Source organism: Nonomuraea sp. MTCD27 (assembly GCF_041950495.1).
GTDB lineage: Bacteria > Actinomycetota > Actinomycetes > Streptosporangiales > Streptosporangiaceae > Nonomuraea.
Genome location: NZ_JBGNUW010000033.1, coordinates 1 through 111,283, shown reverse-complemented (window position 1 = coordinate 111,283; position 111,283 = coordinate 1). Strand labels below are relative to the sequence as shown.

Sequence of the window (111,283 nt, the reverse complement as noted above, 5' to 3'; positions counted from 1 at the left end):
TCTACCACTACATCGGCAACAACAACCAGGAATGGAACGCCATCATGGCCACCGCCGTGATCGCCTCCATCCCCGCCACCATCCTGCTCGTCATCGCCCAGCGCTACGTCGCCGCCGGCGTCACCGCGGGCGCCGTCAAAGACTAAGAAGGGACCTCGTTTCATGACCGTCGCCGCCTCAGGCCCGGTGTTCTCCCTGCGAGACATCCCGTTCAGCTATCGCGGCTCCTGGTTCGGCTTCTCGCCCGTGATCGCCAAGCACACCCACGCCGAGGACGTACATCTGGTCTCCCACCAGAGCGGCATGCACGCGATCCTGCGCCTGGTCCCTGACGCCGAGAGCACCATCAGTGCCACGCCGCACCAGCTCACCTGGAGCCGCGACGGCGGACGCGTCGATCTCGCCTACGACAACGCCGACACCGTACGGCTGCGCGGCCGGGGTCTCGGCCTGCGGCTGCTGGCCGCCGACCCCGTGCTGACGCCGTTCAGCGGCCCGTACTTCTACCACGATCCCGTCGACGGATCGTACGTCTTCACCCTCTACCAGACCGGACGCCGTTACCGGATCACCGTGCTCGGCGGACAGGCCGAAGCGCTCGGCGTGGAGGCGCTCGGCACCGCCGACCGCGGCCTCAAGCTGACGGGCGACTGGGAGATCGCCGTCGAGGAGTACGAGACCGCGCGCACGCCCTATGCGGGCACCGACACCTTCGAGCAGGTGGTCAAGGCGGCGCGCGCCGAGTTCGACACCTTCGCCGCGGCGGTCGCCCCCTGGCGCAGCGACGCCACCCCCGCCGCCGACCTGGCCGCCTACGTCCTGTGGTCGGCCACCGTACGGCCCGCCGGGTTCGTCACCCGGCCCGCCGTGCTGATGTCCAAGCACTGGATGGACAAGGTGTGGAGCTGGGACCACTGCTTCAACGCCATCGCCCTGGGCGGCGGGCTGCCCGAGATGGCGTGGGACCAGTTCCACCTGCCCTTCGACCACCAGGACGGCGCCGGAGCGCTGCCCGACTCCGTCACCCACTCCGAGATCCTCTACAACTTCGTCAAACCCCCCATCCACGGCTGGACCCTGCGCCACCTCCCTCCGGCGGCCGAGCCGGAGGAGGCCTACCGGCTCCTGGAACGCTGGACCGCCTTCTGGCTGGATGCCCGCCGGGTCCCCGGCCATGAGCTGCCGCACTACCAGCACGGCAACGACAGCGGCTGGGACAACGCCACGACCTTCGACCCGGAGCGCGTCGTCGAGACCGCCGACCTGGCCGCCTTCCTCGTGCTCCAGATGCGCGAGCTGGCCCGCCGCGCCCCGGATCCGGCCACGGCGGCCCACTGGTCCGCCGCCGCCGACCGGATGCGCGACGCGCTGCTCGCCGAGTTGTGGACGGGGGAGCGGTTCGTCGCCCGCAGCGCGTGTTCCGGACAGAGCTGGGCCAGTGCCAGCCTGCTCGACCTCATGCCGATCGTGCTCGGGGACGAACTCCCCGAAGCCGTGCACACGGCGCTCGCCGCACGAATCCAGGAGCACCTGACCGCCTTCGGGCCCGCCACCGAACACCCGTCGTCGGAGCACTACCAGGACGACGGCTACTGGCGCGGGCCGATCTGGGCGCCTTCGACCGTTCTCATCGAGGACGGCCTGCGGCGCGCGGGCCACACTGCGCTGGCCGACGAGATCAGCGCTCGCTTCCGCAAGCTCTGCGAGCGGTCCGGGTTCGCCGAGAACTTCGACGCCCGCACCGGCGAAGGGCTCCGCGACCGCGCCTACACCTGGACGGCCAGCGCGTACCTGATCCTCGCCGCCGCCCACGAGCAGCGCAGACAGCGGCTTTGACGCAGGCGCGCACGGCCGCCCAGGCTGGTGTCGAATCGGTTCGACGCAGGTCGCGCTGCTCCGAACGCCGACCCGCCTCCAGGACACCCCGGCGGACCGGCTGCGGTCGGAGTCAGCCGTAGAGGTTGACGGTGTCACCGGACGGATGGACACATTGGCCGCGGGGTTTGACGTCCCGCGCGGTCTGCACGACCATGCACTCCCACGGAGCTCCATCCACCTGCACGGTGAAGTCCACGGGGTCGATCGACAGGGCCCCGGATGACGGGAAGTTGTTCTGGTAGGCGACCGCCACGTCCATGGCGGTCTCGCAGGCCTCGGCTCGTTCGCCGTCCATGTCCGCCTCGACGATCGCCCCGTCCGGGGATCGGCCGCAGTTCTGTTCCGCCTGGGCCGCCGGGCCGGCGGTGAGCGTTCCCGCCGCGACCAGAGCCGCGACGCCGTGTCTGATGAGCGCAACCATGTGTCCTCCCATGCCGCGTGGTCTGGACACCTCCAGGGTCGCCCGGCCCGCCCCCGCGGCGGGTCATGGCGGGCCGAGGACTGCGCCCGGCCCTGGAAAAGCCCGACCGCGCAACGGTGATCCAAACCTGACGGGGCATCTGGAGTCCGTATGAGCGGTGCGTCCGGCCGGAACGGCAGAGTCGTTCTTCATCGGGGCGTTGCCCTGCGATGACCGTTGTCCGGCCCATGCTGGTGGCAGAAGAGACCACCACGTTCGGGGGTGATGGTGATGATCCGTATCGGTCTGACCCTGGCGGCCGCGGCCATCGCCGGACTGTTCCCGGCCACCCCGGCCGGTGCCGAGCCCGTGCCGCAGCAGTTCGTCTCCTGCGAGCGCGGCTCCGGCAACCAGAGCCTGACCATCGCGACCACCCGGGACAAGGACGAGGCCTGCACCACGGCGGCGAAGGTCTCCGACGCCTTCAGCACGGAAGTCGACATGCTCGACAGCAAGGTGCCGTTCACCGTCGAAGCCGACGGCGGCACCTGGAGCTGCGACACGGATTCCACCGGCGACACGCGCTGTGTCTCCGCCGATGAGCAGGTCTGGCTTTCCTCCACCTGACAGCGAGCAGGTGGACGAAGGGGGCGTGCTGGATCCCGCGGCTTCCACCTGAGAGAGAACCGCATGGGCGCCGCCGCGCCGTAAATCCGTGGCGGGGTGGAGCGTGCCGCACTATGGTGAGGCACGCCTTCACCTCGCGGCTGCTGACCCACGAGGCCTGTGGCGACGGTCTGTTCCGTCGTCTTCTGTGGCGCGCTCCCAACCGTGCCACCTTCTTGCGATTCTCTTCAGCAGCCCAAGGACTTCCCCATCATGCGTATTCGTCAGGATCGCCGTCTCGTCCGCCATGACGAGCAGTGGCTCACTCTCCCCAACCCCTGGAACGTCCCCGTCGACATCTGCGCTGACGAGCGCGTCCCCCTCGAACCGGCGGCCGTCGACGAGGTGCTGTCCGTCCTTGAGACCGCCGGCACCCTCGCCCGCCTGGCCGAGGCCGTGCCCGGCCACGACGGCCCGCCGCCCCGCCTGATCCGTCTCGTCCTCACACCCGACTTCCACAAGGGAGCGGGCATCCCGATCGGCACGGTCATCGAGACCGAGGGCGCGCTGCTCCCGCAGGCGGTCGGCAACGACGTCAACTGCGGCATGCGACTGGAGGTCACCTCGCTCACCGTGGAGCAGGTACGGCCCCGCCTGGACGCCCTGGAACGGCGGCTGCGGCACCTGTTCTTCGAGGGAGGCCGCCGCATCGCCCTCACCCCCGCCCAGCGGGAGGCCCTCCTGCGCGACGGGCTCCCGGGGCTCCTGCTCACCGGCGACGCCCCCTGGCAGGGTCACCAGCCGACCGATGCCGAGGACTGCCTGGACCGCATGCACGCTCCGGTGCACCCGACCGGCACCGCCGCGGCGTTCGCCGACTGGATCACCAGCGCGGGCGGCACCGCCGCCGCCAGCCACGACAGCCTCATCGGCAGCATCGGCGGCGGCAACCACTTCGCCGAGCTGCAGTACGTGGCACGGGTCCACGACCCCGCCGCCGCGTACGCGTGGGGCCTGGCAGAGGGCGCGGTCGTCCTGATGGTGCACAGCGGTTCGCTGTCACTGGGGCACCAGGCCAACGCCACAGCGCTGGATCGGCTGCGCCGGACCTGGCCGCCGGGATTGTCGCGGCCCCGCAACCAGATCCTGCCGTTCCTGCTGGACGAGCGTACGGCCGCCGCCCGACGCCGGTACCTGGACGCGTTCGGCAACGCCGCCAACTTCGCCTCAGGCAACCGGTTCTTCCTCGCCCTCACCATGCGGGCCGGGCTCGCCGCCGAATGCGGTCAGATGGCGGCGCGGCTGGTGTACGACGCGCCGCACAACCTGCTGTGGCAGGACGGGGACCGTGTCGTCCACCGCAAAGGCGCGACGCCAGCGGGCGGTCACGAGCAGATGACCGGCGGCCTGTACGCGATGTGGGGCGAGCCCGTGATCGTGCCCGGGTCGATGGGATCGTCCAGCTACCTGCTGCGCGGGCACGGCAACACCCGCACGCTGGCCAGCGCCTGCCACGGCGCCGGACGGCGCGTCCCCCGCGGCGCCACCGCACGGGCCGGCGACCGTGACCTTGACGCGTTCCTGCGGGATTTCCGCGTGGTCACGCCGCTGGACCACCGCGATCCGACCGTGGCGCGCCGCGCGGACGTGATGGCCGCCTGGCGGCGCGACCTCAAGCAGGAAGCTCCGTGGGCGTACAAGGACATCGGGCCCGTGGTGTCGAGCCTGCACGCGGGCGGGGTGGCGGACCCGGTGGCCGAGTTGCGCCCGCTCCTCACCGTCAAGGGCTGACCGCCTCCGGGTGGTGTTCCGCGTCGAGGACGGCGGGCCCGGCCGCTCCCGGGTGTGAAGCTTTTCGGGCCCGGGCGGTAATGACACATGACAGGGCACGCCGAGAAAGGCTCCCATACATGATCATCCATAGCGAGATCGTCGAGGCCGACGACGCCAGCGTGATCGGGCGGTCGTTACACGAACCGGACGTGTTCGCCGTCCTCTTCGACCGGCACGCGCCGCTCCTGCACCGCTACGTGGCCAGGCGCCTGGGCCCGGCCGAGGCCGAGGACGTGGTGGCCGACGCCTTCCTGGCCGCCTTCCAGCACCGGGCCGAGTACGACAGGACCCGTACGGACGCGCGGCCCTGGCTGTACGGCATCGCCTCCAACCTCATCGGCAAGCGGCGCCGCGCGGAGACAGCCCTGTACCGCGCCTACATCCGCAGCGGCGTGCATCCGGCCGTGGCCACGGCGGTCGAGGACGGCGTCAACACGCTGGCCGTCAACCGGCCGCTGGCTCGGGCCCTGCTGGCACTCAAGCCGGCCGATCGGGACGTGCTGCTGCTCGTGGCGTGGGCCGAGCTGAACTACCGGGAGGTCGCCGAGGCGCTCGCCATCCCCGCGGGCACGGTCGCCTCGCGACTCAATCGGGCCCGCCTGCAGATCCGTGAAGCACTTGGAGAAAGGGAATGACGATGGACGAGTTGACGACGATGTGGCGGTCGATCCCGCCCGCGACCCCCGAGCAACTCGCCGGGGCGCGGCAGCGGCTGCTCGACGGGATGCGTGCGCCGCGCAGGCGGGCGATCACCGGTCCGCAGCTGGTCGCGGCCGCGGTCGTGGCGGCGGCCGCCGCCACGACGGTGGTCCTTCAGGCCGGATCACCCGTGTACGCGGTGGCCAGGAGCGCCGACGGCACGATCACGGTGACCGTCCGCGAGCTGCGCGACCCGGAGGGGCTGCAGGCCGAGCTGGGCGCGGCGGGTGTCAAGGCGGACGTGACCTTCCTGGACCCGGGCGAGCGCTGTCGGACGCCGCGGTTCACCGGAGCGGACCCGTCGTACGGCGGCCCGCCGGTGTCGCAGGAGGAGCTGAGGTGGGGGGCCGAGCATTGGCGCTCTTCCCGGGCCGTCAGGACGGAACCGGGGCGCGGCTTCGTCATCCGTCCGGAGCTTGTCCGAGAGGGCGAGACGCTCGTCATGGAGTTCAGCGAGCACCCACGGGCCGGCGTGAAGTGGGAGATGGGGGCGTGGCTGGCCGCGGCGGGCTCCCCGGTGACGCCGTGCGTGCCGGTGCGGAGCACGGGCTGATCGCGTACGACGTCGCCTCGACACAGGTCGTACCGGCGCCACTACGGGGGTGCAGCATCGCTCTCTCCCGTGGACCTCGGGGTCGTGGCCGTGCCCCAGTGCACCAGGCACGGCTCGCGCGCTCCGGATCATCTCCGGAGCACCGATTCCGCAGCAGCAACGCAAAAGCGGTCAGGCGGCGAGGTGCCGCGACTCGGAAAATAGCGGTATGAGCAAAGCCGACAAAGTTCCCCCTGATCGGTTGCGGGAGCTGGTGGACACCATCCTGGCCGCGTTCGACGAACGGGTCGACGGATGGCAGATCGCCGGCCGGGCCTACACCAGCCGGTTCCACTTCGACCGGCTCGTGTCCGCCGGGCTCGGTGAGGCGCCCGCCGCCTTTCGCCGCCGCCTGCTGCTGGAGCGCGCCGCGTGGCGGCTGACCCAGGGATGTTCGGTGACCGACGCCGGGTGGGAGGCCGCCTACAACTCGACGGAGGCGTTCTCCCGCGCCTTCCGGCGGGCGTACGGCCGGCCGCCGAGCGCCTTCGGCCGCGCGCGTACTGACTTCCGGCTGCCCGCGCGCAACGGCGTCCACTTCCATCCTCCCGCCGGGATGTTCCTGTCCGACCGAACGACGACGGAGACCGACATGGACCTGACAGAACGCCTCCTGGACCACGACTTCTGGCTCACCGGACGCCTGCTGGACAGCGCCCGCGAGCTCACCGCCGAGCAGCTCGACCGCGAGATCCGGCCCGGTCACACGGTGCTCGACTTCGACGGGCCGGAACCGAGTGTCCGGCGCATGCTCGAACGGCTGGTCTGGACCAAGGAGGTCTGGACCGCGGCCATCGCCGGGAGGGCCCTGCCCGACGGCGGCGACGACTCGGTCGAGGCGCTGCGGGCGCGCTGGGCGCGGGCGGGCGCGGAGTTCCGAGCGCTCGCGGCCGACGTCGACCGGCGGCGGGCCTGGGACGACACCTTCATCGACGCGTTGTGCGATCCGCCGCAGAGTTTCACGCTGGGCGGCGTCATCACGCATGTGCTGACATTCTCGGCCTACCGACGGCAGGTCCTGACCGAAGCCCTTGCCGCGGTCGGCTGTCACGACGTACCGCCCGCGTGCCCCATGGAGTGGGAGCGCGGGCAGCTCGCCGAACGGCCGCTCACCTCCGACCAGCTGCGAGGGCTCGGGGAGGCCGGATGACCGCCACACCCCAGGCCGCCGTCCGCGCGTGGTGGCAGGCCATGCAGGACGGGGATCCGCACACGCTCGGCGAGCTCACGCTGCCCGACTACCTGTCCTCGGGCGGTCCCGCGGGCCGGTCCGTCGGCCGGGCCGCCCTCCTCGCCGAGGCGAGCGCCTTCTTCGCCCAGGCCCGGATCGACGCGTGGTCGCTGGACGACGTCGAGGTGCGCCAGTACGGCGACACGGCGGTCTGCGCCTACCGGTGGAGCGAGACGGGCACCCACCTCGACGCCCGGTTCGAACTGCACGGTCTGGCCACGGACGTCCTGGTCCGCCGGGACGGCCGGTGGCTGCATCTGGCCCACCACGTCAGCGCGCTGCCGGCGACGGCGGGCGCCAGCGGCGGCCAGAGCAGCACTGTTGACGGGTCGGCCATGGCGTCCTAGACCAGGACAGACACGAAGGGCGGACTCGGCCAGGATGGCGGGCGGTCCACACCAGGGCCATGACTCAACGCGTCGGCGAGGTCCTCGATCGGGGAGGTGCCGGGTGGGCGGAGCGGGCGGCCCCCGGCGATCATGACAGCGACGGGCGATCAGTGGACGCCGCGGATGGTGCCGCCGTCCACCCGCAGGGTGGTGCCCGTGACGTAGTCAGCCAGCGGGCCGCTCAGGTAGAGGACGGCGGCGGCGATCTCCTCGGGACGGCCCATCCGGCCGACGTCGTTGGGCACCAGTTCCTCGATCGCGTTGCGTTCGATGTCCTCCCACGCCTCGCCCCAGCCGCGGGCCGGAGCAAGGTCGGTGAGGAATCGCTGGACGCTGTCGACCAGGATGGCGCCGGGGGCGACGGTGTTGGCCGTGATCCCGGTCCCCTTCAGCCGGCGGGCCAGCGAGACCGTGAGGTTGTGGCGGGCGGCCAGCGTGGCGGTGTAGTGGGGCAGGTCGGCGCTTGGCTGCAGGGCGAGCCCGCCGCCGATCTGGATGACGCGACCCCAGCCGCGCTCGTGCATGCGGGGAACCAGGCGCAGGATCATCCGGACCCCGGAGATGACGTTGACCTCGTAGGTGTGGCTCCAGTCGGCGGGGGTGGCCTCCTTCCATGAGCGGTGGGGGTAGGCGCCGGCGTTGTTGACCAGGATGTCGATCGGGCCGCCGGTCAGCGCGGCCGCCGCCACGGCGTCGGCGCCGTCGTCGGTGGCCAGGTCTCCGATCGCGACATGAGCGCCGCCGCCGGCTGTCCGGATGGCGGCGGCGACGGTTTCGGTACGCCGGCGGTCGCGGCCGTGCACGACGACGTCGGCGCCCTCGGCGGCCAGGGCCTTGGCGATGGCTTCGCCGAGGCCGGAGCTGGAGCCGGTGACCAGGGCGCGCTTGCCCGTAAGTTGAAGATCCATTTCATCCTCGCATCGTGGTCCGGGGGCAAGACGCATCGCGCTCCCGATGTCTACAATCGTAGACTTTCACTTAAGTATACACTCGTAGACATGAGTGATGTCGCCCAGCCCAGCTCCCCCCACAACCGATCGCAACCTCAGGACTCCACCCCTGCCAGACGCCGGCGCGACGCCGCCGCCACCCGGCAGGCCATCCTGGACGCTGCGGTCGTCGCCTTCACCCGGTACGGCTACGACGGGGTGGGAGTCCGCGACATCGCGCAGAGCGCGGGCGTGACCGCGATGCTCATCAACCGCTACTTCGGATCGAAGGAACGGCTGTTCGCCGAGGCCGTCGACGTGGCCTTCGAGCCCCGTACGGTGATCGCGGGCACCGGCGCGGAACTGCCCGGCGAGACCGCGCGAGCGCTGGTGGCGCGGACGGCGCCGGAGGCGGAGGAGCTCGGGCCGTTCCTGCTCATGCTGAGGTCGGCGGCCAACCCCGGAGCCGCGCAGATCATGCGCGAGGCGATCGGGCGGCACGCCGGGCGGCACCTCACCGAGGAGCTGTCCGGTTCCGCAGCCGGCGTCCGCGCGGAACTGATGCTCTCCCTGCAAGCGGGGGTATGGCTCATGCGCAGCGTTCTCGGCACGACGGCGCTGACCCAGGGACGGCCGCAGGAGCTCGCCCAGTGGATCGAATCGCTCTTTCACGTGCTGGCCACACCCGCCACCGCCGCATCGCCACCGCCGGAACCAGAGGGGTCATGAAGGCTCGGCAGCCCCGCAGCGGCGATCCCGGCCCCGCCACTCACACCGTCCGGATGCGGGCCGGCGACGATCCGGCCGAGATGCGGTGCGCCGGCCCAGCGGCGCAGCGCAGGACTACCGGGGTGGCCTGACCTCGCGATGCCGCACGGCCGGGGCGCCGCCCAGCTCGTCCAGCAACTCCGCGAGCAGCGCCCGGCACTCCTCCAGCCGCCGCTTCCCGCCGCGCCCGGACAGCCGGGCCTCCAGCGCCTCCCGTGCCCGCCGCGCCGCCGCCACGGCCTCCTGGCCCCGCCGCGTCAGGTGCACCCGCCGGATCCGGGCATCACCCGGGTCGGCGAGGCGCTCCACGTAGCCGAGGCGTTCGAGCTCGGCGACGGTCTTCGACGCGGCCTGCTGGGTGACGCCCAGCTTGGGGGCCAGCTCGCCCACCGTGGGCCCGCCGCCGCCGACGAGGTGCTGGAAGACGTACCCGTGCGAGAACCGCAGCCCCGCGAAGCCCTGGTCGGCCAGGCTTTGCTGGACGACCTCGGCGGCCGCGAAGCCCACGAACAGGGCGAGCGTCCCGGTGTCCAGATCACCGGTCAGGACAGGCTGCATGCGCCCATTCTGCACTCGACAACCATAGTTGTGCAACTGAAGTTGTACAACTATGGTTGTCGGCATGGCGAACCTTCAACAGCATCCCAACGTGGACCTGGCCGTCCGCTACCACGAGGCGGTGGCCAAGGGCGAGAGCGCCGACCGGTTCCTCCATCCCGACGTCGTGCACCACGAGTTGCCCAACGCGCTGTTCCCCGACGGGGTGGTGCGCGACCTCGACGGCCTTCGCGCCGCGGCGGAACGCGGCCGCACCACGATCCGCGACCAGCACTTCGAGGTGCTCAACACGATCGCCGCCGGCGACCAGGTCGCCCTCGAGGTGCTCTGGACCGGCACCCTGGCCGTCCCGGTGGGCGACCTTCCCGCGGGCCACACCCTGCGCGCCCACATCGGCACGTTTCTCCGCTACCGCGACGGCAAGATCATCGCTCAGCGCAACTATGACTGCTACGAACCCGCGAGCCGGCCCGGGCCCGCGCCGAACGGGCCGCGTTCGGCGTGTGCAGCCTGACCGACCCTTGAGCGCAGCGAGTACAACGTCCCCCTGGCCGGGCTGCCGACTGTCGGCGCCCGGCTCATTCTCCGCACGTATCGATGGCGTCGATCGGACGGGGATCGCGGACGGATGTGGCTGGTTCAGAAGCGCCAGCGGGTTGCGCTGAAGCCTTCCTCCTTGCCGAACGCGAACACCACCGTCGGCGCGACCGCGAACACGTGCTGAGGATCGCTCAGGGAGGTGTCGGCCGGATCGTGGAACTCTCCTTCCCGAGGCCGCTGACACGATCGGCGCGCCCTCGAGTGAAGTCCGGTCACAGTGAGCACGGGTGTCAGCCGAGGCCGGATCGGGCGATGACGTTGGTGATACTGATGCGAACTGCGGTGAATCCTTCCCGTACGAATGATTCGGCGATGTCCTCGGCGGGTTGGGAAGGGTAATAGCGGTCGGCGATGCCTGCGGCGATGTGTTTGATCTGGTCCGGCTCGGCGGAGACGTGTGCTTCTCCTTCGATGGTGACGAAGCTGTAGGGTTGCCGGTCATCGCTGACGCAGAGTGCGATTCGCCGGTCGTGGGCCAGGCTTCTGCCCTTGACGCTGCCAGGGGACAGGGCGAAGGCGAGTTCGTCGCCGTCGAGAATGAAGCAGACCGGGGTGACGTGGGGTCGCCCGTCGCGGCGGGTGAGAGCTACGTGGGCAAGCCTTGTTCCCGCTGTGAGGAAGGTTCGCCATTCGTTGTCGGTCATTGTTTTCATCGGTGTGTTTCCTTTCATTCGACGTTGCGATCTCTGATCGTGTGTTTTGTCGCCGCCGCCACCGGTCGCCGGCCGGCAACCAGCTGCGTCGCTCTTTCCTGAGCTCCTGGCGCCCGCGAGCGCGGCCGTCATGACCGACCTGCCTGCCGCTCGCGCAGGGATCCGGCGACGGCTTGCTGCGCCGAGAAGAGCAGGAGCCCCGTAGCGAGGGCGGTGGCGCCCAGCCAGGTTCTGCCGGTGTGCTCCAGCAGTGCCGTGCCGGCCACCGGGCCGAGGGTGGCGCCGAGGCTCCAGGTGCTCGACGCGACGCCCATGTATCTGCCGCGCAGATCGGGCGGCGCCAGGTCAGCGAACGTGGCGCCGAACTGGACGGCCATCCCGATCTGCCCGAGGGTGAGGGTGAGGACCGCGGCGGCATGGCCGGCGCTGCTCTGGGTCACGGCGGCCAGGCCGCCGCCCAGGCCGACCAACAGCATCGAGGTGGCGAGTACTGTCCCGCGGTCGCGATGCGCCAGCACGACGACGGCCGGCGGCTGAAGGATGACGATGGCGAGCCCGTTGAGGGCGAGCACGGTGCCGTACGTGGCCGCGCCGTGCCCCTGCGCTGTCATCAGCAGCGGCAACGTGGTGAACGCCTGCATGAGCAGCGTGAAGCAGGCCACGTGGATCAGCGCCATGGTGACCATCAGGCGATCGCCGAGCAACGCCGGCAGCAGCGCACGTCGAGGGTGGCTCGGGGCCGAGCGGGTCTCCGGCACCGCCGCTACCACGATCAGCGCCGCGACCAGCATGGCGACCGCGTTCAACCAGAACAGCAGGCCGTAGCCGCGACTTACCAGGACCCCGGCGCCCGTTGCGGCGATGGAGTACCCGAGGTTCGCGGCCCAATAGAGCAGGCTGTACGCCCGCACCCGCTGTTCGGGCGGGAGGTCCGCCACGGCCGCCGAGCCGGCCGGGCGGAAGAGCCCCGCGGTCAGGCCGTAACCGACCGCCGCGGCCCAGATGGCCGGCGTCGTGCCGGCCGACCCCAGGGCGACCAGCGCGATCGACGTCCCAAGGAACCCCAGGAGCATCGTCCGCCGACGCCCGAACCGGTCCCCGAGCCATCCCCCCAGCAATTGCGACCCGAAGTCGCCGACGCCCACAGCCGCCACCACGGCACCGGCCACCGTCGGAGTCATCCGCTGTTCCTGGGTCAGGTACAGCACCAGCATCGGCTGGACGAACGCGCCGGCTCGAGCAACGAGGTGGCACGCCCCGAGGGTCCACGCCAGGGCTGGTAGCCCGGACGGTGGCCTGCGGGCGCGGTTCCCCGCACCGGTGTCGACTCTTGTGGTCGGGACTGTCATGTCGTCGACGCTAGGAGCGATGAGCGATCGAGAAAAGCGAATGTTTACGATCAAATCCATCGGAATGTGTTATATATGCAGCTATGGCGGACGTCGACCTGCGGCAGCTGATGACGATGATCGCGATCGCGGAGGAGGGGACGTTCTCCCGAGCGGCGAACAGGCTGGGCTACACCCAGTCGAGCGTGAGCCAGCACATCGCAGTGCTGGAGAAGACCCTTGGCGGCTCGGTGTTCGATCGGCCCGGCGGTCCAAGGCCGGTGCGGATAACTCCTCTCGGAGCCGTGGTGCTCGAGCAAGGCAGGGAGCTGCTGGCCAAAGCCGAAGCGCTGGCACGTGCGGTCGATCGATTCAAGGCCGGCGACGGCCGCATCGACGTCGGCACCCTCCAGAGCGTCTCCAACGTGATCCTTCCCACCGTGCTGCGCCGCCTTCGGGACGAGCATCCCGACTGCGAGATCCGGCTCTCGGAAGCGGAGCCGGACGAGGCGCAGCTCGGCGAGCTCGACCTCCTGTTCTACGACGGACCGATCAGCGATGAAGCGGAACACGTCCTGCTGATGGAGGACCCCTACTTGGTGGTGGCGCATCCAGGAGACCTGCCGGCCGGCCCGGTGCCCGCGGAGAGGCTGGACGGGAAGGCGATGGTGGCCTGGCCGGCGACCTGTGACCAGCCCAGACTGGAGAAGTTCCTCACGGACGCGGGTGCGCAGCCGCGCATCGTGTTCCGCTCGGCGGGCAACGAGACGATCCTGTCGATGGTGCGCGCCGGGATGGGGCTCGCCGTTCTGCCCTGGCTCGCGATTCACCACGTCGTGTGCCGCTCCTGCGGCGCGATTCATGGACCCGAAGGTTGGCCAGATCTGCAGGTGCACGAACTCGACCCCACACCCACGCGCGAGATCTACCTTCACCGGCGGCCTGGACGCGGCGGTCAGTCGCCGCTCGCGGTCCGCACCATCGAGATCGCCGTCGAAGTCGCGCGTGAGCTGGCTCAGCAGGCCCCGGCACCCAGGCCAGGAGAAGGTTGAAGAAGTCAGGTGCACCCGCGCTCTGCGGGTGGGTCGGCCGGCCTAGGAGCCCGTCGGCGGGGCGACGACGAGCTCGGTCTCCGGGTCGTGGCCGATGTGTGGAGGGCCGGCGACGATCATGGTAGCTCGGGCCCACGGCCGTTCTCGCAACATGAACGGCAGCTCCTCCAGCAGCCAGTTCGCCACGTGCGCCAGTTGCTCGGGGGAGTCACCGTCGCGGACGACCGTCAAGCGCTCTTGCTCGTCCAGGTCACCCTGCATCCACACCGAGGCGTCCAACCACGGCGCAAGCTCTTCGCGGATGATGCCGGTGCCCTCGACCCAGACGCAGTCGGTGCCGGCGGGGATGGCGATCGATCCGGGCCGGCCCCGGGCGATCCAGGCATCAGGGCGGAAGTCCACCGCCTCACCCCGGTGCAGGGGTTGCAGGATGTTCTCGACGAGCACGGCGCCCCAGTCGAAGTAGGCGTGGTTCCAGGCGATGTCGTCGGTGTGCACGACGGCGGAGTCGGGCACCACCTTGCGCAGCCGCGCGGCCAGGGTCGTCTTTCCGGCGCCGCCCCGGCCGTCGATCGCGATCAGCCGCGGACGTCCGGTGACGCCGGGTGACGCGTCGCGCAGCTGCCGGACGGCCTCGAGCACGGTGACCACCCGCCAGCCGGCGGCCTCGGTCTCGCCTGGATGTAGACGCATCGACAACCTGTCTCCGGAGGTGAGGGCCCGGATCGGGCCCGCCGCATTCCCATGGTCTCTCAGAGACGGTCAGCCACGAGTCCATGGGCGCCAAGCCAACCGTCCGGTAACCTCCGCCGCTGCCGGGTCGAGCGCCTCCAGGTCCTCCGCGGCCGGGGCACGCGCCACTCGCGGAGCGCGACGAGCTCGCCGATTCTCCTCCAGGAGCCATGCAGCGGCATTGTGATCTTGGATGCGAGGGCGTCGTCGTCGCTGTGATGAAGGCGTGCTCGTGCGATGCCTCCTGAAAGGATGGGGGGTGTGGCGGGCGATGTCCAGGAGCGGGGCATGTCGGGGGAAGCTCAGGCGTGAGGACGTGGTCGAGGAGTTACGGCGCAAGGTTCCGATCGCGGCGGTCTGGTGGTCGGGGCCATCGCCGGGGCGGTGACTCGCCCCGGCGATGGCGCGTGGTCCGCGGTCACAGGCTGTCAGACGCGGGTCCACCTCTGGTTGGCGCCGCCGTGGCAGGTCCAGATCTGCAGCCTGGTGCCGTTGGCGGTGCCGGAGCCGGAGACGTCCAGGCACTTGTTCGCTCCGACCGCGGTGATGCTGCCGTCGGCGTTGAGGCGCCACTTCTGGTTGTTCTGGCCGTTGCAGTCCCAGATGATCACCGCGGTGCCGTCCGCGGTCCCGGCGCCGTTCACGTCCAGGCACTTGCCGCCGTAGACCCGCAGCTCACCGGAACTGGTGGAGGTCCACTGCTGGTTGGCCTGCCCGTTGCAGTCCCAGATCTGCGCCGCCGCGCCGTTGGCCTGCGAGGCGCCGCTGACGTCCAGGCACCGGTTCGACCCCACACCCCGCAGCGCGCTCGTGTCCGGCGGATCCGGGTCGCCGCCTCCCAGTTGCGTGAAGAACTCCCAGACCACCGGCCTGGTCCAGGAATTCTCGCCGGGCTCGAAGTCGCCGGGCCTCCCGTCCACGGGACCCGGGGTGTGGCCCGCGTCGAACGCCGCCCACGCGACCGGATACCCGGTTCGGCATCCCGAGTAGTAGGTGACGATGTGCGTCAGGCTCCCCTGCGCGGGCTCCGGCGGGTTCTGGGGCGTGCAGCCGTTGTTCCGGACGAACCTGTCACGTAGCGACCGGCCCGCGGAGATGTTGAGCACCGGATCCCTGAGACCGTGCAGTCCGATGTACGCGACGGGCTCCGTGCCGCCGCTGCACCCGCTGAGCTGCCCGCCCGCGTAGACCGCCACCGCGCGGAAGACCGTCGCCCGGGCGCACGCGAGCGCGTAGCTCATGCCGCCGCCGTAGCTGAAGCCCAGGGCGAAGCGCTGCGAGGTGTCCACACAGAGGTCCGCCTCGATCCTCCGGATCATGTCGTCGACGAAGGTGACGTCCTCACCGCCCGAGTTGGCCCAGCCGTTGTTGAGACCCTGAGGCGCGACGAAGATCGCGGTGTTGTTCGACAACGCCCTGAGCCCGTAGTAGGACCACGGATAACCACTGGTCCCGCCCGAGTCGACATCGTTGGCGGTGCCGCCGTTCCAGTGGAATCCGAAGATCAACCGGTAGGGGGTCGTGTTGGTGTAGTTGTCGGGAATTCTCAGGATGAAGCTACGATTTCTGCCGTTCGTGGTAATCGATTGGTTACCGCTTCTGAGGGTCGGGGCCTTGCCGCATCCCGCAGTGGGGGCGAGGGCGCTCTGTTTTGCGAGCGAGGGGGTCGCGCTATCGCCCAGCGCCGGCTGCGCCGTGGCCGGAACGAGCAACAGTGCCGCCGACACGACAGCGGTGAAGAGAAACCTAAGTCTCGACATCACGCAAATTCCTTTGCCCTTCTCGTGGTGACACACGTGAATAGGAAGCGCGCTTTCATCGGCTTGCGGGCGCCACCGGCGCGCATTTGCCGACTGGTCGAATTTCCTGGATGTTAGCGCTAACTCAACGCCGCCGTAATCGGCACTCCCTTCATTCGGGCGGCTGACGGCGATGGTGCAGCGGAGCAAATATGACCGTGACAAGACCTGTCAAGGCTCGGCCTGCTCGACGTTGGGCGCCCGCGCCCGGGAGGGCCCGGTCGCTCGTCCTCCTGACCAGGACAGGCGGCCGCGGCCACCGCTGGTCTGTCGCGATGAAACTTTCACAGGTGCCCGGGCGGGGTGGCCGGTCTCCCGGGGTGCGTCCGTGCGGAAGCCGCGGCTACGGGATCGGGTGGCGGGCGATCCGGCGGAAGCGCCCACGACCGGCGGCACTCATCGGCGATGCTCGCACCCCGTCGAGCCGGTCCGGCCAGGCCGGATCAGTGGGACGAGAAGAAGAGCCGCTGCTGGATCTCCCTGCGGTAGTCGTCGAGGGTGTTGTCGATGTGCATGGCCGCGGCCTGGGCGGCCGCTTCGGGGTCGCCGGCGCGGATGGCCTGGTAGATGGCGTCGTGCTCCTCGACCGCCTTGGCGGCGTGCCCGCCCACCGAGCCGCGCAGCCCGATGAGGCTCGACTGCGCCTGCAGCCTGCGGGCCTCCCGCACGGCGACCTGGAGGAACATGTTGTGCGAGGCCGTGGCGATGGCGGTGTGAAAGGCGTCGTCGCCCTCGTTGAACATCTCCTCGCGTCCGGTCTCGAAGCCGCGGCGGCACAGGTCGGCCGCTTCCTCGATGGCCCTCAGCTCGGCAGGGGTGGCGCGGCGGGCGGCCAGCCGGCTGGTCTCCATCTCCTGCGCCCGGCGGAACTCGAACAGCATGTAGACGTGGTCGAGGTCGGTCGGGAGGAAGAAGGATCCCCAGCGCCCGGTGCCCAGCATTCCCTCGTCGTCGGCCACGTACAGGCCGCGGCCCTTCTGGGCGCGTACCCGGCCGAGCGCGGAGAGTATCTTCACCGCCTCGCGTACCACGGTGCGGCTGGTGCCCAGTTGCTGGGCCAGCTCGTTCTCGGTCGGCATGCGGTCGCCCGGACGAAGGCCGAGCCGGACGATCAATTCCAGCACCTGCTCGGCCGCTACCTCGTAGCCCGGCCGGTATCCGCTCTCGCGCGGGGTGTCGGTCACCGTGCTTCCTCCTCGCCGTTCCCTGCAAGAGTATGACTGATGAGACGGCCCTCCCCGGCACAGCCGTTCCCCGATGAGTACGACTCATCTGAACGGTTCATCCGAGGTTGATCGCCACTGGCGCACGCGGTGACAGGCATCACTGCTGGTGAAGCTGTAAAATGCCGCACCATGGCCGGTCCCGCAGTGTGCGAACGATGAAATAAGCGGGCTTAAGGTCTTGACGGGTATCCCCACTCCCAACGTAATTAGAAGCGAGGCCCCGGGGAACGCGCTCCTGCCGGAGCCTCCGCGGCCGGATCGCATGGGCGCGGTGTGGAGGCGTCCCGCGGACCGCTGTCGCAGGAGCCCGCCTCCGCTCCACCCCGGAAAGGCGTCACCTGCCTGAGGGTCAGGGCGTGACCTGGCCATACCCCTACCCCCCAAAGGAACGACTGTGCCATTACCCTCGCCCGTCACGATGCTGAAACCGATCCTGATGGGCATCGCCGCCGCCCTGGCCGCGGCGTCCGCCCTCGTCGCCCCCGCCACCCCGGCCTTCGCGGCCACCACGACCCTGTACGCGTCACCCGCCGGCACCGGCACCGCCTGCACCTCCACCCAGCCGTGCTCGCTGTCCGCGGCGCAGACGGCGGTGCGTTCGCTGAACGCCGGGATGTCCGGTGACATCGTCGTGGAGCTGGCCGGCGGGGTGTACCGGCTGTCCGCGCCGCTCCGGCTGACCGCCGCCGACTCCGGGAACAACGGCTACTCCGTGAGATGGCAGGCCGCGGCGGGAGCCGTCCCGGTCATCAGCGGAGCCAGGGCGGTCACCGGCTGGACCCTGGCCGACTCGGGGAAGAACATCTGGCGCGCCAACGTCGGCACCGGCATCGACACCCGGCAGCTGTACGTCGACGGCGCGCTCGCCACCCGGGCGCGCACCGCCGTCAACCGGTCCGACTTCACCGCGAGCAGCACCGGGATGAGGTTCACCAGCGGCGCGCTGAGCTATCTGAACAACCTCGCCAACCAGGGCCGGGTGGAGATGGAGAGCGTCGGCTCCTTCACCGACCGGTACGCGCCGGTGCAGAGCATCAGCGGCAACCTCATCACGATGCGGCAGCCCGCCTGGAACAACAACAACTTCGGGTACGACACCTTCACCAGCCCGCACCGGGCGGGACCGCTCTACCTGGCCAACGCCTACGAGTTCCTCGACTCGCCGGGGGAGTGGTACCTCGACCCGGGGACCGGCGCCCTGTCCTACATCCCGCTCGCCGGGCAGAGCATGGGCAACGTGAGCGTGGAGCTGCCGGTGCTCCAGTCGCTGGTGCACGTCGGAGGCACGTACGACGCGCCCGCGCACCACATCACGTTCAGCGGGATCACCTTCACCGGCACGAGCTGGCTCGGCCCCAGCGGCAACCAGGGTTACGTGGACCAGCAGACCGGCGCCTACATCGCCGGCAACTGGAGCTGGCCCGCCTTCACCTCCTGCCACCAGGGCTGCCGGCAGTTCGAGGCGACCCGGCCGAACTGGTACCAGATGCCCGCCGCCGTGCAGGTCTCCGCGGCGAACACCGTCACCTTCACCGACTCGCGCTTCGTCAACCTGGGGCAGACGGCCATCGGCATCGGCAACGACGCCAACGCGCACGGCAGCGGGGTCGGCCTGGGCGCCGCCGACATCACGGTCACCCGGTCGGAGATCGCCCGCAGCTCGGCCGGCGGCATCGTGGTCGGCGGCGTGCGCGCCGACGCGCACCACCCGAGCGACCAGCGGATGGTCAACCGGAACATCACCGTCAGCGACAACCGCATCCACGACCTCGGCCTGGACCACCGAGGCGTCGTCTCGGTCCTGACCACCTACGTCACCAACACCAACGTGTCCCATAACGAGATCTACAACCTGCCGTACACCGGCATGTCGATCGGGTACGGCTGGGGCGCCAACGAGCCGGGCGGCAGCACCCACTACGCCGACCGCGGCCTGTACGACTTCCAGCCGCGCTACACCACGGCCACCACCGCCTCCGGCAACCGGCTCATCGGCAACTACGTGCACGACGTCATGCAGCAGATGACCGACGGCGGCTGCATCTACACGCTGTCGTGGAACCCGGGCGCGGTGATCAGCGACAACCACTGCCTGCGCACCAACGGCTGGTTCGGCATCTACTTCGACGAGGGCTCCAGGTACTACACCGTCAGGAACAACGTGCTCTCGAACACCGGCACCTGGGCCACCGCCAACTACTGGTACGGCGAGAACATGGGCAACTTCACCGTCACCGGCAACTGGTCGACCAACGGCAGCACCAACGTGACCAACGGCGACCGCGGCAATGTGGTGAACAACAACGTCACCGTCACCAACGGCGCCTGGCCGGCCGGAGCCCAGGCCGTGATCGCGTCCGCCGGCCCCCAGGGCCAGCCCTCGGGGAGCACGAGTGCGTTCAAGGGTGTGGGGTCGAACCGGTGCCTGGACGTCAGCGGCGCCTCGCAGGCCAACGGCGCGGCGGCGCAGATCTGGGACTGCAACGGTCAGCCCAACCAGCAGTGGACCACCACCAGCGCCGGTGAGCTGCGGGTCTACGGCGGCAAGTGCCTGGACGTGAACGGCGCCGGGACCGCGGACGGCACCGCGGTGATCATCTGGGACTGCAACGGGCAGAACAACCAGAAGTGGCGCCTCAACGCCGACGGCAGCATCACCGCCGTCGGCGCGAACAAGTGCCTGGACGTCTCCGGCGCCGGCACCGCCAACGGCACCAAAGTGCACATCTGGACCTGCACCGGTGGCGCCAACCAGAAGTGGACCCGCGCCTGACGCCGTCCGACGACCGCGGCCTCGCCTCCGACCGTCGGGCACGGGAAGCGGGTCCCCCCGTCACCTGAACCGACGCCGGCCTCCGACGGCTCTTCCCGCGCGACAGCGATCGGCAACCAACACCTTCCTCACGGCCGGCCGCCGCAACCGGCGCCGGCCGTGAGGGAGCCAGAGGCGGCACTCCTCTGGGCACGAAGCGGAACCCCGGCAGGCGCGCGGTGGCGCGCCTTGCCCTGACCGATTTTCCTGTGTCAGGAGGGAACACTCATGTCCCGACGTCCGTGGCTCACCTTGCTGACCACGATGGCGCTGATCATTCCCGGAGCGCTCGCGCTCGACGCCTCCCCGGCGAACGCCCTCGTCATCCCGCCGGCCGACTACCAGCAGGTGTCTCTCGCGTCCGGCGGAGCGGAGCTGGGCGAGGCGATGTCGCTGGCCGTGATGCCGAACCGGTCGGTGGTGCACACGGCGCGCGACGGCACGGTGCGCGTCACCGACGCCAACGGCAACACGAAGGTGGCCGGCAGGCTCAACGTCTACACCCACGACGAGGAGGGCCTCCAGGGTGTGGCGGTCGACCCCGGCTTCGCGTCGAACCGGTACCTGTGGCTCTACTACTCCCCGCGGTTGAGCACGCCGAGCGGTGACGCGCCCAGCACCGGCACGCAGGCCCAGTTCGACCAGTGGAAGGGCGAGCTGTACCTGTCCCGATTCACCCTGAAGACGGACGACACCCTCGACATGGCCAGCGAGAAGGTGGTCCTGCGGGTCCAGAACGACCGCGGCCAGTGCTGTCACGTGGGCGGGGACATCGACTTCGACGCCGCCGGCAACCTGTATCTGACGACCGGCGACGACACCAACCCGTTCGAGTCGAGCGGCTACTCCCCGCTGGACGAGCGGACCAACCGCAACCCGCAGTTCGACGCCCAGCGCTCGTCCGCCAACACCAACGACCTGCGCGGCAAGCTCCTGCGCATCAGACCGCAGCCCGACGGCACCTACACGATCCCCAGCGGCAACATGTTCGCGCCGGGGACGGCGAGGACCCGGCCGGAGATCTACGCCATGGGCTTCCGCAACCCGTTCCGGATGAGCGTGGACAAGGCGACCGGCATCGTCTACCTCGGCGACTACGGGCCGGACGCGGGTGTGACCAACTCCAACCGCGGGCCGAGCGGGCAGGTGGAGTTCGATCGCATCACCGGTCCGGGCAACTACGGCTGGCCGTACTGCACGGGTACGAACACCACCGGCGAGACCTACAACGAATGGAACTTCGCCACCAACAGCACCGGCCCGAAGTACGACTGCGTGGGCGGCCCGACCAACAACTCCTTCCGTAACACCGGCCTGACCACGCTGCCCCCGGCGAAGCCGGCGTGGATCAGGTACGCGGGGGACGCCGGAAGCCCGCCGGAGTTCGGCTCCGGATCGGAGTCGCCGATGGGCGGCCCGGTCTACCGTTACGATCCCAACCTGAATTCGGCCATCAAGTTCCCCCAGGTGCTCGACGGGCGGTATTTCGCCGGTGAATACGGCCGGCGCTGGATCAAGGCGATCGAGGTCAAGCCGGACGGCGCCTACGGGGAGATCTCGGCGTTCCCCTGGTCGGGGACACAGGTGATGGACATGGCCTTCGGTCCTGACGGCGCCCTCTACGTCCTCGACTACGGCTCCGGGGCGAACAACCAGGCGCTGTATCGCATCGAGCACATCGGCAACGCCAACCGCAACCCGATCGCCAAGGCGGCCGCCGACAAGACGTCGGGACCGGCTCCGCTGACGGTGAACTTCTCCTCGGCGGGCAGCTCCGATCCGGAGGGCGGCGCGCTGACCTACTCGTGGAGCTTCGGCGACGGCACCACCTCCACGGCGGCGAACCCGAGCAAGACCTACACCACCAACGGCACCTACACGGCGACGCTGACGGTCCGGGACCCGCAGGGTCTCACCGGCACGGCGAACGTGATCGTGACCGTCGGCAACACCGCGCCGACGGTCAGCCTCACCACCCCTGCCGACGGGCAACTGTTCTCCTTCGGTGACACGGTGCCCTTCCAGGTCACCGTCAGCGACCCGGAGGACGGCACGATCGACTGCACCGGGGTAACCGTCGCCTACTTCCTCGGCCACGACAGCCACCGTCACAAGATCACCTCCTCGACCGGCTGCTCGGGCTCCATCGCGGTGCCGGTCGACGGCGAGCACGACGCCGGTGCCAACATCTACGGCGTCTTCGAGGCCTCCTACACCGACAAGGGCGGTCTGACCTCCACCAGCGCCCGTACGCTCCAGCCCCGGCACCGGCAGGCGGAGCACTTCGGCGCCCAGCAGGGCATCCAGACGGCTGACCACGCCACCGCGGAGGGCGGCAGGACGGTCGGCTTCACCGACGACGGCGACTGGATCTCCTTCCAGCCGTACAACCTGGGTAACGCGACGAGGATCACCGCTCGGGTGTCCTCGGCCGGGGCGGGTGGCCGGATCGAGGTGCGGGCGGGCTCGGCGACGGGCACACTGCTGGGCACGGTGAACGTGACGAGCACCGGCGGCTGGGACACCTTCGCCGACGTCTCGGCGAACGTCAGCGGCGCGCCGGCCGGCACGACGACGCTCTATCTGGTCTTCCGCGGCCCGACCGGACAGGGCTACCTGTTCGACGTGGACGCCTTCACCTTCGACACCGGCACCCCGCCCTCGGGGAGCACGAGCGCCCTGCGGGGTGTGGGGTCGGGGCGGTGCCTGGACGTCAACGGCGCCTCGCAGGCCAACGGCGCGCTGGCGCAGATCTGGGACTGCAACGGGCAGCCCAACCAGCAGTGGACCTCCACCAGCGCCGGTGAGCTGCGGGTCTACGGCGGCAAGTGCCTGGACGTGAACGCGGCGGGGACGGCCGACGGCACCGCGGTGATCATCTGGGACTGCAACGGCCAGAACAACCAGAAGTGGCGCCTCAACGCCGACGGCAGCATCACCGCGGTCGGCGCGAACAAGTGCCTGGACGTCACCGGCTCCGGCACCGCCAACGGCACCAAGCTGAACATCTGGACCTGCACCGGAGGAACCAACCAGCGCTGGACCCGCGTCTGAAGGGACACTCATGCCACGACATCTGACCCCCGCCGCGCTCGGGCGCACCGCGGGGAGCGACCGAAAGACATCCGTGCTGCGCCGCCTGTCAGTGGCGGTGGTGGCGTTCATCGCCGCCGCGACGATGATCCCCGCCATCCCCGCCCAGGCCGCCGCCTTCAAGGTGCTGGTGTTCTCCAAGACGGTCGGGTTCCGGCACGACTCGATCCCCGCCGGGATCCAGGCCATCCGCGAGCTGGGCACCGCCAACGACTTCGCCGTCGACGCGACCGAGGACTCCACCGCCTTCAGCGCGGCCAACCTGGCCCAGTACAAGGCGGTGGTGTTCCTCAACACGACCGGGGACGTGCTGAACGACAGCCAGCAGGCCGCCTTCCAGACGTACGTGGACGGCGGGGGCGGTTACGTAGGGGTGCATTCGGCCGCGGACACCGAATACAACTGGGCGTACTACGGCCAGCTGATGGGGGCCTGGTTCAACAACCACCCGGCGATCCAGCAGGCCACCGTACGGACCGAGGACCGGGCGCACGCCGCGACCGCTCACCTCGGGGCGACCTGGTCACGTACCGACGAGTGGTACAACTACCGCTCCAACCCCCGCCCGAACGTCCGGGTGCTGCAGAGCCTGGACGAGGGCAGCTACAGCGGCGGCGGCATGGGTGATCACCCGATCACCTGGTGCCGCCCGCAGTCCGCCGGCCGCGCCTTCTACACCGGTCTGGGGCACACCCAGGAGTCGTACGCCGATCCGGGCTTCCGCACGCTGCTGCTCGGCGGGATCCGGTACGCGGCCAAGGCCACCAACGCCGACTGCCGTCCGGAGACCGGGTACACGACGCTGTACAACGGCTCGACGACGGGCTGGTCGCAGGCGGGGCCGGGGTCGTTCGCCAACAGCGACGCCACGCTGACCTCCCAGGGCGGCATGGGGATGTTGTGGTACAACTCCAAGGAGTTCCGCTCGTACTCCCTCAAGCTCGACTGGAAGCTGACCGGCGACTCCAACTCCGGCGTGATCGTCGGGTTCCCGGCCACGAGCGACCCCAACGCGGCGCTCAACACCGGGTACGAGGTGCAGATCGACGCAACCGACACCGCGGACAGGACGACCGGGGCGATCTACGGGTTCAAGGCCGCCGACATCGCCGCCCGCGACGCGGCGCTGAACCCGCCGGGGCAGTGGAACACCTACGAGCTGCTGGTGGAGGGCGAGCGGCTGCAGGTGTTCCTGAACGGCAGCAAGATCAACGATTTCACCAACACCGATCCGGTCCGCTCGCTCCAGCAGGGCTACCTCGGCATCCAGAACCACGGGCCCGGCGACGTGGTGTCCTTCCGCAACATCCGCATCAAGGAACTGACCAGCACACCGGGCAGTACGAGCGCGCTGCGGGGTGTGGGATCGAACCGGTGCCTGGACGTCAGCGGCGCCTCGCAGGCCAACGGCGCGGCGGCGCAGATCTGGGACTGCAACGGGCAGGCCAACCAGCGGTGGACCACCACCAGCGCCGGTGAGCTGCGGGTCTACGGCGGCAAGTGCCTGGACGTGAACGGCGCCGGGACCGCGGACGGCACCGCGGTGATCATCTGGGACTGCAACGGGCAGAACAACCAGAAGTGGCGCCTCAACGCCGACGGCAGCATCACCGCGGTCGGGGCGAACAAGTGCCTGGACGTCAGCGGCACCGCCAACGGCACCAGGGCGCGCATCTGGACCTGCACCGGCGGAGCCAACCAGCGCTGGACCCGCGTCTGACGCCATCCGTCCCACTCCGGAGTGCGTCAGCACTCCGGAGTGGAGCCGTGCCGCGACGGCAGGGACGGCCACGGGCCCGTACTGTCGACGGTCACGCATAAGCGGGCTGATCGCTGTCCTATCGCCCCGATGCCACATCGTGGATCGGCCCGACATCCTTCGCAATCCCCCCTCATTATGTCGTGCCGGTTCGAACTTTTGCTTGACCCTCGATATAAGCCCGCCTAGCATCCCGCATCATGAGGCACATAAGCCTGAAACTTTTCGATGCGGGCCTGCTCGCGACGGCGCCGTTCGTGTCCCGCTTCCACGACCGTTCCGGCGCCGTGCTCACGTCCGCTCGGGCGGGAAGGCGGGCCACGTGCTGAGCATGCGCGGCATCGGCAAGAGCTTCCTGGGCGTGCGGGTGCTGTCCGGGATAGACCTGGAGGTGACGGCCGGCGAGGTCCACGCCGTCGTCGGCGAGAACGGCGCCGGCAAATCCACCCTCATGAAGATCATCTGCGGGGTGCACGCGCCGGACGAGGGCACGATCGAGATCGACGGCCGGCCCGTCTCCTTCGGCCACCCGATCGAGGCGCAGCGCTCCGGCATCGCGATCATCTACCAGGAGTTCAACCTGCTGCCCGAGCGCACCGTCGCCGAGAACGTGTTCCTCGGGCGCGAGCCCGTCAGGCGCGGCCTGGTCGACCGGGCCGCCATGGAGGAGGCGACCGCGCGGCTCCTCGACGAGCTGGGCGAGGATCCGTTCGGCCCCCGCGACGTCGTCAAACGCCTGCCGGTGGCCCAGCAGCAGATCGTCGAGATCGTCAAGGCGCTGTCGATGGACGCCCGGCTCGTCGTCATGGACGAGCCCAGCGCGGCGCTCGCCGAGCACGAGGTCGAGTTGCTCCACCGGCTGATCGGGCGGCTGAGGGAACGCGGCGTCGCCGTCGTGTACATCTCCCACCGATTACGCGAGGTGTTCGACCTCGCCGACCGGGTCACCGTACTGAAGGACGGCTCGCGCGTCACCACGCTCCCGATCGGCGAGGTGACCTCCGACGAGCTGATCCGCCTGATGGTGGGCCGCGACCTCGGCACCTACTTCCCGCCCCGCTCGGCGGGCGCCGGCGAGGTACGGCTCAGCCTGCGCGCGGCCGGCAACCACAAGCTCCGCGACATCGATCTGGACCTGCGCGCCGGGGAGATCGTCGGCATCGCGGGGCTGCAGGGATCCGGCAGATCGGAGCTGGCCAAAGCGATCTTCGGCGCGGAGCCGTTCACCACGGGCGAGATGATCCCGTCGCGCCCGCGCACGGTCCGGGAAGGCGTGGCCATGGGCATCGGGCTCGTGACCGAGGACCGCAAGGCCGAAGGGCTCGCGCTGCGGCAGTCCGTGCGCGACAACGTCCTGCTCGTCGCCCGCGCGGTGGGCGCCGGGAACCGCGACGGCGTCCGCGACCTGCTCGAACGGGTACGCCTCTCGCCTGCGCGCCGGGAACAGGAGGTCCGCTACCTGTCCGGCGGCAATCAGCAGAAGGTCGTGCTCGTCAAATGGATGACGATGGCGCCGCGGGTGCTGCTGTTCGACGAACCGACCCGGGGGGTGGACGTCGGGGCCAAGGCCGCGATCCACGACCTGATGCGCGAACTGGCGAACGACGGCGTGGCCATCATGATGATCTCTTCCGAGCTGCCCGAGCTCATCGGCATGAGCGATCGCGTCGTCGTGCTGCGCGACGGCCGCGTCGCGGGCACGCTGCCGGCCGGGGCCTCCGAGGAGGCCATCATGCGCCTGGCCGCAGGAGAGGTGGCCTGAATGAACCTGCTCACGCGCGCCCGCCGCCCCGCCCGCCGCGGCCGGGCGCACAGCGGGCGGGGTGGCGGCCTGGCGGCGCACCTGCGCGAACCCACGCAGGTGGTGTTCCTCGCGCTGCTCGGCCTGGTCGCGGTCGGCTGGGTCCTCGTCGCGCTCGACGGCGGCCAGTTCCTCACCATGGAGAGCGTCGTCGGGATCCAGCAGCGTTCCGCGGCCCTCGGCATCGTGGCGATCGGGCAGACGCTGGCGATCCTGGCCGGCTCGCTCGACCTGTCCGTGGCGTACCTGATCAGCCTGTCCTCGCTGGTCGCGGCGGAGATCATGGCGGGCCAGGACGGGAACGTCGGGCCGGCTATCGCCGCGGTGCTGGCCATCAGCGCGCTGGTGGGACTGGTCAACGGGCTGGTCATCACCAGGCTCCAGGTCCACGCCTTCATCGCCACGCTCGGCGTCGCCCTGATCATCAAGGGCATCGTCGACCACCTGTACGACGGCCCGGCGGGCAAGGTGCCCGAGTCGTTCCAGCTCCTCGGCTACTCCCGCATCGGGCCGATCCCCGTCTCAGCCCTGCTCTGGGCGGGCGTGGCCGTCGTGGCCTGGTTCCTGCTGAGCAGGACCCGGCTGGGATACCGGATCTACGCGGTGGGCGGCAACGAGGAGGTCGCCCGGCTGTCCGGGATCCGTACGGGCCGGGTCATCGTGCTCACTCACGTGCTCTGCTCGGTCTGCGCCGGCATCGCGGGTCTGCTGCTGGCCAGCAGGCTCGGGGCGGGGGCGCCCACGGTGGGCACCGACGGCGGCTACGACCTGGAGTCCATCGCCGCGGTCGTGCTCGGCGGGACCGCGCTGGCCGGAGGCAAGGGCGGGGTCGCCGGAACCGTGGGCGGGGTCCTGCTGCTGGCCGTCCTGGACACCATCTTCAACCAGCTCGAGGTCAACTCCTTCGTCAAGGACGTGGTCCGCGGCGTGGTCATCGTCATCGCGGTGGCCGTCTACGCCCGGCGCGGAACAAGGCGGTCGGCATGAAGCGGGCACTTCCCATCCTCGCGGTCCTCGTGGTGCTGCTGGCCGCGATCGCGATCGCCAACCCCTACTTCCTGGAGCCCGCCGGGTTCCTGGCGTTCCTCAAACGGGCCGCGCCGCTGGTGATCCTCGCCGCGGGACAGTATTTCGTCATCGTCTCCGGCGAGTTCGACCTGTCGGTCGGCTCCCTGGTGACGGCCGAAGTGGTGATCGCCGCGCGGCTCATCGACGGCGACGAGTCCGCCACCTGGCCGGTCCTCGCCCTGCTGATCGTCGTCGGGCTGCTCGTCGGGCTGGTCAACGGCGTGGTCACCACCAAGCTGCGGGTGCCGTCGTTCATCGTGACGCTCGGCATGCTGCTCGTCCTCAGCGGGGCGGTCTTCCTCTGGACCGGGGGCGCGCCGCGTGGCGCGCTGTCGGAGGGCTTCCGGGTCTTCGGCCGCGGCGGCCTCGGGCCGCTGCCGTGGTCGGTGCTGATCCTGCTGGCCGCGGGCGCGGCGGCGATCTGGCTCATGCGCGCGGACTTCGGCAGGACCCTCATCGCCACCGGCGACAACGAGCGCGCCGCGGCACTGTCCGGGGTCCGGGTCGACCGGGCCAAGATCTTCGCCTTCATGCTCTCCGGTCTGTCCGCCGCCGTCGCGGGGATCCTGCTCGGCGGTTTCGCCGGGGTCTCGGCGCAGGTGGGCCAGGGACTGGAGTTCTTCGCCATCACCGCGGTCGTCCTCGGCGGCGTGGTGCTCGGCGGCGGCCGCGGCTCCGTGCTGGCCGCCATGGCCGGGGCCGTCACGCTGGAGGCGCTGTTCACCCTGCTCAACCTGTACGGAATCTCGGGGGCGCTGGAGTTCACCGTGCAGGGCGTCATCATCATCGCCGCGGTCGCGGCGGGAGCCATCCGACTTCCCTGGAAGTCCACCCCCCGAAGAGGAGACGCACATGCCGCGTCATAAGGCCGCAGTCGCCGTGTTCACCGCGCTCGTCCTCGCCGGCTGCACCACCGACAAGCCGACGGCCACCGCCCAGCCCGCGACGCCCGCGGCGAGCGCCGGCCAGAGCGCCCAGGGTTCCGGCACGGGCGCGCAGTCGAAGTTCTTCGTGCAGGCGGACTTCGACGCCCAGCTGTCCATGCGCTCCCAGGCACCGCAGGGCCCCACGGACAAGCCCTGGGAGCAGGCCATCGCCCCGAAGATGATCGACACGGCACAGTACAAGAAGGACGGGCCGTACCACCTGTGCTTCTCCAACGCGGCGGTCAACAACCCCTGGCGCCAGGTCGGGTGGAAGACGATGCAGGCCGAGGTCGGCCTGCACAAGGAGATCGACAAGTTCACCGCGCTGGATGCCGAGGGCAAGGACGACAAGCAGATCTCCGACATCGCCGAGCTGCAGGCCAAGGGCTGCGACGCGCTGATCATCTCGCCGAACACCACGGCGACGCTCACCCCCGCCGTGACGGCCGCCTGCGGGAAGGTGCCCGTCATCGTGTTCGACCGGGGCGTGGAGACGGACTGCCCGGTGACGTTCATCAAGCCCATCGGCGGCTACGCCTTCGGCGCCGACGCCGCCGAGTTCCTGGTCGAGAAGGTGCCGGCGGGCGGGAAGGTGCTGGCGCTGCGCATCCTGCCCGGCGTGGACGTGCTGGAGACCCGCTGGTCGGCCGCGAAGGTGGTCTTCGACAAGAGCAGCCTCCAGGTGGTGGGGGTGGAGTTCACCGACGGCGACGCCGCCAAGACCAAGAGCATCGTCAGCGACTACATCCAGCGGCACGGCAAGATCGACGGCGTCTGGATGGACGCCGGCGCCACGGCGGTGGCCGCGATCGAGGCGTTCGAGGACGCCGGCCTGCCGGTGCCGCCGATCAACGGCGAGGACCAGCAGGACTTCCTGCAGAAGTGGAAGGACGCGAACCTCGCCGCCGTCGCACCCACGTACCCGACCTACCAGTGGCGCACCCCGATCATCGCCGCGCTGAAGATCCTCAAGGGCGAGGAGGTGCCCGAGATGTGGAACCTGCCGCAGCCGAAGGTCACCAGCGAGAACCTGTCGGCCTACCTCAAGCCCAACATGCCGCCGCTGCACTACGCGCTGTGCGGTTGTGAGGACCTGCCCGGGTTCCCGGAGACCTGGGGCGGGAAGAAGAGCTGATCGGCTCCTTCCGCGAACCGACGACGAAGAGGGACGCCATGTTCTCCATCGGAGTGAACACCTGGGTCTGGGTCTCCCCGCTGACCGACGACGACCTGGCGCGGCTCGCGCCCCGCATCGCCCGGTGGGGCTTCGACGTCATCGAGCTGCCCGTCGAGCAGCCCGGCGACTGGAACCCGGACAAGGCCGCGGCGGTGCTCGCCGAGCACGGGCTGGCCGCGTCCGTGGTGCTGGTCATGCCGCCGGGGCGCGAGCTCGTGGCCGCCTCCCCGGAGATCGTCCGCGACACCCAGGACTATCTGCGGCACTGCGTCGACGTGGCGGTGACCGTCGGCTCCCCGGTGATCGGGGGGCCGGCGTACGCCTCGGTCGGCCGTACGTGGCGGCTGTCGCCGGACGAGCGCCGGGGGGTCTACGCCGAGCTGCGTGAGCATCTGCGGCCCGTCCTGGACCATGCGGCCGAGCGCGGGGTGAAGCTCGCGGTCGAGCCGCTCAACCGGTACGAGACCAGCCTCGTCAACACCGTCGAGCAGGCGCTCGACGCGCTGCCCGAGGACTGCCACCTGGCACTCGACGTCTACCACATGAACATCGAGGAGAAGGACCCTGCCCAGGCGGTGCGGGTCGCGGCGGATCGCATCGCGCACGTGCAGGTGTGCGGCACCGATCGCGGCACGCCGGGGGCCGACCGCTTCGACTGGCCCGGCTTCACCCAGGCCCTGCGCGACGCCGGTTATCGAGGGCCGCTCGTCATCGAGTCGTTCACCGCGCACAACCGGACCATCGCCACCGCGGCCTCCATCTGGCGGCCCCTCGCGGAGAGCCAGAACGCGCTGGCCGTGGACGGCCTGGCCTACCTGCGCACCCTCTGACGCCCGCTTCCCCGGGCCTGAAAGTTTCATACTCATTCCCCCTTCGAGCGCTCGAGACGCGACAACCGATGGTTGTCGCGTCAGGAGCGGCGGAACGGCCAGGAGGCCATCGACATGGCTTCTACCTGCAGATTTTCGAGATGGGCAGCGAGGCCCCCGCTCGGGAGGAAAGCGAAGACGGCCCCCTGCTCGCCGGATAAGCGTGCTTGACAGTCATCTTGTGCAGGCTTATTTTCATTCCGAATCGATCAGTTGCATGGTCAGGCCCCGGCACCCACCGCGCCACGCGCCATCCACCGATCATGGCGTTCTTGCCGCAAGACCGGCCCGGCGAGCCGAGACGACGCATGCCTTCCCATCGCCACCCGTCAACTCCGACCGTTGCCGGTAACCCCCCAGGAGATCCTTCATGCGAAGATCACGCCTGTTCTCCGCCCTGGCCGCGGCCTTGTTAGGGCTGTTGGTGTCCTCGGCGCCGCTGGTGGCGCACGCGGCCGCTCCGCAGTTCAAGGTGCTGCTGTTCTCCGAGACGGCGAGCGGCGCCTACAGGCATGACTCCATCCCCGCCGGCGTCGCGATGTTCCAGCAACTGGCGACCGACAACAACTTCCAGGTCGACCACAGCGAGAACTCCGCCGTCTTCACGAGCGCGACCCTGAACACCTACGACGCGGTGATCATGTTCCAGACCAGCGGCATGGTGTGGGACAACGACGCCCAGCGTCAGGCCTTCCAGGCTTATGTGCGCAGCGGTCGCGGCGTCGTCGCCATCCACAACGCCACCGACATGAACATCGAGACGCAGTTTCCCTGGTGGGACCAGGTCGTCCTGGCCGGCGCACACATGACCGCGCATTCGGCGGTCCTCCAGGGCACCGCCAAGGTGGCCGACAAAGCGCACCCCTCCACGAAGGGCCTGCCGGATCGGTGGGTGCGCTCGGAGGAGTGGTACAACTTCGACAAGAACATGCGGGGCTCGGTGCACGTCCTGGTGACCGCGGACGAGACCACCTATGACGCGGGGCCGAACAAGATGGGCGCCGACCACCCGATCTCCTGGTGCCACAACCCGGAGGGCGGCCGGGTGTGGGCCACCGCGATGGGTCACCAGGCGTCCTCCTACTCCGAGCCGCAGTTCAAACAGCACCTGCTGGGTGCGGTGCAGTGGGCGGCGGGCGCGGCGCCGGGTGACTGCGGCGGCACGGTCGCGGCCCGGTTCCAGAAGGTGACCCTCGACGGCGCCCCCGACCAGCCGATGGAACTGGACGTGGCCGCCGACGGCAGGGTCTTCTACATCTCGCGCTCCGGCAAGGTGAACCTGATCCCCGCCAATGGCGGGGGCACGCGCGTCATCGGCACCCTGTCGGTGTACGACGGCGGCGAGGACGGCGGCATCGGGCTGGCGCTGGATCCGAACTTCGCCACCAACGGCTGGATCTACGTCAACTATTCGCCGTCCAACGGCGGTGAGGTGAACCGGGTGTCGAGGTTCACCTTCAACGGCACCAGCCTCGACCTGGCGAGCGAGAAGAAGATCATCGAGGTTCCGGCGTACCGCAACGTCGACGAGCCCGGCCACACCGGCGGCTACCTCGCGTTCGGGCCGGGCGGCAACCTGTACATCGGCCCGGGTGACGACACCAACCCCAACGGCTCCAGCGGGTACGCCCCGATCGACGAGCGGCCGGGCCGGGAGCATTTCGACGCCCAGCGGTCCTCGGCCAACACCAACGACCTGCGCGGCAAGATCCTGCGCATCCACCCCGAGCCCGACGGCACCTACACGATCCCGTCCGGCAACCTGTTCACGCCCGGCACCGCCAGGACCCGGCCGGAGATCTACGCGATGGGTTTCCGCAACCCGTTCCGCTTCTCGGTGGACAAGGTGACGGGCTGGATCTCGGTGGGCGACTACGGCCCCGACGCGGGCGCCGCCAACCCCAACCGCGGTCCCGAGGGCACCGTCGAGTGGAACCTGATCAAGCAGCCGGGCTTCTACGGCTGGCCGTACTGCGTGGGCAACAACATCCCGTTCAACGACTTCAACTTCGCCACCAACACCTCCGGCGCGAAGTTCAACTGCTCGGCACCGGTCAACGACTCGCCCAACAACACCGGCCTGAACAGCCTGCCCGCGGCCAAGCCCGCGACCGTGTGGTACAACTACCACGCCTCGGCCGAGTTCCCCGAGATCAACTGCTGTGGCGGTGCCGCACCGATGGGCGGCCCGTTCTACCGCTACGACCCGGCCAGCAGCTCCGACCGGAAGTTCCCCGCGTATTTCGAGGGCACGCCGTTCTTATATGAATGGAGCCGCAACTTCGTCAAGGAGCTCCGCCTGGACTCCTCGGGCAACCTCCTGAAGATCAACCCCTTCGTGGCACAGCTCGCCCCGCGTGCGCCGATCGACATGAAGTTCGGCCCGGACGGCGCCCTGTACATGGCCGACTGGGGCAACGGCTTCGGCCACGCGAACACCGATGACAGCATCTACCGTGTCGACTACGTGGCCGGGAACCGCGCGCCCCTGGCCAAGGCGAGCGCCAACCCCGACTCGGGCACGGCACCGCTGGCGGTGGCGTTCTCCTCGGCCGGCTCGGCCGACCCCGACGGCGACGCGATCACCTACGCGTGGGAGTTCGGCGACGGCGGCACCTCCACCAGCGCCAACCCCTCCCACACCTACAACACCAACGGCACGTACACGGCCAGGCTGACCGTACGGGACTCCGGCGGGAAGACCGGAAGCGTCACGTTGCCCATCGTCGTCGGCAACACCCGTCCCAAGGTGGCCTTCTCGGCTCCACCCGACGGCGGGTTCATCGACTTCGGCGACCAGGTGGCCTACACGGTGAACGTCACCGACGCCGAGGACGGCTCCGTCGACTGCACCAAGGTCAACGTGATCACGGCGCTCGGCCATGACCAGCACGCCCACGACACCGGCCAGTACACCGGTTGCTCCGGGACGGTCACGACCACCGCCTCCGGCCATGACGAGGCCTCCAACGTCTACTACGTCCTGTCCGCCGACTACACCGACACGGGCGGCCTGAAGGGCTCCGCCGGCCTCACCCTGCAGCCGAAGCACAAGCAGGCCGAGCACTTCACCGGCTCGTCCGGGATCCGCATCGTCGACGAGTCCGGAGCCGAAGGCGGCAGGCGCATCGGCGACATCTCCAACAACGACTGGATCTCCTTCAGCCCGATCAACCTGTCCGGGATCGACACGGTGTCCTTCCGTGTCTCGGCGCCGTCCAGCACCGGGGCGTCCATCGAACTGCGCGCCGACTCGCCGACCGGGGCCCTCCTCGCCTCCAGCCCCGTGCCGGCGACCGGGGGATGGAACACCTACGTGTCGCTGCCCGCGGCGCAGGTCACCGACCCCGGTGGCACCCGCAACGTCCACGTCGTGTTCAAGGCGCCCACCGCGAACTCGTTCGACGTGGACTCCATCACCTTCAACGGCAGGGGCGTCGGGCAGGGTGACGGCCCGCCGCCGGACAGCACGAGCGCGCTGCGGGGTGTGGCCTCCAACCGGTGCCTGGACCTCAACGGAGCCACGCAGACGAACGGCACGCAGGTGCAGATCTGGGACTGCAACGGAGGGCCCAACCAGCAGTGGACGTCGACCGAATCGGGTGAGCTCCGGGTGTACGGCAACAAGTGCCTGGACGTGAACGGGGCCGGGACGGCGGACGGCACCGCGGTGATCATCTGGGACTGCAACGGCCAGAACAACCAGAAGTGGCGCCTCAACGCCGACGGCAGCATCACCGCCGTCGGGGCGAACAAGTGCCTGAACGTCACCGGCTCCGGCACCGCCAACGGCACCAAGGTGCAGATCTGGGCGTGCAACGGCCAGAACAGCCAGAAGTGGACCCGCGTCTGATCCCCGTGTGACGCCCGAACCCTGGAGCCGGCCCGCCTCCCTGCGGCCGGCTCCAGCCTCCTCGCCGCGAGGGCGTCGGTCCGGAGTGCGACGTCCAGGGCGGCGACGCGCTCGATGAGTGCCAGGCGGGTGCGGGCTACGGCGGCCCCGGCGCGCCTACCAGCGCAACTCCCCGTTTTCGTCCTGGAAGGTTCCGGTCGGTCCGTCCGCGTCGAGAGTCGCCAGACGCACGACAGTTCTGGCGCTCTCCTCCGGTGATCTTCCGCCTCCGAAGGCCGCGGTCATGTCGGTGGCGGTGAAGCCGGGCTCGAGCGCGTTGAACCTGATGCCCGGCTGGGACTTGGCGTACTGGACCGTGAGCATGGTGGCTGCCGCCTTGGACGCGGAGTAGAGCGTGGCCGTCAGGTGGAACTCCGGCCGTTCGGGGTTGTTCACCGCCCAGAATGACCCGGCGCTGCTCGAAACGGTGACCACGTTAGGGTTCGGTGATCTGCGCAGCAGGGGGAGTGCCGCCTCCGTGACGCGCACGATTCCCACCGCGTTGGTGTCGAAAACCCGGAGAGCCGTGGGCCCGTCGACGACTCCGTCCTCCAGGATGCCCGCGTTGTGCACCAGCACGTCGAGCCGGCCCTCGGCCGAATCGATCGTCGCCAGCGCGCGGCTCACCGATGCGTCGTCGGTCACGTCGAGCTGCACGAATCGTGCGCCAAGCTCTGCCGCGGCCTTCTCGCCCCGCTCGACGTCACGCGCGCCGATGTAGACGACGTGGCCCAGCTCCAGAAGCTGCTTGGCCGTCTCGAAGCCGATGCCCTTGTTGGCCCCGGTGATCAGTGCGATGGTCATGTTATCGCCTTTCTGTATTACAGAATCCAAAATTGGGGCAAGCGGATGCCCGCGTGACCGGGGTGCTCGTTCTCAGCCGAGGAGTGAGCGCAGGCCGTCGAGTGCGATCTGCCGCAGCAGCCCGGACTCGACCCCGGCCTGCGCGGTCACCCGCAACCCGGAGATGACCGTCATCACCAGCAGGGCCCCCTCGTGCGGGTCGGCATCCGCTCGGATGCTGCCGTCGAGGCGCCCGGCCCGGATCGCCCCCTCAAGGAGGTCCAGGTGCTCGCGCAGGTTGCGACCGAGGATGCGGGCCACGCGCTCGTCCCGCTCGCGCAGGTCAGGGGTCATCATGCTGTGCACCACCATGCATCCGGCCGCATGCCCCCGCTCGCGTGCCGCGCGCTCCTCCTCGACGACGCCCTCCATCAGGCCGCGAAGCCGCTCGGCCCCGCTGAGCCGGTCATCGGCGAGCACCTGCGCCCGACACTCCCGGAACCCGGCCACGTACCGCTCCAGTGCGCGCACGAACAGTTCGTCCTTCGAGATGAAGGCGTTGTACAGGCTGCTGCGCCGCACCCCCGCCGCCTCGCAGAGCTGCTCGGTCGAGGTGTCGGCGAAGCCGTGTATCCGGAACTCCGCCGCCGCCGCGTCGAGCGCGGCGGTCTCGTCGAAGGATCGTGGCCTGCCCATGTGGGGGATGCTACCAGGTTTTGTATTTGATAATCCAGAACCAGCCCCTCGGGATGGTTGCGGCGGGCGAGCAGAAGGCCCTCGCCGGTCGCGCCGTACGCCGCCCGCTCCTGTCACTGATGGAGGGGCGGCCCGGACCGCCGGGCCGCCCCGAGACGATTCCGGTTCTTCGGAGCCGGATCCGTGTCGCGCCGTCAGCGCTGCAGTGTCAGCACGCCTGGCCGGTAGGGCAGCAGGCCGTAGTCGCCGCCGGAGTTGGGGCTGCGGCCCTGGTAGAGCAGTTGCAGGTTGCAGGGGTCGATGGTCATGGTCTGGTCGGCGCTGGTGCGGATGAGTTCGCCGTGGCTGATGTCGTTGGTCCAGGTGGCGCCGCTGTTGGCCTTGCCGGCGAAGGGGTTGCTCTCGGTGGCGGCCTGGGGGGTCCAGGTGCCGTTGAGGCTGGTGGCGGTGAAGGAGCGGAAGTAGCGTCCTTGGGCGCCGATGGCTTCGACGATCATGAGGTAGCGGTTCTGGCCCTGGAGTTTGTAGACCTGGACGGCTTCGAAGAGGTTGTTCGTGGTGTCGCTCATGATCACTGTTGAGGTGGTGCCGAAGCTGCCCGGGAAGTTGCCGAGGGGCATGCTCGCCCGGTAGATCTTGCCGTTGTCGCCGGCGAAGAACAGGTACATGTTGGTGCTGTCGCCGATGAGGGTCTGGTCGATGGGGCCGGTGCTGGAGCCGGAGATGCTTCCGGAGAAGAGCACCTGCTGTGCTGACCAGCCGTTCGGGTTGGTGGGGTCGGTGGAGGTCCGGTAGGAGAAGGCGGTGCCGCCCCACTGGTAGGCGAGCACCCAGATGTTCTTCGGGGCGAAGTAGAGGAGGGTGGGTGCGACGGTCGAGGAGGACATGGTGTTCTGGCTGGCCGAGGCCATGTCGGACCAGTTGGTGAAGAGGCTGAAGTTCATCGAGCCCCATCTCGTGCCGGTGTCGTGGGTCGTGGCGTAGACGAGGTGCCGGCCGTTGTAGGGGGCGACGGTGAAGTCCTTGAGCGAGACCCAGCCCGACTTCGGGGTCGCCAGCGGGCCTGTCGAGGTCCAGCGGTATGACGACGGAAGATCGCACGGACCGGGGTTGCCGCCGTCGACCCGGACGAGCTGCCACTGCTGGTTGGCGCCGCCCCAGTCGTCGTACTGGACGATGTTGGCGCCGTCGGCGGTGGCGGCGCCCTGCACTTCCAGGGCCTTGTTGCTGTGGCGCGAGATGAACCTCACATGGCCGTCGGAGCTGTCGGCCAGCCGCCACTGCTGGTTGGTGCCGTTGCCGTCGGCCCATTGCACGATGGCGCCGCCGTTGGCGGTGGAGAAGTTGTAGACGTCCAGGACCTTGCCGGAGTGGCGGGACTTGATGCGGTAGTAGCCGCCGCCGGAGTCGACGAACTGCCACTGCTGCTGGTTGCCGTTGTTGCGGGTCCACTGGGTGATGCGGGCGCCGTCGTTGGTGGCGAGGTTGTAGACGTCCAGGGCCTTGCCGCTGTTGCGGTTGACCAGGACGTACCAGGCGTTGGTGTCGACGGTGGCCGCGTGGGCGGACTGCGTCTGAAGGGCGATGAACAGGCTCGCCAGTAAGGTGGCGACCGTCGCGAGGACGGCCAGGGATCTGGACTTCACGAGGTTCCTCCGATTCATCTGTCGACGGGTCGGGTCAGGGGGTGGTGAGGTCGAAGCGGCTTACGGTGACCGCGCCGCCGAGGGACTGGGTGGCGTAGTTGAAGATCCCGAAGCGGTAGCCCATGAAGAACTGCCAGGCGTTGTTCAACGTGAAGGCCGGGCCGAGGTTGATGAAGGTGGTGCCGTCGGTGCTGTACGAGAAGCGGGCCTGCCTGCCCGAACCGGGCCGGATGTCGGCGTTGACCCGCAACCAGATGCGGCCGCCGGAGATGTTCGCGCTCGCCGCCTCGGTGCCGGTGCCGGTGGTCTGCCAGGAGCTGTTCATGGTCAGGCCGTTGGTCATCACGACCCGGTTGACGCCGTTGTCGCGTTTGACGCCGATCCAGGCCGACTGGTCGCGCAGCATGGCCAGCCCGGCACGGTCGCCGTTCGCCATCTGCGCGTAGTCGAGCTCGATCGTCGCCGTCGAGGACGGGCCCTGGATGCGGTGGGTCAGGGTGTTGCGGGCGTTGTAGAGGTCGCCGGTGACGGTCGCGGTCTGCAGGCGCAGGCCGTTGCCGGTGGAGAAGCGGGTGGTGTCGGGGTTGTGGTTCCACTCCCAGCGGTGACCGAGGCCGGCGGAGGTGAAGGTGTCGGGGCCGATCATGGGGGCGACGGTGCGGCTGGTCTGGATGTTCGGCTTGGGGTAGGTGGTTCCCCAGGCGCCGTTGACGGTCTGCACGGTCGGCCAGTCGCCGGTCCAGGTGATCGGTGCGAGGGCCGGGACGCGGCCGCCGGGGTAGGCGTCGACGAACGACATGTAGTACCAGTCGCCGTTCTGGGTCTGGACGAGCCCGCCCTGGTGCGGGACGCCGCCGCCGGCGATGGGGCCGGGCATGTCGAGCAGGACCTGGCGCATCTCGTACGGGCCCCACGGGGAGGTCGAGCGGAGCACGTACTGGCCGTTGGCGGGGCGGGTCAGCCAGATGTAGTAGTAGCCGTTGCGCTTGTAGAAGCGGGCGCCTTCCAGGGTGCCGACGCTGCTCGGGGTCTGGAACACCTGCTGGGCGCGCACCTGGCTGAGCCCGTCGGGCGAGAGCTGGGCGACGCTGATGGTGCCGTTGCCGTAGGCGACGTACATGGTGTCGTTGCTGTCGATCAGCAGGCCGGCGTCGTAGTAGCAGTTGTTGATCTGCGAGCGTTTGGTCCAGGTGCCGTCGACGGCGGAGGCGGTGTAGACGTAGGTGCGGTTGAACTCGACGCAGCCGATCCAGTAGTAGGTGCTGTTGCTGGGCCGGTAATTCAGGGTGGAGGCCCAGATGCCCTTCACGTACGCCCGGCCGCCGTTGAGGTCGTAGGCGCCGGAGTTGAAGTCGAGCCTCGGGACCGAATGGCCGGCGTACTCCCAGTCGACCAGGTTGTAGGAGCGCAGGATCGGCGCGCCCGGCGAGTAGTGCATCGTGGAGGCCGAGTAGTAGTAGGCGTCACCGACCCGGATGATGTCGCCGTCGGCGAAGTCCTGCCAGACGACCGGGTTGGTGTAGGTGCCCCCCGGGTTCGGGTCGGTGCCGACCTGGACGAGCTGCCATTGCTGGTTGGCGCCGCCCCAGTCGTCGTACTGGACGACGTTGGCGCCGTCGGCGGTGGCGGCGCCCTGCACTTCCAGGGCCTTGTTGCTGTGGCGCGAGATGAACCTCACGTGGCCGTCGGAGCTGTCGGCCAGCCGCCACTGCTGGTTGGTGCCGTTGCCGTCGGCCCATTGCACGATCGCGCCGCCGTTGGCGGTGGAGAAGTTGTAGACGTCGAGGACCTTGCCGGAGTGGCGGGACTTGATGCGGTAGTAGCCGCCGCCGGAGTCGACGAACTGCCATTGTTGCTGGTTGCCGTTGTTGCGGGTCCACTGGGTGATGCGGGCGCCGTCGTTGGTGGCGAGGTTGTAGACGTCCAGGGCCTTGCCGCTGTTGCGGTTGACCAGGACGTACCACGCGTTGGTGTCGACCGTCGCGGCCGACGCCTGGGGCGTGAGGAGCACGCCCACAAGAAGCAGGGACGACAGAACCGCGAGCAGGCGTCTCACAGGAACCTCCAGAGATTGTTGTTCGCGCCGTTGTCGTCGGCGAGCACGACCTGCGCGCCCTGCGCGGTGCCGCCGAGGCCGAGGACCCGTCCGCCGTTCGCGCACTGGATGCGGAAGGCGGCGCCCGACCCGTAGCGCAGCCGCCAGCGGTGGTCGGCGGTGCCGTTGTCGGCCCACTGCACGACGCGCGACCCGGAGGCGGTGCCCATGTTCTCCACGCCCAGCACCTTCTGGCTGTGGGAGTTGCGCAGCCGCAGGTAGCCGCCGGTGTCCACGACCGCCGTCCACAGGTGGTCGGCGGTGCCGGTGTCGCCCCACTGGACGACGAGCGCCCCGTCGGCCGTGGACATGCCGGTGACGCCGAGCACCATCCCGGTGCCCACGTTCTGGATACGCCGCGCGCCGTTCGGCACGAACCGCCACTGGTTGTCGGGGCTGCCGTTGTCGGAGTCCTGGACCGCCTGGGCGCCGCTGGCCGTCGAGCCGTTCTGGATGCCGAGCAGCTTGGCGCTGTGGACGTTGCGGATCTTGACGGAGCCGTCGCCGACGTCGGTGATCGTCCAGCGGTGGTCGGCGGTGCCGGTGTCACCCCACTGGAGCACCCGGGCGTTGTCGGCGGTCGACATGTTCTCGACACCGAGCACCTTGCCGCTGTTCACGTTGCGGAACCGCAGGGCACTGCCGTCGACGACCGGGACCCAGTCGTGGTCGGCGGTGCCGTTGTCGGTCCACTGGAGGGCCAGGCCGCCGTCGGCGGTGGACATGTTCTGGATGCCGAGGGCCAGCCCGCTGGCCGCGTTGATCAGCCGGAAGCTCGCCGCGCCGGTACCGCCCTGGCCGCCGGTGTTCCAGTAGACGACGTAGTTGTGGTCGTGAGCGTCGTGGAACGGCGCCAGCCGCACCGACGCCCCGTTGGCCGTGGCCGTGAAGGTCAGGGAGGACGTGCTGGTCCGGGTGATCGAGGAAGGGGTCAGGGCGGGGGCCGACGACAGGCTGGTGTTGCCGTAGTCGCCCGACAGCACGACCGGTCCGTAGGTGACGGCTTGCACGGCGGGGTTGTCGTTGGCGGCCTTCATGACCACCCGCATGGGCAGCCGCACGGTCACGGTGTCGCCCGGCGCCCACGGCCGGGTGAGGTCGGCGTAGGTGCCCGGCGTGGTGGCGATGTCCTGCTGGGCTCCGTTGACGCTGATCGTCGCGCCCTGGGTCCAGGCCGGGATGCGGACGCGCATCGTCCACGATCCGCTCGCGTTACCGGTGACCTGCAACGACGTGGTGTCGCCGACCGGATAGGAGGTCGTCTGGGTGACCGTGATGCCGCGCTGGCTCCAGTCGAGCGTGGAGGGCACGAACAGGTTCACGAACAGGGTGGTGCCGTTGTGGAAGTAGATCGAGTCCATCAGCTTGGTGTTGGTCTCGATCCCGGTGCCCTGGCAGCACCAGAAGGAGTTGTAGTCCGTGCTCCAGGTGCCTCCGCCCCAGGCCGGGCCGACACCCCGCCGTCCGCCGGGGTTGAGCGGGGTGAAGTAGGTGACGTGCCCGTGTGCGTCCGCCGGGTTCTGCTGCCCAAGTAGGTGGTTGAGCAGGGCGTTCTCGTAGTAGTCGAAGTAGTCGGCCCGGTCCGGCGACAGCTGCCACAGCTCCCTGGTCAGCTTGAGCATGTTGTAGGTGTTGCACGCCTCGCCGGTGTCCCTGGTCAGGTGGGCGGCGATCGCGTTGGGGGCGCGGAAGTGCTCGGCCTGGCTGTTGGAGCCGTTCACGTACGTGTGCGCGCCGACGGTGATGGACCAGGCGTTGGCGGCGATGTCGCGGTAGCGGGTCGTGCCCGTCGCCTTGTACTCGCGGGCCGCCCCGATCCACTTGGGCACCTGCGTGTTGGCGTGCAGCCCGTTGAGCCGGTCCTGGCCCGTGGCCAGCGGATCGAACACGGCCGCGTGGTCGAACCGCCGGGCCGTGGTCAGCCAGCGGGAGTCGCCGGTCATCTGGTACAGGTCCGTCAGCACGGCGTTCATGCCGCCGAACTCGGTGCCGAGCATGGCCTGCATCTGGCTTGAGCTGAGTCGCGACGTGCGTGCGTCCACCCACCCTGCCAGGGCCAGCAGCACGGTCCTGGCCTGGGTGTTGCCGATCAGCCGCCAGGCGTCCAGCAGCCCGGCCAGGGTCTTATGGATGCAGTAGTACGGCACGTTGCCGTTGGTCAGGGTGCGGTTCTCCACGGCCGTGATGTCCGACTCGGGGAAACCGGACAGGTAGCCGCTGGTGAACCCGGCGGCGCCGTTGTTCGCCTGGCATCGGGCCAGCTCGGCCACCATGCGATCGGCCTTGTCCCGGCAGGTGGTGTCGCCGAGCACGGCGTAGGCATGCGCCCACGCCGTCAGGAAGTGGCCCTGCATGTGGGACCGGAACGGGAAGCTGGGCGCGTCCCAGCCGCCGTTGGCCGCCGCGCCGTTGGTGGACAGCCGGTGATTGGCCCGGAAGACGTACAGGAGCCGGTCGACATCGACGAAGCGCAGGTAGCTGAGGGTGCGGTTCTGGTTGTCCAGCAGGCGACCGGAGGTCAGCCGCACCTGGCCGAGGTCGAACTCGTAGGCCGAGACGCCGATGTCGGGTCTGGCCCAGGGGAGTGCGGCCAGCGCGGGGGATGTGCCGGCCACCTGGCCGGCGACCGAGAGCGCGGCGGTCGCGCCCGCGGCCTGAAAGAGCTGACGACGGCTCAAGGACATGCGGTGCTCCTTGGGGGTGGGGGGTGGTGACCGGCCGCCGCCGGTCACGTGTTCACCGGGTCAGGCCCTCGGAGAGGTCGCCCATGGTTGTCGGCGCGGGGCTGCCGCGCTCGGGCGGCTTGTTAGCGCTAACAATTCGTAGGTGAGATCACCCGGGGCCAGGGCATGCCGGCGGACGGTGCGTCCTGTGCCGTTACCGGGGATGAGGGGGGACATCCAGGGCTCCTTGACTAGAACAGATGGGCCACGCGATCTGTTAGCGCTAACATCCTCCTGCCTGGAGCTGTGTGGCCTGCTTTGTCGAGCGCGTTGTCGCGGAGTACATCCGACGGTCCGGCCCGGCGTCAACGAGGGTCACCCTTCGCCGACCGGGCGTTGCCGCCGGAACGCCTTCCCGCCTGGAGTTTCGCGCCCAGGGAGATCGCGCCGCACCGCCCGTGCATGTGAAAGTTTCACAGAAGTTGCGGCTTGGCAACAGGGTAATTTGCGACCAAGTGCGGGTTAACTTGCTGGCTCGAACCGTGCTCACGCGACCTGGGGCGGTTCGCTTCCTGCCTGGCCCCGAGCGCCGACCAGCCCCTCGCCGACGGGCTTACCGGTGCTCAGCGGGGTGATCGGCAGCGTACTTGATCTTAATTAAGTTTCTTCCCCGGGCGCTGTTGACGAGCCACAGGGACGGCTTTACCTTCCTGCAGAGACGTTAACGCGAACGAACGGCGCTCCCAGGTGGTCCCCACTCGTCCGTGATGCCCGGGTGCCAGGACGGCGAAGAACTCCCACCACACGGCTGTCATGCTCGCCCCCGGTAGGCCGAGGCGACGCTCAACGGCACCTTCAGCTGCCCCGAAACCATCACGGAAGCAGGACAGCCCGAGCCCGGGGGCCGGGAGCGGCGCGTGCCGGCGACCGACCCCAAGGAGGAGACGTGACGCACGACCCGGTCGACCGAAGATCGCTGAGCCGGAGAACCGTCCTGGCGACCATGGGAGCCCTGCCGGTCCTCGCGGCCACGCCGCCGGCCGTCGAACCCGGCGCGACCGTCATCGCGTCGCCGTGGAACCCCCCGCCCACATGGTCGAGACCTTCGTACGAAGCAGCCGAGGTGCAGGGCGCCTCCACCGCCGACGGCGCCGACATCGTCCAGTACGACGACTGGGACGGCGCCAACCAGCAAGGGCAACTCGTACGGGTCGGCTGACGGACGATGCCCGCCACGCGGACGTCGTCCGGCGGACCGACCACAACCCCGTAGGGAACGAGAGTCGAGATGGCTGATTTATCGCGCAGGCAAGTGTTGAGATTCGGCGCGGCCGGAGCCGGCGCCGCGATGTTGCCGTTGCAGTGGACGGCCGCCGCCCGGGCCGGCTCGGTGCCCCCTCCCCAGGTGAGCGCCGCCAACGACCTGGCCCTGTGGTACGACGAGAGCGCCGGCACGGACTGGCTGCGGGCGCTCCCGATCGGCAACGGCCGCCTGGGCGCCATGGTGTTCGGCAACGTCGACACCGAGCGGTTGCAGCTCAACGAGGACACCGTCTGGGCCGGGGGCCCGTACGACCAGAGCAACCCCCGGGGCGCGGCGGCGCTGGGGCAGATCCGGCAGTTGGTCTTCCAGAACCAGTGGAGCCAGGCCCAGACACTGATCGACCAGAACCTGCGGGGAAACCCGGTGGGCCAGCTGGCCTACCAGACCGTCGGCAATCTACGGCTCGGCCTCGGCAGCGCCGCCGGTGTCTCGGAGTACAACCGCTACCTCGACCTGACCACCGCCACCACGGTCGTGTCCTACCTGCAGAACGGCGTGCGGTACCGGCGCGAGGCGCTCGCGAGCGCGCCGGACCAGGTGATCGCCGTCCGCCTGACCGCCGACCGGCCGGGCTCGATCACGTTCTCCGCGACGTTCGACAGCCCGCAGCGGACGACGCGCTCCAGCCCGGACGCGACCACGGTCGCACTCGACGGCGTCTCGGGCGACATGGAAGGGGTGGCCGGCTCGGTGCGGTTCCTGGCGCTGGCCCGGGCCGTCGCCGACGGCGGCAGCGTCACCAGCTCCGGCGGCACCCTCCAGGTCAGGGCCGCGAACAGCGTGACGCTGCTGGTCTCCATCGGCTCCAGCTACGTGAACTTCCAGAATGTCGGCGGCGACTACCAGGGCATCGCGCGGCGCCATCTCGACGCGGCCACCGGCCGGGCCTACGACGACCTGCGTGGCCGGCACGTCACCGACTACCAGCGCCTGTTCGGGCGCACGACGCTCGACCTCGGCCGCACCGCGGCGGCCGACCAGCCGACCGACGTGCGGATCGCCCAGCACGCGAACACCGATGACCCGCAGTTCTCGGCGCTGCTGTTCCAGTTCGGCCGCTACCTGCTGATCAGTTCCTCCCGTCCAGGCACCCAGCCCGCCAACCTGCAGGGCATCTGGAACGATTCGCTGACGCCGGCCTGGGACTCGAAGTACACCATCAACGCCAACCTGCCGATGAACTACTGGCCCGCCGACACGACGAACCTGCCGGAGTGCTACGAGCCGGTGTTCAAGATGCTCGGCGAGCTGGCGGTCAGCGGCGCCCGGACGGCCCGTGTGCAGTACGGCGCCGGCGGCTGGGTGACCCACCACAACACCGACGCGTGGCGGGGGACGTCGGTCGTCGACGGCGCGTTCTGGGGCATGTGGCAGACCGGCGGCGCGTGGCTGGCCACCCTCGTCTGGGACCACTACACCTTCACCGGCGACCTGGAGTTCCTCCGGCAGTACTACCCGGCCATGAAAGGCGCCGCGCAGTTCTTCCTCGAGACCCTCGTGGAGGAGCCGAACCTCCGGTATCTGGTCACGAACCCGTCGAACTCCCCGGAACTGGCCCACCACGCGGGCGTCAGCGTCTGCGCCGGCCCCACGATGGACAACCAGATCCTGCGTGACCTGTTCAACGGCTGCGCCCAGGCCGGCCAGGCGCTCGGCGTGGACGCCGACTTCCGGGCGCGGGTCCTGGCCGCCCGCGACCGGCTCCCGCCGATGACGACCGGCTCGCGCGGCAACATCCAGGAGTGGCTGTACGACTGGGTGGAGACCGAGCCCGCCCACCGGCACGTCTCCCACCTGTACGGCCTGCATCCCAGCAACCAGATCACCAAACGCGGCACTCCGGGGCTGTACACCGCCGCGCGGCGCACCCTCGAACTGCGCGGGGACGACGGGACCGGCTGGTCACTGGCCTGGAAGATCAACTACTGGGCGCGGATGGAGGAGGGCGGCCGGGCGCACGCGCTGCTCCGCCTCCTGGTGCGGACGGACCGGCTGGCGCCGAACATGTTCGACCTGCATCCCCCGTTCCAGATCGACGGCAACTTCGGCGCCACGGCCGGCATCGCCGAGATGCTGCTGCACAGCCACAACGGCGAGCTGCACGTGCTGCCGGCGCTGCCGCCGGCCTGGCCGAACGGCAAGGTGCTGGGTCTCCGGGGGCGCGGCGGCCACACCGTGGACATCACGTGGAGCTCCGGCGGGGCCACCGAGGTCCTCATCAGGTTCGACCGCGACGGGACGGTCAAGGTGCGCGGCCGCATGTTCACCGGAACCTTCCAGGTGGCCGACGCCGCGACCGGCGGCACCGTCAGCGTCACCAGACCCGAGTCCGACGTCATCGCGCTGACCGGCCAAGCCGGGCGCACGTACCGCATGACCGCGTCCGGCACGCCGGCGAGCCACGTGCGGATCACGAACGTCACCACCGGTCTGGTGCTGGACAGCGGCGGCACCGTCGCCTCCGGCTCGGTCGTCAAGCAGTGGAGCTACGACGGCAGTGCCAACCTGCAGTGGCAGCTGGTGGACCTGGGCGGTGGCTGGTACCGCATCGTCAACCGCGCCAACGGCATGGTGATCGACAGCTGGGGCAACTCCGCCAACGGCGCCAGTGCCCGGCAGGCGGCTTGGAGCGGCGGCGCCAACCAGCAGTGGCGCCTCAACAGCACGGGCAACGGCCGCAACCAGATCATCAACCGGGGCACCGGCACCGCGCTGGACGGCATGGGCAACAGCACCGCCGGGTCCACCGTGGCCATGTGGGCGCCGAACAACAGCACCAACAACCAGTGGACGATCACGGGCGTGTGACGGCCGCCGACAACCTTGTCGAGCCACGCCCGGCCGTTGCGGCCGGGCGTGGCTCACCCTCCCTCGGTCTCCCCACCGGAGCCGAGGGAGGGTCGCACAGGGGGTTCGGTCAGCGGGTCGAGCCGGTCCGGGCCAGTCGGCCCAGGCGCCGGGGCGACCCGTCGGTGAGGCTCACGCGGTGTTCGGGGTGTAGGTCCACTTCTGGTTGGCGCCGCCCCAGCAGCTGTACAGCTGCAGCCCCGTACCGTTGCCGGTGCCGGCGCCGACGGCGTCGAGGCACAGCCCGGACTGTACGCCCACGATCGTGCCGTCGGAGTTGACGCGCCACTTCTGGTTGTCGCCACCCCAGCAGGAGTAGATCTGGATCTTGGCGCCGTTGCCTGTGCCCCCGGCGTCCAGGCACTTGTCGCCGTACTTCAGCTCCCCGGCCGTGGTCTGCGTCCACCGCTGGTTGCTCTGGCCGTTGCAGTCCCACAGGTGCACCGCGGTGCCGTCGGTGGTGCTGGCGTTGGGCACGTCCACGCAGCGGCCGGAGGCCGTGCTCTTGATCTCTCCGGCGCCGCCCGGGCCGGGCGTCGGCGTCGTGCTGCCGCCGTTGAGCGCGTTGAGCACCGAGGTGTAGGCGGGCTTCTTGTTGCCGTTGCCGTCGAAGAGCAGCGGGGCGGCGCCGGCGCCGAGCCAGGAGTCGCTGTCGCGAACCCCCCAGACCGTGATGCCGGTACAGCGCGGCACCGCCAGGCAGTCGTTGACGACGTTGGCGTACGTGGTGGCCGAGCCGCCCTGGATGTCCAGCTCGGTGATCTGCACGTCGACCCCCAGCGCGGCGAAGCTCTGGATGGTCGTGCGGTAGTTGCTGTTGTAGGGGCTGTTGCTGTTGAAGTGCGACTGCAGGCCGACGCAGTCGATCGGCACACCGCGGGCCTTGAAGTCCCTGACCATGTTGTAGACGCCCTGCGTCTTGGCCCAGCTCCAGTTGTCGATGTTGTAGTCGTTGTAGCACAGCTTGGCGGCCGGGTCGGCGGCGCGCGCGGTGCGGAAGGCCACCTCGATCCAGTCGTTGCCGGTGCGCTGGAGGTTGGAGTCACGCCGGCCGCCGGAGTTGCCGTCGGCGAAGGCCTCGTTGACCACGTCCCAGGCGTAGATCTTGCCCTTGTAGTGCCCCATGACGCCGTTGATGTGGTTGATCATCGCCTGGCGCAGCGAGCTGCCCTCCATCGACCGCATCCAGTTCGGCTGCTGGTTGTGCCAGGCCAGGGTGTGCCCGCGCACCCGCTTGCCGTTCTGCACAGCCCAGTTGTAGACCCGGTCCCCGGCGGAGAAGTTGAACTGCCCCGGGTTGGGCTCGGTGGCGTCGATCTTCATCTCGTTCTCGGCCGTCACCATGTTGAACTCGCGATTGGCGATCGTCGTGTAGGTGGAGTCGCCGAGCCTGCCCGCGGCGATGGCGGTGCCGAAGTAGCGGCCGCTCTGCGCGGCGGCCGCGCCGAGCGTGCTCTCCGCGGCATCGGCCGGGATCGCCGTCGCCAGTGCCGTGATCAGGCCGAGCGCGCCGAGCGCACCGGCGACCAGCGCCCGGCGGCCCGCGTCGAGCGGCCGCCTGGCGGTAGGTGGGGACATGGCGTTGAGACGCATGCTTGAGCCTCCGTATGCGAATCATGGGGAAAGGATCATGCGGGACACACCCGCGGGACCGATGCCGCGTCCAGGTGGGGACGCACACCACAGGCGTCGGGACGGCAGTCCCCCTGCTGAGCACCACCGAGCCGGTAAGGGAGATCACCTCGGGCACTCAGTGTGGGAATCTCGCCGAAAGTTGTCAAGGATTCAGTGAAAACTTTCGGCGACGCATGCTGCTATCTGCACCGGTTGTCCTGGCTGAATACGCGACCTGTGCCGTTGAAAGTTTCGGCCGGGCCCGCCGGGTGGCGGGTGCATGAAAGTTTCACGGCGACGCTCTCGCTGATCGACGGCGGCCGGACTCGAAAGTTCGAGGTGAGCACACCCGGCGGCTGCCTCCTCCGGTCGCCGCAATCTACGGCGCTCTTGACAGTACCTTTCTGCCTCGTGTTTGCTCCGTCCCGCCACCACCTCCACCGGCCCGAGGGACCTCGACCAGGCCAGCGGTTTGTTAGCGCTAACAGCGGAGAGGCGAACCAATGAAGCGAAGCGAACCCCCCACGCGGTACGCGGGCATCGGAGCCGCGCTGACGGCTCTGATCACGGCGGTGGCCACTGCTCTGACCATGTTCCTCACGGCTGCGCCGGGAGCGTCGGCGGCGGTCCTGACCGAAGTGACGAGCTTCGGCGCCAACCCCGGCGGTCTGCGGATGTACCTCTACGTCCCGGACACGGTGGCGCCCCGCCCGGGAGTCCTGGTGGCGATGCACGGCTGCAACGGCTGGGCCACGGGCTTCCACCAGGGCACCGAGTTCGCCTCTCTGGCCGACCGGTACGGCTTCATCGTCATCTACCCGCAGGCGAACAAGAGCGCCAACGGCCTGTCGAACTGCTTCGACGTGTGGTCGAACGAGGCCCTGCGCCACGGTGGCGGCAGCGACCCGGTGTCGATCGTCTCCATGACGGCCTACGTGCTGCAACGCTACAACGGCGACCCGGAGCGGGTGTTCGCCACCGGCTTCTCCTCCGGCGCCATGGAGACCAACAACCTGCTCGCCACGTACCCGGACGTGTTCAAGGCCGGCGCGCCGTTCGCGGGGGTTCCCTACGGTTGCCTCGGCCCCGCCGGGTGCGGCGACAAGACACCGCAGCAGTGGGGTGACCTGGTCAGGAACGCCTACCCCGGCTACACCGGGCCCCGCCCGCGCGTGATGGCCTGGCACGGCACCGCCGACTCCGTGCTGCCGTACACGATGCTGCAGGAGGAGGTCGACCAGTGGACCAACGTGCACGGGCTGGGCCAGACCCCGGCCTCCACCGACAGCCCGCAGTCCGGATGGACCCGGCGAGTCTTCGGCTCCGGGCAGGTCGAGGCGTACACCATCACCGGAGCCGGCCACGACCTGCCGCGAGCGGGGATGGCCGCGCACGCCATCCGCTTCTTCGGACTGGACGGCGGCTCGTCCACCACGACGCCGACGCCACCACCCGGGGGGCAGATCAAGGGAGTCGGCTCCGGGCGTTGCCTGGACGTGCCCGGCGCCGCCACCGCCGACGGCACCGCGGTGCAGTTGTGGGACTGCAACGGGCGCGGCAACCAGCAGTGGGCCGCCACCTCGGCCGGTGAGCTCAGGGTCTACGGCGACAAGTGCCTCGACGCGGCCGGCACCGGCAACGGCGCCGGCATCCAGATCTACTCCTGCCACGGCGGCGCCAACCAGAAATGGCGCCTGAACGCCGACGGCACCATCACCGGCGTGCAGTCCGGCCTGTGCCTGGACGCCGTGGGCCAGAGCACCGCCAACGGCACCCGGCTCCAGCTCTACTCCTGCCACGGGGGCGCCAACCAGCGCTGGACCCGCACCTGACACACCGCGCCCGCACCCCCATGTCCGCCCGGCTCCGGAAGGTGACCATGAAAGTCGCATCCCCCCTCCAGTTCGGCGTCATGGCGAGGCTGGGCGTCATGGCACGGCGCGGTGTGCCGGCGATCCTTGCGCTGCTCTGCGCCGTGATGGTGATCCCGGGCACGGCCAGGGCGGACAACCCGATCGTCCAGACGATCTACACCGCCGACCCGGCGCCACTGGTGCACGACGGCCGCGTCTACCTCTACACGGGACACGACGAGGACGGCTCGACGTACTTCACCATGAAGGAGTGGCGGGTCTGGTCGTCCGCCGACATGGTGAACTGGACCGACCACGGCTCGCCGATGAGCGTGGCCACCTTCAGCTGGGCGAGCGCGGACGCGTGGGCGGGCCAGGCCGTCCACCGGAACGGCAAGTTCTACTGGTACGTCCCGGTGAAGGACCGGGCGAGCGGCCAGATGGCCATCGGCGTCGGGGTCTCCAACAGCCCCACCGGGCCCTTCACGGATGCCATCGGCCGCCCTCTCGTCAGGAACGGAGAGATCGACCCGACGGTCTTCATCGACGACAACGGGCAGGCCTACCTGTACTGGGGCAACCCCAACCTCTGGTACGTCAGGCTCAACGCCGACATGATCTCGTACTCCGGCAGCCCCAGCCAGATCCCGCTCACCACCGCGGGCTTCGGCACCCGCACCGGCGACACCAGCCGGCCGACCCTGTACGAGGAGGGTCCCTGGGTCTACAAGCGCAACGGCCTCTACTACAACGTCTTCGCCGCGAAATGCTGCTCGGAGTTCATCGGCTATTCGACGGCCCCCGGCCCCACCGGCCCCTGGACCTACCGCGGGACGGTCATGCCCACGCAGGGCAGCAGCTTCACCAACCACCCCGGCGTCATCGACTTCAACGGCGGATCGTACTTCTTCTACCACAACGGCGCCCTGCCGGGCGGGGGCGGCTTCACCCGCTCGGTGGCCGTCGAGAAGTTCACCTACAACGCCGACGGCACCATCCCCACGATCAACATGACCACGGCCGGAGCGCCCCAGGTGGGCACGTTGAACCCCTACGTCCGCCAGGAGGCCGAGACGATCGCCTGGGAGTCCGGCGTGGAGACCGAACCCGCCGGCGAGGGCGGCATGAACGTCGGGTGGATCGAGAACGGCGACTACGTCAAGGTCAAGGGCGTCGCCTTCGGCTCCGGCGCGACGTCCTTCAGCGCGCGGGTGGCCTCGGCGACCAGCGGTGGCCGGATCGAGCTCCGCCTGGACGGCGTCAACGGCACGCTGGCGGGGACGTGCACCGTGCCGGGCACCGGCGGCTGGCAGACGTGGACGACGGTCACCTGCCCGGTGAACGGCGCGACAGGCACCCATGACCTGTACTTCAGGTACACCGGCGGCAGCGGCAACCTGTTCAACGTGAACTGGTGGCAGTTCACCGGCGGCACCGGCGGGAATCTGCTGGCCAACGGCGACATGGAGAGCGGCACCACGGCCTGGGGCACGTCCGGCGGAACCCTGTCGTCCGTCACCGACCCGGTGCACGGAGGCGCGCGGGCGCTGTCCATCGCCGGGCGCACGGCGTCATGGAACGGCACCACCCAGGACGTGACCGCCAAGCTCACCAACGGCAGGAGCTACACCACCAGCGTCTGGGTGCGGTCGCAGAGCGGCACGCCCAGCGCGAAGGCGACCCTGGCGCTCACCGCCGGCGGTACGACGAGCTACCTCCAGCTCACGCCGGCGACGCCGGTGAACTCCGGCGGCTGGACCCGGCTCACCGGCACGGCGACGGTGTCGTGGAGCGGGACGCTTACCGGCGCCACCTTCTACGTCGAGACGGCGGCGGGCACCGACGGCTTCTCCATCGACGACGCTTCGTTCCAGTAGCCAGAGCCGGCTGTCCCGCACGTGGCGCTCCGGCACGACCACCCGCGCCGCTCCCGCCGGACATGGGAGCAGCGCACGATCTGTCAGTCCAGACGCATCGGAATCGGCACCATGATCGGAGTTACGTGATGTCCAGGCACCGCTCCCTTTTCGGAGCGATCGCGGTCGCGGCACTTCTCGTACTGGCCACGAGTCGTGTGGCGATGAGCAGCGACGCCGGCAGCGCGGCGGCGCCCGCCGGCGCCCTCGCGACGACCGCCGGATGCGGCAAGACCCCGACGTTGAGGAGCGGCACGCAGTCGATCCAGACCAGCGGCAAGAACCGCTCCTTCATCCTCCGGCTGCCCGACAACTACCAGAACAACACCCCCTACCGGTTGATCTTCGGCTTCCACTGGCGGGGCGGCACCGCGACCGACGTCGACTCCGGCGGAACCAGCGGGTACCCCTGGTCCTTCTACGGACTCAGGCAGCTGTCGAACAACGGCGCGATCTTCGTCGCTCCCCAGGGCTTCAACAACGGCTGGGCGAACGCCAACGGCGAGGACGTCACCTTCGTCGACGACATGATCCGGCTCATCGAGGCGGATCTCTGCGTCGACACCTCGCAGCGCTTCGCCACCGGCTTCAGCTACGGCGGCGGGATGAGCTTCTCGCTCGCGTGCTCGCGGGCGACGGTCTTCCGCGCGGTCGCGGTCTTCTCCGGCGCGCAGCTCAGCGGGTGCAGCGGCGGGACTCAGCCCATCGCGTACATGGGGCTGCACGGCATCGGGGACACGGTGCTCAACATCTCGCAGGGACGGTCGTTGCGTGACAGGTTCGTCCGCAACAACGGTTGTACCGCGCAGAACCCTCCCGAGCCGAGCTCGGGGAGCCGGAGCCACATCGTCACCACCTACTCGGGGTGCCGGGACGGCTATCCGGTCGTCTGGGCCGCATTCGACAACGGTCACATGCCCGGTCCGGTGGACGGGACGTACGCCGAGAGCGGCGTCACGACCTGGACCAAGGCAGAGGTGTGGAAGTTCTTCTCCCAGTTCGCGAGCTCCCCGTCGCCGAGTCCGACGCCCACCCCCACTCCCACCCCGGGAACCGGTGCGTGCACGGCCACGATGGAGACCGTGAACTCCTGGTCCGGCGGCTTCCAGTCCACTGTCACGGTCCGCGCCGGCGACGGCGCCGTGAACGGCTGGACGGTCGGCTGGACGTGGCCGGGCGGGCAGACGATCAGCAGCCTGTGGAACGGCGTGCGGTCCGGCTCCGGAGCCGGCGTGACCGTCCGCAACGAGGCCTACAACGGCTCCATCGCGGCCGGCGGCAGCACCACGTTCGGCTTCACTGCCAACGGCGCCGCGGCCACACCTGCCCTCTCCTGCGCCGTCTCCTGATCCGGTGCCGTCATATGAGGAGGAGTCAGATGCGTAAGGTCATCCGATGGATGCTGGCGGTGTTACTGGCCGCCGGTTCCCTGGTCGCGACCGGCGGTGCGTCGTCGCCGGCCGTCGCGCTGGAAAACGGGCTCGCCCGGACGCCGCAGATGGGGTGGAACGACTGGAACACCTTCTTCTGTAACGTGAACGAGAGTCTCATCCGGCAGACCGCGGACGCCATGGTCTCCAGCGGCATGGCGGCGGCGGGCTACACGTACGTCAACATCGACGACTGCTGGTCCACCATGAGCCGCAACGCCAACGGGGATCTGGTGGCGGACCCGCAGAAGTTCCCCAGCGGCATCAAGGCCCTGGCGGACTACGTCCATGCCAGAGGGCTGAAGCTCGGCATCTACTCCTCGGCGGGGACCACCACGTGCGCGGGGTACCCGGCCAGCCTGGGCTACGAGCAGCGCGACGCCGCCCTGTGGGCGTCCTGGGGGATCGACTATCTGAAGTACGACAACTGCGGCGATCATCAGGGCAGGAGCGGGCAGCAGCGTTACACCGCCATGCGTGACGCGCTGGCCGCCACCGGGCGCCCGATCGTGTACAGCCTGTGCAACTGGGGCCAGGAGAACGTGTGGACCTGGGGGATGCCGGTGGGCAACTCCTGGCGCACGACGGGCGACATCGCGGCGAACTGGAACTCCATCATGGGCATCCTGGACCAGCAGGTCGGGCTCGAAGCGTACTCGGGGCCGGGAGGCTGGAACGACCCCGACATGCTGGAGGTGGGCGTCGGCGCGCTGACCGCGACCGAGGGACGGGCGCACTTCAGCCTGTGGTCGCTGCTGAACGCTCCGCTCATCGCGGGCAACGACATCCGGTCGATGAGCGCCGAGACCCGGTCCATCCTGACGAACACCGAGGTCATCGCGGTCAACCAGGACTGGGGCGGCAGGCAGGGCCACAAGATCAGCGACAACGGGAACCTGGAGGTGTGGCGCAAGCCGATGTCCAACGGCTCGGTCGCGGTCGTCCTGCTCAACCGCGGCACCTCGGCCGCGACGGTCTCCACCACCGCCTCGGCCCTGGGCCTGGGCTCGGTGTCCTCCTACTCGGTGCGCGACCTGTGGGCGCACACGACGTCCTCCTCGTCCGGGACGATCAGCGCGTCGGTGCCCGGGCACGGTGCGGCCATGTACATCGTCACCGGCGGAGGCATCACGCCGACTCCCACGGGAGCGATCAAGGGTGTCGGCTCGGGCCGGTGCCTGGACGTCACCGGCGCCTCGCAGGCCAACGGCGCGCAGGCGCAGATCTGGGACTGCAACGGCCAGGCCAACCAGCAGTGGACGTCCACCGCGAGCGGTGAGCTGCGGGTCTACGGGAACAAGTGCCTGGACGTCTACGACGGCGGCACCGCCGACGGCACCCAGGTGATCATCTGGGACTGCAACGGGCAGTCCAACCAGCAGTGGCGCCTCAACACCGACGGCACCATCACCGCCGTCGGCGCCGGCAAGTGCCTGGACGTGCCGAACAACGCCACCGCCAACGGCACCAAGCTGATCGTCTGGTCCTGCAACGGCGGCGCCAACCAGCGTTGGACCCGCACCTGAGGGCCGTCACGAGACACACCTTCGCCGGCGGCGGTCCTCCGCCCCGGCGAAGGTGGCCGCTGCTCGGCCGGCGGCGCCGAGGCCGGGGGCGCCGCGGTCGGGGGCGCCGCGGTCGGGCCGGTCGGATGGATCACTGCCTGGCCCCTGCCGGGAGGTCGTCCGGGGTGACGGTGGTGGTGTCCGTGCGATGTTGCCTCCCGGCCCAGGGCTACGGGGCGGACCGGTGCTGCGATGCGGCGCTGTGATCGGCCACCGCCAGCAGACGCCGCCCGGCGTGCTCGGGCCGGACGTTGGGGGTGCCGGCCGTCATGGTGCCGTCCGGCCGGCGGGTGGACGAGGTGAGCGCGTCCTCGTCGATCGTGATGCCCAGGCCCGCGGAGTTCCCGAGGACGAACGCGCCGTCCTCGACGGTCAGGTCGACGGACACGCCGAGCGGTGGCCGCAGGTCCTGCAGTTCGCTGATCATGTGGTTCGGTACGGAGGTCGCGGCGTGCAGGAGCCCGAGCGGGGTGGTGCCGATCGGGCTGACCGGCAGGTCGTGGGCGTGCGCCAGAGCGGATACCCGCAGGAAATGGGTGATTCCCCAGACGGCTGCCGTCTGGACGATGTCGACGGCCCCCGCGGCCAGCAGCGGCCGATACTGTTCGAGCCCGGTGAGGTTCTCACCCGTGGCGACCGAGGCGCGGACCCCGCGGCTGACGACGGCCAGGCCTTCGGCGTCCCATCGCCGGACCGGCTCTTCGATCCAGACCAGGTCCAGGGTGCGTTCGAGCTCGCAGACGTGCCGGACCGCCTGTTTGCGGGTCCAGGCTTCGTTCACGTCGAGTATCAGGCCCGGCCGCGATCCGTGCGCGGCCTCGGTCAGAACCTCTCGTATCAGCGTCAGCCGGTGCCGGTCGCGTTCGATGTCGAGGCCGCCCTTGAGCTTGGCCGCCCGCAGTCCGTGCCTGGCGTAGACCTGGTAGAGGGAGACGAGTTCCTCGTCGGTCAGGCCGATGTCCAGGCCGGAGGCGTAGGCGGGGACCCGCCTGTCGCGACCGCCCAGCAGGCGCCACAGCGGTTCGCCGGCTGCCTGCGCCTTGATGTCCCACAGGGCGGTGTCGAGTGCGCCGATCGTCCCGAACACGGCGCCCGCGTGGCCGGCCTTGAAGGTCTGCCGCAACATGCGGTCGTAGAGCGCGGTGACGCCGCGCGGGTCCTCGCCTTCGATGGCGGCGAAAATGGTGTCGAGGTGCGTGTGCGGCCCGAGGCCGACGCCGGTGATCCCCTCGTCGGTGTCCACCATGATGATCGGGACCGGCACGTTGCCGTCGGCGTAGACGCCGTTGGCATCACCGACGGGCCGGCCCCATTCATGCATCGTCGTCAACGTGCGATACCCCGAGATCCGCATGTCAGCCCTTCGTGGAGCCGGCGGTGACACCGTCGGCGATCTGACGCTGAAGGAAGAGATAGAGCAACAGGACGGGTATCGCGGCGATCAGGACTCCTGAGGCGAACTGGGGGATGTGGTCCGAGTATTGTCCGCGCAGCGAGGTGACCCCGACCATGAGGGTGCGATGCTCCGGCGACGGCATCATCAGCAGGGCGATGAGCACGTCGTTCCAGCAGAACAGGGCATCGAGGATGCCGACCGACAGCAGGGCCGGAGCACCGAGCGGGATCATGATCCGCCGGTAGACGCCGTAGGTGGTGTTCCCGTCGATCCGGGCCGCGTGGACGATCTCCACGGGGATGGTCCGGTAGTGGCTCGTCATCAGGAAGATGGTGAACGGGAGGAACTGCGCGACGTAGGCCAGGATCAGTCCCGGGTAGGTGTCGATGAGGCCGCTGTCCGCCATGATCCGGGCCAACGGCACCATGATCACCTGGAACGGGATGAACAGCGCCGCCAGACAGCCCAGGAACAGCGCGGTGGAGCCGCGGAAGCGCAGCTGACTCAGCGCGAAGCCGGCCATCGACCCGAAGAGCAGCAGCAGGACCACCGAGACCGTCACCACGACGAGCGAGTTGGCGAAGTAGCGCGCCATGCCGACGCTGTTCCACGCCGCGGCGATGTTCTCCAGGTGCAGGGAGGTCGTGGGGGAGAAGCGGTCGAGGATGTACTCCCGCCGGGTCTTCATGGCGACGTTGGCGGTGAACACGAGGGGATAGACGGTCGCCAGCGCGAGGAGCGCCATCGGGACGGCGACCATCCACCGGCCCAGGCGCTTGCCGGGCATCAGTCTTCCCTCCCCGCGCGGCGGAGCACGCTCACCTGGAGGATCCCGACCACGAGCATGATGAGGAACAGCACCGTCGACGCGGCCGAGGCGAGTGCCGGGCGGTTCATCCGTCCCTGCTGGATCCAGACGTAGAACTCCGGCAGGTACGTCGAACCTTCCGGGCCGCCGCTGGTCATGACGTACAGCAGGCCGAACATGGACGTCAGCATTCCGATCATGGTCGTGACGAAGACGAACTGGATGGTGCGGGACAGACCCGGGATGATGACATGCCAGATGATCCGGGGCAGCGACGCGCCGTCGATCCGGGCGGCGTCCAGGAGCGCGGCGTCCAGGGTGGAGAACCCGGCGAGGAACACCACCAGGGCCATCCCGAACGTCGCCCAGACGTGCACGCCGATGACGGTGAACATGGCGACGCCCGGGTCGCCGAGCCAGTCGACGGGGCCGAGGCCGATCGATCCCAGGGCGGCGTTCAACGGGCCGTCGAAGCCGAGCATCAGGTTGAAGATCGCGCCGACGATCACCGGTGAGAGCACGGCCGGGAAGAAGTAGACGCCGCGGAAGACCCGGTGCCCGGGCACCCGCAGGTAGATGAACGTCGCCAGCAGGCCGGGGATCGCCACCGCAACGGGAAGCAGGGCCACCAGCAGGCCGACGTTGCGCAGTGCGATGCGGAACAGCGGATCGTCGAGCAGTTGCGCGTAGTTGTCGAAGCCGACAGCGGTCCCGTTACGCTCGCCGTCGCCCGTGAAGGAGAAGTTGACGCCCAGCAGCAGCGGCCACAACCGCAGCACCACGATGATCAGTACGGCCGGAGCCACCAGAACGAAGGGCGCGAGACGCTCGGCCCGCGCCCCGCGGGGGGTCCTTCCGGCGCCGCTGTGACGCCCCGGCCGCTCGAACCTCGCTCCTGGGGTCCGCTCCGCCGCGGCCGAGCGGACCCCAGGTGACGAACCTCTCATCGGCACGCGATCAGCTCGCCTTGTCCGAAGCGGCCAGTTGCTTCACCGCTTCATCGACGTTCACCGACCCGCTCAGGAGCTGCTGGGACAGCCTGCCCATCAGGTCGAGGGTCTTGGAGGACAAGGCGACATGCAGTGCGGGCTTGCCGTCCTTGATCTGGGGCACGATCGCGGCCACGGCGGGAGCGCCCTGCGACACGTCGATCGTGGTGTCGGAGGTGATCGCGCCCGCGCCGGTGTAGAAGGCGGTCAGCGCGCCGGTCGAGGTCAGCGATCGCACCAGGTCGGCGGCCAGTTTGGGATCCTTGGTCGTCTTGGCGACCCCGTAACCGATGCCTCCGTCGTAGGGGAGGACGGGCGTGGCTCCGCTGGTGACCGCCGGCGCGGTCATGACGCCGACCTGGTCGGCGCCCAGGAATTCGCCGAAGTCCTTCCAGTGCCCGATATCCGACATCAGCCCGATGATGTTGGCGGCCTTACCGGTGTTGAAGACCGCGAACGCGTCGTTGAAGAGCGCGGTGGAGTTGGCGCCGTCGTTGTTCAGGCCGTCATCGTTGACCTTCTTCCACAGGCTGAAGATCTCCTTCACGTGAGGAGAGGTCCAGTCGCGTTTTCCGGCGATCCAGTCGTCGTACTCCTTGGGCGTCAGGATGCCCGGCCCGAGGCCCGACATGAAGAACTGGATCCCGAAGCCTTCCTTGTTGCCGAGGGCAAAACACTTGGCGCCGGCCGACTTCTTGATGGCGGCGCAGCCGCTGACGAACTCGTCCCACGTCTTCGGCGGGTTCGCCGGATCCTGCCCCGCCTTCTGATAGATCGACTTGTTGTAGTAGATCGGATGGCCCTGCAGGGTCACCGGGGCGGCATAGATCGTGCCGTCCTTGCTGAAGGCGTCCCAGCCCGCCAGCCGCTGCTTGTCCTCGGCCACGTACTGGTCCAGCGGCAGGAGCCCGTCGACCCGGTCGCGGATCTGCCCGCCGCCGTTGAACAGCATGACGTCGGGGCCCTTGCCCGACTGGGTGGCCGCGCCCAACAGGGTGTAGTACTGATCGAACGGCTGGGCCACGAACTCGACGGTGACATCGGGATGCTTGGCGGCGAAGTCGGCCTTCGCCTTCTCGATGTAGGCGGTCACGCCCGGTTCGCCGGATTTCCAGTCCCACACCACGATCTTGCTCTTGGACTCCCCGGGGGAGGACTGCGTCGGTGCGGCGCTTCCGCATCCGGTCACGGCCAGCCCCGTGGCAAGGACGACTGACCAGAGTGTTCGCTGCTTCATAGCTCTTCACTCTCCAGAGCGCGGCCGGCGTTCCCGGCCGTCGTCCCGGAAACATAATTCGTATGACGTATGCTGTCAATACGGATGACATATACTGACGCGGTGGGCGCTGACCGAGCAGGTCACCGGAGGAAGATATGACGGCATCGCAGGAATCGCCCGGCAGCGTCCCCGTGCCGCCCGCATGGGTCCGACGACCGGCCAGCCTGGGCAAGGCGGTGACAGCGGAGCTCGTGGAGCGCATCGTCCGCGGCGTGCACCCGCCCGGCACACCCCTTCCCCCCGAACCCGTGCTGTGCGAGACCTTCTCGGTGAGCCGGACCGTCGTCCGTGAGGCCGTGAAGATCCTCCAGGAGAAGGGGCTCGTCCAGGTCCGGCAGGGCGCGGGGACCATGGTGACCCCGCCCACGATGTGGGACATGCTCGACGAGCTCGTCCTGGCGGCGACCATCGACATGGACGAGAGCCTGGGGATCCTCGACGACCTCGTCGTCACCCGCCGCCTGCTCGAGTCCGACATGGCCTACCTCGCCGCCCGGGTGGCGGGCGAGGAGGCCATCGAGCGGCTGCGCACGCTGGTGGACCGGATGGACGAGCTCGTGGACGACCACGTCACCTACGCCGATCACGACCGCGCCTTCCACGACACGATCATGCAGGCGTCCGGAAACCGCATCGCCCGCGGCGTGGTGCGCGCGCTGGAGAGCCAGGTGATCAACACCGCCCGCTACCTGGGCAAGCCCGAACGCGCCCTGTGCGTGGCGTCCAACCAGGGCCATCGCCGCATCTACGAACGCATCGCCGCCCACGACTCCGATGGCGCCGCCGAAGCGATGTTCACCCACATCACCGAGGCCTGGCTCGTCCGGCGCAGCGCATCCAGCGCCCCCGTGCGCCTGCAACGCTGACGCGCCGTCGCCCTCTCGCCCGGCGTCGGGCCCCGGCCGTCCCGGCCCCGCGCCGCGCTCATCGCCGCCTCCACCGCCGGGGAGCACCGCTTCCCCGGCGCGATCGCCCGCCCGCGCACCGCCGACCAGCGGATGCGGATCGTCCGGCGCGCGGATGCGGATCGTCGGCGCGCGGGTGCCGCCGAAGCGGGCCCGTGCCCGGGCGGCCGTCGTGTGCCGGGCCTCCACGCCCTGCTCACCGCTCCAGGTCGGGCAGCTGGCTGGAGAAGAGGAGGTGGCCCCGCCGGCCGGTGGACGACGACATGCGGCCGTTCGGCTTCGGGGTCGCTGCCGTCGGCCACGACGAGGGGCGGGCGTGGCGACCAGGCCCCCGGCGCATGGCGCGGTGCGCGGTGCGCGGTGCCAACGATCTGGCGCCCGCCCATGGGACGGTCATGATCGGAGCGGCTCGATGTTCAGGGCGCCGGAGCGGAAGGCCGCCACGTCCACCCGGGCGCCGTGGAAGCCCGCGTCCCGTACGGCCGGCGCCAGCCCCGGCAGATCGGCGGCCCGCGACACCAGGCCGGCGTCCAGCTCCACCCGGACCCGGTCGCCGAGATCGCGGACCCGCAGGTCGGTGACCGGCAGGCCGGCCCGGACCAGCAGGTCGCGCACCACCCGCTCGGCCGCCTCGATCCGGTGCAGCCGGGCCGGCGTCACCTCCACGCCGTAGGCCACCCGGCTGGCCAGGCACGGCGCGGCCGGCTTGTCCCAGGTGACCAGGCCCCACGCCTTGCTGGTCCGCCGTACCTCGGCCTTGGTGAGACCGGCGTCCCGCAGTGGTGCGAGCACCCCGCGCTCGTCGGCGGCCCTGATCCCCGGCCGGAACGGGTCCACGGCGTCGTCGGCGTTCGTGCCGGTGGCGGTGTGCGCGAAGCCGTGCTCCGCCGCGACCCGGTTGATCACGTCCAGCACCTCCGACTTGCAGAAGTAGCAGCGGTCACGCCCGTTGGCCCGGTAGCCGGGATCGGCCGTCTCGGCGGTGCGGGGCAGCAGGTGCCGTACGCCGAGAGAGGCCGCGAAGCGCCGGGCCACCTCGAGCTCCTCGGCCGCCAGGCTGTCGGACACCGCCGTCACGGCCAGCACCCGGCCGGTCCCGAGCGCCCGGACCGCCGCCGCCAGCACCAGCGCGGAGTCGGCCCCGCCGGAGAAGGCGACGGCGAGCGAGGACAGGCCCGACAGCCGGTCGAGCAGCACCATGATCTTGTCGTCGGTGGTCAACCTGGACTCTCCTCTGACGGGGGTCGCTCCTGTGCCAGGCGCAGGGCCCTGGCCGCCGTCTCGCGCAGGGACAGGCCGAGGGCGGCCGCGGCGGCGGCCACATCGTCGTGCTCCGGCTTCGCCGAGTGGGGTCCGTGCTTGACGCGCACGCGATGACCTTCCAGCTCCACCTCAGTGGTGTGCCGGCGCAGAGCCGTACGCTCGACCGCGACCTCGCGCACGCCGAGCGCGCCGGTCTCGGCGAAGACCAGCTCGCGCAGGACCGGTACGGCGGGGCGGCGGCACAGCACGTGCAACACGTACGCCGGCCGGCCCTTCTTCATGGTCGCCGCGGTCGCCCAGGCGTCCAGAGCACCCGCGGCCAGGGCCCGGGCGATCGTGTGGCCGAGCACCTCGCCCGTGATGTCGTCCAGGTTGGTCTCCAGCACGACCAGCGGCTCGACACCGGAGTCGCGAGCGGGCTCGGCCAGGGTGACCGCGACGACGTTCGGGCGGTCGGACAGCTTCCTGCTGCCCGCGCCGTAGCCGGTCCCCACGGGGGTCATCGCCGGCGGCGGGTCGTACCGCGCCCGCATGGCCCGCAGCAGCGCCGCCCCCGTGGGCGTCACGGTCTCGCCGCCCAGGTCGCTTCCGGTGACCAGGGCTCCTTCGAGCAGGGCGATGGTCGCGGGCGCCGGGACGGGGAGCACGCCGTGCCGGGTGCTCACCGTGCCGGCGCCGAGGGGGACCGGGGCACAGTGCACCGCCGTCACGCCGAGCAGGTGCAGCGCGGCGGCCACGCCGACGATGTCGACGAGCGCGTCGTGGCCGCCCAGCTCGTGCAGGTGCACCTGGGCGGGGTCGGTGCCGTGGATCCGGCCCTCCGCCTCGGCGATCGCCCGCAGCGCGGCGGTGGCGAGGGAGGCGACCGGCTCCGGCCGGGCGGCCCCGGCCATGGAGATCAGCTCGGCCGCCCGCCGCTCGGTCGCCGTGTCGGTGACCACGACGCGTACCCGGGTCGCCGCCAGCCCGTGGGTGAGCACCCGCGCGGCCGTCAGCTCCCACCCGGTGAGACCGGTCGACGCCACGGCCGCCCGGATCCCGTCCAGCGGCGCGCCCACGTCGATCAGTGCCGCCAGCAGCATGTCGCCGGCCAGCCCCGTGAACGGGTTGAGCCGGCAGATCACCGCTGTCCTCCCGGCTGCGCGGCCTGCGTACCCGCCGGGGTGGTGCGGCGGGTGGTGGCATGGGCGAGGCGATGCGCGGCCATGGCGGCACCGAAGCCGGAGTCGATGTTGACCACGGTGAGGCCGGCCGCGCACGAGGACAACATCGCCAGCAGGGCGGTGACGCCCTCCAGGGCCGCGCCGTACCCGACGGAGGTCGGCACGGCGATCACCGGCGCCGCCACGAGGCCGCCGACGGCGCTGGCCAGCGCGCCCTCCATGCCCGCCACCACGATCACCGCGTCGGCCGCGCGCAGCCGGCCGGTCTCGGCGAGCAGCCGGTGGATGCCCGCCACGCCCACGTCGCGCACGACCGTGACGGCCAGCCCCAGCGCCCGGGCCACGGCCGCCGCCTCGGCCGCCACCGGCCCGTCGGACGTGCCCGCCGTGACCACCACGACCTCGAAGGATCCGGTCCGCGCCGGCCGCCACACCAGCAGCCGCGCCGCGGGTTCGTAGGCTCCTCCCGGCACGGCCGCCAGGACTGCCCCGGCGGTGGCGCTCTCGACCCGCGTGGCCAGCACCGGGCCGGTGTTGCCGGCGAGCAGGGCGGACACGATCGCGACGATCTCCTCGGCGGTCTTGCCCGGCCCGTAGACGACCTCGGGTGCCCCCTGGCGGGCCTGCCGGTCCAGGTCGACCCGGGCGAACCCCAGGTCCGCCACCCGTTCGCTCATGCCGGGCCGCCGGCCAGGTAGGGGATGGTCTGCGGACCCTCCGGCAGCACGCACACGCGGGCGCCCGGGCCGGCGGCGGCCAGCGCCTCGGCCACCGTGGCGGTGATGTCGCCGGTCCGTTCGAGGTGGGCGGCCGCCAGGTCGGCGTCGCTGAGGTAGGAGGTGTGCACGACCACCCGCGCGCCCGCCTGGATACGCGCCTGGATCTGCACCTGCCACTGGTCGGGGACGGTCACCGGCCGGGCGGCGATCGCGTCGAGCAGTGCCTGCGGGGAGGGCTCCGAGGCCAGCACCTCGCGGTAGGAGCCGTGGTCGGGGAAGCCGTCGCGGCACTCGGCCGCGCAGACGATCACGCCGCCCGGCCGCACCACCTGGAACGCCGCCGCCATGCCCTTGACCGACTGGTAGAGGTTCTGGTCGAGGGGGTAGCCGGAGTTGGTGGTGACCACCACGTCGAAGGGTGCCTCGACCCGGCGCATGGCGACCCGGCGGGCGGTGGCGGTGGCCTCGGCGTGCATGGGCAGGATGTCGCCGCCGAAGGCCGCCACGATGTCCTTGTCCCGGTTCAGGATCACGTCGAGGGCGAAGGTGACCCCGGTGCCCTCGGCGATGGCCCGTACGTCGTCGTGCACGGGATTGCCCTCGATCACCCCCCAGGTGGCCCGGGGATCGCCGATCCGGGTGGCGTCGTGCAGGGTGAGCACGGTCTCCAGCGCGGCCAGGCCGGGGGCGACCAGCTTGGGGCCGCCGGAGAAGCCGGCGAAGAAGTGCGGCTCCACGAACCCGGTGGTGATCCGCACGTCCGCCTGGACCCAGGCGGTGTTCAGCCAGACCGGCACGTCTTTCCCGAAGCGGCCGAGATAGGTGAGCGAGCCGGGGTCGCGGGCGTCGTGGTTGACGATCCGTACGGAGTCCACGATCGCGTCGCCGAACATCGCGCGCAGCTCGGGCTCCGTGTTGCCGCGATGGGTGCCGGTCGCGACGAGGATGGTCACGTCGTCGAGGTCGACGATGCCGTCGAGCTCGGCGAGGATCGCCGGGATCATCAGGTGCCGCGGCTGGGGGCGGGTGCCGTCGCAGGCCGAGATGGCGACGGTCTGGCCGGGCCGTACCCGCTCGCGCAGGGGCGGGCCCGACACCGGTTCGCGCAGGGCGGTCCGCAGCGCGCCGGCCTGGTCGCGGGCGGCAGCGTGGTGGACGGGGGTGACCACCGTGGTGGCCTCGTCGGGCAGCTCGACCGTCAGGCCGCTCTCCCCGTAGGCCAGGCGGACCTTCATCGTGTCTCCTCCTCGCCGAGCTGGGAGCCCTCGAAGTTCACACCCTGGTCACGGGAGTCCTCGACGTCCCCGAGCACCGAGCGCAGCCAGGTCTCGGTCGTGCCGATGTGCATGAGCGCCGCGGCCTGGGCGAGCGTCGCGTCGCCGGCGGCCAGGGCGTGGTAGATCGCCTCGTGCTCGGCGACGGTCTTGTGCGAGCTGCCGGCCTCCACCGTGCCGCGCCACACCCGCATCCGCAGCGTGCGGCCGGAGATTCCGTCGAGCAGGGTGGACAGCGTCTCGTTGCCGGTCGCCCGCACGACGGCGCGGTGGAAGGCGGCGTCGTGGTGGTTCAGCTTCTCCACGTCGTCGCAGGCGGCGCGCATCGCGTTCAGGTGCTCGCCGATCTCGTCGAGTTGCTCGGCGGAGATCCGGGACGCGGCGAGGGCGGTCGCCGCGGGCTCGAGCATCCGCCGTACCTGGACGATCTCCAGCAGGGTGTCGTCGCGCAGGAGCTCGACGGCCAGTCCCAGCCCTTCGAGCAACAGCCGCGGCTCCAGGCTGGTCACGAAGGTGCCGTCGCCCCGCCGTACGTCCAGGACCCGGGCCACGACCAGCGCCTTGACCGCCTCGCGCAGCGGGTTGCGGGAGACGCCGAGCTGGGCGGCGAGCTGGTGCTCCGGCGGCAGCCGCGCCCCCGGTGGCAGCTCGCCCGACTGGATGAGGGCCCGGATACGGGAGATCGCCTCGTCGGTCAGGGACATGCGGGCGACCTCCGGGCACGGGGTCGCTCGATCGGGACGCGCGTCACGCTGGGAAACATAACAGACATCCTATGTTCGAGGAAGATTGGTGCTTGCGTGGAGGTAGACATGGGTTGTCTGCTCATCACAGCGGCCTCCGCTGGGGCAGTCGATGCGCGATTTTGCCGGTATTACCGGGGAGGTCTAGACACGCCGCCCTCGCGAGGATTACAAAGACATCCCATGTCGGTGTGGTGAAGACGACTTCACTTCCCCGAAACATCCCATGGAGGGACACCTTCGTGCGTCAACATCACCAAGGGCGGCCGTCGTGGCCGAGCTGATCACCGCCATCGAGGCCCACGACATCCGTTTCCCCACCTCACGGGACCTCGACGGCTCCGACGCCATGAACCCCGAGCCCGACTACTCGGCCGCGTACGTGATCGTGCGGACCGGCGACGGGCAGGAAGGGCACGGGCTCGCCTTCACCGTCGGGCGCGGCAACGAGATCGCCGTGGCCGCCGTGGAGTCGCTGGCGCCGCTGGTCACCGGGCGGCCGGTGGCCGAGGTGCTCGGCGATCTGGGCGGGGTGTCCCGCCGGCTCACCGGCGACAGCCAGCTGCGCTGGCTCGGCCCGGAGAAGGGCGTCATCCACATGGCGGCCGGAGCCGTGCTCAACGCCCTGTGGGACCTTCGCGCGCGCAGGGCGGGCAAGCCGCTGTGGCGGCTGCTGTCGGAGCTGTCGCCGGAGGAGATCGTCGACGTCGTCGACTTCCGCTACCTGGAGGACGCGCTCACCCGGGAGGAGGCGCTGGCCATCCTGCGCGGCGCCGAGCCGGGCCGGGCCGAGCGCCGCGCACGCCTGCTGGCCGAGGGCTACCCCGCCTACACCACCACTCCGGGCTGGCTCGGCTACACCGACGACAAGCTGGCCCGGCTGGCGGAGGAGGCGGTCGCCGACGGGTTCCGCCAGATCAAGCTGAAAGTCGGCGCCGACCTGGCCGAGGATATCCGGCGCCTGCGGCTGGCCCGCGAGACGGTCGGCCCCGATGTGCGCATCGCCGTGGACGCCAACCAGGCGTGGAACGTCGGGCAAGCGATCGAGTGGCTGGCCCCGCTCGCCGAGTTCGACCTGTACTGGATCGAGGAGCCCACCTCGCCCGACGACGTGCTCGGCCACGCCGCCATCCGCAAGCAGGTGGCGCCCATCAAGGTCGCCACCGGCGAGCACACCCACAACCGGGTGATGTTCAAGCAGCTCCTGCAGGCGGGCGCGATCGACATCCTGCAGCTCGACGCCGCCAGAGTCGCCGGCGTCAACGAGAACATCGCCATCCTCCTGCTGGCCGCCAAGTTCGGGGTGCCGGTGTGCCCGCACGCGGGCGGCGTCGGCCTGTGCGAGATGGTCCAGCACCTGTCGATGTTCGACTACGTGGCCGTCAGCGGCACCACCGAGGACCGCGTCATCGAGTACATCGACCATCTGCACGACCACTTCACCGACCCGGTCGTGATCCGGGACGGCCGATACCTCGCCCCCGCACGTCCGGGCGGTGGCGCCGAGATGCATCCGGCATCCCGCGCCGAGTACGCCTACCCGCACGGCCCCCAATGGGCCGCCGACGCGGCGGGTGCGATGTGACGCGCACCCCGGCCGCCACCCAGCACAGGGAAGGAAGACTCATGAGAAGAGGACTCGCCTTAGGGACGGCCGTCGCCCTGTCGGCCGGCCTGGCCACCGCCTGCGGGGGCGGCGGAGGCGGCGGCACGGCCGCCTCAGGGGGCGGCAAGCCGGTCGTCGGGGTCGACTATCCCCGCTCCGACACCGACTTCTGGAACTCCTTCATCAAGTACGTCCCCCAGTTCGGCGCCGAGAACGGCCTGGAGCTGAAGACCTCCAACTCGCAGAACGACATCTCCAAGCTCACCGCCAACGTGCAGAGCTTCATCAGCCAGGGCGTCAAGGGCGTCGTGCTGGCCCCGCAGGACACCGCCGCCGTGGCCCCCACCCTCCAGCAGCTCAACACCAAGAAGATCCCCGTCGTCATGGTCGACACCCGCCCCGAGCAGGGCGACGCCTACATGGTGGTACGCGCCGACAACCGCGCCTACGGCGAGAAGGCGTGCAAGTTCCTCGGCGAGAAGCTGTCCGGCAAGGGCAAGGTCGTGATGCTCCAGGGCGACCTGGCCTCCATCAACGGCCGCGACCGGACCGAGGCGTTCAACACCTGCATGAAGGCGAGCTACCCCGGCATCACGGTGTTCGGCGAGGCCACCAACTGGGACGGCGCGGTCGCCTCGCAGAAGCTGCAGACCCAGCTCACCGCCAATCCCGACATCAAGGGCGTCTACATGCAGTCGAGCTTCGCCCTGTCGGGCACCCTCCAGGTGCTGCAGCAGCGCGGCCTCCTGGTTCCGCCGGACGATCCCAAGCACGTCTTCGTCATCTCCAACGACGGCATCCCCCAGGAGCTCAAGGAGATCGCCGCCGGCAACATCGACGCCACCGTCTCCCAGCCGGCCGACCAGTACGCCAAGTACGCGCTGCAGTACACCAAGGCCGCCATCGACGGCAAGACGTTCAAGCCGGGCCCGACCGACCACGACAGCACCATCATCCAGGTGCGCCCCGGGCTGATGGAGGACCAGCTCTCCGCGCCCCTGGTCACCGCCGACGGCGCCACCTACGCGGGCGTGGCGAGCGTCAAGCCGGGCGACTCCTCGCTGTGGGGCAACAACCTTGGCGGATGACCAGGCGGTGACACCCCTCGTCGAGGCGGTGGGTGTCACCAAGAGATACGGGGAGACCGTCGCGCTGGACCGTGCCGGGATCCGCGTCATGCCCGGCCGGACCCACGCGCTCGTCGGCCGCAACGGGGCCGGGAAGTCCACCCTGGTGTCGATCCTCACCGGGCTCCAGGCGCCCGACGAGGGCGAGGTGCGCTTCGGCGGCGAGCCCGCCCCGCGCCTGGCCGACCGCGATGCCTGGCGGCAGCGGGTGGCCTGCGTCTACCAGAAGTCCACGATCATCCCCGAGCTGACCGTGGCGGAGAACCTCTACCTGCACCGCCACGACCTGAACCGGCTCGGGCTGGTCCGCTGGGCGGCCCTGCGGCGCAAGGCGGCCGAGTTGCTGGCCACCTGGTCGGTGGACGTCGACGTGCGCCTGCCGGCCGGCGAACTGGACGTCGAGCAGCGGCAGTTCGTGGAGATCGCCCGTGCGCTGTCGTTCGGCGCCCGGTTCATCATCCTCGACGAGCCGACCGCCCAGCTCGACGCGGCCGCCATCGCCCGGCTGTTCACCCGTATCCGCACCCTGCAGGAGCAGGGGGTGACCTTCCTGTTCATCAGCCACCACCTGCAGGAGATCTACGAGATCTGCGACACGGTCACGGTCTTCCGCGACGCCCGGCACATCCTGACCACCACGGTGGCCGATCTGCCGCACGCGGAGCTGGTGGCGGCGATGGCGGGAGAGGCCGCCGGCCTGGCGGAGGCGTCCTCCCGGACGGCCGTGCCCGGCGGCGCCGATGTGGTGCTCGGCGTGCGCGGCCTGACGTACGGCGACGCCTACCGGGAGATCGACTTCGAGATCCGGTCCGGCGAGATCGTCGGCCTGGCCGGCGCAGCCGGCAGCGGCAGAACCGAGCTGGCCGAGACCGTCGTCGGGTTGCGCGCGGCCGACTCGGGCTCGATCGAGGTCGCCGGGCGCGCGCCCCGTCCCGGCAGCGTGCCCGACGCGCTCGCCGCAGGTGTCGGCTTCGTCCCCCGCGATCGGCACCACCAGGGGTTCGTCCCGATGATGTCGATCGCCGACAACGCCACCATGACCGTCCCCGACCAGCTCGGCGGGGCCGGCCTGATCAGCAACCGGCGGCGCGACCGGCTGGCCAGGACCCTGATCGCCAACCTGGCGATCAAGACCCCCGGTCCCGGCCTGCCCGTGATGGGCCTGTCCGGCGGCAACCAGCAGAAGGTCGTCATGGCCAGGGCGCTGGCCTCCGACCCCCGGCTGCTCGTGCTGATCACCCCCACCGCCGGGGTGGACGTCAAGTCCAAGGAGTTCCTGCTCGGCAAGGTCGAGGAAACGGCTACCAGGGGAACCGGCGTGCTGATCGCCTCCGACGAACTCGACGACCTGCGGCTGTGCGACCGGCTGCTGGTGATGTTCCAGGGCCGTGTCGTCGCCGAGCTGGCCGCCGGATGGCACGACCACGACGTGGTGGCGGCCATGGAAGGAGTCCGGCTCGATGCCTGAGAGAACTCTCACGCCCGCCACCGAGAACGCCGCCCCCGAGCGGGAACGCCCACGGATCCGGCTGGCCCGCCTGCGCGACTTCGCCCTGATCCCCGCGATCATCGCGATCGCCGTCGTCGGCCAGATCGTCAACCCGATCTTCCTGCAGGGTGACAACCTGATCAACATCCTGCAGACCATGTCGGAGATCTCCCTGCTGGTCCTGGCTCAGACCATCGTGCTGGTCGCCGGCAAGATGGATCTGTCACTGGAGTCGACGTTCGGTCTCGCGCCGGGCGTGGCGGCGTGGCTGACCGTGGCCGCCGGTTCGGGCGCCGGGCTCGGCCTGCTGCCGGGGGCCTGGTCGATCCCCGTCACCCTGGCCGTCGGCGTGCTCATCGGCGCGATCAACGCGCTGCTGATCGTACGGTTCGGGCTCAACGGCTTCATCGTCACCCTCGGCATGCTCATCGTGCTGCGCGGCCTGCTCACCGGCATCTCCGGCGGCCAGACCTTCTTCAACCTGTCGGCGTCGATGCTCTATCTCGGCTCGGCCCTGTGGCTCGGCGTGCCCGCCTCGATCTGGCTCTGCCTGCTGCTGTTCGCCGCCGGAATCGTGCTGCTCGGCTTCACCAAGTACGGCCGCGCCCTGTACGCCATCGGCGGCAACGTGGACGCGGCCAAGGCCGCCGGCATCCGTACCGACCGGGTGTTGTGGACCGCCCTGGTGGGCGCCGGCGTGCTGGCCGCGCTCGGCGGCCTGCTGATGTCGGGGCACCTCGCCTCCGTGGCGGCCGCGCAGGGTGACGGCGCCATCTTCACCGTGTTCGCCGCGGCCGTCATCGGCGGCGTCGGCCTCAACGGCGGCAAGGGCACGGTGTTCGGCGCGTTCACCGGCATCCTCCTCCTCTACATGATCCAGAACGTCCTCACCCTGGCCGGCGTGCCCGCCCAGTGGATCCAGGCCCTCAACGGCGCGATCATCATCGTCGCCCTCGTCCTGTCGCGCCTCACCGGAGGCAAGGTCCAGGAATAGCCCGCCGCGCCGTCCCCGAGCACCGCACCCCCTGACGATTGGGAACAGCCATGCCCGAACACCACCTGACACGAAGGCAGCTGATGAGGATCGGCACAGCCGGGGCCGGCGCGCTCCTGCTGCCGATGCGATGGACGGCGGTCGCCCGAGCCGCTTCGACGCCGCCCCCCGAGGTGCGCGCGGCCAACGACCTGGCGCTCTGGTACGACGAGGCCGCCGGCACGGACTGGCTGCGGGCGCTCCCGATCGGCAACGGCCGCCTGGGCGCCATGGTGTTCGGCAACGTCGACACCGAGCGGTTGCAGCTCAACGAGGACACCGTCTGGGCGGGCGGACCGTACGACCAGAGCAACCCGAAGGGTGCGCAGGCGCTGCCGGAGATCCGGCGGCTGGTCTTCGAGAACCAGTGGACGCAGGCCCAGGACCTGATCAACCAGACGATGCTCGGCAAACCCGCAGGCCAGCTGGCCTACCAGCCCGTCGGCAATCTCCGGCTCGGCTTCGGCGGCGCCACTGGGGCGTCGGAGTACAACCGCCAGCTGGATCTCACCACCGCCACGACCTCCGTGACCTACGTCCTGAACGGCGTGCGGTACCGGCGCGAGGTGTTCGCGAGCGCGCCGGACCAGGTGATCGCCGTCCGCCTGACCGCCGACCGGCCCGGCTCGATCACGTTCTCCGCGACGTTCGACAGCCCGCAGCGGACGACCCGCTCCAGCCCGGACGCGACCACCGTGGCACTCGACGGCGTCTCGGGCGACATGGAAGGAGTGGCCGGCTCGGTGCGGTTCCTGGCGCTGGCCCGGGCCGTCGCCGACGGCGGCAGCGTCACCAGCTCCGGCGGCACTCTGCAGGTGTCCGGCGCCGACAGCGTGACGCTGCTGGTCTCCATCGGCTCCAGCTACGTGAACTACCAGGACGTCGGCGGCGACTACCAGGGCATCGCGCGGAAGCACCTCGACGCCGCACTCGAGCGGCCCTACGACAAGCTGCGCGACCGGCACGTGGCCGACTACCAGCGGCTGTTCGGCCGCACGACGCTCGACCTCGGCCGTACCGCGGCGGCCGACCAGCCGACCGACGTCCGCATCGCCCAGCACGCGAACACCGACGACCCGCAGTTCGCCGCGCTGCTGTTCCAGTTCGGCCGATACCTGCTGATCTCCTCCTCACGGCCCGGCACCCAGCCGGCCAACCTGCAGGGCATCTGGAACGACCAGATGCGCCCGCCGTGGGACTCGAAGTACACCATCAACGCCAACCTGCCGATGAACTACTGGCCCGCCGACTCGACGAACCTGTCCGAGTGCTACGCGCCGGTGTTCGACATGATCAAGGACCTCACCGTGACCGGCGCCCGCACCGCCGAGGCGCAGTACGGGGCGGGCGGCTGGGTCACCCACCACAACACGGACGCTTGGCGGGCCACCTCTGTCGTCGACGGCGCGTTCTGGGGCATGTGGCAGACCGGCGGCGCCTGGCTGGCCGGCTTGATCTGGGACCACTACCTGTTCACCGGCGACGCCGCTTTCCTGCGCGCGAACTACCCGGCCATGAAGGGCGCCGCCCAGTTCTTCCTCGACACCCTGGTGCCGGAGCCGGAACTCGGCTGGCTGGTCACGAACCCGTCCAACTCGCCCGAGCTCAGCCACCACCCGGATGCCAGCGTGGCCGCCGGCCCCACCATGGACATGCAGATCCTGCGCGACCTGTTCGACGGCTGCGCCGGGGCGAGCAAGGTGCTCGGCGTGGACGCGGACTTCCGGGCCGAGGTCGAGGCCGCCCGCGCGCGGCTGGCGCCGATGAAGATCGGCTCCCGCGGCAACATCCAGGAATGGCTCCACGACTGGGTGGAGACCGAGCGCACCCACCGGCACGTCTCACACCTGTACGGCCTGCATCCCAGCAACCAGATCACCAGGCGCGACACGCCCGAGCTGTTCGAGGCCGCGCGCCGGACGCTGGAGTTGCGCGGCGACGACGGGACGGGCTGGTCGCTGGCCTGGAAGATCAACTACTGGGCCAGGCTGGAGGAGGGTACGCGGGCGCACGACCTGGTCCGCGCCCTCGTCTCACCGGCCCGGCTCGCGCCGAACATGTTCGATCTGCACCCTCCGTTCCAGATCGACGGCAACTTCGGCGCCACGTCCGGCATCGCCGAGATGCTGCTGCACAGCCACAACAGTGAGCTGCACCTGCTGCCGGCCCTGCCGGCGGCCTGGCCGAAGGGACGGGTGAAGGGCCTTCGGGGCCGTGGCGGTCACACCGTCGGCGCGGCGTGGAGCGAGGGGCAGGCCGACGAGTTCCTGATCACGCCCGATCGCGACGGCACCGTGAGGGTCCGCGCCGAGATGTTCACCGGGCGCTACAAGGTGGTCGACGCCACGCGCGGCGGCCGGGCCCGCACCAGGAAGGTCGGCCCCGACCTGATCGAGCTCACCGGGAAGGCCGGCCACACCTACCGCGCGTACAGCTTGCAGAAGGTCCGGCTCGGCGCACCGGCCGAACTGATTCCGGGTCAGGAGGCCCAGGTCACCGTCACCGTCCGGGCGATCGACATGCCGCTGGCCCCATCGGCCACGGTGTCCGTCGAGGCTCCGGAGGGATGGAGCGTCACGCCCGCCCAGGTCGTGCTGGGGCCCCTGAGGCCCGGCTCGGAACGCACCGCCGAGTTCAAGGTCACCCCTGGCGCGGACGAGCCCCTGGGCACCGCGGTCCTGACCGGCAAGGCGGCCGGCCGTGACTGGACCACGTCGGTGAAGGCAACGGTCCGGACCTCCGCCGGGAACCTGGACGGTGCCGGCACCCCCACCCAGGCGCCGGCCGATTCCGGGGTGACCCCTGGCCTGGCCGTCAGCCCGGGCGGGGTGGACCTCACGTAGCCCGAGCTCGAACCGGAGCAGGTCCGCCGGGCCCGTTCCCTGCGCTGGAGCCGATCTCCACCGCAGGGAACGGGCCCGGACGCGAAGGGCCGGCATGTGTCGCTAGGCAGCGGGGGAGCAGGCCGTGCCGTTGAGGGCGAACTGCGCGGGTGCCGTGTTCGTCCCGCTGTAGGTGGCCTGGAAGCCGAAGGTGACGGCGGCTCCGGCGGCGACGGTGGCGTTGTAGGGGGCGTTGCGCGCGGTCACCTGGGCGCCTTGCTGGGTGGCGGTGGCGTTCCAGGCGTTGGTGATCCGCTGGTTGCCCGGCCAGGCCCAGGCCAGCGTCCAGCCGTTGACGTCGGCCGGGCCGGTGTTGGCGATGGTGACGGCGGCGGTGAACCCGTTGTTCCAGGTGCTGGGTGTGTAGGTGACCCGGCAGGCGCCGGTCGGGGGAGTGGGGGTGCTGGTGGGGCCGCTGTCGGTGAGGCCGAAGAACTGGATGGCGGCCGCGGCCATGCCGCTCGACGGGAGGCTGTGCCCGGCACCCTGGATGCCGTACGCCTCGACCTTCACCGTCCCGGTGGAGTCGGCGTAGCGGCGGCGGTTCCAGTTGGCCTGCGGTGTGTCGGTGCTGGTGGGCGTCTGGCTGAGGCCGAAGACGTTGGTCCACTGGTCGATCTGCTGCTGCAACGTGGCGTAGTAGACGAGGGTGTCGTTCGTGCCGTGCCAGAGCTGCACGCGCGGCCGCGCGCCGGTGTACCCCGGGTAGGCGGCGCGCACCAGGTCCCCCCACTGCTGCGGCGTCCTGCTGACGCGTCCGGAGGCGCAGTCGCTGGCGCCCGGTGAGGGGATGTAGTCGGCCTCGTTCGCGAAGCAACTGTGCGGCACGCCCATGAACACGGCGCCGGCCTTGAAGACGTCCGGGTAGTTGCCGAGCATGATGTTGGTCTCCATGCCGCCGGCCGAAGTGCCGGTGACGAACACGCGGCCGGCGTCGCCGCCGAAGCGCTCCAGCGTGTACGTGATCATGGACATGAGCGAGACCGGGTCGCTTCCGCCGCCGCGCACGTGCGACTCGGCCGACCAGGAGTCGAAGCAGTTGCCCTTCTTGGAGGCCGACGGGTAGACGACGACGAAGCCGTACCGGTCGGCGAGGGAGGCGAACTCCGAGCCGGAGTAGAGTCCGGGTCCGGAACCGCCGCAGCCGTGCATGGCCAGCACGATCGCGGGTCGTGCGGGGCGGTTGTCCGGCGCGTACACGTGCATGCGGAGATTGCCCGGGTTGGCGCCGAACCCGGTCACCTCGGTCAAGGTGGCCGCGGCGGCCTGGTGGGGGAGTGCCGCGGTCAAGGCGGCGCACAACACCGCGGTGCAGACACCGGCCACCCACGCGGTCAGTCGTTTCATTCGCCCTCCTCTGCTCGGTGCCTGAGGTGCGGCGGCGTCGGCACGCGGCCGCATCGACGTTGGTTGCTGGACCATAGGAGCGCCCCGATCGGCCGTCAACGTCCGGCCTTCGCGGGGTCACGGCGAGGAGATCGCGCGAAAGCGCATTTCCGCTGCGTATCAAGCAACTTGTTATCAAGTAGCTTGATATAGGCGGCGGGAAACTTTCATCGCTGCGGGCGAGCGATATCGTCTCCCCGTGACCGACCGCGAGATCTCCCCGGCCGCCTCGCCCGACTCCCCGGCGCCGCGGGTGAGCTATCTGGTGTTCCGGCTGGAGCGCTACATCCGAGGCCGCCTGGACGAGGCCCTCGCCCGGCACGGCGTCACGACCACCGAGTACATGGCGCTGAGCGAGCTGCGACTGCGCGACGGGCCGTCCTCGGCGGATCTGGCCCGCATCGCCTTCGTCACCCCGCAGGCGATGAGCCTTGTCATCCGCGACCTCGAACGACGCGGTCTGATCCGTCGAGACCCGCAGCCCGGCGCCGGCCGTGTGCTGCGTGCCCGCCTCACCCGTGAGGGCCTGTCCACCTTGCGGCGCTGCGACCGCTCCGTCGACGAGATCGAGGCGCTCATGTTCGCCGAGGTCGACGACACCGCGCGCAAGACGCTGGCGGAGAGCCTTTCGGCGTGCGCGCGCAGCCTGCACCCCTGATCCGCCGGGGAACGGCGCTGGTCGTCGTACCTCGCGCACGACTTCGGTGCCAGGACCCGCGATACCGTGGCGCGGTCATGCCGACTGACGCAACGACATCACCGCCCAGGGTGCCAGCTCGACATCGAGGTCCAGCACGCCGTCGTCGGGCACGGTCAGCGTGAACCTGAGGAGAGAGTCGGCGACCTCGCTCAGGTGGGCGCTCTCGGCCCGGGACGGGTTGAGCGGCGACCCGAGCCGGTACCAGGCCTCGGCGACGTTCCCGTGCTCCCAGTCCAGGACCTCGACCAGGAACGTGGTGCCGGGCTCCAGGCCGCCGATCGAGTGGTGGATCCTCCGGCTCGGCCCCACCTCCGCCAGCGCGCGTGTCGCCGGGTACGCGTTCTCGGAGGCGAGACCCCTCATGGCCATGTCGTCGGGGTAGTTGAAGAACACCGCGGACACGGCCGACGTCCGGCTGTCACGGGTCACCACCCCGTCGGACGTCGCGAGGAGCAGCCGGTCGCCGAGCCGCTCCAGCATCGCGAACGCGTGGAACGTGGGCTTGTGGATGCCCGCCTCGTTCACCAGCCCGAACCCGCCGTGGAACGGTCCGATGCCGGCGCCGCCCTCCTCGAACACGTCGGTGAAGGTCCAGTAGGCGATCGAGTCGGCGAGGGTGGCGCACTTGAGGTACGACCGTGTGATGTACGTCGCCGCGAACAGCGTGTCGTGGATGAAGTCGCGGGCCGACGGCGACGTCGACCACTCGGTGATGTGGATCTCCGCATCGGGATACGCGCTGTTCCGCACGAGCTCGCGAAGGAGGGTCAGGTCGTCGAACGTCGCGTCGGCGTACCGGGTGATCTGCACCGCCTCGCCGTCGGCGCCGAACGCGAAGTCGGTGGGGTACAGGTGGGTCGAGATGAAGTCGATCGGGAGCCCGCGCTCCGCGCACCAGGTGAGGAACTCCTCGATCCACACCGGGCGCCAGTCGAGCGCGTCCACGTCGGCCGCGGCGGCCGTCTCGCGCATCGCGGAGCGGTCCTCGACCTCGCCCTTGTAGCGGTCGTCGGGCACGAAGACGCTCGTCGCGGGCCCGCCCACCTTCAACGCGGGATCGATCTCCTTGATCGCTCGCACGGTCTGCTCGTAGAGCTCGAAGTACTCGGTTCTCGTGCCGGTCCAGAAGTGGGGGACCAGGTTCGGTTCGTTCCACACCTCGAAGCGCCACTCCCGCACCACGGCGAGGCCGTACCGGTCGATCCAGTGCTCGACCGACCTCGTGACCAGCTCGACCCAGCGCGCCATGTCCTTGGGCGGGCTGCAGTGAGCGCCCCACCAGAACACCGTCTCGGTCTCCGTCGCCAGCTCGCGCGGCATGAAGCCCAGCTCGACGAAGGGACGGACACCGCTGTCCACAAGGAAGTCGAACACCTTGTCCACATAGCTGAAGGTGTACACGGGCGCGGCAAGGGGCGCGTTCGGCCCGAAACCGCCGCCGTAACTCTCCCTGTACACGAACATGTCGTCATGAAAGACGCCGTGAAAGCGGATGTACTGGATTCCCGATGCGGCGACGACCTCGGCGAACTGCTGCCGCCAGTCCGCGCGCAGCGCCTCGTTCGCCCGTCCGGCGCCGACGCACCTGCTCCAGACATGCGGGAGCGCACTCTCGTCGCACCGCTTGCCGTCGATCCGGAACCGGGCTCCGGGCACACTGTCGCTCGTCATGCTCTCACTTCTCCGCACAGAATCGTTGACGGGTGGGGAATGGCCGGCGGCAGTCGCGCGCCGGCATGTCGCCGCTAGCCCTTGACGGCGCCCAGCGACAAGCCTGACTGCCAGTAGCGCTGCAGGCTGAGGAACGCGATGATCAACGGGACGATCGTCAGCAGCGCGGACGTGATCACGAGATTCTGGATGAGGGCGCCGTTCCCGGCCGTCGAGCCCAGCTTGTTCCACTGGTTGATGCCGACGGTCAGCGGATACCAGTCGGGGTCCTTGAGCATGATCAACGGCAGGAAATAGTTGTTCCAGATCGATACGAACGAGAAGAGCAGGACCGTCACGCTTGCCGGCGTGAGCAGCGGGAGCGCGATCTGGAGAAACGTCCTGAACTCCCCGGCGCCGTCGATCTTGGCGGCCTCGAGCAGGCCGGTCGGCACGGCTTCGGCCGTGAACACCCACATCAGGTACAGCCCGAAGGGGTTGATGAAGGACGGGATGAGGATCGCCCAGGGGGTGTCGGTCATGCCGAGCTGCGCGAACAGCAGGAACTGCGGGATCGCCAGGGCGATGCCGGGGACCGAGATCGACCCCAGGACGACGAGGAGGAACACCCGCTTGCCGGTGAAGTCGAGTTTCGCCAGGGCGTACCCGCCGAGAGCGGCCAGGAAGGTCGACACGGTCGCGCCCACGACCACGTAGAGAACGGTGTTGAGCAGCCACCGGGAGAAGATCCCGTCCTGATAGCTGAACACCTGCACGATGTTGTCCCACAGGGCGAACTCGCGACCGGGTGCGAGCCCGAACGACGACACGAAATCGGCCTGCGACTTGGTCGCGTTGATGACCAGCCATACGAGCGGCAGCAGGCAGTACAGGGTGAACAGGCCCGTCATCACGGTGAGAGTGGTGCTCTTCCTGGGATTGGCCACCGTGTGGAGCCGGCCCCCGCGGCCGGAGGACTTCCCGGCCTCGGCCGGCCGGCTAGTGGTCCGACGCATTGCGCAACCCCCTGATCTGAACGGCGTAGGCGACGGCGATCGTGATCGCTGCCATGACGAGTGCGAGTGCTGCCGCGTAGCCCTGCTGGGACCCGGTGAACGCCAGGTTGTAGGCGTACAGGTTGGGCGTGTAGAAGGTGGTGACGCCGCTGTTGGCCACCATCGAGGGCAGGATCTGCGGCTCGTTGAACATCTGGAACGTGCCGATGATCGAGAAGATGACCGTGACGACCAGCGATCCGCGCAGGGCCGGCAGCTTGATCGCGCGGACGACCTGGAACTCGTTCGCGCCGTCGATCGCGGCCGCCTCGTACAGCTCGCGCGGGACGGCCTTGAGCGAGGCGTAGAAGATGAGCATGTTGAAGCCGGTGAACGCCCACGTCACCATCACCCCGATGGAGATGAGCGTGGTGCCGGGGGAGAAGGGGTCGAAGTCCGTGCCCAGGGCCTCGTTGAGGCTGCCGAACAGGCCGTACTTGATGCCCAGCAAGAATCCCCACATGAGCGTCGACACGATCGCCGGCACCGCGTAGGGCAGGAAGATCGTCACCCGCAGGAACTTGGTGCCGTGCAGGCGCATGGAGTCCAGCGCGAGCGCCAGCGCCATGGCGAGGATCAGCATGATCGGCACCTGGACGAGCGTGAACCAGAAGACTCGTCCCACCCCGTCCCAGAACTGCGGGTCCCGGAACAGCTTGCCGTAGTTGGCGAATCCGACGAACGTGTTGCCCCCGACCAGCTTGTCCTGGAAGAAGCTGAGGTAGGCGGCGTACCCGATGGGCACGATGAACACGAGCGCGAACAGCGCCGCGAACGGCGCGATGAACGCCAGTCCGATCTGTGGCCTGCGCCGCTTGCGCGTCGGCGCCGGATGCCCTGCCGCCTGCGGCGGTGCCATGGCCGAAGCGGTGACGTCGAGGTGACGTGCCTGGTCCATGTCTGTTCCTTCCGATCCATTGCGTTGCCCGGCTCGCTTCCGCACCGGTGGTGATGCGGCGGGGGCCGTCGCCGCAGGAGGAACGGCCCCCGCCCGGATGAGGAGCCGCTAGCTCACCTCGAAGCCCTGCTCGTTGCCGTACTGGATGCAGCGCTGCCGCCACTGTTCGAGGATCTCGGCGAGCGAGCCCTTGCCCGTGGTGTAGAACGGCGAGGCGAGGTCGCCGTAGATCGAGCGCGCCCATTCGAAGAACGGCGGGTACTGCCAGCCGCTGCCGACGATCTCCGAGGCCTCGGCCAGCACGGCGCCGACCTTCTGATCGCCGAAGTACTTGTTGGCCTTGCTCTGGAACGCCTCGTTCTCCAGCACCGACATGTTCGGCACGAAGGCGCCCGCCTCGACGCGGGACGAGAGACCGCCGCCGTGCGTGAAGTACTCGAGGAACTTGAAAGCCGCTTCCTTGTGCTCGGCCGCGGCCGGGATGCCGAAGGAGCTTCCGCCGTTGGCCGCCCCGACCTTGGCTCCCTGCTGCCACTGTGGCATCAGGGCCACCCTGAAGTCTCCGCCGGCCTGCGGCGCGCGCTCGGGCAGCGTCGAGGTCAGCCAGCCTCCCATGGTCTGGGTGGCGAGGGTCCCGTCGTTGAGGGCGCGGTTCCAGTCGTCGGACCACCCCGTGATCTTGGTGTTGATCAGGCCCTCGTCGAGCATCTTCTGCCAGAAGGCCACGGCCTTGGTCGTGCCCGCGTCGGTGAAGTCGATGTGCACCTTGTTGCCGTCCACCTTGAACGGGCGACCGCCGGCCTGCCAGATGAGCGAGAGCAGGAAGAAGATGTCTCCCGTGTCCTGGGCGATGTAGTAGTCGTCGCCGAGCGCGCGGACCTTTCTGGCGGCCTCGTAGTACTCGTCCCACGTGGCCGGGGGCTCGTCGATGCCGGCCTTCTTGAGCGTGGCGTCGTTGTAGAACATCGCGGACGGCCCGTAGTCGGACGGCAGGGCGTAGACCTTGCCGTTGACCGTCACATCGCTCCACGCGGCCGGGACGTAGTCCTGCCTGAGCTTCTCGGCGCCGAGCTCCCCGAGATCGGCGAGCTTGCCAGGAACGGCGAAGTAGGGCACGGCGAAGTACTCGAACATCACGAGGTCAGGGACGCCGGAACCGGCCTGGATGGCGTTGTCGAGCGCCTTGTACTCGTCCTGGGACGAGCCCGCGTTGACCACCTCGACCTTGATGTTCGGGTTCGCGGCCTGGAATCCGGGGACGGCCCGCTCGACGGTGCCGTCCCAGCTCCAGACCGTGAGCTTCACCTGTCCGGTACCGCCGCCGGTGCCGGATGCACTGCCGCCGCCCGAGCATGCGGTCAGCGCGAGCATCGGCACGAGCACCGCGGAAAGGAGCCTGACCTTCTGGGAGAGCCGCATGGGCCTCTCCTCTCGTCCTGAGCTGGTTACGAAAATATTTCGCAACTTGTTCGTTGTTGCGAGGACATTAGGTGCCGCGTTCGTTCCGTGTCAACGGGTGAACACCTGGCGGCAACCCGGGGAACAGGGTTCGTGGTAGGTTCGAAACAATTTCGTAGCGCCTGGAGAGGAGCCCTGATGCGACGGCAAGGTCGTTCCGAGCGAGCCACCTTGGCGGATGTCGCCCGGCTGGCCGGTGTCTCGCCGACGACCGCATCGAAGGTCCTCAACGGGCGCAGCGATGTGGGGGCGAAGACGCGCGAGCTGGTCCTCGGAGTCATGGCCGAGATCGGCTACAAGCCGACGGCGGCGCGATACGAGCAGACACGGGATCGCACCCTGGTCACCGTGCTCGACATCGTCGAGTCCCGCTATGCCGGGACGGTGCTGCAGGGGATCCTCGTGGCCGCGACCTCGGCGCAGGCCGAGCTCCTCCTTCGCCTGCCGCCCGACGAACCGGTCAGCACGAGCCGCACGGCGGCCCGTGCCTGGCTGGAGGAGGAGAAGGCGTCCGGCGTGGTCGGCATCATCGCGCTCGCCGTCGCCGTGCCCGACCCGCTGCTCCTCGCCGCGGAGGACGTCGAGATGCCCGTCGTGACCATCGACCCGATCGACACGACCGAGTCACGCCTCGTCAGCATCGGCTCCACCAACTGGGCGGGCGGCCGCTCGGCGACCGAGCACGTCATCAGGTTCGGCCACCGCCGGATCGCCTGGATCGGCGGGCCGCTGGGCTCCGCCCCCTCGCTGGAACGCTTCCACGGCTACCAGGCCGCGCTCGACTCGGCCGGCATCGCGCCGGACCGCGCGCTGGTCCGCCACGAGGCGTTCTCCGTCGAGGCGGGGCAGCGCCACGGCCATGACCTCCTCTCGCTCGGCGAGCGGCCGACCGCGATCGTCGCGGGCAACGACGAGATCGCCGTCGGGGTCCTCGCGGCGGCCAAGGAGCTGGGCATCTCCGTCCCCGGCGAGCTGTCGGTCACCGGGTTCGACGACACGCCGCAGACCCAGTGGACGACGCCCCGGCTCACGTCCGTCCGGCAGCCTCTCGTCGGCATGGGCAGGATGGCCGTCGAGACCGTCCTCGGCATGGCGGACGGCGTGCAGCCCGCCTCCCGGCACCTCCAGCTCGCGACGACCCTGAGCGTCCGCGACTCGACGGGTCCCGCGCCGTCGTCCTGAGCACCCAGCAGCTCGATCGCCCTGCGAACCCGCAGCCCAGCAGTGGTGCACGCCGTTCCGGCGCCGCACGGGCACCGCACCGCCGGCGGCCCGGCTCCGGTTCGCGCAATCCGGTCACTGTTCTACCGGATGTACGGGCCGACCGAAAAGGTCTTGTTTCTGCATTCGTGATCGCTTACCTTTGCGCTGCAAACGTAACCGATAACGATTGCAACGTGTGAGGACGGCATGGCCAATGGCGGCGCGCCGGTGACGATGAGTGATGTCGCGCGATTAGCGGGTGTCTCGACCGCGACCGTGTCGCGGGTGGTCAACGGGCGTTACGGCGTCAGTGCGAGCACCATCGAGCAGGTCCGTTCGGCCATCGAGCAGCTCGGTTACGAGTCGAGTCTGGTGGCGACGAGCCTGCGGCGCAGCCGCACCGACGTTCTGGGCCTGGTCACCCACAGTTTCCAGTCCTATACGGCTGAGGTGCTCAAGGGGGTGATGGACGCGCTGAGCCAGTCGGGCTTCGACCTGATCATCTACGCCAACAGCGATCTCTACGGGACCTATTCCGAGGGCTGGGAGCAGCGGCATCTGGCCCGCCTGGCGGGCACGCTCACGGACGGGTGCATCGTGGTCACCCCCTCGGGCGAGGTGCGGAGCGGCACGCCGGTCGTGATCATCGATCCGGCGAGGGGCTCGACGGTGCCGTCGGTGACGGCGGACAACCTCACGGGTGCCACCACAGTGGTCGAGCACCTGCTCGGCCTGGGACATCGGCGCATCGGATTCATCGCGGGCCGGTCCAGCCTGGCGGCCGCATGGTCGCGCGAGGAGGGTTACTGGAAGGCGCTGGCCGAAGCCGGTGTTCCCGCCGATCCGGAGTTGATCGCACGAGGGGACTTCAATCCCGAGTCCGCGGCACCGCTCGCGCGTGCGCTGCTGGACAGGGCGGACCGACCGACAGCGATCTTCGCGGCGAGCGACGGAATGGCCCTGAAGACGCTGGAGGTCGCGAAGGACCTGGGGCTCGACGTCCCCGGCGACCTGTCGGTGGTCGGCTTCGACAACATTCCGGAGTCAGCGCTGGCCGAGCCGGGGCTGACCACGGTGGACCAGTCGATGTACTGGCTCGGATACGAGGCCGCGCGCATGCTGAAGTCGCTGGTGCGCGGCAATTGGGAGGGCCCGAGCCAGATCGTGCTCCCGACCCGCTTGGTGGTGCGCGGCTCCACCGCGGCACCGAGAACTCCCTGAGACCAGGACGCCACCCACGGGTACGGCGTCTCGACGCACCTGACGTTCGCGGCAACGAACATCAGGTGGGCACGCGAACCCATGACGGAAGGAGGTGCGGATACCAAACCCACAACAGATCCACCGCTGAATCAGGCCTGCCACTCGGGCATCAAACCGTGGTCAGGCCATTAAGGGAGTTTTGCATGCCTTCATTACTTTATCATGGCAGCTCACGCCCCCAGGGCGTGTGGCGACTCTCGGCGGCGGTCGCCGCCGGAGTCATGCTGATCGCGGCAATGTTGCTCGCGCCGCGGCCGGCGGCGGCGGACACGCCGTGGCTGACCGTCTCCGAGGACGGCTACGCGTCGTTCAGCGTCCCGGTGAGCTACATCGAGGCCAATGCGGGCCAGGTGTCGCAGGTCGTCATCGAGGGGAACTTCGGCCCTTCTTCCACCTGGGCGGAGTTCGGGCTGACCCGCCGGGGCGACGTCTACTCGGGCGTCCTCGGCCCGCTCAAGGCGGGGCTGTACTACTACCAGGTCACGGGCGATGAGACCAAGGGTCTCAAGGACCCGACGAACGGCACCGGCGTGGCGTCCAAGCCTCTCTGGAGCACCTTCTTCGTGCCGGGCGAGCCGGCGCGCCTGCTGGCGGACGCGCCTCAGGGGCAGGGCGGCAAGGTCGAGACCCTGACCTACCCGACCAGGAACGAGGAGCGGTCGGCTCAGGTCTGGACGCCACCCGGCTACCCGGCCAAGGGCCCCAAGGCATACCCGGTGCTGTTCCTGCAGCCCGGCGACGGCGGGAGTGCCACCGACTGGCTCGACCTCGGCCGGGCCAAGCAGATCCTCGACAATCTGTCGCTCCGGAAGGCCATGGAGCCGATGGTGGTCGTGATCAGCGACGGTGACGGGACGAACGACGATCTTCGGAAGGCGGTCGCGGGCCGCTACCGCGTCCATCACGACCCGGCGTACCAGGCCATCGCCGGTGTGGCCGAGGGTGGGACGCGGGCGGTGCGGGCCGCTTTGACCCGGCCGGGTCAGTTCGCCTACGCCGGCTCGTTCTCGGGTCTCCAGGCGGACGGCGTCGGCCGTGCGGCCGCGAACGCGATCAACCGCCAGGTCAAGCTGCTGCGTCTGTACACGGGGAACGTGACGGATCCCGCCTACAACGCGACCTACCGCCTGACGAAGGCGCTGGACCGCGCCCGGATCGCGTACGAGTTCGACGGCGTCAACCCCGACGCGGGGGCGAACTGGAACGCCTGGCAGGAGAACCTGATCGATTTCGTGCCGAGGCTATTCCGCAGGGTGTCGGATCACGGTCCGAGCGCCGGTCACGGGCGGCTGAAGGGCGAGTTCACCCCGCCGGCGCCCGGCACCACCCCGACGCCGTTCGTGACCGAGGACGGCTTCGTCACCTTCGAGACCACGACGGACTTCCAGAACGCTCAGCACGTCAAGGTGTGGGCGAACTGGGCCCCCAACGGGAGTTGGCTGCGCATCCCGCTGACTCGTGCGGGCGACCGGTGGCGGGCGACCGTGGGGCCGCTCGACCCGTGGTTCTACTACTACCGGGTGATGGTGGACCGGGTCGCGGTCAAGGACGCGTCGAACCCGACGAAGGTGACCACCGAGCCGACCTGGAGCACCTTCCTCATCCGTGGCGAGAAGGCGCGCCTGCTCACGGACGTTCCCGCCGGCCAGGGCGGAAAGGTCGAGAGCATGACGTACCGGAGCGCCGTCGCGAACCAGGACCGGACCGCGCTGGTCTGGACCCCGCCCGGATACGACCCGGACCGCGCGCAGCCGTATCCCGTCTTCTACCTCCAGCACGGTGGCGGCCAGAGCTACACGGACTGGGTCGAGATGGGACGCGCCAAACAGATCCTCGACCACCAGTTCCTCGACGGGGACCTGGTGCCGATGGTGGTCGTGATGGGCAACGGCAACGTGCCCGACTTCAACAAGGAACTGCTGGAGAACCTCGCACCGGCGGCCCGGACCCGCTACAACATCTCCAGCGACCCGTCGCAGCAGGCCCTCGCCGGCCTGTCGATGGGAGGCGGGCAGACGTTCGGCGTGCTCAAGGCCTTCCCGGGGCAGTTCGCCTACGTCGGGGCGTTCTCCGCCGGGTTCGGCAGCCCCGCCGGCGTCGACGCGGGGGCGATCAACAGCGGCACGAAGCTGTTGCGCCTGTACGTCGGCGACCAGACGGACTTCGTCTACCCGTCCTTCATGACGTCCCTGACCACCTTGACCAACCTCGGTATCCGCTACGAGTTCGACGGGGTAACCCCCGGGCCGCACGGGTGGGACGTGTGGCAGAAGAACCTCATCGACCTGGCACCACGCCTGTTCAAGCGCTAGGCAGGCCCGTCCGCCCGGCCTTCGCCGCTGGACGCGCGGTTTGTTAGCGCTCACATGAGGATCGGTGCCAAGGACGGAGCGCGGGTCGCGTCACCCGTGCTCCGTCCCGGCCGATCACTCGTTTCGACGGCGACGCATGAACCCTCGTGCGCCGCGATCCCCAAGGGAAAATGCCAATGAACAAGAAATGGCTCTCCGCGGCGGCCAAGCTCGCCGCCGCGACCGTGCTCGCCGGCGTGCTCGCGGCCTGCTCCTCCGGCGGGGGAGGGGGCTCGAACACCGCGAGCGGCAGCGGCGCGAGCAACTGCACGAACACCATCCCCAAGAAGAACCTGCCGGTCGTGACGATGTGGGGCTGGTACCCCAACATGCAGTTCGTCGTCGACAACTTCAACAAGCAGAACGGCGAGGTGCAGGTCTGCTGGACCAACGTCGGCCAGGGCAGCGACGAGTACGACAAGTTCCAGACGGCCATCTCGGCGGGCACCGGCGCACCCGACGTGATCATGATCGAGATGGACCGGATCCCGACCTTCCAGATCCAGAAAGCGCTCGTCGACATCAAGAAGTACGGCTTCGACGCGGTCAAGGCCGACTACAGCGAGGGCGCGTGGAAGGACGTCTCGGTCGGTGACGCGGTCTACGGCGTGCCGGTCGACGGCGGTCCGATGGCGATGATCTACCGGAAGGACATCTTCAAGAAGTACGACATCACGCCGCCGAAGACGTGGGCCGAGTATGAGCAGGCGGCCCAGAAGATGAAGGACGCGGGCGGCCCGGTGTTCGGCGACTTCGCCGCGAACGTGTCGGCCCTCACCATGGCACTGCAGATCCAGAAGGGCGCGGCCCCGTTCACCTACGACCCGGCGCAGCAGAGCTCGATCGGCGTCAAGCTGAACGACCAGGCCTCCAAGGACGTGCTCGACTACTGGGGGCGCCTCGCGCAGAAGGGGCTGGTCGGGACGCAGGACCAGTTCACCCCGGAGTACATCTCCGGTGTGATCAACGGTAAGTACGCGACGTACATCTCGGCGGCCTGGGCGCCCGGCTATCTCACCGGTGCCGGCGTCGGCAAGGGCGAGGACACCGGCAAGTTCGCGGTGGCGCCGCTGCCGCAGTGGGATGCCGACAACCCGGTGCAGGTCAACTGGGGCGGGTCAGCCTTCTCCGTGACGAGCCAGGCGAAGAACCCCGAACTCGCGGCGAAGGTGGCGTACGGCCTCTACGCCGACAAGGAGTCGCTCACCCAAGGCTGGACCGACCAGATCATCTTCCCGCTGAACCTCAAGGCGCTCAACGACCCCGAATTCGTGAACCTGAAGGTCGCGTTCTTCGACGGCCAGCAGGCGAACAAGGAGGTCTACGTCCCCGCGGCGAACGCCTACAAGGGCGTCACCTACAGCCCGTTCGGCCAGTACTACTTCGACGCCATGACGAAGCAGGTCAGCGCGCTCATCGATGGCTCCGTCACCGGAGCGCAGGCCGCCGACCGGCTCCAGGAGGACGTGGCGAAGTACGCCAAAGAGCAAGGCTTCACCGTTCAGTGACGTCAAGGGTGGGCCGTCCTCGACCAGGGCGGCCCGCCTGCAATCCCCGGCATAGAGAGCTCGGAGTCCAGGTTGACCATCATGATCGAGAAGAGTGCACGACGCACCCAGGAGAAAACGCACAGGATCCGCGGCAAGGTGCGCCTTCGTGAGCATCTGATGGGGTGGCTCTTCGTCGGGCCATTCGGGATCGTCTTCCTGGCGTTGCTCATCGCGCCGCTCGCGTACGCGCTCTATCTCAGCCTCTTCCAGAAGAAGCTGATCGGCGGCACCAGCTTCGTCTTCCTCGACAACTACGTGAAGGCGTTCACCGACCCGAGCTTTCTCTCCGGATCGTGGTTCGTCATCCGCTTCTCGCTGGTCTCCATCCCGCTGCAGATCATCGTCGCCCTCGCGCTGGCCCTGATCCTGGATGCCGTGACCTCCATGTTCACCCGCTTCTCCCGCCTCATGATCTTTCTTCCCTACGCGATTCCCACGGTCATCGGGGCCGTCATGTGGGGGTTCCTGTACAGCAAGAGCTTCGGGCCGCTCTCCGACATCTTCGGCTGGCTCGGCACCACCCCGCCCGATTTCCTCAGCAGCAACCTGATCTTCTATGGCCTGGTCAACGTCGTCACCTGGCAGTGGGCCGGTTACTACATGATCATCCTGTACGCGGCGCTCCAGGGCATTGATCCGGCCCTTTACGAGGCCGCCCGCATGGACGGCGCCGGCAAATGGCAGATCGCGCTTCGGATCAAGATCCCGCTGATCGCCCCCGCTCTGCTCCTGATCCTGGTCTTCTCGCTCATCGGCACCCTGCAGTTCTTCAACGAACCGCAAATCCTGCGATCCCTCGCGGCCGGCACGATCGGACCGGACTTCACCCCCAACATGTACGCGTACCAGCAGGCATTCGCACTCGCGAACTTCAACTACGGATCGGCGATCTCCTTCGCGCTCGGCGGGATCGTCTTCGTCGGCGTCTACGCCTTCCTGTTCTTCACCCGCCAGCGGAGGAGCTTCCTGTGACAAGTGACCGCGCCAAACTCGGCGCCCGCCGCCGGCCGCAACGCCACCTCCCCCTGCAGGTGCTCGTCGGCTTCCTGGTCGTGTACTTCCTCGTGCCGTTCTGGTGGGTCATCGTCAACAGCTCCAAGGACGCCCCCGGCCTGTTCGGCGGTGGCAACACCCTGTGGTTCGCCGAGCGGATCGACTACTTCGGCAACCTCCAGCAACTGTTCACCTATGACAACGGGATCTACGGCAGGTGGATCCTCAACTCCACGCTGTACGCATTCGCGGGCGGCGTCGGCGCCACGGTCCTGGCCGTCATGGCCGGCTACGGATTCGCCAAATACCGATTCGCCGCCAGGCGCTTCAGCTTCTCGCTCGTGCTCGGCGCGTTGATGGTGCCGGCGACCGCCCTGGTGATCCCCACCTTCATGATGTTCTCCGAGTTCGGCCTGACCAACACGATCTGGGCGGTGATCCTCCCGTCGCTGCTCAACCCGTTCGGCGTCTACCTGATGCACGTGTACGCGCGGGACGCCGTGCCCGACGAGATCCTGGACGCGGCGCGGGCCGACGGCGCGGGTGAGATACGAACCTTCCTCCAGGTCGCATTCCCCCTGATGCGACCGGCGGTGGTCACGGTGCTGCTCCTGTCCGCCGTGGCGTCCTGGAACAACTACTTCCTGCCGCTCGCCATGCTCTCCGACAACCGCCTCTTCCCCGTCACCGTCGGACTCGGCCTCTGGCAGGGCATCGCCTCGGCGAACAACGCGGGCAGCACCTCCCTCTGGAGCCTCATCATCTTGGGCGCGCTCGTGTCGGTCATCCCCCTCGTCATCGCCTTCTTCACGCTGCAGCGGCACTGGCGGGGAGGGTTGTCCGTCGGTGGCCTGAGGTAGGCCGGCGCCGGTCCTCCAGGCCATCGACCTGTGCCGGTCACACGGTGACGACGACTTTTCCTCGGGCGTGCCCCTGCCGTACGTAACCGATGGCCGCAGGGGTTTCGTGCAGGGGGAAGGTCCGGTCCAGGACGGGCGTCACCGTGCCGGATTCGATGAGTTCGGTGAGAGCGAGCAGGTCGCGTGCGTTCTCCGAGCTGACGAGCGTGACCAGCTTCTGGCGGACGAGCCGCGACAGCAGGGGCGCCCGCAGCATGCGGGCGGCGCCGCCGATCCATCGTCCGTCCGCTTCGGCCCCGACGATGACGAGGGTGCCGCGCGGGGTGAGGGCGCGCCGCAGGTGTGTCAGCGACCGGTTCCCTCCCATGTCGAGGATGACGTCGTAGCGCCGGCCGGCGTCGCTGATGCCGTTGAGCGTGTAGTCGATGACGTGGTCGGCGCCGAGGGAGCGGACCAGGCCCGCTTTCGCCGTGCTGCACACGCCGGTGACGTCGGCTCCGAAGGCCTTGGCGATCTGCACGGCGAAGGTGCCGACGCCTCCGGAGGCGCCGATGATCAGCACGTTGTGGCCGGGCCGCACGTCCGCGCTGTCGCGGACGGCCTGGAGCGCGGACAGGGCCGAGACGGGGATGGCGGCCGCCTGCTCGGCGGTGAGGTTCTTCGGCCGGAGGGCGAGCTTGTCCTGTGGGGCGCGGGCGTATTCGGCGAAGGCTCCCTCGCCGATGCCGAACACCTCGTCGCCGGGCCGTAGCCCGGTGACGTCCTTGCCGACCGCCACGACGCGCCCGGCCAGGTCCAGGCCGCGGACGCGGGTCTTGGGGGCACGCACTCCGAAGCCCGCCAGGCGGATCACGTAGGGCAGGCCGGTGACGAGATGCCAGGTGCCCGGGTCCACGCCGGCGGCCTGCACCCGGACCAGGACCTCATCGTCCCCGATGGTGGGCCGGTCGACGTCGGCCAGGCGCAGGACGCGGTCGGCCGGGCCGTACGTGTCCTGCACGATCGCCTTCATGGTCGTCGTCTCGCCGGTCGGCGGGCGGGCGTACGTCGGTGTGACGGCGGTCTTGCGAGTGGTGGTCATGGTTGTCGTCCTTGTCGGGTGTAGTCACGAGCGGGATGGCCGGGTTCGGCCGGTGACGAGCCGAGTGCGAAGTCGGTGGAGCTGTGGCATGAGGCCGTAGATGACGAGCTTGGCGTGCTGGACGGTGTCCGCGATCCCACCGAGCACCGCGATCGGCTGGTCGCGGACCTCGTACCCATGGAGGTGGGGGAGCGCAGGAGATCCGCCATACTCGTCCACCTCCTGGCGCCCGGCGGCCCCGCCGCCGATGACCGCTACGTCGTATTCGTCCTTGACAGTCAGCGTGCGCGCCCGCGGATGCGGCAACAACATTCGTTGCCATTTACGGGAAATGCCCGTGGAATGAGCGGGTGGACGACTTATCGGCGATCACGGCGGCACTCGACCGGGTAGGGCCGCGCCTGAAGCGGATCCGCACCCAGCGAGGTGTCACCCTGACCGATCTGTCGGAGCGCACCGGCATCTCCAAGAGCACGCTGTCCCGGTTGGAGAACGGCCAGCGTCGTCCCAGCCTCGAGCTGCTCCTTCCACTCGCCCAGACCTACCGCATACCGCTGGACGACCTCGTCGGCGCCCCGGAGGTGGCCGACCCCCGGATCCGGCTCAAGCCGCGACAGCTGAACGGCCGCACCGTGATTCCGCTCGTTCGGCGGCCGAACGGCATCCAGGCATGGAAAATCATCATTCCCGCCGACCAGTCAACACCGAACCCGCGAGTTCACGACGGGTACGAATGGCTGTACGTCATGTCCGGTCGTATGCGCCTCATCATCGGCGACCAGGACTTCGTCCTCGGGACAGGCGAAGCAACCGAATTCGACACCCAACTGCCGCACTGGTTCGGCAGCACCGGTGAGGGCCCCGCGGAAGTCCTGAGCATCTTCGGCCGGCCAGGCGAACGCATGCACCTCCACACCACGCCGGACAAACAGTAAGTCACCGCGCGTTCGGATGGTCGTTGTGCTGCGAGGTGCGGCCGTGTTGGACGCTCATCGGTCCGACGTCGTAGCCGGCGTCGGTCCGATGAGCACGTCCGGGTCCCCGCCGCCCCACGTCCAGCGGTGCCGTTCACGACGTGCGGCTGATCTCCGGCGCGACGACGAACGAATACGGCCGGCACGCCCGCCGTACAACGCGCCGTGCCCGCGCCGGACCTCCGGCGAGTGCACCGGCCCCGGCTCGCACGACGACGTCATGGGTCCAACGCGTAGGACCGGTCGATCAGCTCCGTCATCGCCTGCTGGAAATCACGGCGTCGTTGCTCGCTCCAGCCCTCTGTCAGCTGGTCGAAGACCCGCTCCTGCCAGTCATGGGCTTGATCCAGCATGGTACGGCCGGACGCGGTGAGTGTCGCCCGGCGCTGGCGCCCGTCTCTGTCCGGTGCCTGCATGGTCAGGTACCCGGCCTCGGTTGCGCTCTTGACCAGTCGCGACGCGCCGCTCTGGTCGATGCCGATCTCCGTGGCCACGGCATTGACCGTTGCCGCGACCTCCCGTCGGGTCAGCGCGTGGACGGCCTCGACGACGAGCACGAGCCGGCCTCGTTCGGCCAGTTCGGGGTTGCCGACCTGTGGCCTTCGTGACCAGTACCGGACAAACGCGAAGAGGCCCTGTCCAGGCCCGGGAGTGGTCACTCGGTGGCCGCCATCTCGCGGCAGATGTAGGCCAGCTCCAGCGCCTGCCTCAGATTGGGCAGCCGGAGGGCGGCCGTCACCTTTCCATCGGCTACCCGGAACACCGTCGCCACTCGAGTTGGCGTCTTGCTCTCGGGCCAGGTGGCATCCTCCTCCACGATCATGAGGCGTTCACTGATCGGATGCCACGACTGCGGGCGCAACGTGATCCCAGAGCGTTCCACCCACTCCGCGAACTGCCCAGGTGTGATCGGTCCGGCGCCCTTGGGGCCCAGGACGACGATCGGGTTGCCGACCGCCCTTGCTGAACGCTCCAGGTCGCGTTCGTTCACGCTCTCATGCCACTCGTTGATGGCTGCTTCCAGTACCGAATGCATAGGAGAAGTATATGCGAAACGCATATACTTCTGAAGGCCGGCGGCGCGGGGTTGCGGGTGTATGAAGGCGAGCGCCTTCCTCTTGACGTTGATGCCGGCGTGGAGGACCTGGGAGCGGCAGGAGTGACAACCGCCGCGCTCATCCCTTCCCCGGGTGAATGCCCCCAATTCGCCGGGAGCGGGGACGCCGCCGCGGCGCCGGCCGCTCCCGGCCAACCTCACGCTCGCTCGATGAGGAAGGTGCCCGTGCCGTCGGCCATGCCCATGCCGATGAAGATGTGCTCGGTCTTGCCGTTGCTCTGCGGGCCCTGGCACATGCGCCACAACCCCGGGCGTTGCTGGTCACGCCCTCAAGCCGGATCTCCTCGCTGCTTGACGCGTCGTAGAAGGCCAGCAGCCGGTCCTGGGTCATGATCCGGTAGAGGTTGGAGTCGCGGACGAAGCCGGGCGGCACGGCGAGTGGGGCGATCACCGTGGCGGCTCGCTCGCCTTCGCCTGCCTGCCGGCCTCGGCCTGCCGCTCGGCCCGTTCACGGGCCGCGACGCCGTCGCAGCCCAGCTGGATCTGCGCCAGCCGCATCAGGCTGTTCGGCGGGACGGCGTCCTCGCAACGGATCGCGCCCTCCTCCATCACTGTGTACGTCGTGTACGTCCCGCCAGGACGCTCGACCCACTTCAGGGCGTACGCGCCGCCGCCCTGGTCCACCCGGTCGCAGTTGATGCTCGGTGGAGGCCGTGATCTTCTTGACCGTCCGGTTCACGAACGACTCCACCCTGCCGAGCGTGCCGATGTTGAAGCCGGCGAGGATCTGCGTGATCGTGCCCACCTCGACGGTGATCGTGGTCGAGGTCTCCAGCGTGAGCGTCTGGGAGCCGGTCGTGCCGGCGGTGACGAAGAAGGCCTTGAAGTGTGTGACGGTGGGCTCGATCCGTGCGCTCTTCACGATGGGGTAGCGGCGCCTGATCTGCCGATTCTCGGCGGTCGGCCAGGTCGGTGGGGGTTGGGCGGTCCGGTTTCGGCTCGCGCTGCGGACAACTGGATGAACGCGGCCCGCTCGCCGCGCAGGACCAGTGCCTTCCACGGATCGTCCGGCAGGGGAATGAGCGTGTACTCACCCCCCCGCCACTGAGCCACGCCTGGGCCCACCCCCACCGCCTCCCGAAGCTCCAGGTCCGAGAAATCGAATGCGCCCGAGCGCCCAGCAGCGTCGTGTCCGATGTTGGACAGGGGTCATACCTGGTGGATGTCCGCGGGGCGGCAGACGATGCGAAGCAGACGGCTGCAGGAGCAGCCGTCTGCTGCCGGTGAAACACGATGAGCAGCGATCGTGACGCGGCAGGCTGCCCTAGCGCTGTTCAAGGGATGTCTCATGACAGGAACACGCCCCGCCCTGCCCAACGCCACCACGCCGGAGTTCCAGGCCGAGGCGCTCGCCGAAGCCAACGCCTACCGGGCCAAGCACCACGCGCCACCGATGGTGATGGACCCGGAACTCAACGCCTACGCGTTGGAGCGGGCCTCCTCCCGCTCCGAACAGGAGATGCTCAAGGCCGGTCACACTGGCCTGCGCGCGCAGACGGGCGAGAACATCTTCTGGGGCGGCGACGCTGAAGCCCTTCCCGGATCGACCGCGGTCAAGAAGTGGTACGACGAGATCGCCGCCTACGACTTCGCCGCCGCCCGGTTCTCCTCCGGCGCCGGCCACTTCACGCAGTTGGTCTGGAAGGCCAGCACCAAGGTCGGCATCGCGCGGGTCGCGGGGCAGCCGGGTGAATACTTCGAGACGTACATCGTCTTCGTCTTCGAGGAGCGCGGAAACATGGAAGGCGCTTTCGCCGACAACGTCCTGCCCGCCTGAGTCGAAGCCCGCACCAGCGACGGCAAGGTCTCGATCCACGAGCTTACGAAGGCTCGCGGTCCGATAGCCAAACCTGCGAACGGGACGCGCACGGCGCTCGCGATGGATGCCATCCGCCGCGAGCGCCGTCCGCGTCGGCCCGTCGCCGTTCACGAGCCGTCAGCGCATCCTGGCCAATGCGGCTCTTCCATGGGCGGCACCAAGGCTGCGACACCCCGAGCGCCCGGCAGGAGGTGGCACGGTCGATGCCGTGCTCGGTCTTCTGGGAGCTGGTGAAGGCCGCCACGCCTACCGGCCCAACGCCTCTTCGACCCACAAGACCACAGAGCGCTTGAGCACTGTGGGACGCTCATCGGCGCGGTGCTGGTGGTCAGGCGGGCGGTTCGATCCCCAGGGCGTGCCGGAAGACGCCGCGCGGATCCCAGCGGGCCTTGGCCTGCTGGAGGCGGGGGTAGTTGTCCTTGTAGTACAGCGTGCGCCCCGGTACGCCGGAGGTGTTCCATTCCGGGTCGACCAGGTCGACGTCGGGATAGTTGATGTAGGAGCCGTCGTTCACCTCGTTGGGCACCGGGACGCCTCCGGTGCGGGCGTACACGTCGCGGTAGAAGGCGCGGACCCAGGAGAGGTTGGCCGCGTCGTCGGCCGCGTCGCTCCAGGTCGTGTAGTAGACCGCCTTCATGACCACGTCGCGCTGCGCGACCGCGGTGGCCTCCGGCGCCACCGCGCGCACCTGGCCGCCGTAGCCGATGAGCAGAATGCCGGAGCTCGCGTGCCCGGCGGAGTCGGTCAGGTTGCGGTGGACGGTGGCGAGCTGCTCATCGGTCAGCGAGCGGCGCAGGTACGCGGCCTTGTTCTTGTACCGGCGGGCGGTCGCGTCGCCGGCCTCGCCCGTGCCCGGCCAGGTCATCCTGTGCAGCCACGGCATGGTCCGCCGGGTGTTGACCAACGGTTCGACGCCGGTGCCGGCGGTCACCGCGGACACGAACTCGGTCACGAGGTCGTCCGCGCCGGGCAGGCCCGCGTCGATCTGCACGGCCAGCGAGAAGTACCCGGCGCCGCGGTGCGACAGGAGGAAGATCGCGTACAGGCCGGCGGACCGCGAGCCGGGTGCGCTGTTGTGCTCGTGCCAGGTGCCGAAGTTGCGTACCAGCCTGGTGAAGGCCTGCTCGGTCATGCCCTCCCAGGACCAGGCCAGCACGCACTCGAGCATCTGCGCCGGCGAGGCCGGCAGCAGATTGGCCGGGTCAGTGCCGGTGGTGCCGGGCGAGCGCAGCCAGTACTTGGTGACCACCCCGAAATTGCCGCCGCCACCGCCGGTGTGCGCCCACCACAGGTCGCGGTGCGGATCGTCCTGCTCGCGGGTGGCGACCACCGCGCGGGCGGTGCCGTCCCGGTCGACCACCACGACCTCCACGCCGTACAGGTGGTCCACCATCGAGCCGTACCGGCGCGACAGCGCCCCGTACCCGCCGCCCGCGAAGTGCCCGCCGGCGCCCACCGCCGGGCAGCTGCCCCCGGGGATGGTCACTCCCCAGCCTTTGAACAGCGTCCGGTACACCTGCCCGAGCGTGGCTCCCGGCTGCACCGCGAACGCCCTCCTGCCGGCGTCGTAGCCGACCGCGTCCATGGCGGACAGGTCGAGCAGCGTGCGCACCGCCGGGTCGGCGGTGAAGTTCTCGAAGCAGTGGCCGCCGCTGCGCACCGCGACCCGCCGCCCCGCGCGCGCCGCCTCCGTCACCGTACGCACCACCTGATCGGTCGAGCCGACCACGCGGATCTCGTCCGGCCGCCCCGCGAAGCGGAAGTTGTTGCCGCGCAGCAGGCTGTCGTACCGCGGGTCGCCCGGACGGATCCGCACCGGCCCGAACACCTCCGGCCCGGCGTCCGCGTCCGCGTCCGCCGTGCCGGTCACCCCTGTCCCCAGCGTGCCGCCCGCCACGGCGGCCCCCGCACCGGCGAGCAGCCGCCGACGACTCACCTGGTTGCTCCCTGACTGACCCATCCGCCGTCCTTCCTGCGCCGGTTCACTGCCTGACCGGTTGTCCTCACCGTCCCAGCACCGCGACCGGGTGCACATCAGCCGATCTCCTGGTACGGCGGCTGAATCGCGCCCCCACCGGACGGCTGACCCGGACCCACCGATCGGCTGACCGTCCGGCGATCACTGAGGCGGAAGGCAGCGCTTCGGAGTCGGTGAGAGCGAGCCGGTCGCTGAGGTGACCAAGGAACTCGAGGAGATGGCAAGCCCCCGGCGAACCGCTTTCTCATGCCCGCGAACTCCCGGTGCGGGAAGATCGGTCGTCACCTTGTACGGTCGGTGGTGGCGATTCTCTCGGTGATGCGCCGGCGTGGGACGGGCGCCGATGAGTTTCCGACACCACCGGAGTCAGTACCAGCGACACATCGACTACGAGTGGAGGACGACATGGCGCTGGATCTCTTCGCCGGCATCCCCGTCACCGACTACGCCGCCGCGTTGCCATGGTACGAGCGACTCCTCGGCAGGCAGCCCTCGTTCCTGCCGAACGACATCGAGGCGGTGTGGGAGGTGGCCGAGAGCCGGTACGTCTACATCGTGCAGGATCCGGAACGGGCAGGGAACGCCCTGGTGCTGTGGTTCGTCGAAGACCTGGACGACTGGGTCGCCGAGATCGCCCGGCGGGGCATCGAGCCTGACAAGCGCGAGACGTACGAAGGCGGCGTGACCAAGGTGACCTACCGGGATCCGGAAGGCAATGAGATCAGCTTCGGCGGTAGCGTCATGTGACGCCACTTCGAACGCCGACCGGTGCGCCTGCCGATCAGCGCATCCGTTCATGCCCTGGCCTGGCGCGCTGCCGCATGCCGTGAACCGGCGCTGACCGTCGCCGCTCCGTGATGGGACCAGCCGGGATCCATGTCGCGATATGGCGTTAGTCTTCTACTCGCGCCGCTGCCCGCGTCGCGCGTAGAGGTTCGACAGGAGCAGGACGGAAGCATGTCGGGAGAGATTTCGCCCACCGGGAAGCGCTCCGGCTCCAGTTCGCCGCCCGAGCTGAGAGCTTCTCATGCGGACCGGGACCGGGTGGTGGATGTGCTGCGCATCGCGGCGGGGGACGGCCTGCTGACCGCGGAGGAGTTGGACGAGCGCCTGGAAGCCGCCCTGTCGGCGCGGACCCTGAGCGAACTGACCGTGCTCACCGCTGACCTGCCGCCCGTACCGGCTACGGTCGGCGCGACCGGAGCAGAGGTCAAGGACATCGTTCGGATCGAACGAGTCCACAGCGGGGCGGTCGAGCGCGTGGGGCGCTGGGTGGTGCCGCGGAGGATGGAGCTGGCGGTGACGTTCTGCGAGGTGACGCTCGACTTCACCGACGCAGTGATCACGCATGACACCTTGCGGATCGACGTGGACATGACGGGCAAGACGCTGGCGCTGGTCACGAGGCCGGGCATCGTGGTCGATACCGATGGTCTGCAGATGGTTCACAGCAGGGTCACGTACCGGCAGAGTTCGACGGATCCTGATACACCGGTCATTCTGCGAGTGGAGCTGGTCGGTCAGAAGGTCCACGGCCGCGTGGTGGTGCGGCCCCCGCGTCGTACGTTCGGGCAGTGGCTGCTGCGCAGGCCCGCGTCCCGTTCCGCAGGCGACTGACTCCATCGTTGTGAACGGTCGGCGGGGCGGCCACTGAGGTCTCCCATGCCGGCCCGGCCCGGCGCACGCCGGCGCCGGGGTCGCGGCCGGGTCCGGCATCGGCGTGGCGGCGCGGCCTTCAAGCGGCACGCCGGGCCCATCTCCCTCTGATCTGCGGAAGGGTGCCTGACGACGGGCTCGCCGATGCCGTCGGATCGCTCGTCACCTTGGACGCGGTCGGGGTGAGTGCGTCCTCCGATTTCTTTCTGTGGTGGTGTCGAAGGGCGGCGAGCGCGTTCGTAGCCAAGATGAGAGGCCGGCAACGGGCCGGTCGCCACTCGAAGGAGCCACGATCATGAAGCTCACCACCGCCACGATGGTCACCGTCGACGGAGTGATGCAGGGACTCGGCGCGCCGGACGAGGACCGCAGGGGCGGATTCGAGCGCGGCGGATGGGTCGCGCCGCTGTTCGACGACGAGGCCATGACGTCTCTCAACGAGGTCTACCAGCGCGCCGACGCGTTCCTGTTCGGCCGGCGGACCTACGAGATCTTCGCCGGCTCCTGGGGCGTCAGGCCCGACCCGAGCGCCGACCCCATCGCGGAGGCGTTGAACACGCGGCCCAAGTACGTGGCATCGACCACGCTCACCGACCCGCGGTGGGCGAACACGACCGTCCTCTCCGGTGACGTCGCGGCGGCCGTCGGTGAGCTGAAAGCCGAGCAGGAAGGGGAGCTGCAGGTGCACGGCAGCGGCGCCCTGATCCGGTGGCTGCTGGAGAACCGGCTCGTCGACGAGATCACCCTGTTCGTCTGCCCCGTGGTCGTCGGCCAGGGCATGCGGCTGTTCCCCGACACCGGTCCGGACACCGCGCTCGACCTGGTCGACTCCCGGACCACCCCGCGCGGTGTGATGATCCAGGTCTACCGGCCCACCGGCCGCCCGGAGTACGCGACGGCCACGGCGACCTGAAGGACACCTTGCTTCCCATGACCTCGACAGAGCGATCATCTGCCGAACTTGGCAAAGACATATGTAACCCTTCCGCCGCTTCTCACCAAGCAGGGGTGTGAATCGACGAACGGTGCTCCGCAAACAGGCATCGATTGCCACGGATCCGGTGGCCTTCGAGGCCTTCTACCGGCGGCATGTTGATGCAGTCACCCGATTCCTCAGCCGTCGCGTCGACGACCCGCACGACGTCGCCGACCTGGTGGCCGAGGTGTTCGTGGCGGTGCTCGACTCAGGCCGCACGTACCGGGCCGAGCTGGGCACCGAGATCGCGTGGCTCTACGGGATCGCCCGCAAGACGATCTCCGCCGAGCGACGCCGGGCCTTCAAGCGGCACCGGTTGACCGATCGGGTGAGCGGGCGGCGCCCGCTGGACACCGACGACGTCGCCAGGCTTGAGGAGCGCATCGACGCGGAGCGGCACGCCAGGCAGGCCCTCGAGGCCATGGCCGGGTTGCCGGACGGTGAGCGCGCCGTGCTGGAGCTGGTCGTCCTCGACCGGCTCACGGTCGCGGAAGCCGCGCTCGCCCTCGGCATCCGGCCGGGGGCCGCCAAGGTACGTCTGCATCGCGCTCGCCGGGCATTGCGGAGCCTGCCCTTCGTCATGGATGGAGCATCAGGATGAGATACGAGGAGCACCTGCTGATGGACCTCAAGGCCGAGATCACCTTCCGGGCTGAACGGCGCCGCCGCATCGCCCGCAGGCTGTACGCCGGGGGTGCGGTAGCCGCGCTGGCCGCCGCGGCGGCGTTCGCGGCCCCGTGGCTGACGGGGACGGAGTCACCCGCGTACGCCGTGAGCAAGAACGCCGACGGCACGGTCGGGGTCGAGATCCACGAGTTCACGGATGCCGACCGGCTGGAGGAGGACCTGCGGGAAGCAGGCGTCAGAGCGGACATCACGTACCTCGAGACCGGCAAGCAGTGCCAGAAGAACAGAGGAAGGAGCGTCCTGCCTGCGGACGGGCTCGTCACCATGCGGGAGGGCGGGCTGGACATCAACCCTCGGCTCATCGGTAAGGACAGGACGTTGGTGTTGGAGTTCGCCGGCGAACAGGACGATGAGAAGGAGCCCCCCGTAACCGGAAAGGTGTCCTGGAAGCTCGCCACACTGCTGGTCTCCGGCGCCGTCGGCCCGTGCGTCGTCATCGACGACCCACAGTGGGACGACGACGGCGGCGACACGTCAGGACGGCCGCCCGCGGGGAGCTGAGCGCTTCCGAATTGTCGCGTGTCGTGATTCAGCGCATGCTTCGCGTTGGTGGTCCGTACCCTCGCCGTTCGCAACTCCAGCTCGGGGAGTGAAGGTTCAGCGATCGGCATGATCTTGGTGGGAAAATGCGGTAGCCCTACAGCGACCACGATCACCCGGAGGATGCTCGGCAATGCCGCACAACGGTTCGTCCCTGTCCGAAGTGACCCAGAATCTCGGAACAGCGGCCGCGGAGCTGGCCGAGGACGCGCTCAACCATGCGGTGTCGAGCGCGCAGGGTTCGGCCGGAGGGTTCCCGCCGTTCACCATCGTTCTTCAGCGGGACGGGGCACGGGAACTCACCCGTTTCATCGCCGCTCCCGATCTTACGGTGGCTCGATCCTCGCTGGCGGCCGTCGATCCGGCCGCCGTATGCGTCACGCTGGCCTGGGACGGCTATCTGACGAGTGACGGCCGGCGGACGGAGGCGGCGTTCATCGAGGCGTACGAGCTGGGGAGGCCCGCGGGGGTCGGGCGCTGACCGCCTTGATCGCATGGCCGGCCCCACGGAATGCGGGCCGGAGACAGCCCGCTAACGGCTGTCCGCAGTGACGCGGACGGGCAGCGAGGTCAGGCCGTGCATGAGCATGCCGGGACGCCATTCGAGCCGGTCCGCGGGCACCGCGAGCTCGATCGCGGGGAACCGCCGCAGCAGGTGGCTGAAGGCGACCTCGCCTTCCACGCGGGCCAGCGGCGCGCCCAGGCAGTAGTGGATGCCGTGGCCGAAGGCCAGATGCGGGCTCGGCGCCCTGCCGATGTCGAGCCGGTCCGGCTGCTCGTACTGGGCGGAGTCGCGGTTGGCGGACAGCAGGGAGACCAGGATCAGCTCACCGGCGGGGATGTCCGTGCCGCCGATGGTCACGGGCCCGGTGGTGAAGCGGAGGGTGGAGGTGCTCAGCGGCCCGTCATAGCGCAGGAACTCCTCGACCGCGCCGGGGATCAGCGTGGGGTCGGCGCGCAGCAGGGCGAGCTGGTCGGGATGGGTGAGCAGCGCACGCATCCCGTTGCCGATCAGGTGGACCGTGGTCTCGTGGCCGGCCACGAGCAGCAGCCAGGCGGTGTCGACGAGCTCGGTCTGGCTCATCCTGCCGCCTTCGTCGTGCACCCGCACCATGGCGCTGATGAGGTCGTCGGCCGCCGGGTCCGCCCGCTTGGCCGCGCACAGGTCGCCCAGGTACGCCAGCGTCTCCTCGGCGGCCGCGACCACCTCGCGCGGATCGCGGGCGGAGCCTTCGATCGTGGTGCTGGACAGGCGGATCATCTTCGGCCAGTCGGCCTCCGGCACGCCGAGCAGCTCGCCGACCACCATGGCGGGCAGTGCCACGGCGTAGTCCTTGAGCAAATCGAACTCGGGCTCCAGCAGGTCGAGCAGCCCGGAGCTGATCTCCTCGATCCGCGGGCGCAGGGCCCGGATCCGCCCCGCGGTGAAGGCCTTGACGACGATGCGGCGCAGTCGTTCGTGATCAGGAGGGTCGGAGAACAGCATGTTGTCGGGGGTGACCGCGGCGGCCCCGCTGCTGTCGCCGCCCGCCAGCTCGTTCGCCTTGATCACCTCCGGGTTGGCGGTGAAGTCCTTGCTGATGCGCGGGTCGGTCATCGCGGCCTTGACGTCCTCGTAGCGAGTGACCAGCCACACCTTGACCCCCTGGGGCGTGGCCGTCAGCGTGACCGGAGCCTCGCGGCGCAGCCTGGCGTAGGCCGCGTGCGGGTCTCGCAGGTAGTCCTGATCGAACACGGTGTTGATCACAGCGCCTCCTCGGTCGGGCTCCCCGTACGAGTCAACCGGGTGATCGCCGATCTGTCACCAGCCCGAGCCGGCGTCGGACCGGGGCCTGGAAGGCGTGCATGGTTCCGTGCCCGACGCCACGGGTGAGATGACCGAGGGTGAGCAGCAGCAGCACCACCGCCGTCTGCGGCGCGAGCGCTGGGCTCATGCCGTCAACCTGCTAGGAGGCGGCAGGGTGATGGTCGGTGAGGCGGTCGAGGGCGGCGGCGGTGGTCTCGTCGGAGGCGAGGTAGACGACCAGCCGCTGCTCGTCGGGGTCGGGCAGCTCCAGGCTCTCGTACGCCAGCCGCAGCTCTCCCACCTCCGGGTGCGCCCACCGCTCGACGCCGGAGCGCGTGGGCAGTGCGGCCGAACCCTCGAACCGGTCGCGGAAGCGGGCGGCGGCGATGATCGTCAGCTCCTCGGCCAGCAGCGCCGCGTGCGGGTCGCCGAGCGCGGCCGCGGCCCGCAGCGCGGCGGCCCGCTCGCCGGCGACCGCGTCCCAGTCCGGGTGGGCATCGTGCGCCCGCGGGTCGGTGAACACGTACCGGATGAGGTTCGGCGGGTCGGCCTCCAGCAGCCCGGTCGGGCCGGCGAGCCGCGCGAACCCGGCCGTCCACGCGAGCAGGTCGCCGGGCGGGTTGGCGACCAGCGCCGGGGCGGGCTCGAGCCGGTCCAGCAGCGCCTGCACGGTCGTACGCACCGTCCGGACCCGCGTCGCGGCGGCACCGTCGCACACGCCGCCGCCGGCGGTCTTCGCCAGGCGGTACAGGTGGATCCGCTCGTCTCGGGACAGACCCAATGTCTCCGAGAGCGCGGCGAGCACCTGGGTGGACGGGCTGCGGTCGCGCCCCTGCTCCAGCCGGGTGAGGTAATCCACGCTGACGCCGGCGAGCGTGGCCAGCTCGGCCCGGCGCAGTCCGGGCGTGCGGCGCCGGTTCCCGTTCGGGAGCCCGACCGCGGCCGGCGGGACCGCCTCGCGGTGCGCGCGCAGGAACGCGCCCAGCTCTGTCTCCGTCATCAACCGCGATTGTATTCACGGCGAGCCTGGCCCTGCCAGGGCTAGGAGAACGGCAGCCTGGCCCGGACACGCCCAGTGCCGGGATGCTCGCAGCATGAGCGCATTCCTGAAGCGGGGCCGCTGCGTGGGCTCCTCGGGCGGCCGTCGGCCCGGACGGTGCACCGTACGTCGCCCCGGTCGGAAGGTGCTTCGCGGCCCCGATCATGAGGCGCTCGTCATCGGTGGCCACGCCGGCACCAACCTGGCGGCGAGCAAGAGTTCATGCCCCGACCGAGACAGAACCCAAGGAGGAGGCCCATGATCCAGATCGCGATCATTCTGGGCAGCACCCGCCCCGGGCGCCGCGTGGAGGACGTGGCCCGGTGGGTCGCCGAGGCCGCCGGCCGGCACCCTGCCGTCAAGGCGGGGGAGGCCGGCCTCGAACTCGTCGACATAGCCGACTACGGGCTGCCGTTGCTGGACGAGCCCGCGCCCGCGGTCATCGGCGCCTACCAGAAGGCGCACACCAAGCGGTGGGCGGCCACGATCGGCAGGTTCGACGGGTTCGTGTTCGTCACCCCGGAGTACAACAGCGCCGTCCCCGCCGCGCTGAAGAACGCCATCGACTACCTGTACGCGGAATGGAACGACAAGGCAGCCGGGATCGTCAGCTACGGGGTCTACGGCGGGACCCGCGCCGCCGAACAACTACGGCAGACCATGGGCGAGATCAAAGTCGCCGACGTACACGCCCAGGTCGCGATCAACCCGTACTTCGACTTCGACTTCACCGACTCCCGGGCCGGCGTCTGCGCCCCCGGCGAACGCCAGGAAACCGCCCTGATCTCCATGCTGGACGAAGTCCTCGCATGGTCCCGTGCCCTCCGAGTGCTGCGGGCACCCACCGCGAGCGCCGGTCCCCGGCCCGAGCCGGCGTGATCCGCCCGCTACCCCACAGAGGAAGGGACCCAGGATGAAAGTAGAGGTGTACGGCGACATCGCGTGCCCGTGGTGCCGCCTCGGCACGCACCAGTTCCACCGCGCGGTGGCCGCGGCCGGTGCTGAGCCGGACGTCGAGCTCGTCCATCGTCCGTACCAGCTCCTTCCCGACGCGTCCGAGGAGCCCCGGCCACTGATGGACACGGTGGTCGAGATGTTCGGTCCGGACCAGGCCGAGGCGATGGTCACGGAGATGGCACGGGTCGGTGCCGGCGAAGGGATCGAGTACCGGTTCGACCGTGCGATGGCGGTCAACACCTTGACCGCGCACCGGCTGCTGTGGCTCGCCCTGCGCGAGCGCGGCGCCGCGGTGCAGGCCGCGCTGGCGACCGCCCTCTTCGACGCGTACTTCCGCGACGGCGTGAACGTCGCCGACCACGCGCGGCTCACCGAGCTGGCCGAGCGGGCCGGCCTGGACGGCGACCGGGTGCGGGACTTTCTCACCACCGAGGAGGGGGTCGCCGAGGTACGTGAGCAGGTGGCCGCGGCACGGCGGGACGGCGTCACCACCGTGCCGAGGTTCGTCTTCGAGGACGGCGCGCTGATCGTCGGTGTGACCAGCACCGAGGCGCTCGGCGACGCGCTCCGGCAGGCTCGCGGCCGGTGACGCGCACACCGTCCCGGACGCCACCGGTGCCACGTCGCGCCGTCCCCCGGCGGCCAGGCCTGCGTGCCCGCAGAGGCCGGCAAACCAGGACGGTTCAGGCTAGAAGGCCTCGAGTGGGGTCCATCTCTGCTGTGGCTGGCCGTTGCACGTCCAGAGCTGAATGCGGCCGCCGTTGCGGATCTCCTGTGCCTTCGCGTCCAGGCACAGGCTGCGGTTCTGCCCGTTCTGCCGGCTCAGCGAGGGGCCCTCGTACCACCGCTGCCACGACGAGTAGTTGCAGGTCCACAGCTGGACGGTGCCGCCGTTGCGGATCTGCTGGCCGTGCGCCTCCAGGCAGAAGTTGAGGTTCCGGCCGTTCCGCATCACGCCGTTGGCCTCGACGTACCAGATCTGCTGGGGCTGGCCGTTGCAGGTCCACAGCTGGATCTTGCCGCCGTTGCGCATCTGGTCGGCGGCCGCGTCGAGGCACATGAACTGCCCCGCGCTCACCTGGAACGTGACGGGGCCGAGGGCTTGGCCCGCCATCACGGGCGCGGTGCTGACCTGCAGCGCGCCCACCACGGACAGGACAGTCAGCGCCGCGAGTGTGGCGATCCGCCGGCTCGCTCGTCTGACCATGGTTCCCCCGATACGGTCGGTGCTTCTGGTACGAGATCGCATGTCGTGACCTTTCCGTAGGTCGGTTCGGAGAGGGACGGTCAGCCCGGAAGCCGGGCCGGCGCCGCGTCAGGCCGATGCGTCGCTCGCTCGACGTTGGCGAGCGGTCCTGCCTGCACGACCTGTTATAGGGGGGCAGGGGTTGTCCGACACCCCTTCGCAGCATGGCCTGACAACTCTGAACAACTGAACAACGATGCGCCTGGGGCGGAAACGGTGTGCCGGTGCCCAGTAGGTGGCCGACCGGGGCCGCAGGCGAATGTGACGGCGGTTCAGCTTTGACGGTGGTTCAGCGTGGAAGCACCCAGCCCGGCGTCCACGTCCCGGCGGCGTCGTGGCCGGCCGCGGCGGTGGCGAGGTGGGCGCGGAGGGTGGCCAGCGCTGGGTGGGGGTTGTCGCGGCGCCACAGCAGGGAGTGCGGGTAGACGGGCGTCGGGTCGGTCACCGGGATGCGGCGCAGGCCGTGGCCGGTGGGCCAGACCAGGCGGGTCTCCCTGCCCATGAAAGTGGCCAGGGCCGGGGTGTCGGCGATGGTGTCGAGGAGCGCGTCGGAGCCGAAGTTGGGGCCCGTCGCCTCGATGGTGAGGCCGAACTCGGCGACGAGATCGTCGTAGTAGGCGGCCCACTCGGTGCCGGGGACGATGCCGGGCATCCAGATCCGGTGCCCGGCGAGCTGAGCGACGGTCACCGACCGGGCTCCGGCCAGCGCGTGGGCGGGCCCGGTGAGGAGCTGGAGCGCCTCGTCGAGCACCCGGACGGACTCGACGTCCTCGGGCAGGGCCCGGCCGGGCACGCCGACGGCGCGGAAGGACACGTCGATCGCACCGGACCGGATGGCGGCGACGGCCGTCTCGACATCGAACAGCATCACCACGTCGAGCTCGATCTCGGGGTGCGCGCGGTGGAAGGCGCGCATCAGGCCGGAGGCCGCGCTGCGCGAGGCGATCACGTCGACGCGCAGCGGACGGCTGCCGGGGAGCACGGACGCGACCGCGCGCTCGGCGACGCGCAGCAGCTCGCGCGCGTGGGGCAGGAACGCCTGCCCGTCGATGGTGAGCCGGGCCCCGCGCGCCGTGCGGGTGAACAGCCGCACGGCGAGGTCCTTCTCCAGCCCGGCGATGCGCTTGGAGACGGCCTGCTGGGTGATCGACAGATCCGCGGCGGCGTCCTGGAACTGGCCGGTGTCCACGACGGCGACGAACGTACGCACAGCATCGAGATCCACACCGACCGACCTTAGGGCACAACTCTGAGTTGTGCACCGTCGGCCGGTCGGTTGTTTGACCGGCCTGTCGGCTGCGCGCTTTGATCTCCCAAGTCAACGGCTGGTTGTTTCGTGGAGATGGCGGGGTGCGCTTTGGGAAGGTCGCTGGGGCGGCGGTTCAGGTGGCTCTGGGCCGCGTACGCGGTCAGCACGTTCGGCACATGGCTCGCGTTCGACGCGTTCGCCCTGATCGCGATTCTCGCGCTGGACGCGGGGCCCACCGAGGTGTCGGTTCTGGCCGCCGCGGGGCTCGCGGTCGGGGCGGTGGTCGCGGTGCCGCTCGGGCCGTGGGTGGAGTTCCGGCGCAAACGGCCGGTGATGATCGCGATGGACCTGATCCGGTTCGCGGCGCTGATGAGCGTTCCCGCCGCCCACGTGCTCGGCTGGTTGAGCTTCGCCCACCTCCTGGTCGTGGCGGTCGTTGTCGGCGCGGCCGACATCGCCTTCACCGCTGCGGGCGGAGCATGTCTGAAGGCGCTCGTACGGCCGGAGGACCTGCTCGTCGCGAACGGCCGGTTCGAGGCCACGACCTGGACCGCCACCGCGCTCGGGCCGCCGCTCGGCACCGCCGCGATCGGGCTGGTGGGCCCGGTGACGAGCGTGGCGGCCAACGCGGTCAGCTTCCTCCTCTCGGCCGTGGGGATCCGCGCCATCGGCGGCCGGGAGCCACGTCCGGCGCGAACCGCCACACCGTCCCGTTTCGTAGCCGGAGACCTGCTGGAGGGATGGCGGTACATCCTCGCCAGCCCGGCGCTGCGCCCGCTGTTCTTCAACACTGTCCTGGTCAGCGGCCTGATCATGGCAGCCTCGCCGTTGCTCGCCGTCCTCATGCTCGGCGACCTCGGGTTCGCGCCCTGGCAGTACGGCCTCGCCTTCGGCGTCCCCTGCATCGGCGGCCTGATCGGCTCGCGGCTGGCCCGCCCGCTCCTCGCCCGGTTCGGGCGGCACAAGGTCATGCTCACCGCCGGGACGCTGCGCGCGTGCTGGTCACTCGGTCTGGCCTTTGTCCATCCTGGCCCCACCGGGCTCTTCCTCGTCATCGCCGTCGAACTCGGGCTGATCACCTGCATGGGCGTGTTCAACCCGGTTCTCGCTACCTACCGGCTCGAACAGCTCCCGCCGGACCGGGTCGCCCGCACGCTGGCTGCCTGGTCGATCACCAGTAAGGCGACCATCGCGGCCATGACCGGCGTGTGGGGCCTGCTGGCCGGGCTCACCGGTCCCCGCACCGCGATCGCGATCGCCGGTGTCCTCCTCCTGGCGACCTCGCTCCTCCTCCCTCGACACGACCGTACGTCCCGACCCGAGAACGCCGACCAGGCGCCGCCGGAAAGGCAACCACTCGCATGAGCACCGCCCCCGCGCTCGATCCCGCGCACACCGCCCTGCTCGTCATGGACTTTCAGCCCGCGATCCTCGCGCTGCTCCCCGAAGGCGACAGGGATGCCCTGCTGGGACGCATGGAAAAGGTCATCTCCGACGTTCGGGCCCGAGGCGGCACCGTCGCCTATGTCCGGGTCGGCTTCACCGAGGCCGACTGGGCCCCGATCCCGGCCACCAACAGGTCGTTCGCACCGATCGCCCAGCACCGTCTCATGCACCACGCGGACCCTGACACCGCTGTCCACGAACGTCTCGCTCCCCAGGACGGCGACATCCTCGTACGTAAGACCCGTTACGGCGGCCTGTCCACCACCGACCCGACCGCGACCACCGGCTCCACGTCCTGGCCGACGGCGTCGCCGACCCTGACCCCGAAACGCACGACATCCTGCTCCACCAGGTCCTTCCCACACGCGCCCACATCCTCGACACCGCCGGGTTGCACACCCTCCTGCGGGCTGACTGACGCCGGCCGGCGGCTCCCGAGGACGTCACCGGCCCCGACGCGTTGCCCCAGGGATTGCGCGGACGAGAGGGAACACCCCTCACCGTCGAGGACGGCATGGCGGCCTCCAGGCGGAACGTTCAGGCCTGGGACGGCGGCGCGGCGAGCTCGGCCAGGTGGTGCAGCGAGTTGATGAGATGCTCGGGGCCGAACGGCGGGAACTGGATGTACTCCCGTCTGAACTGCGGCACCGCCGACCAGTCGTAGGTGAGCGTGACCCCGGTCTCGGACGGACCGAGCGGTGCGAGGTCGTACCGCCAGATCCAGCCGCCGAACTCCAGCCCGCCGTCGTCCTTCTCGTACCCTGTCAGCCAGCCGATGGCGCGCGGCGGGTCGAGCACCTGGACCTTGTTGACCACCTGGTAGCCACGCTCTGGATGGTTGTCGTGATACATGTCCATCCGGAAGATCTGCCCCACCTCGGTGAGCGGCGCCTGGTTGACGGCTTCCTGAACCCAGCCGGTGCCATCGATCGCCGCATGGGTCGTCGGGTCCGCCAGCACCGCGAACACCCTTGTGACGGGCACGGCGACGGTCAGGGTGGCGCTCACGCTCTCCTGGTCCACGGTGTGCACGCTCCTTGTCATCTCGTCTCCGGCCTCGCCCACCTGCGGGCGGATCCCCTCGCCGTTCGGAGGTTCCGCCTGGTGGCCGGGCATCGCGGTGATCGGGTCGTTCGTGATGGTGGTGAGCTTCATGATCTCGATTCCTTTCTCGTCGTCCGGTTCGACCGGACCGCCGCACTCGCACGAGAGGGAGCAGGCTTCCCGGGGCCTGGTCAGGTGTCCGGGGTCAGGCGTGCCCGTCGTGTCCGCAGGAAGGTTCGTTCGGTGTCGTTGGTGGCCAGGGTGATGGCCTCGTCGTAGGCGGCGATGGCATCGGCGGTGCGGCCGAGGCGGGCCAGCAGGTCCGCGCGGGTGGCGGGCAGCAGGTGGTAGCCCGGCAGGTCCAGCTCGTCGATCGCGGCCAGCGCTGGCACCGGTCCATGCACCTCGGCGACGGCGACCGCGCGGTTGAGCGCGATGATCGGGGTCGGGGTGTGCCGCAGCAGCTGGTCGTACAGCGCCAGCACCTGTGTCCAGTCGGTCGCCGGCCCGTCGGTGTGCACGGCGTTGATCGCGGCCTGCAGCTGGTACGGCCCCGGCTGATTGCGGCGCAGGCACCGGCGTACCAGCTCGTGTCCTTCGGCGATCAGCTCCCGGTTCCACAGCGACCGGTCCTGCTCGGCGAGCACCACCAGCTCACCCGAAGGCCCCACCCGAGCGGGCCGGCGGGCTTCGGTGAGCAGGAGCAGCGCCAGCAGCCCGATCACCTCCGGCTCATCGGGCATCAGCTCGGCCAGCGCCCTGGCCAGGCGGACCGCCTCCAGGCACAGGTCCGTCCGCAGCAGCTCCCCGGAGGTGGAGCTGTAGCCCTCGTTGAAGACCAGGTAGAGCACGGTGAGGACCGAGGACAGCCGATCGGGGAGTTCGGCCGCGTCGGGCACCCGGTAGGGGATGCCGGCGTCACGGATCTTCTTCTTCGCCCGGACGATCCGCTGGAAGACGGTCGCCTCCGGCACCAGGTAGGCCCGCGCGATCTCGGCCACCTCCAGCCCGCCGAGCAGGCGCAGGGTGAGCGCGGTCCGCGCGAGCGGCGACAGCGCCGGATGGCAGCAGGTGAAGATCATGCGTAGCTGGTCGTCGCGCACCGGTCCCACCTCCTGCGGTTCGTCGGGTTGGTGCAGCAGCAGCGCCTGCGCGTGGCGGGCCTCGCGGGTGGACTCCCGGCGCAGCCGGTCGATCGCCCGGTTGCGGGCTGTGGTCACGATCCACCCTCCCGGATTGGGCGGCAGCGCCTCGTGCCACTTCCGCACGGCCACCGCGAACGCGTCCTGCACGGCCTCCTCGGCGAGCCCGATGTCACCCAGCAGGCGCGTCAGCGTGGCCACGCACCGGCCGTACTCGGCCCGGTAGACGCCGTCAAGATCCACCGGGGTCAGCCCCACTGCGCGTCCTCGAACGGGCGCACCTCGATCGGGGCCCCGCAGGCCAGCGCGCACTTCTCGGCCCAGGACAGCGCCTGGTCCAGGTCCTCGCACAGGATCACCCAGAACCCGCCGAGCTGCTCCTTCGTCTCGGCGAACGGGCCGTCGGTCATCGTGGTCGTGCCGTTGCCGGGGCGCACGACCGTACTGGCGTGCGAGGGCAGCAGGCCGCCGACGAACACCCACGTACCGGCGGCCTGCATGTCGGCGGTGACCTGGGCCGTCCGGGCCTGTTGCTGCTGCATCTCCTCCTCGGACGGCGCCGGCGCGCTTTCGTCGAACTGGACGGCGAGCAGGTACTTCTTCACGGCGTACTCCTTCTCATGGCGAACTCTTCGAAAGGATCAGACGGACAGGCGGCGGGCGATCGCCGTGCCCGGACGACGAGCCGAGCGGGCAAGCACCAGACCCACCACGGAGAAGATCATGATCAGCCACCCCCCGCGGCGGTGAGCCCACCGTTGATCAGCGGCTTCGCGGGAGCGGCGGTGACGACGGACATCGCGTACCTCCGGTGAGTGGCGACCGGCCCGTTGCCGGCCTCTCACCTTGGCTACGAACGCGCTCGACGCCATTCGACACCACCACAGAAAGAAATCGGAAGACGCCCTCTTCCCGACCGCGTTCGAGGCGGCAAGGCCCCCTCGTCACGACCGATCCGACGGCATCACCCGCTCGAGCGTTTCTTGACCTGCCAGAAGGAGTAAGTACGCCATCCTGGCCCGCCACCACCGGCACCTTCGGCATCCTGGGCCACGGCGACGACTCCGAGATCTTCAAGGGCTCGCGCAACCGGGTGCACCACAACATCTCGGTGGGACTGGGACCCGGACGGTACCGCTCCTGCGCACCGTCTTCCGCAACAACTCGATTCACCTGCCGAACGAAGAAGCCGAGGGCGTGGTCTGCGACGCCAGCCGCACGAACGAGCACCTGACGATGACACGGAATGCCGTCCACGCCAGGAAGAAGAGCGTCTAGGGCGTGTATTTGGTTGTGATCAATCTGCGGGATCCGCCCTCGTTTCGGGGTCCGATCCGGTAGATCGTTTTGCGTGACGCGAGTGCAATTGACGGATGTGGAGTGGGAGTTCATCGAGCCCTA

At 69.7% G+C, this 111,283-nt stretch carries 92 protein-coding genes and 1 pseudogene; 51 read left to right on the top strand and 42 right to left on the bottom strand.

The features are described 5' to 3' along the window. Nucleotides 1–162 precede the first annotated feature (162 nt). Entirely contained in the window at nucleotides 163–1,836 is a 1,674-nt protein-coding gene (locus ACBJ59_RS56215; RefSeq protein WP_375118195.1) for an amylo-alpha-1,6-glucosidase, read from the top strand. A gap of 112 nt (nucleotides 1,837–1,948) precedes the next feature. Here the strand turns inward: ACBJ59_RS56215 and ACBJ59_RS56210 are convergent, their stop codons facing one another. After that, nucleotides 1,949–2,299 carry a hypothetical protein gene (locus ACBJ59_RS56210; RefSeq protein ID WP_375118194.1) on the bottom strand — a complete coding sequence of 117 codons (351 nt, stop codon included), beginning with the start codon at nucleotides 2,297–2,299 and terminating at the stop codon, nucleotides 1,949–1,951. A 261-nt stretch (nucleotides 2,300–2,560) separates the two neighbouring features. Between ACBJ59_RS56210 and ACBJ59_RS56205 the strand changes: the two genes are divergently transcribed. The 6 genes from ACBJ59_RS56205 (at nucleotide 2,561) to ACBJ59_RS56180 (ending at nucleotide 7,586) form a co-directional block, all read left to right on the top strand. Then, complete coding sequence (locus ACBJ59_RS56205; RefSeq protein WP_375118193.1) at nucleotides 2,561–2,905, top strand: hypothetical protein; 345 nt, start codon at nucleotides 2,561–2,563, stop codon at nucleotides 2,903–2,905. A gap of 252 nt (nucleotides 2,906–3,157) precedes the next feature. Next, complete coding sequence (locus tag ACBJ59_RS56200) at nucleotides 3,158–4,675, top strand: RtcB family protein (protein WP_375118192.1); 1,518 nt, start codon at nucleotides 3,158–3,160, stop codon at nucleotides 4,673–4,675. 119 nt (nucleotides 4,676–4,794) lie between these two features. Then, nucleotides 4,795–5,352: an RNA polymerase sigma factor gene (locus tag ACBJ59_RS56195; RefSeq protein ID WP_375118191.1), complete on the top strand. Its 558-nt coding sequence runs from the start codon at nucleotides 4,795–4,797 to the stop codon at nucleotides 5,350–5,352. A 2-nt stretch (nucleotides 5,353–5,354) separates the two neighbouring features. Beyond that, nucleotides 5,355–5,969: a hypothetical protein gene (locus ACBJ59_RS56190; protein ID WP_375118190.1), complete on the top strand. Its 615-nt coding sequence runs from the start codon at nucleotides 5,355–5,357 to the stop codon at nucleotides 5,967–5,969. 208 nt (nucleotides 5,970–6,177) lie between these two features. Continuing rightward, entirely contained in the window at nucleotides 6,178–7,158 is a 981-nt protein-coding gene (locus ACBJ59_RS56185; protein ID WP_375118189.1) for a helix-turn-helix domain-containing protein, read from the top strand. Continuing rightward, nucleotides 7,155–7,586: a nuclear transport factor 2 family protein gene (locus ACBJ59_RS56180; RefSeq protein WP_375118188.1), complete on the top strand. Its 432-nt coding sequence runs from the start codon at nucleotides 7,155–7,157 to the stop codon at nucleotides 7,584–7,586. The genes ACBJ59_RS56185 and ACBJ59_RS56180 overlap by 4 nt, the downstream gene beginning before the upstream one ends. A 149-nt stretch (nucleotides 7,587–7,735) precedes the next feature. On the opposite strand, the gene ACBJ59_RS56175 is transcribed toward ACBJ59_RS56180, so the two are convergent. Next, on the bottom strand, nucleotides 7,736–8,536 hold the full coding sequence (locus ACBJ59_RS56175) for an SDR family NAD(P)-dependent oxidoreductase (RefSeq protein WP_375118187.1): 801 nt from the start codon (nucleotides 8,534–8,536) through the stop codon (nucleotides 7,736–7,738). 90 nt (nucleotides 8,537–8,626) lie between these two features. Here ACBJ59_RS56175 and ACBJ59_RS56170 point away from each other — a divergent pair, with 90 nt between their 5' ends. Then, nucleotides 8,627–9,286, top strand: coding sequence for a TetR/AcrR family transcriptional regulator (locus ACBJ59_RS56170; protein WP_375118186.1), 660 nt, complete (start codon nucleotides 8,627–8,629; stop codon nucleotides 9,284–9,286). A 114-nt stretch (nucleotides 9,287–9,400) separates the two neighbouring features. Here ACBJ59_RS56170 and ACBJ59_RS56165 read toward each other — a convergent pair whose 3' ends face one another. Next, nucleotides 9,401–9,883: a MarR family winged helix-turn-helix transcriptional regulator gene (locus ACBJ59_RS56165; RefSeq protein ID WP_375118185.1), complete on the bottom strand. Its 483-nt coding sequence runs from the start codon at nucleotides 9,881–9,883 to the stop codon at nucleotides 9,401–9,403. A gap of 64 nt (nucleotides 9,884–9,947) precedes the next feature. On the opposite strand from ACBJ59_RS56165, the gene ACBJ59_RS56160 reads away from it, so the two are divergent. Continuing rightward, complete coding sequence (locus tag ACBJ59_RS56160; protein WP_375118184.1) at nucleotides 9,948–10,397, top strand: nuclear transport factor 2 family protein; 450 nt, start codon at nucleotides 9,948–9,950, stop codon at nucleotides 10,395–10,397. Nucleotides 10,398–10,713: 316 nt separating this feature from the next. On the opposite strand, the gene ACBJ59_RS56155 is transcribed toward ACBJ59_RS56160, so the two are convergent. Beyond that, entirely contained in the window at nucleotides 10,714–11,136 is a 423-nt protein-coding gene (locus tag ACBJ59_RS56155) for a PPOX class F420-dependent oxidoreductase (protein WP_375118183.1), read from the bottom strand. 128 nt (nucleotides 11,137–11,264) lie between these two features. Continuing rightward, on the bottom strand, nucleotides 11,265–12,485 hold the full coding sequence (locus ACBJ59_RS56150; protein WP_375118182.1) for an MFS transporter: 1,221 nt from the start codon (nucleotides 12,483–12,485) through the stop codon (nucleotides 11,265–11,267). Between the two features lie 83 nt (nucleotides 12,486–12,568). Between ACBJ59_RS56150 and ACBJ59_RS56145 the strand changes: the two genes are divergently transcribed. Next, nucleotides 12,569–13,516 carry a LysR family transcriptional regulator gene (locus ACBJ59_RS56145; RefSeq protein WP_375118181.1) on the top strand — a complete coding sequence of 316 codons (948 nt, stop codon included), beginning with the start codon at nucleotides 12,569–12,571 and terminating at the stop codon, nucleotides 13,514–13,516. Nucleotides 13,517–13,558: 42 nt separating this feature from the next. Here ACBJ59_RS56145 and ACBJ59_RS56140 read toward each other — a convergent pair whose 3' ends face one another. The 3 genes from ACBJ59_RS56140 to ACBJ59_RS56130 all read right to left on the bottom strand — a co-directional run bounded on the left by ACBJ59_RS56140 (nucleotide 13,559) and on the right by ACBJ59_RS56130 (nucleotide 17,231). Continuing rightward, nucleotides 13,559–14,209, bottom strand: coding sequence for a hypothetical protein (locus ACBJ59_RS56140; RefSeq protein ID WP_375118180.1), 651 nt, complete (start codon nucleotides 14,207–14,209; stop codon nucleotides 13,559–13,561). A gap of 467 nt (nucleotides 14,210–14,676) precedes the next feature. Next, nucleotides 14,677–15,756: a lectin gene (locus ACBJ59_RS56135; protein ID WP_375118179.1), complete on the bottom strand. Its 1,080-nt coding sequence runs from the start codon at nucleotides 15,754–15,756 to the stop codon at nucleotides 14,677–14,679. Nucleotides 15,757–16,490: 734 nt separating this feature from the next. After that, nucleotides 16,491–17,231: a FadR/GntR family transcriptional regulator gene (locus tag ACBJ59_RS56130; protein ID WP_375118178.1), complete on the bottom strand. Its 741-nt coding sequence runs from the start codon at nucleotides 17,229–17,231 to the stop codon at nucleotides 16,491–16,493. Between the two features lie 460 nt (nucleotides 17,232–17,691). Here ACBJ59_RS56130 and ACBJ59_RS56125 point away from each other — a divergent pair, with 460 nt between their 5' ends. From ACBJ59_RS56125 to ACBJ59_RS56085, 9 genes are all read left to right on the top strand, one after another. Beyond that, complete coding sequence (locus tag ACBJ59_RS56125; RefSeq protein WP_375118177.1) at nucleotides 17,692–20,046, top strand: RICIN domain-containing protein; 2,355 nt, start codon at nucleotides 17,692–17,694, stop codon at nucleotides 20,044–20,046. 267 nt (nucleotides 20,047–20,313) lie between these two features. Further along, nucleotides 20,314–23,139: a lectin gene (locus ACBJ59_RS56120; RefSeq protein WP_375118176.1), complete on the top strand. Its 2,826-nt coding sequence runs from the start codon at nucleotides 20,314–20,316 to the stop codon at nucleotides 23,137–23,139. Nucleotides 23,140–23,149: 10 nt separating this feature from the next. Further along, nucleotides 23,150–24,898, top strand: a complete 1,749-nt coding sequence (locus ACBJ59_RS56115) for a ThuA domain-containing protein (protein WP_375118175.1) — start codon at nucleotides 23,150–23,152, stop codon at nucleotides 24,896–24,898. 370 nt (nucleotides 24,899–25,268) lie between these two features. Further along, on the top strand, nucleotides 25,269–26,699 hold the full coding sequence (locus ACBJ59_RS56110) for a sugar ABC transporter ATP-binding protein (protein ID WP_375118196.1): 1,431 nt from the start codon (nucleotides 25,269–25,271) through the stop codon (nucleotides 26,697–26,699). After that, entirely contained in the window at nucleotides 26,700–27,725 is a 1,026-nt protein-coding gene (locus ACBJ59_RS56105; RefSeq protein WP_375118174.1) for an ABC transporter permease, read from the top strand. It abuts the gene before it with no gap. Continuing rightward, a complete protein-coding gene (locus ACBJ59_RS56100) occupies nucleotides 27,722–28,672 on the top strand; it encodes an ABC transporter permease (protein ID WP_375118173.1) in 951 nt (316 codons plus the stop codon). The genes ACBJ59_RS56105 and ACBJ59_RS56100 overlap by 4 nt, the downstream gene beginning before the upstream one ends. Beyond that, on the top strand, nucleotides 28,659–29,867 hold the full coding sequence (locus ACBJ59_RS56095) for a substrate-binding domain-containing protein (protein ID WP_375118172.1): 1,209 nt from the start codon (nucleotides 28,659–28,661) through the stop codon (nucleotides 29,865–29,867). The genes ACBJ59_RS56100 and ACBJ59_RS56095 overlap by 14 nt, the downstream gene beginning before the upstream one ends. A 38-nt stretch (nucleotides 29,868–29,905) precedes the next feature. After that, complete coding sequence (locus ACBJ59_RS56090; RefSeq protein ID WP_375118171.1) at nucleotides 29,906–30,739, top strand: sugar phosphate isomerase/epimerase family protein; 834 nt, start codon at nucleotides 29,906–29,908, stop codon at nucleotides 30,737–30,739. Nucleotides 30,740–31,148: 409 nt separating this feature from the next. After that, nucleotides 31,149–34,631: a ThuA domain-containing protein gene (locus ACBJ59_RS56085; protein ID WP_375118170.1), complete on the top strand. Its 3,483-nt coding sequence runs from the start codon at nucleotides 31,149–31,151 to the stop codon at nucleotides 34,629–34,631. A gap of 156 nt (nucleotides 34,632–34,787) precedes the next feature. On the opposite strand, the gene ACBJ59_RS56080 is transcribed toward ACBJ59_RS56085, so the two are convergent. The 5 genes from ACBJ59_RS56080 to ACBJ59_RS56060 form a co-directional block, all read right to left on the bottom strand. Next, entirely contained in the window at nucleotides 34,788–35,474 is a 687-nt protein-coding gene (locus ACBJ59_RS56080; RefSeq protein ID WP_375118169.1) for an SDR family NAD(P)-dependent oxidoreductase, read from the bottom strand. 72 nt (nucleotides 35,475–35,546) lie between these two features. After that, nucleotides 35,547–36,149 (bottom strand): TetR/AcrR family transcriptional regulator, encoded by a 603-nt coding sequence (locus ACBJ59_RS56075; RefSeq protein WP_375118168.1) that lies wholly within the window; start codon nucleotides 36,147–36,149, stop codon nucleotides 35,547–35,549. Between the two features lie 194 nt (nucleotides 36,150–36,343). After that, a complete protein-coding gene (locus ACBJ59_RS56070) occupies nucleotides 36,344–37,795 on the bottom strand; it encodes a non-reducing end alpha-L-arabinofuranosidase family hydrolase (protein WP_375118167.1) in 1,452 nt (483 codons plus the stop codon). 34 nt (nucleotides 37,796–37,829) lie between these two features. Then, nucleotides 37,830–39,851, bottom strand: coding sequence for a family 43 glycosylhydrolase (locus ACBJ59_RS56065; RefSeq protein ID WP_375118166.1), 2,022 nt, complete (start codon nucleotides 39,849–39,851; stop codon nucleotides 37,830–37,832). Further along, nucleotides 39,848–42,574: a beta-L-arabinofuranosidase domain-containing protein gene (locus ACBJ59_RS56060; RefSeq protein ID WP_375118165.1), complete on the bottom strand. Its 2,727-nt coding sequence runs from the start codon at nucleotides 42,572–42,574 to the stop codon at nucleotides 39,848–39,850. Before ACBJ59_RS56060 ends, ACBJ59_RS56065 begins: the two co-directional genes overlap by 4 nt. 925 nt (nucleotides 42,575–43,499) lie before the next feature. Between ACBJ59_RS56060 and ACBJ59_RS56055 the strand changes: the two genes are divergently transcribed. Then, entirely contained in the window at nucleotides 43,500–43,772 is a 273-nt protein-coding gene (locus tag ACBJ59_RS56055; RefSeq protein ID WP_375118164.1) for a hypothetical protein, read from the top strand. Nucleotides 43,773–43,865: 93 nt separating this feature from the next. Next, nucleotides 43,866–46,685 carry a glycoside hydrolase N-terminal domain-containing protein gene (locus tag ACBJ59_RS56050; protein WP_375118163.1) on the top strand — a complete coding sequence of 940 codons (2,820 nt, stop codon included), beginning with the start codon at nucleotides 43,866–43,868 and terminating at the stop codon, nucleotides 46,683–46,685. Between the two features lie 171 nt (nucleotides 46,686–46,856). Here the strand turns inward: ACBJ59_RS56050 and ACBJ59_RS56045 are convergent, their stop codons facing one another. Further along, a complete protein-coding gene (locus ACBJ59_RS56045) occupies nucleotides 46,857–48,317 on the bottom strand; it encodes an endo-1,4-beta-xylanase (protein WP_375118162.1) in 1,461 nt (486 codons plus the stop codon). Between the two features lie 524 nt (nucleotides 48,318–48,841). Here ACBJ59_RS56045 and ACBJ59_RS56040 point away from each other — a divergent pair. The 4 genes from ACBJ59_RS56040 to ACBJ59_RS56025 all read left to right on the top strand — a co-directional run bounded on the left by ACBJ59_RS56040 (nucleotide 48,842) and on the right by ACBJ59_RS56025 (nucleotide 55,063). Continuing rightward, entirely contained in the window at nucleotides 48,842–50,170 is a 1,329-nt protein-coding gene (locus ACBJ59_RS56040) for a PHB depolymerase family esterase (RefSeq protein WP_375118161.1), read from the top strand. A 47-nt stretch (nucleotides 50,171–50,217) separates the two neighbouring features. Further along, nucleotides 50,218–52,068 (top strand): family 43 glycosylhydrolase, encoded by a 1,851-nt coding sequence (locus ACBJ59_RS56035; protein WP_375118160.1) that lies wholly within the window; start codon nucleotides 50,218–50,220, stop codon nucleotides 52,066–52,068. A gap of 203 nt (nucleotides 52,069–52,271) precedes the next feature. Then, entirely contained in the window at nucleotides 52,272–53,456 is a 1,185-nt protein-coding gene (locus ACBJ59_RS56030) for a cellulose binding domain-containing protein (protein ID WP_375118159.1), read from the top strand. A 29-nt stretch (nucleotides 53,457–53,485) separates the two neighbouring features. Beyond that, the gene (locus ACBJ59_RS56025) at nucleotides 53,486–55,063 is read left to right on the top strand and encodes a lectin (protein WP_375118158.1); all 1,578 of its coding nucleotides are present in this window, start codon (nucleotides 53,486–53,488) and stop codon (nucleotides 55,061–55,063) included. Between the two features lie 208 nt (nucleotides 55,064–55,271). On the opposite strand, the gene ACBJ59_RS56020 is transcribed toward ACBJ59_RS56025, so the two are convergent. From ACBJ59_RS56020 to ACBJ59_RS56005, 4 genes are all read right to left on the bottom strand, one after another. Continuing rightward, nucleotides 55,272–56,423, bottom strand: a complete 1,152-nt coding sequence (locus ACBJ59_RS56020; RefSeq protein WP_375118157.1) for a mandelate racemase/muconate lactonizing enzyme family protein — start codon at nucleotides 56,421–56,423, stop codon at nucleotides 55,272–55,274. 34 nt (nucleotides 56,424–56,457) lie between these two features. Then, on the bottom strand, nucleotides 56,458–57,285 hold the full coding sequence (locus ACBJ59_RS56015) for a carbohydrate ABC transporter permease (RefSeq protein ID WP_375118156.1): 828 nt from the start codon (nucleotides 57,283–57,285) through the stop codon (nucleotides 56,458–56,460). Further along, nucleotides 57,285–58,112, bottom strand: coding sequence for a carbohydrate ABC transporter permease (locus ACBJ59_RS56010; RefSeq protein WP_375118155.1), 828 nt, complete (start codon nucleotides 58,110–58,112; stop codon nucleotides 57,285–57,287). The genes ACBJ59_RS56015 and ACBJ59_RS56010 overlap by 1 nt, the downstream gene beginning before the upstream one ends. Nucleotides 58,113–58,263: 151 nt before the next feature. Further along, nucleotides 58,264–59,532: an ABC transporter substrate-binding protein gene (locus ACBJ59_RS56005; protein ID WP_375118154.1), complete on the bottom strand. Its 1,269-nt coding sequence runs from the start codon at nucleotides 59,530–59,532 to the stop codon at nucleotides 58,264–58,266. A 137-nt stretch (nucleotides 59,533–59,669) separates the two neighbouring features. On the opposite strand from ACBJ59_RS56005, the gene ACBJ59_RS56000 reads away from it, so the two are divergent. Then, complete coding sequence (locus tag ACBJ59_RS56000; RefSeq protein WP_375118153.1) at nucleotides 59,670–60,440, top strand: FadR/GntR family transcriptional regulator; 771 nt, start codon at nucleotides 59,670–59,672, stop codon at nucleotides 60,438–60,440. A gap of 432 nt (nucleotides 60,441–60,872) precedes the next feature. Here ACBJ59_RS56000 and larE read toward each other — a convergent pair whose 3' ends face one another. Genes larE through ACBJ59_RS55975 form a run of 5 tightly spaced genes read right to left on the bottom strand, consistent with a single transcriptional unit; the run spans nucleotide 60,873 to nucleotide 65,602 of the window. Beyond that, entirely contained in the window at nucleotides 60,873–61,700 is an 828-nt protein-coding gene (larE, locus tag ACBJ59_RS55995) for an ATP-dependent sacrificial sulfur transferase LarE (RefSeq protein ID WP_375118152.1), read from the bottom strand. Next, nucleotides 61,697–62,866 (bottom strand): nickel pincer cofactor biosynthesis protein LarC, encoded by a 1,170-nt coding sequence (gene larC / locus ACBJ59_RS55990; RefSeq protein WP_375118151.1) that lies wholly within the window; start codon nucleotides 62,864–62,866, stop codon nucleotides 61,697–61,699. Before larC ends, larE begins: the two co-directional genes overlap by 4 nt. Continuing rightward, complete coding sequence (gene larB / locus ACBJ59_RS55985) at nucleotides 62,863–63,582, bottom strand: nickel pincer cofactor biosynthesis protein LarB (protein ID WP_375118150.1); 720 nt, start codon at nucleotides 63,580–63,582, stop codon at nucleotides 62,863–62,865. The genes larC and larB overlap by 4 nt, the downstream gene beginning before the upstream one ends. Continuing rightward, on the bottom strand, nucleotides 63,579–64,859 hold the full coding sequence (gene larA / locus ACBJ59_RS55980; RefSeq protein WP_375118149.1) for a nickel-dependent lactate racemase: 1,281 nt from the start codon (nucleotides 64,857–64,859) through the stop codon (nucleotides 63,579–63,581). Before larA ends, larB begins: the two co-directional genes overlap by 4 nt. Then, a complete protein-coding gene (locus ACBJ59_RS55975; RefSeq protein WP_375118148.1) occupies nucleotides 64,856–65,602 on the bottom strand; it encodes a FadR/GntR family transcriptional regulator in 747 nt (248 codons plus the stop codon). The genes larA and ACBJ59_RS55975 overlap by 4 nt, the downstream gene beginning before the upstream one ends. Nucleotides 65,603–65,912: 310 nt before the next feature. On the opposite strand from ACBJ59_RS55975, the gene ACBJ59_RS55970 reads away from it, so the two are divergent. The 5 genes from ACBJ59_RS55970 to ACBJ59_RS55950 all read left to right on the top strand — a co-directional run bounded on the left by ACBJ59_RS55970 (nucleotide 65,913) and on the right by ACBJ59_RS55950 (nucleotide 73,739). Further along, nucleotides 65,913–67,226 (top strand): L-fuconate dehydratase, encoded by a 1,314-nt coding sequence (locus ACBJ59_RS55970; protein WP_375118147.1) that lies wholly within the window; start codon nucleotides 65,913–65,915, stop codon nucleotides 67,224–67,226. Nucleotides 67,227–67,267: 41 nt separating this feature from the next. Then, nucleotides 67,268–68,335, top strand: coding sequence for a sugar ABC transporter substrate-binding protein (locus tag ACBJ59_RS55965; protein WP_364122832.1), 1,068 nt, complete (start codon nucleotides 67,268–67,270; stop codon nucleotides 68,333–68,335). Next, the gene (locus tag ACBJ59_RS55960; protein ID WP_375118146.1) at nucleotides 68,325–69,842 is read left to right on the top strand and encodes a sugar ABC transporter ATP-binding protein; all 1,518 of its coding nucleotides are present in this window, start codon (nucleotides 68,325–68,327) and stop codon (nucleotides 69,840–69,842) included. Before ACBJ59_RS55965 ends, ACBJ59_RS55960 begins: the two co-directional genes overlap by 11 nt. Further along, the gene (locus ACBJ59_RS55955; protein WP_375118145.1) at nucleotides 69,835–70,857 is read left to right on the top strand and encodes an ABC transporter permease; all 1,023 of its coding nucleotides are present in this window, start codon (nucleotides 69,835–69,837) and stop codon (nucleotides 70,855–70,857) included. Before ACBJ59_RS55960 ends, ACBJ59_RS55955 begins: the two co-directional genes overlap by 8 nt. An 83-nt stretch (nucleotides 70,858–70,940) precedes the next feature. After that, on the top strand, nucleotides 70,941–73,739 hold the full coding sequence (locus tag ACBJ59_RS55950; protein ID WP_375118144.1) for a glycoside hydrolase N-terminal domain-containing protein: 2,799 nt from the start codon (nucleotides 70,941–70,943) through the stop codon (nucleotides 73,737–73,739). Nucleotides 73,740–73,841: 102 nt separating this feature from the next. Here ACBJ59_RS55950 and ACBJ59_RS55945 read toward each other — a convergent pair whose 3' ends face one another. After that, nucleotides 73,842–75,125: a PHB depolymerase family esterase gene (locus tag ACBJ59_RS55945; RefSeq protein ID WP_375118143.1), complete on the bottom strand. Its 1,284-nt coding sequence runs from the start codon at nucleotides 75,123–75,125 to the stop codon at nucleotides 73,842–73,844. A gap of 238 nt (nucleotides 75,126–75,363) precedes the next feature. Between ACBJ59_RS55945 and ACBJ59_RS55940 the strand changes: the two genes are divergently transcribed. Beyond that, entirely contained in the window at nucleotides 75,364–75,822 is a 459-nt protein-coding gene (locus tag ACBJ59_RS55940) for a MarR family winged helix-turn-helix transcriptional regulator (RefSeq protein WP_375118142.1), read from the top strand. 75 nt (nucleotides 75,823–75,897) lie between these two features. On the opposite strand, the gene ACBJ59_RS55935 is transcribed toward ACBJ59_RS55940, so the two are convergent. The 4 genes from ACBJ59_RS55935 to ACBJ59_RS55920 form a co-directional block, all read right to left on the bottom strand. Further along, on the bottom strand, nucleotides 75,898–77,535 hold the full coding sequence (locus tag ACBJ59_RS55935; protein ID WP_375118141.1) for a beta-xylosidase: 1,638 nt from the start codon (nucleotides 77,533–77,535) through the stop codon (nucleotides 75,898–75,900). 74 nt (nucleotides 77,536–77,609) lie between these two features. Then, the gene (locus ACBJ59_RS55930; protein ID WP_375118140.1) at nucleotides 77,610–78,530 is read right to left on the bottom strand and encodes a carbohydrate ABC transporter permease; all 921 of its coding nucleotides are present in this window, start codon (nucleotides 78,528–78,530) and stop codon (nucleotides 77,610–77,612) included. Continuing rightward, nucleotides 78,514–79,467: a carbohydrate ABC transporter permease gene (locus ACBJ59_RS55925; RefSeq protein WP_375118139.1), complete on the bottom strand. Its 954-nt coding sequence runs from the start codon at nucleotides 79,465–79,467 to the stop codon at nucleotides 78,514–78,516. The genes ACBJ59_RS55930 and ACBJ59_RS55925 overlap by 17 nt, the downstream gene beginning before the upstream one ends. A 108-nt stretch (nucleotides 79,468–79,575) precedes the next feature. Beyond that, nucleotides 79,576–80,886: an ABC transporter substrate-binding protein gene (locus ACBJ59_RS55920; RefSeq protein WP_375118138.1), complete on the bottom strand. Its 1,311-nt coding sequence runs from the start codon at nucleotides 80,884–80,886 to the stop codon at nucleotides 79,576–79,578. A gap of 177 nt (nucleotides 80,887–81,063) precedes the next feature. On the opposite strand from ACBJ59_RS55920, the gene ACBJ59_RS55915 reads away from it, so the two are divergent. The 6 genes from ACBJ59_RS55915 to ACBJ59_RS55890 all read left to right on the top strand — a co-directional run bounded on the left by ACBJ59_RS55915 (nucleotide 81,064) and on the right by ACBJ59_RS55890 (nucleotide 89,145). Further along, nucleotides 81,064–82,107 (top strand): LacI family DNA-binding transcriptional regulator, encoded by a 1,044-nt coding sequence (locus ACBJ59_RS55915; RefSeq protein ID WP_375118137.1) that lies wholly within the window; start codon nucleotides 81,064–81,066, stop codon nucleotides 82,105–82,107. Nucleotides 82,108–82,335: 228 nt separating this feature from the next. Beyond that, on the top strand, nucleotides 82,336–83,349 hold the full coding sequence (locus ACBJ59_RS55910; RefSeq protein ID WP_375118136.1) for a LacI family DNA-binding transcriptional regulator: 1,014 nt from the start codon (nucleotides 82,336–82,338) through the stop codon (nucleotides 83,347–83,349). A gap of 263 nt (nucleotides 83,350–83,612) precedes the next feature. After that, complete coding sequence (locus ACBJ59_RS55905) at nucleotides 83,613–85,703, top strand: alpha/beta hydrolase (protein ID WP_375118135.1); 2,091 nt, start codon at nucleotides 83,613–83,615, stop codon at nucleotides 85,701–85,703. A 176-nt stretch (nucleotides 85,704–85,879) separates the two neighbouring features. Then, a complete protein-coding gene (locus tag ACBJ59_RS55900) occupies nucleotides 85,880–87,250 on the top strand; it encodes an ABC transporter substrate-binding protein (RefSeq protein ID WP_375118134.1) in 1,371 nt (456 codons plus the stop codon). An 81-nt stretch (nucleotides 87,251–87,331) separates the two neighbouring features. Next, on the top strand, nucleotides 87,332–88,264 hold the full coding sequence (locus tag ACBJ59_RS55895) for a carbohydrate ABC transporter permease (protein WP_375118133.1): 933 nt from the start codon (nucleotides 87,332–87,334) through the stop codon (nucleotides 88,262–88,264). Beyond that, complete coding sequence (locus ACBJ59_RS55890; protein WP_375118132.1) at nucleotides 88,261–89,145, top strand: carbohydrate ABC transporter permease; 885 nt, start codon at nucleotides 88,261–88,263, stop codon at nucleotides 89,143–89,145. Before ACBJ59_RS55895 ends, ACBJ59_RS55890 begins: the two co-directional genes overlap by 4 nt. Nucleotides 89,146–89,182: 37 nt before the next feature. Here ACBJ59_RS55890 and ACBJ59_RS55885 read toward each other — a convergent pair whose 3' ends face one another. Both ACBJ59_RS55885 and ACBJ59_RS55880 read right to left on the bottom strand, forming a co-directional pair. Next, nucleotides 89,183–90,226 carry an NAD(P)-dependent alcohol dehydrogenase gene (locus tag ACBJ59_RS55885; protein WP_375118131.1) on the bottom strand — a complete coding sequence of 348 codons (1,044 nt, stop codon included), beginning with the start codon at nucleotides 90,224–90,226 and terminating at the stop codon, nucleotides 89,183–89,185. 24 nt (nucleotides 90,227–90,250) lie between these two features. Next, nucleotides 90,251–90,538 carry a hypothetical protein gene (locus ACBJ59_RS55880; RefSeq protein ID WP_375118130.1) on the bottom strand — a complete coding sequence of 96 codons (288 nt, stop codon included), beginning with the start codon at nucleotides 90,536–90,538 and terminating at the stop codon, nucleotides 90,251–90,253. A 38-nt stretch (nucleotides 90,539–90,576) separates the two neighbouring features. Here ACBJ59_RS55880 and ACBJ59_RS55875 point away from each other — a divergent pair, with 38 nt between their 5' ends. After that, nucleotides 90,577–91,161, top strand: coding sequence for a helix-turn-helix domain-containing protein (locus tag ACBJ59_RS55875; RefSeq protein ID WP_375118129.1), 585 nt, complete (start codon nucleotides 90,577–90,579; stop codon nucleotides 91,159–91,161). 257 nt (nucleotides 91,162–91,418) lie between these two features. On the opposite strand, the gene ACBJ59_RS55870 is transcribed toward ACBJ59_RS55875, so the two are convergent. The 3 genes from ACBJ59_RS55870 to ACBJ59_RS55860 all read right to left on the bottom strand — a co-directional run bounded on the left by ACBJ59_RS55870 (nucleotide 91,419) and on the right by ACBJ59_RS55860 (nucleotide 92,941). Next, nucleotides 91,419–91,757 carry a MarR family winged helix-turn-helix transcriptional regulator gene (locus tag ACBJ59_RS55870; RefSeq protein WP_375118128.1) on the bottom strand — a complete coding sequence of 113 codons (339 nt, stop codon included), beginning with the start codon at nucleotides 91,755–91,757 and terminating at the stop codon, nucleotides 91,419–91,421. A gap of 98 nt (nucleotides 91,758–91,855) precedes the next feature. After that, nucleotides 91,856–92,236: a hypothetical protein gene (locus ACBJ59_RS55865; RefSeq protein WP_375118127.1), complete on the bottom strand. Its 381-nt coding sequence runs from the start codon at nucleotides 92,234–92,236 to the stop codon at nucleotides 91,856–91,858. Between the two features lie 468 nt (nucleotides 92,237–92,704). Then, the gene (locus tag ACBJ59_RS55860; RefSeq protein ID WP_375118126.1) at nucleotides 92,705–92,941 is read right to left on the bottom strand and encodes a hypothetical protein; all 237 of its coding nucleotides are present in this window, start codon (nucleotides 92,939–92,941) and stop codon (nucleotides 92,705–92,707) included. Nucleotides 92,942–92,970: 29 nt separating this feature from the next. Between ACBJ59_RS55860 and ACBJ59_RS55855 the strand changes: the two genes are divergently transcribed. Next, nucleotides 92,971–93,189, top strand: coding sequence for a hypothetical protein (locus ACBJ59_RS55855; RefSeq protein WP_375118125.1), 219 nt, complete (start codon nucleotides 92,971–92,973; stop codon nucleotides 93,187–93,189). A 416-nt stretch (nucleotides 93,190–93,605) separates the two neighbouring features. Continuing rightward, a complete protein-coding gene (locus ACBJ59_RS55850; protein ID WP_375118124.1) occupies nucleotides 93,606–94,094 on the top strand; it encodes a CAP family protein in 489 nt (162 codons plus the stop codon). A gap of 370 nt (nucleotides 94,095–94,464) precedes the next feature. Here ACBJ59_RS55850 and ACBJ59_RS55845 read toward each other — a convergent pair whose 3' ends face one another. Further along, a complete protein-coding gene (locus ACBJ59_RS55845; RefSeq protein ID WP_375118123.1) occupies nucleotides 94,465–96,072 on the bottom strand; it encodes an FAD-binding oxidoreductase in 1,608 nt (535 codons plus the stop codon). A 447-nt stretch (nucleotides 96,073–96,519) separates the two neighbouring features. Here ACBJ59_RS55845 and ACBJ59_RS55840 point away from each other — a divergent pair, with 447 nt between their 5' ends. The 6 genes from ACBJ59_RS55840 to ACBJ59_RS55815 all read left to right on the top strand — a co-directional run bounded on the left by ACBJ59_RS55840 (nucleotide 96,520) and on the right by ACBJ59_RS55815 (nucleotide 100,454). Next, nucleotides 96,520–96,861: a VOC family protein gene (locus ACBJ59_RS55840; protein WP_375118122.1), complete on the top strand. Its 342-nt coding sequence runs from the start codon at nucleotides 96,520–96,522 to the stop codon at nucleotides 96,859–96,861. A gap of 129 nt (nucleotides 96,862–96,990) precedes the next feature. Beyond that, a complete protein-coding gene (locus ACBJ59_RS55835; RefSeq protein ID WP_375118121.1) occupies nucleotides 96,991–97,731 on the top strand; it encodes a DUF1707 domain-containing protein in 741 nt (246 codons plus the stop codon). 334 nt (nucleotides 97,732–98,065) lie between these two features. Then, the gene (locus ACBJ59_RS55830) at nucleotides 98,066–98,683 is read left to right on the top strand and encodes a dihydrofolate reductase family protein (RefSeq protein WP_375118120.1); all 618 of its coding nucleotides are present in this window, start codon (nucleotides 98,066–98,068) and stop codon (nucleotides 98,681–98,683) included. A 148-nt stretch (nucleotides 98,684–98,831) separates the two neighbouring features. Further along, a complete protein-coding gene (locus ACBJ59_RS55825; RefSeq protein WP_375118119.1) occupies nucleotides 98,832–99,347 on the top strand; it encodes an RNA polymerase sigma factor in 516 nt (171 codons plus the stop codon). Next, nucleotides 99,344–99,934 (top strand): hypothetical protein, encoded by a 591-nt coding sequence (locus ACBJ59_RS55820; RefSeq protein ID WP_375118118.1) that lies wholly within the window; start codon nucleotides 99,344–99,346, stop codon nucleotides 99,932–99,934. Before ACBJ59_RS55825 ends, ACBJ59_RS55820 begins: the two co-directional genes overlap by 4 nt. Nucleotides 99,935–100,106: 172 nt before the next feature. Continuing rightward, the gene (locus ACBJ59_RS55815) at nucleotides 100,107–100,454 is read left to right on the top strand and encodes a hypothetical protein (protein ID WP_375118117.1); all 348 of its coding nucleotides are present in this window, start codon (nucleotides 100,107–100,109) and stop codon (nucleotides 100,452–100,454) included. Nucleotides 100,455–100,505: 51 nt separating this feature from the next. On the opposite strand, the gene ACBJ59_RS55810 is transcribed toward ACBJ59_RS55815, so the two are convergent. The 3 genes from ACBJ59_RS55810 to ACBJ59_RS55800 are packed head-to-tail and all read right to left on the bottom strand — an operon-like array spanning nucleotide 100,506 to nucleotide 102,759. Then, complete coding sequence (locus ACBJ59_RS55810) at nucleotides 100,506–101,720, bottom strand: cytochrome P450 (RefSeq protein ID WP_375118116.1); 1,215 nt, start codon at nucleotides 101,718–101,720, stop codon at nucleotides 100,506–100,508. A gap of 31 nt (nucleotides 101,721–101,751) precedes the next feature. Continuing rightward, on the bottom strand, nucleotides 101,752–101,907 hold the full coding sequence (locus tag ACBJ59_RS55805; protein ID WP_375118115.1) for a hypothetical protein: 156 nt from the start codon (nucleotides 101,905–101,907) through the stop codon (nucleotides 101,752–101,754). Between the two features lie 12 nt (nucleotides 101,908–101,919). Next, nucleotides 101,920–102,759, bottom strand: a complete 840-nt coding sequence (locus ACBJ59_RS55800; RefSeq protein WP_375118114.1) for a helix-turn-helix transcriptional regulator — start codon at nucleotides 102,757–102,759, stop codon at nucleotides 101,920–101,922. 297 nt (nucleotides 102,760–103,056) lie between these two features. Here ACBJ59_RS55800 and ACBJ59_RS55795 point away from each other — a divergent pair, with 297 nt between their 5' ends. Together ACBJ59_RS55795 and ACBJ59_RS55790 are read left to right on the top strand one after the other, a co-directional pair. Next, on the top strand, nucleotides 103,057–103,677 hold the full coding sequence (locus ACBJ59_RS55795; protein ID WP_375118113.1) for an NADPH-dependent FMN reductase: 621 nt from the start codon (nucleotides 103,057–103,059) through the stop codon (nucleotides 103,675–103,677). Between the two features lie 34 nt (nucleotides 103,678–103,711). Further along, nucleotides 103,712–104,344: a DsbA family protein gene (locus tag ACBJ59_RS55790; RefSeq protein WP_375118112.1), complete on the top strand. Its 633-nt coding sequence runs from the start codon at nucleotides 103,712–103,714 to the stop codon at nucleotides 104,342–104,344. 99 nt (nucleotides 104,345–104,443) lie between these two features. On the opposite strand, the gene ACBJ59_RS55785 is transcribed toward ACBJ59_RS55790, so the two are convergent. Next, the gene (locus ACBJ59_RS55785; RefSeq protein ID WP_375118111.1) at nucleotides 104,444–104,962 is read right to left on the bottom strand and encodes an RICIN domain-containing protein; all 519 of its coding nucleotides are present in this window, start codon (nucleotides 104,960–104,962) and stop codon (nucleotides 104,444–104,446) included. A 328-nt stretch (nucleotides 104,963–105,290) separates the two neighbouring features. Then, nucleotides 105,291–106,226, bottom strand: a complete 936-nt coding sequence (locus tag ACBJ59_RS55780; protein ID WP_375118110.1) for a LysR family transcriptional regulator — start codon at nucleotides 106,224–106,226, stop codon at nucleotides 105,291–105,293. Nucleotides 106,227–106,358: 132 nt separating this feature from the next. Between ACBJ59_RS55780 and ACBJ59_RS55775 the strand changes: the two genes are divergently transcribed. Then, on the top strand, nucleotides 106,359–107,615 hold the full coding sequence (locus ACBJ59_RS55775; RefSeq protein ID WP_375118109.1) for an MFS transporter: 1,257 nt from the start codon (nucleotides 106,359–106,361) through the stop codon (nucleotides 107,613–107,615). Further along, nucleotides 107,612–107,905 (top strand): annotated as a pseudogene (locus ACBJ59_RS55770) (cysteine hydrolase); the annotation flags it as partial. The gene ACBJ59_RS55775 and the pseudogene ACBJ59_RS55770, both read left to right, overlap by 4 nt. Nucleotides 107,906–108,233: 328 nt before the next feature. On the opposite strand, the gene ACBJ59_RS55765 reads toward ACBJ59_RS55770, so the two are convergent. The 3 genes from ACBJ59_RS55765 to ACBJ59_RS55755 all read right to left on the bottom strand — a co-directional run bounded on the left by ACBJ59_RS55765 (nucleotide 108,234) and on the right by ACBJ59_RS55755 (nucleotide 110,487). Then, entirely contained in the window at nucleotides 108,234–108,851 is a 618-nt protein-coding gene (locus ACBJ59_RS55765; protein WP_375118108.1) for a hypothetical protein, read from the bottom strand. Nucleotides 108,852–108,931: 80 nt separating this feature from the next. Next, nucleotides 108,932–110,140, bottom strand: coding sequence for an RNA polymerase sigma factor (locus tag ACBJ59_RS55760; RefSeq protein ID WP_375118107.1), 1,209 nt, complete (start codon nucleotides 110,138–110,140; stop codon nucleotides 108,932–108,934). Further along, nucleotides 110,131–110,487, bottom strand: coding sequence for a YciI family protein (locus tag ACBJ59_RS55755; RefSeq protein WP_375118106.1), 357 nt, complete (start codon nucleotides 110,485–110,487; stop codon nucleotides 110,131–110,133). The genes ACBJ59_RS55760 and ACBJ59_RS55755 overlap by 10 nt, the downstream gene beginning before the upstream one ends. Between the last annotated feature and the right edge of the window lie 796 nt (nucleotides 110,488–111,283).

What these genes read in the sequence shown, in the direction of transcription:
- ACBJ59_RS56215 (WP_375118195.1), top strand. Translation starts at nt 163, where the DNA reads ATGACCGTCGCCGCCTCAGGCCCGGTGTTCTCCCTGCGAGACATCCCG.
- ACBJ59_RS56210 (WP_375118194.1), bottom strand. Translation starts at nt 2,299, where the DNA reads ATGGTTGCGCTCATCAGACACGGCGTCGCGGCTCTGGTCGCGGCGGGA.
- ACBJ59_RS56200 (WP_375118192.1), top strand. Translation starts at nt 3,158, where the DNA reads ATGCGTATTCGTCAGGATCGCCGTCTCGTCCGCCATGACGAGCAGTGG.
- ACBJ59_RS56195 (WP_375118191.1), top strand. Translation starts at nt 4,795, where the DNA reads ATGATCATCCATAGCGAGATCGTCGAGGCCGACGACGCCAGCGTGATC.
- ACBJ59_RS56190 (WP_375118190.1), top strand. Translation starts at nt 5,355, where the DNA reads ATGGACGAGTTGACGACGATGTGGCGGTCGATCCCGCCCGCGACCCCC.
- ACBJ59_RS56185 (WP_375118189.1), top strand. Translation starts at nt 6,178, where the DNA reads ATGAGCAAAGCCGACAAAGTTCCCCCTGATCGGTTGCGGGAGCTGGTG.
- ACBJ59_RS56180 (WP_375118188.1), top strand. Translation starts at nt 7,155, where the DNA reads ATGACCGCCACACCCCAGGCCGCCGTCCGCGCGTGGTGGCAGGCCATG.
- ACBJ59_RS56175 (WP_375118187.1), bottom strand. Translation starts at nt 8,536, where the DNA reads ATGGATCTTCAACTTACGGGCAAGCGCGCCCTGGTCACCGGCTCCAGC.
- ACBJ59_RS56170 (WP_375118186.1), top strand. Translation starts at nt 8,627, where the DNA reads ATGAGTGATGTCGCCCAGCCCAGCTCCCCCCACAACCGATCGCAACCT.
- ACBJ59_RS56165 (WP_375118185.1), bottom strand. Translation starts at nt 9,883, where the DNA reads ATGCAGCCTGTCCTGACCGGTGATCTGGACACCGGGACGCTCGCCCTG.
- ACBJ59_RS56160 (WP_375118184.1), top strand. Translation starts at nt 9,948, where the DNA reads ATGGCGAACCTTCAACAGCATCCCAACGTGGACCTGGCCGTCCGCTAC.
- ACBJ59_RS56155 (WP_375118183.1), bottom strand. Translation starts at nt 11,136, where the DNA reads ATGAAAACAATGACCGACAACGAATGGCGAACCTTCCTCACAGCGGGA.
- ACBJ59_RS56150 (WP_375118182.1), bottom strand. Translation starts at nt 12,485, where the DNA reads ATGACAGTCCCGACCACAAGAGTCGACACCGGTGCGGGGAACCGCGCC.
- ACBJ59_RS56145 (WP_375118181.1), top strand. Translation starts at nt 12,569, where the DNA reads ATGGCGGACGTCGACCTGCGGCAGCTGATGACGATGATCGCGATCGCG.
- ACBJ59_RS56140 (WP_375118180.1), bottom strand. Translation starts at nt 14,209, where the DNA reads ATGCGTCTACATCCAGGCGAGACCGAGGCCGCCGGCTGGCGGGTGGTC.
- ACBJ59_RS56125 (WP_375118177.1), top strand. Translation starts at nt 17,692, where the DNA reads ATGCTGAAACCGATCCTGATGGGCATCGCCGCCGCCCTGGCCGCGGCG.
- ACBJ59_RS56120 (WP_375118176.1), top strand. Translation starts at nt 20,314, where the DNA reads ATGTCCCGACGTCCGTGGCTCACCTTGCTGACCACGATGGCGCTGATC.
- ACBJ59_RS56115 (WP_375118175.1), top strand. Translation starts at nt 23,150, where the DNA reads ATGCCACGACATCTGACCCCCGCCGCGCTCGGGCGCACCGCGGGGAGC.
- ACBJ59_RS56110 (WP_375118196.1), top strand. Translation starts at nt 25,269, where the DNA reads ATGCGCGGCATCGGCAAGAGCTTCCTGGGCGTGCGGGTGCTGTCCGGG.
- ACBJ59_RS56105 (WP_375118174.1), top strand. Translation starts at nt 26,700, where the DNA reads ATGAACCTGCTCACGCGCGCCCGCCGCCCCGCCCGCCGCGGCCGGGCG.
- ACBJ59_RS56100 (WP_375118173.1), top strand. Translation starts at nt 27,722, where the DNA reads ATGAAGCGGGCACTTCCCATCCTCGCGGTCCTCGTGGTGCTGCTGGCC.
- ACBJ59_RS56095 (WP_375118172.1), top strand. Translation starts at nt 28,659, where the DNA reads ATGCCGCGTCATAAGGCCGCAGTCGCCGTGTTCACCGCGCTCGTCCTC.
- ACBJ59_RS56090 (WP_375118171.1), top strand. Translation starts at nt 29,906, where the DNA reads ATGTTCTCCATCGGAGTGAACACCTGGGTCTGGGTCTCCCCGCTGACC.
- ACBJ59_RS56085 (WP_375118170.1), top strand. Translation starts at nt 31,149, where the DNA reads ATGCGAAGATCACGCCTGTTCTCCGCCCTGGCCGCGGCCTTGTTAGGG.
- ACBJ59_RS56080 (WP_375118169.1), bottom strand. Translation starts at nt 35,474, where the DNA reads ATGACCATCGCACTGATCACCGGGGCCAACAAGGGCATCGGCTTCGAG.
- ACBJ59_RS56075 (WP_375118168.1), bottom strand. Translation starts at nt 36,149, where the DNA reads ATGGGCAGGCCACGATCCTTCGACGAGACCGCCGCGCTCGACGCGGCG.
- ACBJ59_RS56060 (WP_375118165.1), bottom strand. Translation starts at nt 42,574, where the DNA reads ATGTCCTTGAGCCGTCGTCAGCTCTTTCAGGCCGCGGGCGCGACCGCC.
- ACBJ59_RS56045 (WP_375118162.1), bottom strand. Translation starts at nt 48,317, where the DNA reads ATGCGTCTCAACGCCATGTCCCCACCTACCGCCAGGCGGCCGCTCGAC.
- ACBJ59_RS56040 (WP_375118161.1), top strand. Translation starts at nt 48,842, where the DNA reads ATGAAGCGAAGCGAACCCCCCACGCGGTACGCGGGCATCGGAGCCGCG.
- ACBJ59_RS56035 (WP_375118160.1), top strand. Translation starts at nt 50,218, where the DNA reads ATGAAAGTCGCATCCCCCCTCCAGTTCGGCGTCATGGCGAGGCTGGGC.
- ACBJ59_RS56030 (WP_375118159.1), top strand. Translation starts at nt 52,272, where the DNA reads ATGAGCAGCGACGCCGGCAGCGCGGCGGCGCCCGCCGGCGCCCTCGCG.
- ACBJ59_RS56025 (WP_375118158.1), top strand. Translation starts at nt 53,486, where the DNA reads ATGCGTAAGGTCATCCGATGGATGCTGGCGGTGTTACTGGCCGCCGGT.
- ACBJ59_RS56020 (WP_375118157.1), bottom strand. Translation starts at nt 56,423, where the DNA reads ATGCATGAATGGGGCCGGCCCGTCGGTGATGCCAACGGCGTCTACGCC.
- ACBJ59_RS56015 (WP_375118156.1), bottom strand. Translation starts at nt 57,285, where the DNA reads ATGCCCGGCAAGCGCCTGGGCCGGTGGATGGTCGCCGTCCCGATGGCG.
- ACBJ59_RS56005 (WP_375118154.1), bottom strand. Translation starts at nt 59,532, where the DNA reads ATGAAGCAGCGAACACTCTGGTCAGTCGTCCTTGCCACGGGGCTGGCC.
- ACBJ59_RS56000 (WP_375118153.1), top strand. Translation starts at nt 59,670, where the DNA reads ATGACGGCATCGCAGGAATCGCCCGGCAGCGTCCCCGTGCCGCCCGCA.
- larB (WP_375118150.1), bottom strand. Translation starts at nt 63,582, where the DNA reads ATGAGCGAACGGGTGGCGGACCTGGGGTTCGCCCGGGTCGACCTGGAC.
- larA (WP_375118149.1), bottom strand. Translation starts at nt 64,859, where the DNA reads ATGAAGGTCCGCCTGGCCTACGGGGAGAGCGGCCTGACGGTCGAGCTG.
- ACBJ59_RS55975 (WP_375118148.1), bottom strand. Translation starts at nt 65,602, where the DNA reads ATGTCCCTGACCGACGAGGCGATCTCCCGTATCCGGGCCCTCATCCAG.
- ACBJ59_RS55965 (WP_364122832.1), top strand. Translation starts at nt 67,268, where the DNA reads ATGAGAAGAGGACTCGCCTTAGGGACGGCCGTCGCCCTGTCGGCCGGC.
- ACBJ59_RS55955 (WP_375118145.1), top strand. Translation starts at nt 69,835, where the DNA reads ATGCCTGAGAGAACTCTCACGCCCGCCACCGAGAACGCCGCCCCCGAG.
- ACBJ59_RS55950 (WP_375118144.1), top strand. Translation starts at nt 70,941, where the DNA reads ATGAGGATCGGCACAGCCGGGGCCGGCGCGCTCCTGCTGCCGATGCGA.
- ACBJ59_RS55945 (WP_375118143.1), bottom strand. Translation starts at nt 75,125, where the DNA reads ATGAAACGACTGACCGCGTGGGTGGCCGGTGTCTGCACCGCGGTGTTG.
- ACBJ59_RS55935 (WP_375118141.1), bottom strand. Translation starts at nt 77,535, where the DNA reads ATGACGAGCGACAGTGTGCCCGGAGCCCGGTTCCGGATCGACGGCAAG.
- ACBJ59_RS55930 (WP_375118140.1), bottom strand. Translation starts at nt 78,530, where the DNA reads ATGCGTCGGACCACTAGCCGGCCGGCCGAGGCCGGGAAGTCCTCCGGC.
- ACBJ59_RS55925 (WP_375118139.1), bottom strand. Translation starts at nt 79,467, where the DNA reads ATGGACCAGGCACGTCACCTCGACGTCACCGCTTCGGCCATGGCACCG.
- ACBJ59_RS55920 (WP_375118138.1), bottom strand. Translation starts at nt 80,886, where the DNA reads ATGCGGCTCTCCCAGAAGGTCAGGCTCCTTTCCGCGGTGCTCGTGCCG.
- ACBJ59_RS55915 (WP_375118137.1), top strand. Translation starts at nt 81,064, where the DNA reads ATGCGACGGCAAGGTCGTTCCGAGCGAGCCACCTTGGCGGATGTCGCC.
- ACBJ59_RS55910 (WP_375118136.1), top strand. Translation starts at nt 82,336, where the DNA reads ATGGCCAATGGCGGCGCGCCGGTGACGATGAGTGATGTCGCGCGATTA.
- ACBJ59_RS55905 (WP_375118135.1), top strand. Translation starts at nt 83,613, where the DNA reads ATGCTGATCGCGGCAATGTTGCTCGCGCCGCGGCCGGCGGCGGCGGAC.
- ACBJ59_RS55900 (WP_375118134.1), top strand. Translation starts at nt 85,880, where the DNA reads ATGAACAAGAAATGGCTCTCCGCGGCGGCCAAGCTCGCCGCCGCGACC.
- ACBJ59_RS55895 (WP_375118133.1), top strand. Translation starts at nt 87,332, where the DNA reads ATGATCGAGAAGAGTGCACGACGCACCCAGGAGAAAACGCACAGGATC.
- ACBJ59_RS55885 (WP_375118131.1), bottom strand. Translation starts at nt 90,226, where the DNA reads ATGACCACCACTCGCAAGACCGCCGTCACACCGACGTACGCCCGCCCG.
- ACBJ59_RS55880 (WP_375118130.1), bottom strand. Translation starts at nt 90,538, where the DNA reads ATGTTGTTGCCGCATCCGCGGGCGCGCACGCTGACTGTCAAGGACGAA.
- ACBJ59_RS55865 (WP_375118127.1), bottom strand. Translation starts at nt 92,236, where the DNA reads ATGCATTCGGTACTGGAAGCAGCCATCAACGAGTGGCATGAGAGCGTG.
- ACBJ59_RS55850 (WP_375118124.1), top strand. Translation starts at nt 93,606, where the DNA reads ATGACAGGAACACGCCCCGCCCTGCCCAACGCCACCACGCCGGAGTTC.
- ACBJ59_RS55840 (WP_375118122.1), top strand. Translation starts at nt 96,520, where the DNA reads ATGGCGCTGGATCTCTTCGCCGGCATCCCCGTCACCGACTACGCCGCC.
- ACBJ59_RS55835 (WP_375118121.1), top strand. Translation starts at nt 96,991, where the DNA reads ATGTCGCGATATGGCGTTAGTCTTCTACTCGCGCCGCTGCCCGCGTCG.
- ACBJ59_RS55830 (WP_375118120.1), top strand. Translation starts at nt 98,066, where the DNA reads ATGAAGCTCACCACCGCCACGATGGTCACCGTCGACGGAGTGATGCAG.
- ACBJ59_RS55820 (WP_375118118.1), top strand. Translation starts at nt 99,344, where the DNA reads ATGAGATACGAGGAGCACCTGCTGATGGACCTCAAGGCCGAGATCACC.
- ACBJ59_RS55815 (WP_375118117.1), top strand. Translation starts at nt 100,107, where the DNA reads ATGCCGCACAACGGTTCGTCCCTGTCCGAAGTGACCCAGAATCTCGGA.
- ACBJ59_RS55805 (WP_375118115.1), bottom strand. Translation starts at nt 101,907, where the DNA reads ATGAGCCCAGCGCTCGCGCCGCAGACGGCGGTGGTGCTGCTGCTGCTC.
- ACBJ59_RS55800 (WP_375118114.1), bottom strand. Translation starts at nt 102,759, where the DNA reads ATGACGGAGACAGAGCTGGGCGCGTTCCTGCGCGCGCACCGCGAGGCG.
- ACBJ59_RS55795 (WP_375118113.1), top strand. Translation starts at nt 103,057, where the DNA reads ATGATCCAGATCGCGATCATTCTGGGCAGCACCCGCCCCGGGCGCCGC.
- ACBJ59_RS55790 (WP_375118112.1), top strand. Translation starts at nt 103,712, where the DNA reads ATGAAAGTAGAGGTGTACGGCGACATCGCGTGCCCGTGGTGCCGCCTC.
- ACBJ59_RS55785 (WP_375118111.1), bottom strand. Translation starts at nt 104,962, where the DNA reads ATGGTCAGACGAGCGAGCCGGCGGATCGCCACACTCGCGGCGCTGACT.
- ACBJ59_RS55765 (WP_375118108.1), bottom strand. Translation starts at nt 108,851, where the DNA reads ATGAAGCTCACCACCATCACGAACGACCCGATCACCGCGATGCCCGGC.